Origin of the sequence: Azorhizobium oxalatiphilum (assembly GCF_014635325.1) — a bacterium.
Taxonomy (GTDB): Bacteria; Pseudomonadota; Alphaproteobacteria; order Rhizobiales; family Xanthobacteraceae; genus Azorhizobium; species Azorhizobium oxalatiphilum.
Genome location: NZ_BMCT01000005.1, coordinates 56,490 through 170,697 on the forward strand (window position 1 = coordinate 56,490; position 114,208 = coordinate 170,697).

Sequence of the window (114,208 nt, forward strand, 5' to 3'; positions counted from 1 at the left end):
CGCGCGGCATCGATGTGGGCGCGAAGTCGGAGATCTTCGCATTGATCGATCAACTGGTCGCGGAGGGGGCGGCGGTCCTGATGATCTCCTCCGAGCAGGCGGAGATCGTCCATGTCTGCGATCGCGCCTACGTCATGCGCGGCAAGCGCATCGTCGGGGAATTGTCCCGCGCGGAACTGTCCGAAGAGAACATCGTCCGAATGGGGATGCACGATGACTGATCACGCCCTCTCCCCCTCACGCCCGCTGCGCCTGCCTTCGGTTCCGGGCGTGGCCATCTCGCTGGTCGGGCTGGTGCTCCTGTTCGCCTTCTCAAGTCCCGGCTTCCTCTCGACCGGAAATCTGTCGAACATCCTCGTCCAGTCGGTGATCCTGCTCCTCATCGCCCTGCCGATGACCCTGATCATCATGACCGAGGGATTGGACCTGTCCATGGGGGCGGTGCTGACCCTGGCTTCGCTGGTTCTGGCGCTGATCATCGTCTCCACGCAGTCGCTGATACTGGGGCTGCTCGGCGCGCTCGCCGTGGGACTGGCGTTCGGCTTCGTCAACGGCAGCCTCGTCGCGGTGCTGGGTATTCCGCCTTTCGTGGCGACGCTCGGCACCCTCGGCGCGGCGCAGGGGCTGGCGCTCATCGTGTCGGACGGGCAGAGCGTGGTGGGCATTCCGCGTTTCGTGCGGCAGGCCTATTCCGGCACGGTCGCCGGCATCCCCACGCCGATCCTGATCGGAATCGGCTTCTACGCGCTGTTCCATGTGCTGCTCTATTATACGCGGTTCGGCACCTATATCCGCGCCCTGGGCGGCAACCGGGATGCCCTGACCCTGGCCGGCGTGCGGTGGCGCCCCATCCTGATCGCCGTCTACATGCTTGGCGGGTCGATGGCCGGCGTCGCTGCCTTGCTGATGACCGCCCGCATGAATGCCGGGCATCCCACAGCCGCCATCGGCATGGAGTTCGATGCCATCGCCGCCGTGGCGCTGGGCGGCACCTCGTTCGAGAAGGGCAATGGCTGGATCTTCGGCACGCTTCTGGGCGTGCTCACCGTGGGCGTGCTCCGGAACGGCCTGAACCTCATGGCCATTCCCTCCTCGGTGCAGGTGGCCTGCATCGGCGCTCTCGTCATCTTCGCCCTCTTCATCGACGGCATGCGGAGCCACAAGTCATGAGCATCGCCAGCAACGCCTCGGCGGGGGCTCCCCGCATTCACCTGTCGCAGGATATGCAGCAGATCATCTACCGTCTGCTGGCGGCCGGCCTGCTGTGCCTCGCCCTGAGCCTGGCGACGGACGCCTTCCTCACCTCCAACAACATCCTGAACGTGCTGCGGCAGGCCAGCCTGCTGTTCTTCCTGGCTTCGGGTCTCACGCTGGTCATCCTCACCGGCGGGCTCGACCTCTCGGTCGGGGCGAATATCGGGCTGTCTGCGTGCCTCGCCGCAACCGTCATCAAGGCGACCGGCTCGCCGATCCTGGGCACGCTGACGGGCCTTGCGACCGGCTGTGTGATCGGCATCTGCAACGGCCTCATGGTGGCCAAGCTGCGGATCCCTTCGTTCATCGCCACCTACGGCATGCTCTGGGTGCTGCATGGCATCACCTACTATTACATGGCGGGTGAGACGATTCACGGCTTCCCGCCGGGCTTCCGTCAGATCGGCTCCGGCCATTTTCTGGGCATCCCCATCCCGGTCTATCTGATGGTCGGCTTCCTCGTGGCGGGCACGGTCTTCGCCCAGCGCACGGTGTGGGGGCAGCAGATCTATGCCATCGGCGCCAATCCGGTGGCGGCGCGGCTGACGGGCATTCCGATCGATCGCCGCCTGATCCTCGTCTATGCCTTCTCCGGGGCGATGGCTGGCGTGGCCTCCATCGTCTTCCTCGCCCGCCTCAACTCGGCGGAGGGGGACATCGGCGAGGCGTTGACGCTGCCGGCTATTGCCGCCGTGCTCATTGGCGGCGCGTCGCTGTTCGGCGGGGTCGGAAGCGTGTTCGGCACCTTCATTGGAGCCTTGATCCTGACGCTCGTGCTGAATGGCATGAATCTTCTGTCGGTCAACGCCAACTGGCAGCCGCTCGTCACGGGGGTGATCGTCATCTTCGCCGTGTGGCTGGACATGTACGGCCGGCGGAAAGCGTAACGAAGCGTACCCAAGCCAAATAATAAACGCGGGAGGAAACAGGATGTCGAACTTCAAGATCCTTGCGGCGGCTCTGCCCTTCGCCGTGATGGCCACCGGCGCGATGGCGGCGGACGAGACCATCGCCGTCTTCACCAAGAACCAGACCAACCCCTATTTCCAGACGGTGCGCGTGGGGGCGGACGCGGCGGCCAAGTCCATGGGCGCCAAGGTGGTGCACTACATTCCCACCAAGCCGGACTCGATCCCCGAGCAGTTGAGCCAGATCGAGGACGTGATCGTGAAGAAGCCGAGCGCGATCGTGTTCGTGCCGGTGGACTACAAGGCGATGGTACCGGGTGTGGAGCAGATCAACGATGCCAAGATCCCGGTGGTGAATGTCACCGACCGCAGTGCCGGCGGCAAGTTCCTCGCCTTCGTCGGCGCCGACGACTACAGCCTCGGGCTCGAGACCGCGCGTTATCTGCTCAAGGAGATGGGCGGGAAGGGCAATGTGGTGATCCTGGAGGGCGTGAAGGGATCGCTCACCAATGTCGATCGCGTGCGCGGATTCAACGACGCGCTCAAGGAGTTCAAGGACGTGAAGCTGTTGGCCAGCCAGCCGGCGAATTACCAGCGGCTTCAGGGGCTTCAGGTGATGGAGAACCTGATGCAGTCCCATCCGCAGATCGACGGCATTCTGGCCGCGAATGACGCCATGGCCGTTGGCGCGATCGAGGCGCTGGACGGCGCCAACCGCAAGGCCAAGGTGGTCGGGATCAACGGCACGAAGGAAGCCGTGGATGCCATCAAGGCCAACAAGCTTCTGGCCACCGGCGACTACAACGGCTTCCTGCAGGGGTGCATCGGAACCATGGCGGCAATCCGGGCCCTGCGGAACGAGACAATCGTGACCGAAGTGGTGCTGAAGCCCACGGTCGTCAATGCCAGCAACTATCAGCCTTATGACCGGCCGTTGGAATCGCGTGCTTGCCCTTCCTGGAGCGAGGTCGAGGCGATCTCGACGAAGACGAACTGATCAGATGATTGATTGGGAGGCGGCGCGTGGTCGTCTCCCAGATTGCTCCGGGAGCGCCACATGCTGTTTGTCATTCATGCCGTCGATCACAAGGACGGCCTTGCAACCCGTCTTGCCCATTACGACGCGCACAAGGCGTTTCTGTCCGATACCTCGTCTTTCGGCGTCGCGATCGTCATGTCCGGGCCGCTGGTTGCCGACGATGGGCAGACCATGATCGGCAGCCTGTTTCTCATCGAGGCGCCGGACCGCGCCGCGATCGAGCGGTTTCATGACGCGGATCCGTTCCGCCGAGCGGGCATTTGGGAGCGGGTGACGATCACCGCATTCATCCGCCGGCAGGGGTAGGGGAGCCTGCGCGCCGGGACGCGCGATCCGGTTCCCGGCGAGCACGTTCGAAGGCCATGATCGCCACGTGGACGCAGCGATCATGGCTGGCGTGGAGTGACTGGCAGGTCTCGCTCAGCCCGCAAGAAACAGCTCTACACCTCTGGCCAGAACCTGAAGACCCAGGCGCAGATCGTCAGGCGAGGTGTCTTCCCGATAGTGGTGACTGATCCCGTCGATGGAAGGCACGAACAGCATGCTGACCGGAAGCAGTTGAGACAGGATCTGGCTGTCGTGAATGGCCCCGCTCGGCATGGACTGCCACTTGCCCGGGCAGAGTTCGCTTGCCGCTTGTCTCAGCGCCGCCTGCATCGACGGGTCGCAGGGCGACGGCGTGGTGTGGCCGATCGGCTCGATCGAGACGGTGCAACGCTCGCGTCTGTTGGCCTCCTGGCAGATCGAGCGAAGGCATCTCTCCATGGCGTCGAGAATGTTCGGATCCAGATCCCGGAACGAAAAATACAGTTCGGCGCGTCCCGGGATGATCTGCGCGGAGTTGGGTTCGAGCACGATCTTGCCGGTCGTCCATACGCTTCGAGGGCCGCAGACGCGCGGAAACTCGTTGTCTATGGCGGCAAGAATGCGCACCGCGGAGAGCCCGGCATCCCTGCGTTCCGCCATCGTGGTCCCGCCGGTGTGATCCTGCTGGCCCTCCACGATGATCTTCCATTGGCGGATGCCGACGATGCCGGTGACGACGCCGATGCGCTCACCGGCTCGCTCAAGCTGCGTGCCTTGCTCTATGTGCATTTCAAAGGCGCCCTTGTAGCGCGCCTCATCCAGTCGAAGGCGGGGAACCCCGTCGAGCCCGACCCGCTTCAGAGCATCGCGGAGGGGAGAACCGTTATGCCGGTTCCGCGCCGCGTCCATGTCCTGCTCGCTGAATTGTCCGATGAGACTGCGCGCCCCGATGAAATCGCCGAAATGGGCTTCCTCGTCGCAATAGGCGCAGACGTCGACGGACATGCCCGCACGCGCCAGCGCCAATGCCGCCACGACGCCGAGCACGCCGTCGAGCCAGCCGGCGTAATTCTGCGTTTCGAGATGGCTGCCGACCAGAACGAACGGCCCTGGCCCCTTATTCCGGCCGAATACGTTACCAATACCGTCGATCGTCGCCTCGAGGCCCACCGCCTCCATCTCGCGCGCAAGCCACCGACGGGATTCCATGTCGTCGTCGCTAAAGGTCGGTCGATGGACGCCGGTATCGTTGAATCGTCCGATCTGCCGCAGAGTGTCTAAGTCTTGCAAGAACCTTTCGACATCAATATTCATCTTGGCCGTTCCCGTTACGAGAGACTGGGATTCAATAAATCAGGCGTCTACTTTTTCGCTTTCGCGGCATCGAGCAATAGTCCGATTGCCCAGGCAGAAGCCTTGCCTGCGTCGCGGCCTTCCAACTGCCAGTGGTCCTTCATGATCTGCCAGGCGGAGGTCGTGAAAAGCAGGTGGACCACCGCCTCCAGATAGGACTTCTCCTGCCGGCTGAGGCCCTTGCTGGCGTCCTTCAAGCTTTTCCGGAAGGCTGCCTGACGGGCCTTGTTGTCTCTCAGGCGAACCTCCCGGCCTGCGACCGAAACGTTCAGGGCATGCACCGTGCCGCTGTTCCGCTCCAGTGCCTCGAACAGGTCGGGAGGCAGATCGACAAGGTCGGCTTCACAGTCAGGCCAGACCGGAACGCCCAGACGTTCATTGGTCCGCGACAGGAAGGCGTCCAGAAGCGCGTCCTTGTCCTTGAAATAGCGGAAGATGGTTCGGCGGCTTACACCGGCTTCCTTCGAGAGATCGTCGAACGAGAACGCCTCGTCCGGTTGCCGCTCGAAGATCGTCCCGACGGCCTCAAGGATGCGCTCGCGCGTCACTTTCGCCTGTTCATCGCGAAGCGACATGCGAACCGTATGTGACACTGGAGAGGCACTCATGACACTATGAGTGCCATTCCCGTCCCCGAGTGGCAAGGCGCTTAATTGAGCAGTGTTTCTCCTCGATGGCTCACAATCGCCCACAGGCACACGCACGTTTATCGTGTGCTGAACATCGATTGGGCTGCCTGCGATGGGCACCCGCTGCATCTGCGCCGGGTGGTCGAAGGGATGCCGGGGGCACGGTGTCCCCTGGCATCCCTTCCGCCTTCAGTGTGGTGCATGCGCCCGGTCGGACCTGCGCTTGCCGAAGCTGCCGAGCCGGCTTTCGCGGAGCCTCTGGAAGACCACATACAGCATCGGGATCAGGAAGATGCCGATGGCGCTCGCGCCCAGCATGCCGGCGAAGACCGATGTGCCCACGCCCCGCCGGCTGATCATGGCCGCGCCCGAGGCGAACACCAGCGGAACCAGTCCGAGGATGAAGGCAATCGACGTCATCATCACCGCCCGGAAGCGCATCTGGGCGCCGAGGATCGCGGCCTCCTCGATGGATTTTCCGGCCTCCCGCTGCTCCTTGGCGAACTCGATGATGAGGATGCCGTTCTTCGCCGCCAGCGCGATGAGCACGACCAGTCCGATCTGCGCATACAGATCCATGGACAGGCCCGCGACCACCACGCCGCCAAAGGCCGTCAGTACGCCGACGGATACCGACAGCAGCACCGGCACCGGGATGATCCAGCTCTCATAAAGGCCGACGAGGAACAGGAAGGCGAACAGGAGAGCGATGGCCAGGATCACGCCCGTCTGGCCCGAGGCCTGCCGTTCCTGATAGGCCGAGCCCGTCCATTCGAACCCGTAGTTGGAGGGTAGGGTGCTTGCGGACACCTGCTCCATCGCCTGCAAGGCCGCGCCCGAGGAGGATGTTGCCGCGGGTGCGCCGTTGATGGTGACGGAGCGGTAGTTGTTGTAGCGGGTGATCACCTGCGGGCCGAGCACCGTGCTGACATCGGCGATTGCGCGCAGCGGCACCATCTCTCCGCTGGAACTGCGGATCTGGATCTGCCACAGCGCCTCGATGTTGCTTCGGTTGCTCGCCTCGCCCTGGATATTGACCTGCCAGGTGCGGCCGAACAGGTTGAAGTCGTTCGTATACCGGCCGCCAAGCGTGGCTTGCAGGGTTGAGAAAATGTCCGACATGGACAGGCCGAGCGCCTGCGCCTTCTCACGGTCGATGTTGAGGAAGAGCGAAGGCGTGCTCGTCGTGTAGGAGGAGAAGACACGGGCAAGGTTCGGATTGCCGTTGGCGGCCGCGACCAGTCCCTGCACCGTCGCGCCGATGGCCGTCGGCGACTGACCCTCCAGCGCTTCGAGCTGATACTCGAAGCCGCCGCTGGTCGAGAGGCCGATGATGGGCGGCAGATTGAACGGCTGCACAAGAGCCGTCCGGATCTGGCTGCCCTCCTGCGCCACCTTGCGGATGAGCGCCTGCACAGAATCCTCCGCCGCACGCCGGTCGGCAAAGTCTTTCAGCTTGACGAAGGCAAAGGCAGCGTTTGATTCCGAAGCGGAGTCCAGCAACGAATAGCCGATCACCGAGAAGACGTCGCGCACCTGCGGCAGGGCTTGCAGACGTTCCTCCACCTGCCGCAGGGCCTCAGAGGTGCGTTGCAGGGAAGCCCCGTCCGGCAACTGCACAGCGACGAAGAAGGCGCCCTGATCCTCCTCCGGCAGGAAGCTCGAGGGGGTGATGCGGGCCAGTCCATAGGTGCCGGCGAAACAGGCTCCGACAGCGATCAGCGACAGGATGGACACGCGCACCAGACGGCGTACCACGGAGGTGTAGCCATGCTGTGCGGCATCGATCCCCTTGAGCACGACCGCCATGATCCCCTTTCGGGGCCCCTGATGGCGCAGGAAGATCGCGCACAGGGCCGGCGAAAGCGTCAGCGCGTTGATGGCCGAGAAGAACATGGCCGCGCTGATGGTCACGGCGAACTGCCGGAACAGCTGCCCCGACAGACCGGGCACGAAGGCGATGGGCACAAACACCGACAGCAGCACCAGTGTGATGGCGATGATCGGCGCGGTGATCTGCGACATCGCCTTCTTCGTCGCCTCGGCGGGCGTAAGGTCAGGCTCCTCCTCCATGACGCGCTCGACATTCTCCACCACCACGATGGCGTCATCGACGACGATGCCGATGGCGAGCACCATGGCGAGGAGCGACACGGTGTTGGCGGAATATCCGAGTGCCAGCAGTACCACGAAGGTGAAGATCAGGCTGACCGGCACGGCAATGGTGGGGATGAGCGTCGCCCGGAAATTCCCGAGGAAGAGGAAGACCACGAGCACCACCAGGACGAACGCCTCGGCCAGGGTGCGGAGCACCTCGTGGATCGTGTCGTTCACGAAGGTCGTGGAGTCGTGCACGACCTTGTAGGTCATGCCTTCCGGCAGGCGCTTGCCGAGCCGCTCCAGCGTGCGGTCCACCGCGGCGGCGGTCTGCACGGCGTTGGCGTCGGGCGCCAGATAGATGGCGGCGGCAACGGTCGGCTTGCCGTTCAGGCGGCTGTCCACGTCCTGGTTCTGGGCGCCGATCTCGACACGCGCGACGTCGCGCACGCGCAACACCGATCCGTCCGGATTGGCGCGGAGCACGATGTTCTCGAACTGCTCGGGCGTCTGCAGCCGCCCTTGCGTCTGCACGTTCATCTGCACCTGCTGCCCATCATCGATGGGCGGCGCGCCGATGCGGCCGGTGGCCGCCTGCACGTTCTGCGCCTCGATGGCGTCGGCGACGTCGGACGGGGTGATGTTCAGGCTGATCAGCCGCTGCACATCGAACCACACCCGCATGGAGTAGCGCAGGCGCGCGAACAGCCGGGCCTCGCCCACGCCGGGAATGCGGGACAGCTCATCGAGGACGTTGATGGTGATGTAGTTGGCGATGAACAGCGAGTCGTGCTTCTCGCTGGAGAAGCCGACGAATTGCAGGATCGCGTTGGAGCGCTTGCGGACCGTGACGCCCTGCCGCTGGATCTCCGCCGGCAGCTGTGGCAGGGCCGTCTGCACCCGGTTGTTCACATTGACAGTGTTGACGTCCGGATTGGTACCGAGCGCGAAGCTGACGGTCAGGCTGTAGCTGCCGTCATTGCTGCTGGTGGACTTCATGTACAGCGCCTTGTCGACGCCGACGATCTGGGCTTCCAGCGGCTGCGCGACGCTGGCCTCGACCACGGCGGCGGAGGCGCCGGGGAAGTTCGCCGTCACTTGTACCTGCGGCGGCACGATGTCCGGAAACTGTGCGACGGGCATGCGCGTCATGGCGATCGCGCCCGCGATGGTCATGACGATGGCGATCACGACCGCGAGGCGCGGCCGATCCACGAAGACGGACGAAATCATTTCTGGTCAGCCTTCGAAGAAACGGAAGCCACATGGTCGGCATCGGCCGGGGATACGACCTGTCCGTTGCGGATGCGCTGAAGCCCCTCGACCACCAACCGATCCCCGACGGCAAGGCCGTTCTCCACCACGACCTGTCCATTGGGACCGGAACGGCCCAGCTTGATGCTCCTGCGGCGGGCGGTTTTCTCCGCATCCACCAGGAAGACGTAGCTGCCTTCCTGGTCGGTCAGCAGCGCGCTCTGGGGAATGGTGATCCGGGAGACGGGCGTCGCCCCCTCCAGCAGCACCGTGACGAATTCCGCGTCGATCAGCTCGCGCTCGGTGCCCACCGCGTTCGCGGTGCCGCGTGCGGGATTGGCCACGACCGCGCGCAGCATGAGCGTATCGGTGTTGGAGGTCACGCTGTTGTTGAGGAAGTCGAGCTTGCCCACGTGCTCGTAGATGCGACCGTCCGGCAGCCTGACGCGAACCTGCAGGGCGCCAAATCCGCTGCCGCCGGACAGACGCCGACGGATATCCAGAGCGGCCCGGACCGGCACGGAAAAGGTCACGTACATCGGGTCCTGGCTGACCACCGTCGTCAGCGCGCCGGAGGAGGGGCTGACGACGTTGCCCTCGGTGACGGATGTGCGGCCGATCTTGCCGTCGATGGGGGAGCGGATCTCGCTATAGTCCAGATCGATCTGCGCCTGCCGGAGCTGAGCCTTGGCGGAAAGCACAACCGCCTCCTGCGCCAGCTTCGTGGCCTGCGCATTGTCGAACGAGGCCTGCGTGCCGGAGGATGTCTTCAGCAACTGCTCGGCACGCTCCAGGGTCAGAGCCGCATTGCGCAACTGCGCTTCCGCCTCCTTGACCGCCGCCTCACGCGCCTCGCGCACGGCCTGGAACGGCCCCTGTTCGAGGACATAGAGCAGATCGCCCTTCTTCACCTCGGCGCCTTCCGTAAACATGCGCTTGGTCAGAAAGGCGGTCAGGCGCGGCTGGATCTGAACCTGCTCGGTGGCCTGAACGCGGCCGAGATATTCGGTGCTCTCGGTGAAGGGGCGGCTTTCAACCCGCTGGACGCCGACGGCGGGCGGTGGGGCGTCCTGCGCCATGGCGGGCGGCAGCGATGTCCCGAAGGCAGCCGCGACAAGAAGCGAAGTCGTCATCCGGCGGATAGGCATTCAGACCCTGCGTGCAAATTCGGGGGAGAGGAAGCGCAAAACAGCCAGCCGCGCTGGATCGGGTCGGCATCGTATTTGTGCTGCGATGCAGCATACACGTTGGCCAGCGGGCGATAACGCTCGTTTCATGGCTAACAATTATGCGGCGTATTCATGAAAGTCGTGCGCTGGGGAATGCCAAGTGACTCGCTCATTCCGGATTAAATGAGTGTTTGAACATGAAGGAGCGGTGCCGTTCCGTTGCTGCCTGGCGCGACATTTGCCCCAAATGCGAACCGGCCACCGAGGTGAGGACCTCGATGGCCGGGCCTGCAAGTCCGGAGAAAGGGCGGCTTCCCGGAGCTTCGTGTGAGGAGGCCTCCCTTTGGGGGGCTTCCGGATATTGGGATTTCGCGTCCGGGCTGATGTATATGCAGCCGGTTAGCTGATTTTCAGGTCAGTATTTCTCAGTGGCAGATTGCGCACCCTCTTGCCCGTCGCCGCGAAGATCGCGTTGAGCACCGCGGGGGCGGCGACAGCGATGGTCGGTTCGCGAAGACGATAGGAGGCACTGGCCGAATTCGCGATTTAACCTAACGTGAATGGGGCGCACCGATTAGAGGGAGTCTCGAGCATGAACCTATCTCGACCATTCATGAGTATGACGGGCGCCCCGCCTGAATGAGCCCGCAAGGAACGTGACGGTTCTCGCCGCCGCGTGGAGTGTTTTTTAGGGGCTAGCCCGGACGGGCACATGCTCTAGCGCCGATAGCGGAGCGCATCGACGAGCAACACGAAGGCGGCGGAGGCTTGGCGGCGGCTCGGATAATAGAGGTGATAGCCGGGGAAGGTCGGCGACCACTCGGGCATGATCTGCACGAGTTGGCCGTCCGCAATCCTCTGCGACACGCGGCCTTCCACCACGAAGGCAATTCCGAGGCCGGCCACCGCGGCCTTGATGATCATGTTGACATTGTTGCAGGTGAACTGGCCTTCGACCCGGACCTTCACTTCGTGTCCGTCCCGCTCCAGTTCCCAGGCATAGAGCCCGCCGCCGGTCAGCATGCGCAGGTTGATGCAATTGTGGTCCGCCAGCTCCCGCGGCGTGGTGGGAGCGGGGTGACGGGCCAGATAGTCGGGGGAAGCCACCGCAATCATGCGCAGATCGGGGCCGATCGGTACGGCGATCATGTCCTTCGCTATGGCCTCGCCGAGGCGCACGCCGGCATCGAACTTCTCGGTCACGATGTCCGCAAGCGATGAATCAACGCTCAGTTCCACCTCGATCTCGGGATAGGTCTTCAGGATCGGTTCCAGGGCCGGCAGCAGGACGGTATCCGCAGCATGTTCCGAGGCTGTGATCCGGATGATGCCGGCTGGTTTGTCGCGTAGTTCGCTGAGCGAGGCCAGTTCGCTGGCGATGCGGTCTACCGCCGGTTCCAGCGTGGCCATCAGGCGCTCGCCGGCGGCCGTGGCCGAGACACTGCGCGTGGTGCGGGTGAGCAGGCGCACGCCGAGGTTCGCCTCCAGCCGGCGGATGGTGTGGCTGAGGGCCGATTGGGAGGTGCCGAGCTTGGCCGAGGCGCGGGTAAAGCTCCTCTCCTGCGCAACGGTCATGAAGGCGGTAAGATCCGCCAGATCCTGGCGCTGCATGCCTGAGCTCCCGGAGGTTGCCATCGTTGGAAGGTTGCGGATTGGTCAGTGTACGGCGCTTGCGGGCTTGAGCTGGTGCAGCCATGCCGCGCACAGCAGGCTGCCGATCCCGGTCAGCGCGATGACGAGGCCCATGGCCAGCGGAGTGCCGGTTGTGAATGCGCTGACCATCCCCGATCCCAGGATGCCGCTGCCATATTGCATGGCGCCAACGAGCGCCGAGACGGCGCCGGAGCGGGCCGGAAAGTCGTTCCGAGCGCCGGCGATGGAATTGGCGACGATGAGCCCGGTCGCGGCCACGAAGACGAACAACGGGACGACGAGGCCGGGCAGTCCACCGAGACCGGTCCACGTGGCGAGCGCCACCGCAAGCCCCGCCAGCGCGGCGATGCCGGTGCCCAGCATCAGCAACTCAGGCCGGCGTGCCGGCGGCGCGGGATGTCACGGCATATTGCAGGTGCAGGGCGCCGTGGCCGATCTGCTTGCAGGATTTCAGTGACAGCTCGACCTGTTCCGACAGGCCGGCGGCGCCGGTACGGATGATGCCGCCGGCATCCGCGCGCCCGTCTATGGCGGGGGCGACGATGAGACTCAGCTCATCCACCAGACCGGCGGCGAAGAAGCCGCCGTTGACCAGGGCGCCGCCCTCCAGCAGCAGGCGGCGGATGCCCAGTTCCCGGCCGAGCACATCGAGCATGGGCGCAAGATCGAAGCCGGCTTCCGCGACCACATAGGAGACGCCGTCGGCTGCAAGTTCCGCCAGATGGCTGTCGGGCACATCTGCGCCGAGGAAGACGATCACATGGTCGCCGCCTACGGTGGGGCCGTCGAAATGCAGCTTGCCCGCCGGGTCTACGGCGACGGCGATGCTGCCGGCATCGGGGGAGGCGAAATGCCAGGGGCGGGCGACGGAGGCCCACGTCGCGGGCGGATGGGCCTTGGCCTTGCTCATCTCGGCCATGGTGACGCGGCCGACGATCCAGCCGCTCCCCCCGAACGCCTCATGCTGTTCCTCATAGAGGGTATGCCAGTCCGAGCGGTTTCCGTCCGGGCTTCGCGTCCAGCGGCTCGGATGCAGGCCGCCGTCCAGCGAGGTGATCATATGGCAGATGATGTGGGGCTTCATGTTGGCTCCTCTCGGGCAAGCGGCGGGACAGGGCGGTGCGGCCGTTCCGCCTGCGGATCAGATGATCATTTGGGGGTGAGTTCGCCGTAGAAATAGGAGGCGGTGACGCCGCCATCCATCAGGAAATCGCTGCCGGTGATGAAAGCGCCATCAGAACCGAGCAGCAGTGCTCCGACGTTGCCCACTTCATCCGGTGTTCCCGCGCGGCCGACCGGCGACAGGTCTATCATGCGCTGGTAGCCCCCCGCACGCGGGCCGCTGAGTTCGTCGCGGGCGAGCGGGGTGATGATGATGCCGGGGCTGATGGTGTTGATGCGCGCGCCGCGCTTGCCCCATCGCACAGCCTCAGCCTTCACGCGCAGTGCATTGCCCCGCTTGGAGAGCTGATAGGCATGCAGGGAATCCGTGATCCGTTCAGGGGCAAGCAAGGGGAGGGACAGCAGTTCTTCCGTTGGCGTCAGGGCGAGGGCTGCATCCTCTTCGGCGGTAAGCGCGCCGAGACGATGACCGGACTGGGAGGCGATGACGACGCCGGCGCCACCGGCCGCGATGACGTTGCCGAATTCCTCGAGCACCACGGCGGTGCCGTAGAGATCGACGGCAAGAATGGTCTTCGGAGAAGCCTGAGACGGCGAGACGCCGGCGGCGTGGATGAGAGACATGACCTCGCCTGAAGCGGTCGCCTGCGCGACGAGCGCCTGCACGGACGCACGCGAGGAAACGTCCACCGTCGTGCTCGTCACGTCGAAGCCCGCATTGGCGAGGGTCTCTGCTGCGGCGTCAGCGTTTTCCTGCTTCAGGTCGGCAAGGATGACGCGCTTTCCCGCGCTCACGCGTCGGGCGATAGCCTGTCCGATCAGGCCGGGGCCAACGACGACTACAACGTTCTTCATGGCATTCTCCTGCGCTTGTCCGCGTCCCGGAGGGACCGGGAGTATACCGTGAACTTCAGCGCGCCAGACGCTTCATGGCAGCAGGGATGCTAGCTGCGAACGTCGAGCGGTATTAGGCGCGGCGCGTCGCATGAGAATATGTCGCCCATTCATCAATGGGCACCGATTTTCCCATCGTACGCATCGGCGCGGTCCTTGGGGCGCAGGTCGAGGCATGGCGGCGGAAACATGCGGTGGATTGTGGATGTACGCTCCGGCGAGGGCAGGTCGGCCGAACCCACGCCGGTTCTTAGCCAAGGGGCACGTTGTCGAGGGCCATGCATGGCATCGAGCGCGCCGGCCGGGTCCGCATCCAGGTGTTCAAGGAGTGGCTGCAGGTCGGCCTGCCCAAGCCCCGCCGCTGATCCGCATCGGGGGCGTAAGGCTCTCGACGACACGGGGGATCTGCCGCTGCCCGATCGCCCCGGAGCATCATGATCCGCTGCTGATCGTCATCATGATCGTCGAACCAGATACCCAAGCTGGAATCGGTACAAATCATTGGCGTTGCAGTATTTGTGCATCGCGCTATCAGTGTCTGCGATGGCTGGTGGTGGGATCCATGCGTGCGGGCAAGTTCGAGAGCAGACAAGGCGACCGCGCCGTGCCTGAACGGCATGCCGGCGGGGTGGGGCCGTGAAGGACGGTGATGTCCGGCATGGGGTGTATCTGTCGCACCGCGCCGCGCTGATCGACTATGCCACGCCCATACTCGGCTCGCGCGATGCCGCCGAGGACATCGTTCAGGATGCCTATCTGCGCTTCATGCCCGCGCGCCTGCAGGCTTCCACTCCCGAGCAGACGCTGGGCTTTCTCTACCGCATCGTGCGCAACCTCGCCTTCGATGTGCTGAAGCGCCGCAAGGTGGAGACGCGGGAGACCTCCCGGGACGTGCCGTTCTGGACCGAGCCGCAGGCGACCCCGACGCCGGAGCAGCAGCTTCTGCTCTGCGATCAGGTGCGCATCGTGACCGAAGTGCTCGCCGGCCTGACGCTGGAGGCGCGGGTGGCCGTGGAGATGCATCGGTTCGGCGGCTTCACGCTGGAGCAGGTGGCCAGCCATCTGGGCATTTCCATCACCACCGCCCACCGCCATGTCCGCTCCGCCATGCTCCAGATCGCCGTCCGCCTCGACAGGGATGACGGCTGACGCCGGACGCCGTGAAAAAAATGTCGGGGCAAATCGTCTTTGTGGCCGAACCGTATTAAAGGCGGCGTGCCGGCCATGGACAAAGCCGGCGACATGCGGCCGGCAAGATGGGGCCGGCAAGACAGGATCGAGCTTGAGCGACACCGAGAAAGCCGACCCGCTTCTGGAGCAGGCCATCGACTGGATGTTGTATCTCACGGATGCACCCGGCGACGCCGATGTCCTGCGCCGTTTCGAGGCCTGGCTCGCGCAATCGGAGGCTCACGCCCGTGCGTGGGAAAAGGCGCGTCGGACGTGGCGGGCCATGGGCGAGGTGGAGCCGGCCCATGCCGGCATGTGGGAACAGCCCTCCGCAGCCGCACAGGCGCTCGCCACGTCGTCCTCGCGCCGCGTGGGCGACACGCGTGCCGCAGCCGGACGTCCGGCCCGGCGCGGCCGCATGGCCGGCGCGGTTGCCGTGGCTGCCATCGGCCTCATCCTGTTCATGGCCTGGCCTTCGCTGATGCTCCGGCTGGAGGCCGATCATCGCACCGCGACCGGCGAGAGCAGGTCCGTGACCCTCGCCGATGGCAGCGTCATCACGCTCGGTGCCGACAGTGCGATTGCCACCGATCTTGCCGAGGGGCGGCGGGGCGTCACGCTGCTGGCGGGCGAGGCCTTCTTCGAGGTGGCGCGGGATGCGTCCCGTCCCTTCGTCGTCAGGGCCGGCGGGGTGGACGTCACCGTGCTGGGCACGGCCTTCGACGTCAGCCTCTCGTCTGCGGCGACGGAGGTGGAACTGGCGCACGGCGTGGTCAGCGTCTCCCATACGCCGTCCGCTGCCGCAGACGGGCAGACCCTCGCGCCCGGCGACACAATGGTGGTCGACCGCAACACGGGCGAGATGCAGCGTGGCAAGGTCGCCCCCGACGACATCGGGGCATGGCGGAACGGCCGGATCTTTGTTGAAGAGGCGACCATCGGCTCGGTGGTGGAGCGCCTCAGGCGCTACCATTCCGCCTGGATCAGCCTGCCGGACGCAACTCTGGCCAACCAGAAGGTCACGGGCCTCTACGACCTGCGCGATCCCGATCGCGCGCTGCGCGCGCTGGTTGAACCCTATGGCGGGCATGTGCGCGAGATCTCGCCTTACCTGCGTCTGATCTCGCGGTTTTGAGCAATCGATTACCGTTCGTGAAAAATATATCGCTGACCCGGAAAAAATTCCGGCGCTGATCGTCATTGGATCCGAAAGCGCATGCGCAGGCGCTCAACGGCTATCCGAGACGAGACCACATGAGCCTACAGACACCTGGATACGCGCGCCGCGCCCGCTCCATGCGACCGGCCCCGAAGCTTCTTGCGACCACAGCTCTCGCCGCGCTTTGCCTGCTGCCGCTTGTGCCCGCCGCCACCGCCCAGACGGCAAATGCGGGCGTGGCCGCCACCCGCAGCTTCGCCATTTCCGCCCAGCCGCTGTCCGCCGCCCTGAATGCCTTCGGCCGGCAGGCCGGGATGCAGGTCACGCTGGCCGCCTCCACCTCGCGCGGCCTGACATCGCGTCCGGTCAACGGCAGCTACACGCCGCAACAGGCCCTTTCGCTGATGCTGGAGGGCTCGGGCCTGCCCTTCCGCATCACCCCGGACGGAACCGTGGTGGTGGGCCGGCAGGTCGCCGCCGAGGCTGTGCCGGTGGCGCCCGATGGCGTGCTGCTGCTGGATGTGATCGAGGTGTCCAGCGGGCATCCCTCGTCCTCGCACTCCCCCTACCGGACGCCCGGTCCCGTCGCCTTCATCTCCGAGGGCGATATCGATCATTTCCGGGGCTACAGCCCCGCCGACATGTTCCGCGGCACGCCGGGCGTCATGTCCGGAGAGGCGCGCAACGGCGCCGGTTCCATCGATGTGAACATCCGTGGCATGCAGGGCTTCGGCCGCGTGGCCACCACCATCGACGGCGCGGAGAACGCCACGTCGGTCTATCAGGGGTATCAGGGCGTCTCGAACCGCACCTTCGTGGACCCGGACCTGCTGGCGGGCATCGACATCCAGAAGGGCTCGGATGTGTCCTCGCGCGGCATCGCCGGCACCGTTGCCATGCGCACGCTCAATGCCGACGACATCATCAAGCCCGGCGACAGCTGGGGCATGCGGGTGAAGGGCGGGTTCGGCACCAATACCGCCGCACCCAATGCGGGCGATGCCGCAGGCTTCAATTTCCAGAACATCGCTGGCGGCTATCCCACGGTGACGCCGTCGTCCACCGGCCTTGATCGGCCCGCCTTCCTCGCGCCCACCAGCGGCTCCGGCAGCGCCGTGGTGGCGGTGAAGGAGGAGGGGTGGGATCTGCTGGCGGCCTATGCCTATCGCAAGCAGGGCAACTACTTCGCCGGGTCGAACGGCCCCTCGGCCGCGCCGGTCCTCACCGGCCCGCAGCCTTATTGCATGGGCACCACCTGCTATCCCGCCCAGGCCTACAGGGACTATGCGGAGAATGGCGGGCTGGCCAATTACCGCTCGGGTGAGGAGGTGCTCAACACGCAGCTGGAGACCCACTCGCTGCTGACCAAGGCCACCTTGCGCTTTGCCGATGACCAGACCCTGCAACTGGGCTATTCCGGCTTCCGCAGCGAGGCCGGCGACATGCGCGCCTCGCTGCTCACCGGCAGCAGCACCCAGTCGGTGCAGCAGGACGACACGGCGGGTGCCTCGGTGGACACCTTCACGACCCGCTATCGCTGGAACCCGAGCGGTAACAGCCTCATCAACCTCAGCGCCAATCTGTGGCTGACCAATCTGGAGATGCGCAACCCCAGCCGCAGCATCCTGACGCCCCAGTCCATCGGACTGCCGGGGGGTAGCCGCACCGGCTCGGATGCCACCATGTGGGGGGCGGATGCCACCAACATCTCCAGCTTCGCGCTCAGCCAGTATGGCGACCTCGATCTGACGCTCGGCCTGTCCTTCCTCAGCGAGGATGCCAGCCCCACGTCCTATGCCTTCTATCTCGACAACGGCTTCACCCCGCGCGACGGCCAGCGGCAGGAGGCGGCGGCCTTCACCAAGGCGGCGTACAAGCCGGTGGACTGGCTGACTTTGAACGGTGGCCTGCGCTATGCGCATTTCTGGTCGCACGACCGGGCCATTCCCGCCAACCTCGGCACGCTCAACCCCGAGCCCGACCGGGACGGCGGCGGCTTCAGCCCCTCGGCGGGCGTGACCATCGAGCCGGTGAAGGGCGCGCAGTTCTATGTGAACTACTCGAACGTCCTGCGCTTCCCGAGCCTCGTGGAGACGGTCTCGGCCTTCTCGCTGACCGGCAACCCGGACGTTGATCCCGAGCGCTCCAGCAACTGGGAGATCGGCGCCAACTTCATGCGCGATGGCCTGTTCACCGACAAGGATCGGGCCATGCTGAAGCTCCAGTATTTCAACTGGACGGTGCAGGATTATATCGCCCGCGCCTTCGTGGCCTTGCCCGGCGGTGCGCAGGGCATGCAGATTTTCAACATCGATCAGGCCAAATTCTCCGGTCTCGAACTGTCGGCCCGCTATGAAAACAGCGGGTTCACCGCGGAGCTGGGCGCCAATTATTATCTGGACGTGGCCTATTGCCAGTCGTCCTCCGCTTGCGAGAGCAAGTCGCTCTATGGCGACTTCGCCACCAATTTCGTGCCGCCGGAATATTCCGCCAGCCTCACCGTGTCGCAGAAGATGTTCGACGATGCCTTCACGCTCGGCGGGCGGGTTTCCTACAACGGCCCCCGCGCCATCGCGCACGGGCAGGTCACGGCGCAGGGCGCCAGCCAGTTCATCGCGCTGGTGGACTGGGATCCCTACTGGCTGGTGGATGTCTATGCTGATTACAAGATCAACGAGACCTGGACCGCGGGCGTGCGGGTGGAGAACCTGCTCGACGAATACTATGTGGACCCGCTCGGCCTCGTGCAGCAGCCCGGCCCCGGCCGTACGTTCTATGCGACCCTGACCGGCACCTTCGGCGGTGCCGATCCTGTGCCGAGGCTCTCCGGACCGTTCGGCCGTGGGGGCGCGGGGCAACGCGGCGGTTGGACCGGCCTTTATGCGGGCGGCCATGTGGGCGCGGGATTTGCCGCTCTGAACGGCACGACCACGGCACTCGACGGCACGCCGGGCGGCATTCCCGGCACGGAATCCATGGATCAGGATTTCGCCGGTGTCCTGTATGGCGGGCAGATCGGCTATGCCTATCAGTTCGCGAACCGTTTCGTGGTGGGCATCGAGGCCGACTGGAGCCGCACTCATCTCGGCGCCGAGCAGGCGGCCATGGCCACCGAGGGTACGCTGGCCGACAGCGGCTATCTCCAGTCCAAGATCCATCACGACATCGAATGGATGTCCACCCTGCGCGCCCGTCTCGGCTATGCGGTGCGCGACGACCTGCTGGTCTATGGCACCGGCGGCTTCGCTTTCGCCCGCGAGATGGCCTCGCGCGACCAGTATCGCTCCAACGGCGCCATGTCGACCGATCCCTACGGCACCAGCACCAGCCTGTTCGAGGTCGAGCAGGTGGCGGGAACGCGCAGCGGCTTCAGTGTCGGTGGCGGTGCCGAATATGCGCTCAACGACCGCTGGTCCATCAAGGCGGAATACAATTATGCCTACTTCCCGAAGAAGAGCACGCGCCTGCGCACCGCGCGGGCGGGCGTGACGCGCAGCTACAGCAGCGTCGAACAGGTTGGTGCCGAGCAGATGCCCAGCCTCGTGGAGCAGTTCCCCGATGATCCGGAGGTCATCGACTACTGCGCCGCGCCGCCGGACGACGAGGTGCGCTGCAGCCCCTATGAGGAGCCCATCCATGGCCTCGTGAACCATGTGGGCACGTCAGAGGTGATGAACGGCCGGGATGCCTCCAATTCGCTTGGCGCACATCTGTTCAAGATCGGCCTGAACTACCGCTTCTAGAGCATGTCCGGCTTTGATTGCTCCGCAATCCAAGCCGCAAGACATTCTCTATCAGAGACTTGGAGCGTGGGGGCGCGCGCCGGGCTCATGGCCCGGCGCGCTTGGCGCCGCTGTCGGTCCATTCGGGAGGCAGGCCAAGCTGCCCGCCGACCACGCCCACGAGGCCGGGATACAGGCCATAGCGCTCGCAGGCCGCGTATTTCGGCGGCAGGCCCATGGCCGAATTGACCTTCTGCCAGGAGGGCAGATCGAACCCGGCGTCGCCAAAGGGGCTCTGCCCCTTGACCAGCAGGGTGCCGAAATCCTCACCGAAGGCGTCGGCCAGCTCATAGGCGTCGCTGGCCTTGGAGGCGCGGGGCGAGCTGAAGAAGGCATTGGCCCCACGCGCCCACAGCATGGAAGCCTGCTGCCGCCCGGACGGGTCGACGGCTTCCGCTTCCATGGACAGGTTGCCGAGGCCGAGCGGAATGCGGGGTGTCGGCACGGGCACGCCGGTGTCGATGAAGCTGGTGCCGATGGCGGCCACGGCGGAAATCCCGGCCGCCACTTCATCGGTTTCGGTGGCCTGCGTGACAGCGGCTTTGACCGTCAGGTCCGCCGCCTCGTCCGGCGGAACCACCTTCAGGCGGTCGCTCAGGCTGACGCAAAGCGCGCGATTGACACTGTTGGCGATCAGCTCACGCTGCTGCGGCGTCAGTTTCGGCGCGATGGCGGGGGAAAAGGTGGTCGGGGCGATCCTGACCGTCCTGGCGGCGAGCACCTCGGGCTTGTTGACGCTGATCCGCGATTTGGTGACGAGGCCGTCCGACGGCGTCATGGACTCATAGGAGGAGAGGGCCGTGCCCTGCACCAGCGGGTTGGGCGCGCAGGCCGGCAAAGCGGAGACGGCGGCTAGCAGGACGAGACGCGAGGGCTTCGCGGCGATCCCGCCCCGCAGGGCGAGGCGGGCAGATGGCCCGTTCGCCACATTTGCTTCCGTGCGGCGAAGGCGGAACATATCGTTGTTCAATGGGCCGGATGCCGTATCTGTCCCCGAAATCGCAGGAAGGTTCCCGGACGGGATGCAGATGCAGTGTTGTTCACGCTGAGATGCAGCGCCATCGTCTTCGTATTGAATCGGATGTTTAGTTCTCAGAACGTCGGATATGGTGCTTTTATTGTATGGGACAGCGCCTTTCGGCTGCTCACCGGCTTTGAAATGCATCTGGAATGCCTCGATCTCCAGGGGCGGTGATCAAGCGATAGGAGGCGTGCCGGGCATAAAGTGAGGCCAGATGTGTCAAACTATTTCCGGGATACGGTTTCTTATGACGAAGCGTGTTTCGTGCCCTGATGGAGAGGCTTTGACATAAAAAAGCTTCCGGACCCCCGCAGCATGGCAATATACCGAGCGGGAATTGGGGATCGTCACGGCTCGTCATGGATATCACCGCGCCGCAAGTGCTCGTCGTCGATGACGACGCCGAAATTCGCAAGCTTCTCGCCCGCTATGTGCAAGAGCAGGGGTTCCGCGTTCTGCTCGCCTCGAAATGCGCCGAGGTGCATGAGCGGATCGTCACCAACCAGATCGATCTCATCGTGCTCGATGTGATGCTGCCCGACGGGTCTGGCCTCGATCTGTGCCGCGACCTCCGGGCGGCGCGATCGAACATCCCGATCATCCTGCTCACCGCCTTGCAGGAGGATGTGGACCGCATCATCGGCCTTGAGATCGGCGCCGACGACTATCTGGGCAAGCCGTTCAATCCGCGCGAGCTGGTGGCCCGCATCCGCGCGGTCCTGCGCCGGGGCATCATCGCGCGGGCGGCGCCCCCGGCGGGCGTGCTCTACCAGTTCGACGATTTCGTCGCGGATCCGTCCACCCGGTCGGTGCGGGGCAGGGATGGCGCTGACATCTCGCTCACCGGCGCCGAATTCGACCTTCTGGTGATCTTTCTGGATCGACCGGGCCGGGTGCTGTCCCGCGACCAGTTGCTTGATCTGACGGGGCGCAGCCATGGCGGCGTGCTCGACCGCTCCATCGATGTTCTGGTCAGCCGTCTCCGGCGCAAGCTGTCGCGGGATGGCGCGCAGCCCATGTTCAAGTCGGTGCGCAACGGTGGCTATCAGTTCTCGGCCAAGGTCTCCATGCCGGATGGCCCGGCATGAGGACGCTGCGTGCCAAGATCGCGCTCCTGCTGGTGGGCTCGATCATTGCTGTTGTGGTGCTGATCACCACAACCATGATGTATGCCTTCCGGACCCCCACGGATGCGGTGGTGGAGCTGTTCGCCCGGCAGCTCATCACCATGGAGCGGCTCGCGGCGCAGGCGCCCGCACCGGAGGGGCTGTCACCCCATCCCTATGATGGCAGGCCCGATGCCGATCAGACCCGCGTGCTGCGCGATGCCTCGGTCCGGCTCGGGGCGCCGCTCGATCTCACCGTGGCCTACAACCGGTCGGACAGCCGCATCCGTGTCGCGTCCGTGAAGCTCGGCCCCGAGCGGTGGCTGCTGGTGGATTTCGATCCGCCCTCCGATCCGCAGCTGTGGGGCTGGTTCGCTCTCATCACCATCGGCGTCGGCCTCATCGCGGTGTTGGCGGCGAACCGTATGAGCCGGCCGCTGGCTCTGCTGGAAAGCGCGGTTGAAGCGGTCACGCCCGATGGCGTCCTGCCCGAGCTTGCCGAGCGCGGACCGGCGGAGGTCCGTGCCACGGCTGCGGCCATCAACTCCCTGTCGGCACGCCTGAAGCGCGCCATGGAAAGCCGCATGCGTCTGGTGGCGGCGGCCGGTCACGATATGCGCACGCCTTTGACGCGCATGCGGCTCCGCGCCGAATTCGTCTCCGACGACGAGGACCGCGGCCTGTGGCTCAAGGATATCGACGAACTCCAGCGCATCGCCCACAGCGCCATCCAGCTGGTGCGCGAGGAGACCACCCGGACCTCCAGGGAACTCATCCGGGTTGATGAACTCGTGCACAGCATCGCCACGGACCTGAAGGAGCAGGGCTTCGCCATCGAGGTCGACGGCACATGCGAGGCTCATGTCCACGCCAACCGGCTGGGGCTGAGCCGCGCCTTGCGGAACCTGCTGATCAATTCCGCCACCCATGGCGTGCGCGGCGTGGTCAGCGTGACCGGCGGCGCGGCCACGCGGATCACCATCCGCGACGACGGGGAGGGCATCGCGCCGGACTTGCTGGAGCAGGTCTTCGAACCTTTCTTCCGCGCCGACAAAGCTCGCAGCCAGGCCATTCCCGGCGCCGGGCTGGGGCTGACCATCTCCCGCGAGATCATCCGGCAGGCCGGCGGCGACATCACCATCGCCAATGGAGAACAGCGCGGGCTGGTTCAGATCATCGAGCTGCCGTCTGTGTCTCGCGCGCCCGCAGATGCGGACATGAGCTGAGGTTCCGCTCCGCTGATCGCGGGCGGCGGTCCCGGATGGACATGGTTCAACATGAAATTGCGTCCATCCGAAACATAAGGACACGCTTCTCCTTACAAAGGCGAACATTGCCTTGCATCTTCCGGCTCAACAACGGGAGAGGCCAACGAGCCCTCGTGCCCTGATGCCGGGGCCATGCCGGGTCCGCTGCCCCGCCAGCGTGCGCGCCATTCTCTAAGGAGCGGGACGCCGCTCCCCCCGATCTGTACCGGAGTGGGTATCCCGCCCCCATCCGCTCCGGTGCCCGGCCTTTCGAGGTCGGGTCGGCCCTCTGCCCCCGCCGGGCAGGGGGCCGACAGAAACGTGTGCGGCAGCCGCAGTGCGCGGGCGCAGACCGCTTTCGCGCGGAAAAGCAGGCCGGCTGCACGGCCTTTAGCCGGTGAAGATGCCGGCGGTATCTGAATATATTGTTGCACTGGAATGATGTATTCTTCGCCGCGGGCTGCGTAACAGCTTGACTGTTCGAGGAGCGGGGGAGAATAGTGGACGTGCGAGTTGTCCTGCGTACGCCCTTGTTCTACATTGCGATTGTGGTTTGTGATCCCCAATCGTCCGGTGTCCGACTTGCTCGATGCTCATTTGCTCGATGCTGAATAGGGGCGTCCGCGCATGGATCTGCTTGTTCCCCTGGTCGATCCTTCGCGATCTCACATCTCCACCGGCCACCTGCCGGCGGCCGAGCATGTGCAGCAGCTGGTGCGCGATGCGCACGACCGCTTCTCGTCCCTGAGCCAGGGCACCGTCTCGCAGGTCTATCCAGCGCTGGCACGGGTGCCGGCGGATCTGTTCGGCATCTGCGTGGCGGGCGTGAATGGCGAGATCTTCGCCGTCGGCGATGCCGACTATGAATTTTCCATCATGAGCGTGTCGAAGCCCTTCGTCTTCGCGCTGGTCTGCGACGTCATCGGCGCCACCGGCGCGCGCGAGCGGCTGGGCGCCAATGCCACGGGCTATGCCTTCAACTCGTTGACCGGCATCGAGCGCGGCGGCGACGGGCGCACCAATCCCATGGTCAATGCCGGCGCCATCGCCACCACCAGCCTCGTGCCCGGCAGCAGCACCGAAGAGAAATGGCGCTTCATCCATGAGGGCATGTCGCGCTTCGCCGGACGGGAACTGCCGCTGAACGAGGAGGTCTATGCCTCCGCCACCGCCACCAATTTCCGCAACCGCTCCATTGCCTGGATGCTGGAAAGCCTCGGGCGCATCTATTGCGACCCGCTGGAAGCGGTGGACCTCTACACCCGCCAGTGCGCGCTGAATGTCAGCGCCCGCGATCTCGCGATCATGGGCGCGACGCTGGCGGATGGTGGCTTCAATCCCGTCACCCGCGAGCAGGTGGTCAATCCGGATGTGTGCCACTACGCCCTCGCCGTCATGCTCACCGCGGGCATGTACGAGACCTCGGGCGACTGGCTCTACGAGATCGGCCTGCCCGGCAAGAGCGGCATCGGTGGCGGCATCGTGACCGTCTCGCCCGGCAAGGGCGGGCTCGGCACCTTCGCGCCGCCGCTCGATGAGGCGGGCAACAGCGTCAAGGGACAACTGGTGGCGCAGTTCCTCTCCCAGCGATTGGGACTGGACCTGCTGGTCTCCAGTGCGACGCGCTGATCCAAACGGCGCGCAATCGGGAGGGTGTCATGGCGAATACAGCGGCCTACGGCCACACGCATGCCGACGAACACGCCTCCTGGGTGCCGATGATCGCCATCGCGCTCGGGCAGGTGATCATGTCCTTCAACGTGGCATCCCTGCCCGTGGCGCTCGGCGGCATGGTGGCGAGCTTCCGTGTGCCGCCGACCACGGTCGCCACCGGCATCGTGGCCTATTCCATGCTGGTGGCCGGCTTCGTGATGCTGGGCGCCAAGCTCAACCAGCGCTTTGGCGCGGTCAATGCCTTCCGCGTCGCCGTGGTGGTGTTCGGTTGCGCGCAGGCGCTGATGACCTTCAGCCCCAATGCCACGGTGATGATCAGCGCGCAGGCCCTCTGCGGCGCGGCGGGTGCCATCATCGTGCCCGCGCTGGTGGCGCTGATCGCGGAGAATTATCACGGCAGCCAGCAGGCCACGGCCCTCGGCGCGCTGGGCTCCGCGCGGGCGGGGGCAGGGGTGGCCGCCTTCCTCATCGGCGGCATGCTGGGCACCTATATCGGCTGGCGGCCGGTGTTCGGCCTGCTCATCGCCGTCTCGGCTCTTGTCTTCCTGCTCAGCTTCCGCCTGAAGCCGGATCGCGGACGCCCCAATGTGCAGATCGACATGGTGGGCGTGCTGTTCGCGGCCAGCGCCATCATCCTCATCAGCTTCGGCTTCAACAATCTCAACCGCTGGGGGCTTGGCTTCGCGCAGGCCGCCGCCCCCTTCAGCCTGTTCGGCCTTTCGCCAGCACCGGTGATGATCGTGCTCGGCGCGCTGCTGGGGCAGTGCTTCTTCGTCTGGACGCGGGCGCGCGAGGCGCGCGGGCAGACGCCGCTGCTGCCGCTCTCCGTGCTCGGTTCGGCGGAGGAGCGGGCGGCGGTCTATGCCATGTTCGCGGTGGTGGCGCTGGAGGCGGCGCTGAACTTCTCCGTACCGCTCTACATCCAGATCGTGCAGGGACGCACACCCATCGCGACCGCTGTGGCCATGCTGCCGTTCAACCTCACCGTCTTCTTCGCGGCCATGGTGATCGTGCGCTTCTACAGCCGCTTCACCCCGCGCCAGATCGGGCGGTTCGGCTTCTGCCTGTGCGCGGTTGCCCTGCTGTGGCTGGCCTTCGTGGTGCGCAATGACTGGAGTTCCATTCCGGTGCTGTTCGGGCTGGTGCTGTTCGGCATCGGCCAGGGCTCGCTGGTGACGCTGCTGTTCAACGTGCTGGTGACATCCTCGCCGAAGGAACTGGCCGGTGACGTGGGCTCGCTGCGCGGCACCGCCAACAATCTGGCCGCCGCCGTGGGGACGGCGGTGGCGGGGGCGCTGCTGGTCGGCCTGCTCTCCAGTGCGGTAATGAGTCGCCTCGCAACCAATCCGGTACTGCCGCAGGATCTGCAATCACAGGTCAATCTCGACAGCATCACCTTCGTCAGCAACGCCCATCTGGAAGAGGTGATCGGTCGCACCACCGCCTCGCCGGAGCAGAAGGCCGAGGCGATCCGGGTGAATACGGAAGCCCGGCTACAGGCGCTGAAGATCGGGCTGCTGATCATGGCCGGCCTCGCGCTGCTCACCATCCTGCCGGCGAGCCGCCTGCCCAACTATCGGCCCGGGGAAATCCCCGAGCCCTGAGGTCATCTGCCAAGCCGCGTTCGGGGCGTACGGATCGGGGGGAGCATCATGGGGCGTCCGGTTGAGTGGCGTATGTCCGCGGTTTGCCTGCTGTTGCTTGCCTTGATGCCGCTGGCCATCGCCCCGGCGGGGGCTCAGGCCCCGCTGCCGGCGGTGGGAGTGGCCGAAGTGGCGCTGGAGGACGTGGCCCCGGCCTCCGAATTCATCGGCCGCGTGGAGGCGCTGAACGCGGTGGATATCCGCGCCCGCGTGGAAGGCTTCATCGAGGCCCGCCCCTTCGCCGAGGGGCAGGCGGTGGCGGCGGGAGCGGATCTGTTCCTCATCGAGAAGGCGCCCTATGAAGCGGCCCTGGTCGCCGCGCAGGCCCGCCTGGCGGCGGCCGCCGCCGCCCTGACCGACGCCGAGGGGCGCCTCGCCCGCAATCTTGAGCTCAGGCGCAGCAGCACCGTCTCGCAGGCGACCCTCGACGAGGCGCAGGCCGGGCGCGACACCGCCGCCGCCAATGTTCTGGCGGCGGAGGCCGGCGTGCGGCAGGCGGAGCTCAATCTCAGCTACACCCGCATCCAGTCGCCCATCGCCGGGCGCATCGGCACGGCGGCCTTCGCGGTGGGCAGTCTGGTGGGGCCGTCCTCCGGCCCGCTGGCGCGGGTGGTGCAGGTGGACCCGATCCGGGTGGTGTTTTCGGTCAGCGATCGCGCCATTCTCGATCTGCGCGGGGCCACGGGCGGGGCCTCCAAGGAGGATCTGGCGGCGCGCTTCACGCCCACGCTGCGGCTCTCCAACGGCACGCCCTTCGCCGCCAGCGGAAAGATCGCATTCGCCGGCAACGAGCTGGATCCGCGCACCGGCACGCTGCCGGTTCGGGCCATCTTCCCCAATCCCGACGGCGTGCTGGTGCCGGGCCAGTTCGTCACCGTGCTGATCCGCACCACCGAGCCCCGCCGCCTGCCGGTGGTGCCGCTGGGCGCGGTGCAGCTCGACCGCGACGGACGCTTCGTGCTGCTGGCGGATGCAAGCGACACGGCGGTGGTCAAGCGCATCCGCACCGGCCGCCAGATCGGCCAGACCTATGCGGTGGAGGAGGGGCTGTCCGGCGGCGAGCGGCTCATCGTGGAGGGCCTCCAGCATGTGCGGCCCGGCGCCAAGGTGCGCGTGATGCCGGCCTCCGGGACGGGGGCTGCCGCGCGATGATCTCTGCCATCTTCATCGCCCGCCCGCGCTTCGCGGCGGTCATCGCCGTGGTGACGCTGCTGGCCGGGCTGCTCGCGCTCTCGCGCATTCCGGTGGCGCAGTTCCCGCCCATCACCCCGCCCGAGGTGCAGGTGACGGCGAGCTATCCCGGCGCCAATGCCGAAGTGGTGATGGACAGCATCGGCGCGCCCATCGAGGATCAGGTGAACGGCGTGGAAGACATGCTCTACATGTCCTCCACCAGCACCAACAGCGGCGGCTATGTGCTCACCGTTACCTTCGCGGTGGGCACGGATCCGGCCATCGCGCAGGTGAATGTCCAGAACCGCGTGGCGCTTGCCACCCCGCGCCTGCCCACGGCCGTCACCCAGACCGGCGTCTCGGTGCGCAGCCGCTCAACCAGCATGCTCATGGGCGTCTCGGTCTATTCACCCAAGGGCACGCGGGACGAGATCTTCATCTCGAACTTCACCGCCATCAACATCCGCGATGCGCTCTCCCGCATTCCGGGCGTGGGCGAGGCGGACATCTTCGGCCCCATCTACAGCATGCGCATCTGGATGAATCCGGACCGCATGCAGGCGCTGGCTCTGACTGCCGCCGATATCGCCGCCGCCGTGCGGGCACAGAACGCGCAGGCCTCCGCCGGCCTCATCGGCTCGCCGCCCGCCGCGCCGGGGCAGGAAATCCAGATGAACGTGATGGCGCGCGGCCGGCTGCCGGATGCCAAGGCATTCGAGGCCATCGTGGTGCGCACCAATGCGGATGGTGCCATCGTGCGCCTCAGCGACGTCGCGCGGGTGGAGCTGGGCGCGCAATCCTATGACACGGCGGCGAAATTCAACGGCCAGCCCAGTGCCGCTCTCGTCATCTATCAGTCGCCGGATGCCAATGCGCTGGCCGTCACCAATGCGGTGAATGCGGAGCTGGAGCGTCTCGCCCGCACCTTCCCGGACGATCTGGCCTATACGGTGGTGTTCGAGACCACCTCCTTCGTGCGCGAGACCATCCGCGAGATCGGGATCACGCTCGCCATCACCTTCGCGCTGGTGGTGTTCGTCACCTACATCTTCCTCCAGAACTGGCGCGCGACGCTGATCCCCACCCTGACCATCCCGGTGTCGCTGGTGGGCGCCTTCGCCATTTTGATGATGATGGGCTATTCGGCCAACACCATCACTTTGTTCGCCATCGTGCTCGCCATCAGCCTGGTGGTGGATGACGCCATCATCGTGGTGGAGAATGTGCAGCGGGTGATGGCGGAGCGCGGCGCCAGCCCCGTTGAAGCAACCCTCATCACCATGCGCGAGGTGACGGGGCCGATCGTCGCCACCACCCTGGTGCTGGCGGCTTTGTTCGTGCCCATCGCGCTGGTCGGCGGCATCACGGGCCAGCTCTACCGGCAGTTCGCCGTCACCATCCTTGTCACCATCACGCTCTCCACCATCAATGCGCTGACCCTCAGCCCCGCCTTGTGCGCCATGCTGCTGAAGCCCGAGCCGAAGGATGCCAAGCCCATCTTTCGCGGCTTCCGCATGTTCAACAGTGCGCTCGACCGCTCGCGCGACTGGTATGTGGGTCTGCTCGGCGGGCTCGGCCGCCGGCTGCTCATCTGCGTGCTGGTGATGGTCGCGGTCTTCGCGGGCATTTCGGCGCTGTTCCGTGTGCTGCCCACGGGCTTCATCCCGTCCGAGGATCTCGGCTATCTGTTCGTCAATGTGCAATTGCCCAACGCCGCCTCGCTGGAGCGCACCGGCGTGGTGCTGGACGATGTGGTGCGCACCGTGCGCGCAACCCCGGGCGTTGACAATGTGATCAGCATCGCCGGCGCCAGCATGATCGGCGGCGGCGGCTCGGAAACCGGCATGGTGATCGCCGCGCTCAAGCCATGGCGAGAGCGGCGCACGGCGGCCGAGCAGATCGGCGGCATCCTCGCCCATCTGCGCGGCCAGTTCGCCGGCCTGCCGGCGGCAACCGTGGTGCCCTTCAACCCGCCGGCCATTCCGGGGCTGGGCAACACTGGCGGCTTCGACCTGCGCCTGCAGGCCCGCGCCGGCCAGAGCCCGGAGGATCTGGCGGAAGCCACCCGCGCCATGATCCTCAAGGCCAACGCTTCCCCTGGCCTTGCCGGCGTCTTCACCACCTTCAGCGCCAACGTGCCGCAGATCTATCTCGACATCGACCGCCAGCGGGCGGAACTGGCCGGCGTGACGCCCGCCACGATCTTTTCCACCATGCAGGCGCACCTCGGCTCGGTGTATGTGGACGACTTCAACCTGAATGCCCGCGTCTATCAGGTGCGCTTGCAGGATGAGGCCGGCTTCCGGGGCAAGGTGGACGACATCTTGCGGCTGCACGTGCGCAGCGACACCGGCGATTTCGTGCCGCTGCAATCGCTCGTCGTCACCTCCACCGCCTTCGGGCCGAACGCCATCAGCCGCTACAATCTGTTCCCCGCCGCGGCCATCAACGGCCAGCCCGCACCCGGCACAAGCTCCGGGCAGGCGCTGGCGGCCATGGAGACGCTTGCCCACGAGACGCTGCCGGAAGGCTTCGGCTTCGAATGGACCGGCCTGTCCTTGCAGGAGACGCAGGCGGCCAGCCAGACCGGCGTCATCCTCATCATGGGCATCGTCTTCACCTATCTGTTCCTCGTTGCTCAATACGAGAGCTGGTGGGTTCCGGTGGCGGTGATGCTGTCGGTGTCGGTGGCGGTGCTGGGCGCGCTGGGCAGCCTCACGCTGGCTGGCATTCCGCTGGATGTCTATGCGCAGGTGGGTCTCGTGCTGCTGATCGGGCTGGCGGCCAAGAACGCCATCCTGATCGTGGAATTCGCCAAGATCCAGCGCGAGGCGGGGCAGGGCATTCTGGAGGCCGCCACCTCCGGCACCAGCCAGCGCTATCGGCCCGTTCTAATGACCGCCTTCGGCTCGGTGCTGGGCGTGCTGCCGCTGGTGCTCGCCACCGGCGCAGGCGCGGGCAGCCGCCGCTCCATCGGCATGACGCTGTTCGGCGGCCTGCTGGTGGGCACGCTCATCGGCCTGCTGCTCATTCCTGCCCTCTATGTGCTGGTGCAGACGCTGCGCGAGCGGCTGAAGGGCATGGTCGGCATGCAGCCGCAGCCCGCCCCCGCGCAGCCGGTGGCGGACAGGACGGATTGAGTTCGACCCCATTCCCGACGCGGACGCCAGAATTCCGCGCGCTCTCCTAGGCAGGACAGGCCCCTAACGACCGGAGTAGGTCTGAAATGGATCGCGCGCCCGTAACAGTGGACCTTGCCCTGCAAGGGGGAGGCGCGCATGGCGCCTTCACCTGGGGCGTTCTTGATCGCCTGCTTGAGGAGGAGTGGCTCACCATCGAGGGTCTGTCCGGCACCTCGGCGGGGGCGATGAATGCGGCGGTGATGGCCGCGGGATTTGCCTCGGGGGGTGCTGCCGGCGCGCGCAAGGCGCTGGACGGCTACTGGAATGCGGTGGCGGAGGCCGGGCGCTACAGCCCGTTCCAGCGCAGCCCGCTCGACCGCATGGCGGGGCGCTGGACCATGGACAGCTCGCCGCTCTTCATCGGCATGGACCTCTTCTCCCGCCTGTTCTCGCCCTATGACGTGAACCCCGGCAGCTTCAATCCGCTGCAGAAGCTGCTGGCCGAGCATATCGAGTTCGACCGGCTGAAGACCTCGCCCATCCAGCTCTTCATCACCGCCACCAATGTGCGCACCGGGCGCGGCCGGGTGTTCCGCAATGCGGAGATCACGCCCGAAGTGCTCATGGCCTCCGCCTGCCTGCCCACCCTGTTCCAGGCGGTGGAGATCGACGGAGAGCCTTATTGGGATGGCGGCTATTCCGGCAACCCCACCATCACCCCTCTGGTGCGCGATCTCGTGTCCGACGACACCATCCTCGTGCCGCTCAATCCGGTGGAGCGACCGGGCGTGCCGCGCTCGGCCTCCGAGATCATGAACCGCCTTAATGAAGTGTCGTTCAATGCGGTGCTGCTGAAGGAGCTGCGCATGATGGCGCTGCTGCGCAAGGTGGCCGATCCCGGCACCACGGAGGGCGCGCAATGGGCGCGGATGCGCTTCCACATGGTGCCCAACCGGCTGATGGCGACGCTGGGCTATTCCTCCAAGCTCAATACGGAGTGGGAATTCCTCTCCATGCTGAAGACGGAGGGCCGTGCCTCTGCCGCCGATTTCCTGCAGCGCAACGGCGACAAGCTCGGCGTCTCCTCCACCATCGATCTCGACATCCTGCTGGAAGGGGTGTGAGCGATGGGGCTTCTCGGCATTCTCCTCGGCCTGTCCCTGCTCATCTATCTCGCCTTCCGGGGCGCGAGCATTCTCATTCTCGCGCCCATCGCCGGGCTGGTGGCGGCCGTCTTCTCCCGCGAGCCGCTGCTGGCGAGCTGGACCCAGACCTTCATGCGCAACGGGGCGGATTTCGTGGCGCAGTTCTTTCCGCTGTTCCTGCTGGGCGCGGTGTTCGGCAAGCTCATGGAGGACAGCCGCTCGGTGGCCGCCATCGCCGATTTCCTCACCCACAAGCTCGGCACCGGGCGGGCGGTGCTGGCGGTGGTGCTGGCGGGCGGCATCGTCACCTATGGCGGCGTCAGCCTGTTCGTCGCCATCTTCGTGCTGGTGCCCATGGGCACGGCGCTATTCCGCGCGGCCGGCGTTCCTCGCCGCCTGATGCCGGCGGCGGTGGCGCTGGGCACCTCCACCTTCACCATGTCCGCCATGCCGGGCACGCCGGCCATCCAGAACGCCATCCCCATGCCCTTCTTCGGCACCACGCCGTTCGCCGCACCGGGGCTCGGCGTCATCGCCTCGCTGGTGATGCTGGGCTTCGGCCTGTGGTGGCTGACACTGCGCGAGCGCGCGGCACGCCGGGCCGGGGAGGGGTTCGAGGGCGCGGGCGCCATCGCCATCCGCGACGATAACGCCGATGCGGCGGCGGATGATCCCCTCGTGCGCGAGCGCGCCTCGACGGCGCGGGAGTTCGATCCGGCCGAAATCCATCACAGCGCGGAAGCGCGCGCCATGCCGCCCATCGCCATCGCGGCGCTGCCCATCGTGGTGGTGATCGTGGTCAATCTCCTCATGTCCTTCCTGGTGCTGCCGCGCATGGACACCGCCTTCCTCAGCGCGCCGGAATGGGGCGGCACCAGCCTTGCCGCCGTGGGCGGGCTGTGGTCGGTGATCGTGGCCCTGAGTGCGGCCATCCTCACCGTCATCGTCCTCAATCTCGGCCGCATCCCCGGCCTTCAGGCCACCCTCACCGCAGGCGCCAACGCCTCCGTGCTGCCCATCCTCTCGGTGGCGAGCCTCGTGGGATTCGGCGCCATCGTGGCGGCGCTGCCGGCCTTCGCGGTGGTGCGGGACTGGGTGGTGAACATCGGCGGCGGTCCGCTGGTGTCGCTGGCGGTGGCCACCAACATCCTCGCCGCGCTCACCGGCTCGGCTTCCGGCGGCCTCACCATCGCCCTCGATGCGCTGGGGCCGACCTATATGCGGCTCGCCGCCGAGATCGGCATGAATCCCGCCCTCATGCACCGGGTGGCGGTGATCGGCGCCGGCACGCTCGACAGCCTGCCGCACAATGGCGCGGTGGTGACGCTGCTCTCGGTGTGCGGCGTCACCCACAAGCAGGGCTATCTGGACATCGTGATGGCGGCGGTGGTGGGGGCGCTGCTGGCGCTGGTGGCGGTGATCGTGCTCGGCACGCTGGTGGGGAGCTTTTGAACCATGCGCCGGGCCATCGCACAGATCGTGATCCTGAGCCGCTGGGCCATGCTGCCGCTGTTCGGCGGGCTCGCCCTCACCCTCGTGGTGGTGGTGGCGGCCTTCATCAAGGAGCTGTGGCAGCTTGCGCTGGGGCTGTTCTCCTTCACCGCCACACAGACCATCATGGGCATTCTCACCCTCATCGACCTCATGCTGGTGGGCGGCCTGCTGGTGGTCATCATCGCCTCCGGCTACGAAAACTTCATCGAGCGCATCGACCGGCGCGATGCCCCCGATACCCCGCAATGGATGACGCGCATCAGCTTCTCCGGCCTCAAGCTGAAGCTGTTCGCCTCCCTCATGGCCATCGCCGGCATCACCTTGCTGAAGGCGCTGATGCGGCTGGAGAACGATGTCAGCGAGGCGCAGGTGCGCTGGCTCATGGCCGCCAACGTCATCTTCGTGGCCGCCTATGTGGCGCTGGCGCTGGTGGATCGGCAGGCAGGCCGGCAGGATGAGTGAGCCGCTCTCAAGGCGCGACGGCGCGCGCGGCCCCGACCGTGGCGCCGGTGAAGACGCGGATGGGCAGCGAGGTGGCGAGGGCATCGCCCACGTCGCTTGCGCGATCCGTCTCGTCCATCTTCTGCCCGGTGGCGAGGCGCGTGCCGATGAGCTTCACGGTGTCGGGCTGGGTGGCGAAGGCGGAATGGCCCAGCTTGTCGCCCCCGGACAGGTCGCTGACATCGAACACGGTGATGTCGCGCGCCCCCTTCAGCCGCGACGCATAGACGGGATCGGCCAGATCCACGGCGCCCACGCGCGTGACCTGCCCCGCCAGCAGCCGGGAGAGGCCGAGCGCATGATCATCGCGCGAGACGAAGATGGTGACGCGCGGGCGCGCCTTGCCCATCTCCCGCATCTGGCGCTCGAACAGATCGACGTCGAGATCGGGGGAGGCGAGCACCAGATCGGTGATCTTGCGGTTGATCCCCCCGTTGCGGATCGCCATCTGTCGCAGCGTCTCCACCGCGAGCCACGCGCCCATGGAATGGGCCAGCACCACCACCTCGTCCACGGAGCGGCTGGCGGTGGCGGCGGTGAGCACGGTCTCAAGATCGGAGCGCGCGCCGGTGGCGCTGTCGCGGTCGTAGAGATAGTCGGTCAGCCGGCCGCGCGAGGGCCAGGAGAACAGCACCGGCACCAGCGCCGCGTCCGTGTCGGCCACGAACTGGGCGAAGCCGAACACGGAGGCATCGAAGCGCGTATTGTAGCCGTGCACATAGACCAGCACCCGCCGCCGCCCCGGATGATGGGTGGCGAGCCAGCGCGGCACCTCGTCCCGCGTGAGGCCGGCCAGGCGGGTGACGGCGAATTCGCGCGTCGGATCGGGCGGGGCGGCGTGCGGCCACTGGATGGTGCCCACCGCGCGGTTCGGCGGCAGGGAGACGGCGATATCGGTCAATGCCAGCGCGCTTCCCCGTTCGCCGGAGAACAGCACGCCGGGGCTGGCGCTGGGCGCGCGGGTGGTGGCCGCCAGTATGTCGATGCTGCGGCCGGACGGGGCATCGGCCACGGGCACCAGCACGCCCTCCGGCCGCGCGCAGGCCGCGAGCAGCGCCAGCGCGGCCAGCACCAGGCCGGCGACACGGCAATTCCGCCCCTTCCGCGCGGCGGCCGGAATGGCGGCGGCGCCTCGTCCGGCAATGCGACGTCGGGCAATGGTCACATAATCCGGCATGGCGTCCCCACCCCTTGCGGCGGGGATCGTGCCATGAAGCGGTTCTCAAGGAAACGCATAAGCTCTGGTGAGGACAGCGATTTCGCGGCACCATGCGCGGCGGCATCTGGGGGAGCGTGATGAAGGCGCTTGTCGGTCTAGCGGCTCTGGTCATCCTGTGTGCCGCGCTTCATCTGGCCGCGCGCCTCGTGCTGCCGCTGGTGTTCGCCATGTTGATCATGGCGCTGGTCTGGCCCGTCCATCGCCGGCTGGCGGCGAGGCTGCCACGGCTGGTGGCGGCGCTGGTGGCGCTGGTCATCGCGCTGGCGGTGGTGGGCGCGCTCACCTCCATGGTGGTGTGGGGCTTCGGCCGGGTGGGCCAATGGGCCTTCGCCAATGCCGCCCGGCTGCAGGCCGTCTACACGCAGGTGGGCGACTGGCTGGAAGGACATGGCTTCGTGCTCGCTGGCGTCGTCACCGAGCATTTCAACGTGCGCTGGATGCTGCGGCTGTTTCAGGATCTCTCGGGCCGGCTGCACGGGCTCGCCAGCTTTCTGGTGATTACCTTCCTCTATGTGCTCCTCGGCCTGCTGGAGCTGGATGTGCTCGGCCGCAAGCTCGGGGCGCTCGGCAATGATACCGGCCGTTTCCTGCTCGACGGCACGCGGATGGCGGCGCGCAAACTGCGCACCTACATGCTGGTGCGCCTGATGGTCAGTCTTGCCACCGGGGCTGCGGTGTGGGCCTTCACGCTGGCCTCCGGGCTGGAGCTGGCGCTGGCCTGGGGCGCCATCGCCTTTGCCTTCAACTTCGTGCCGGTGATCGGCCCGTTCGCCGCCACCCTGCTGCCCACCCTGTTCGCCATCGTGCAGTTCGAGACATGGCAGACGGCGCTGTTCATCTTCGCCTGCCTGAACGTGATCCAGTTCGTGTCCGGCAGCTATCTGGAACCGCGCTTCGCGGGGGCGGCGCTGGCGGTGTCGCCGCTTCTCGTGCTGCTGTCGGTATTCTTCTTCGCCTTCCTCTGGGGGCTGGCGGGGGCCTTCATCGGTGTGCCCGTCACCATCGCCATTCTGAGCTTCTGCTCATGCCATCCGGCAACGCAGCGTATCGCCGATCTCCTGTCCGGGCGCACGTCTCCGGCCCCGGCGGAGATGCGCTAGACGGAACGCGGCGCGCTTGGCCCCCGCGTTCCGTCGATGCCGGGCGTGCGGGCGCCCGGATGCCGCTCATTCCAGCGTAATGCCGGCGGTCTTCACCACCTCGCGCCATTTGGCGATCTCGCTGGCGATGAAGGCCGAATAGTCCTGCGGCGAGCCGCCGCCCGGAATGTAGCCGCCCTGCGCGAAGCGCTGGCGGATCTTGTCTTCCTTCAGGAACTGGTTGGCCAACGTGTTGATCTTGGTAACGATCTCGGGCGGCGTGCCGGCCGGCGCCGAGAGGCCGAACCATCCCACCGCCTCGAAGCCCGGAAAGCCGCTTTCGGCAACCGTGGGGGCATCGGGATAGAGCGGGCTGCGCTTGGCGCTGGTCACGGCCAGCACGCGCAGCTTGCCGGTCTGCACATGAGGCAGGGGAATGTCCACGTTCACGATGCCCACCGGCACATGGCCGCCGAGCACGTCGATGACGAGGGGGGCCGCGCCGCGATAGGGGATATGCCGCACCTTGAACTGCGCCGCATTCTCCAGCATGGCCAGCGAGAGGTGCCCGGAGGAACCGGAGCCGGGGCTGCCGAAGGAGAGGCGATCCCCCTCGCTCTTGGCGCGCTTGATGAGGTCGTCGAATGTCCTGATGGGCGAATCCGCCGGCACGATGATGACGTTGGGCGTCGAGGCCAGCAGGCAGATGTGCACGAAGTCCTTGGTGGAGTCATAGGGCATCCGCGCATAGAGCGAATGGTTCATGGCGTTCTGGCCATTGCCCGAGACCAGGATGGTGTTGCCGTCCGGCGTGGCCTTGACCACGCTGCCGGCGGCGATGTTGCCGTTGGCGCCGGGCTTGTTCTCCACCACGAAGGGCTGCTTCAGCGTTTCCGAGAAACGCTCCGCAAACAGGCGGGCCACCACGTCGGTGCTGCCGCCCGCCGGGAACGGCACCACGAAGCCCACCGCATGGGTCGGCCATTCGGCCGCGCGGGCGGCCCCGGCCGGCCAGAGCGCCACGGCGGCCAGCCCGAATGTCAGGCTGCGTCGCGTCAGGTCCATGTTTTCCTCCCACATCATTGTTTTGTTGTTTGTTTGCTCAGCGGCAGATCCAGCTTTCGCGCCGCCACGGCTCCAGGCGGTCGGCATCGAGGTCGAGGCCCGTACCCGGCAGGTCGGGAATGGTGAGCGTGCCGTCGGCGTTCGGCTTCACCGCGCCCTGAAGCGCGAGCAGGGGATTGGTGGAAATGTCTGCTTCCACATAAGGATAGGGCGCCGGCCCGCCGCCGCGCCGGGGCGGCAGCAGGGCTGCCACCTGCAAGGCCGCCTGATGGTTGACGATGGTGCCGAAGACGTGGGGCATGATGGGCAGGTCATAGGCTGCGGCCAGCGCCGCGATGCGCATGAAACCCGTATAACCGCCGCACACGGTGAGGTCCGGTTGCAGGATCGACATGGTTCCGGCCGCCAGGAAATCGCGGAAGGCGGCGATGCTCGCCAGCGCCTCGCCGCCGGCCACCGCCGTGGTCACGGCCGAGGCCACCGCCGCATAGCCAGGGATGTCCTCCGGCTCCACCGGCTCCTCGATCCACAGCAGGTCCGATGCTTCCATGCGTTTGGCCGCATCGATGGCGGCGCGGGCGCTGTAGGCCTGGTTGATGTCCACCATCAGGCCGATCTCGGGGCCCACCTGCCGGCGCATGGCGGCCAGCATCTCGCCGTCCGCGCGCGGGCTCACGCCGGCACGGGGCTTGATGGCGCGATAGCCCAGCTTCAGCGCGGCCTCCACCTCGGCGGCATAATGGCCGTAGGGGTCGGACGCCTCGGTGATGAAGGGGCCGCTGCCATAGCTGAACACACGCTCACGCAAGCCGCCGCCCAGCAGGGCGGACACGCTGATGCCGCGCTCCTGCGCGGCGAGATCGCACAGGGCCATGTCGATGGCCGAGATCGCCATCATGGAGGGGCCGCGCCGGTCATAGCCCTGATTGGCGGCCAGCCGCTCCCAGATGGCGCGGTAGCGGGCGGGCGACTGGCCGAGCACGGCGGGGGCATAGCGATGGCGGATGAGGGCGGCGGCGGCATCGGGCGATGAGAACACCTCGCCCCAGCCGCGCATGCCGGTGTCGGTGACGATCTCCAGCAGCAGGAAGTCGCGCCGGCGGATCATAGTGCGCGCATTGCCGATGGCGGGGTCGGGCACGAAGCCCACATGATGCCCGCGAATTTCCGTCACCTTCATGCGCGTCCTCACCCTGCTTGTTATTGGCTGCGATCTTGACCCTCCCAGCTCATGCGTTCCAATATAATTTTGGCCTGAGTTCATGTGAGTTGGTTATGAGCTTCGATGTCCGTGAACTGGCCGTGCTGAAGGCGGTCATCGAGAAGGGCAGCGTCACCGGTGCGGCGAGCGTGCTGAACGTGTCGCAGCCTGCCGTGAGCCGCACGCTCCAGCAGATCGAACAGCGGCTGGGCATGCCGCTGTTCCGCCGCGAGCGTCAGCGCCTCTATCCCACCCATGAGGCCGAGATCCTCTATCGCGATGTGGTGCAGGCGGTGGCCTCCATGGAGGAGGTGGCCCGCCGTGCGCGCGATCTGAAGGAGGGGCGCTCCGGGGCGTTGCGCATCGCCACCATCGCCGCCTTCGCCCATTCCATCCTGCCGCGCGCGGTGGCGCGCCTGCGGGCCCGCAAACCGGGGCTGGAATTCGCCATCGACGTGCTGACCGCCCGCGACGTGGCGCAGCGCGTGGCCACTTTCCGAAGCGATATCGGATTGCTCATCGACACGGCGAACATCGCCGGCATCAGCGTCGAGGAGCTGTGCACCTTTCCGTTCGGCTGCATCCTGCCCGTTGCGCATCCGCTTGCGGGTCGGGCCTCCCTCACCATTCCGCAGATCGCCTCCGAGCCGCTGATCTGTCTCAGCCGCACGCTGCCGCTGGGCGTGCTGGCCCACCGCCTGTTCGAGAAGCACGATCTGGCGCTGCGGCCGACGGCGGAAGTGTCGCAATCCAGCGTGGCGACGGCGCTCATCGCGTCGGGCGCCGGCATCGGGCTGCTGGACAAGTCCAGCATGCTTGCGGCCATGTCGGAGCCGCTGGTCTTCGTGCCGCTGGCCCCGGCCGAGACCATCGTGGGCCGCCTCGTGCTGCCGGTCACGGGGCTGCGCACCGCCGCAGCCCAGGCGTTCCGGGATGAATTGCGGGTGCTGGTGGGCGAGATCGCGGCGGCGGATGCCAGCTTCCGTTCGTCGGCGTGCTGATCGCAAGCTCAGGAGGAACCCCCGCAACCGCTCAGGGCGTGGCGCAGGTGCTCGCGGGCGGTTCGCCGTTGAAGCGGTCGGTCATCCAGTCCACGGCGGCATCGGCGCTGTCGCGGCCGGAGAACAGATGTCCCACGCCCGGCAGCACGTCGTACACCACCGCGCGTCCGTGACGGCAGAGGTTGCCCACATAGCCGGTGGTGACGTCCGGGCGCACCAGCGGATCGGCGCTGCCCTGAGCGATGAACACGGGCAGGCCGGGCGGCAGCAGGCCGGGCGAGTTGCGCCGGAGCAGCGAGCGCCAGGGCTCGGTGTCGGCGAAGCTGAGATCGACGAGGAAGCGCTTGCCGAGCGCCTGCGTGGGGGCGCGCCGCTCCAGCACGTCCCAGAAGCGCTCGATGCAGTCTTCGGCCAGTTCGTTCATGTCCGGAAGGGCGGCGGGCGTCACAACATTGGTGAGCGGGGCATTGAACAGGCGCGACCATGACCACAGCGTCATGGCGGTGAGGTTGCGCCCGCCCGCGCTCGAAATGTCATCGGACAGCAGCACCGCGAGGTCGGTCGGCGGCGCGGCGGCGGCGACCCCGACGAGCCGCAGCTCGGGGGCGTAGTCCTTCGCGATCAGCCCCGTGAACAGGGCCGCCTGACCACCCTGCGAATGGCCCCATACGGCAAAGCTCGCACTGGGGCTGGCACTAGGGACCATGCCCACAGCCCGCACGGAATCGAGCACGGCCCGTGCCTCGCTGGCGCCCACCAGATAAGGGTGGATGCTGCCCGCGCCGAGGCCGGGGTAGTCGGTGGCGGTCACGACCATGCCGCGCGCCAGCATGCCGCGCAGGCCCTGCACGGTGCGGAAGAAGGTGATCTGGCGCGAGGGGGCGCATTTGGGCACCACCCCCGTGGTGGGGTGGGCCCAGGCCACCACGGGCCGGCCCCCCGGCGGCGGCGGGCCGGGCGGGATGATCACCACACCGGAGACGGGGATGGGCTCGCCCTTCAGGCCCGTGGAGCGGTAGAGCACGCGATAGGCCATGGCCCCGTCGGGCGCGCCCCATTTGGGTTGCATGCGGATGAGGGTGCCGGGCGGCCCGGCTTCCACGTCGGCGCGGGTGGTGGCGTAGAAATCCGACTGGGCATGGGCGGGAGGCGCGAGGGCCAGAAGCACGAGGAGCACGAACCTGACGGCCGCCTCGCGAACGGCCCTTCCCCTACCCATACGCATACCCGTATCCCCCCGCGCGATTGCCGGTGATGCAGCCTGCATCCCGGCGTTTCTTGATTTGTCGCGGGGGTATCATCGCACGAGGCGGAGCCCCGGGCCACTCAGTCCAGCAGATCCTGCCATTGCGGATGGCGGCGGAACTGCGCCGCCACATAGGTGCAGACCGGGGTGATGCGAAACCCCTCTGCGCGGGCGTCGGCGACGGCGGCCTCCACCAGCCGGGCGGCGATGCCGCGCCCCTCGAAGGGCTGGGGCACGAAGGTGTGGTTGATGACCATGGTGCCATCGGTGGTGCGCCGGAAGGTCATCTCGGCCTCGACACCGGGGGTGAGCGCGATGACGTAGCGGCCATAGGGCTTGGCCTCCACGCGGCGGACCTCATAGCTGCTCTCGGACATGATCTCTCCTCGACCCGGCGCGGCGGCGGCTCGGGATGGAAACGCCCGCCGCGTCTCATGGTTCGGCTTTTAGCCGTCGGCTGGCACCACCGCCCGCGCGCAGGCGAGAAAATCGGCCTGCTGATCCGGCGTGAAGAAGCGGCGCGGCACCAGGCGGGCCAGGGCCTCGCTCTCGTAGACGAGGATCAGGCGCCTGTCCTCCACCACCCGCAGCACATAGAGCCACTCCAGCCGGACGGTGCCCTGTTCCGACCGGGTGGTGAGGCTCTCCTCGTCCCATGTCAGGTCAAAGGGCAGGTGCAGGGATTGCTGCTGGGCGAAGATGCGGCGCGCGTGGCGGACCGTCAGCCAGTAGCCCCATCCCACGCGCACGAGCGGCGTCAGGATGAAGAGCGCCAGCGCCACCGGCATCGGCAGATCATCGCCGGTGAACACCTTGACCCCGATGGTCGCGCCGGCGCTGACCACCAGCGCCGACAGGCCGAGATGAAACCAGGTCCGCGGCTGGCGCAGCGCACGGGCGAGAAACAGCCGGTGGAAGGCCACATGATCCTCGACATCGAGCGTGATGCGGACCTCGCGCGCGCCGCCGCCCGTCTCCTGCGCCGGTTCGCTCATCAGGCGGCGGTCCGGCCGGCGCAGGCCAGCAGATCCGCCTGTTGCGCGGAGGTGAGGTGGCGGCGGGGAATGATGCGCATCATGTAGTCGCTCTCGAAGAACAGGATCACCTTGTCGTTGGCCTTCACCTCGCGGAAATCGGACCAGCGCAGGCGCCAGTTGCCGTCCTCGGAGGTGGTGCGCAGCTCATCGTCGGTCCAGGAGACATCAAAGGGGCGCTGCAGGGTCTTCTGCTGGGCATAGAGCTTGCGGGCGGCACGCTCGTGCATGCCATAGGCGGCAAACAGGCCGGTGGCGGGGCTGGCGATGGCGATGACCACGAGGAGCGGCAGCGGCGGATGGGCGCCGAGCCCGGTGATCGCGGCCCATGCGGCGGCGGTGACGAGGATGCCCAGCAGGCAGATGTTGAAGATCTGGCGCGGCGCGCGCATGCGGGTGATGAAATGCAGCTGCGCCGCATGGACCACGTCCTCGGGCGTCAGGCTGAAGCGCACGGCGCGGGATGGAGCGGTCTCTGCGGCGGGCGATGTGGGGGGCGGGCTCATCTGGGCCTCGGTGTCGGGCATCCTTGTCCTCAAGTTGCTGCACCCAAGGGCAGAAAGCCCGAGAAGGCCGTCTTACGCAAGGCGGCTCATTCGTTCGGCCGCGTCACCATGTAGATGCTGAGCACCACGAACAGGATGGCGAGCCCCCACAGCACATAGACAGGCGCGCCCAGATACCGTGTGCCGAACCAACTGCCCACGAAGCTCGCCAGCGCGAACACCTTGGCGAATAGCGGAATGGCGCCCGTCTCCTGCCAGCGCCGCACGCTCGGGCCGAGGTAACGGTGGTTGAGCAGCCACGCCTCGAAGCGCGGCGAGGACCGCGCGAAGCACCAGGCGGCGAGGATCAGGAAGATGGTGCCCGGCATCATGGGCACCACCATGCCGATGGCGCCCAGAGTCACGAACACGCAGCCGAACCCGAACAGCATATGCCGGATCACCACCTGCCGGAGATCGGGAGGGGCGTCGGGCGGGGACTGCGGGTCATGCGGCACGGGAAAAGCCTTCATCCGAAACGGACGCCAGAAAGTGAGCCTTCAGCCGGCGGAGAGCAAGCGCACCGCAGCATCGCGTTCCTGCACATACAGCAGTGTGCGCACTTTTTCGCCCTCAGGCCCTTCCAGATCCGGATTGCCGGGCACGAGGGCTGCCGCCGCATCGCGGGCGGTGGAGACGAGGCCGCCATGCACCTCCATCTGCGCCACGCGGAAGCCGGGCAGGCCGCTCTGCTTGGTGCCGAGCACATCGCCCTCGCCGCGCAGCCGCAGGTCTTCCTCGGCGATGCGGAAGCCGTCCTCGGTCTCGCGCAATATGGCGAGGCGGGCCTTGGAGGTCTCGCTCAGCGGCCCCCGGAACAGCAGCAGGCAGGTGGAGGCCTTCTCGCCACGCCCCACGCGCCCGCGCAGCTGATGCAACTGGGCGAGGCCGAAGCGCTCCGCATGCTCGATCACCATGAGCGTGGCATTGGGCACGTTCACGCCCACTTCCACCACGGTGGTCGCCACCAGAATGCGCGCCTCGCCGGAGGCGAAGCGGGCCATGGCGGCATCCTTGTCGGAGCCGGAAAGTTTTCCGTGGACCAGCTCCACCGCCTTTTCGCCGAACACCTTTTGCAGATAGGCGGCGCGCTCGGTGGCGGCGGCGAGGTCCGAATTGTCGCTCTCCTCCACCAGCGGGCAGATCCAGTAGGCCTGCGCCCCCGCGCGCAACTGCCGGCCGACGCCCGCCACCACCTCGTCCAGCCGCTCCAGCGAGACAGAGCGGGTGTCCACGGGCTTGCGGCCGGGCGGCTTTTCCCGCAGCTCGGAACTGTCCATGTCGCCGAACAGGGTGAGCACGAGGGTGCGCGGGATGGGGGTGGCGGTCATCAGCAGCATGTCCACCGCCGCGCCCTTGCGCGAGAAGGCGAGGCGCTGCTCCACGCCGAAGCGGTGCTGCTCGTCCACCACCGCCAGCGCCAGATCGTGGAAGGCGACGTCATCCTGAATGAGCGCGTGGGTGCCGACCACGATGCCGATGCGCCCCGTCGCCAGCCCGTCGAGAATGGCGGCCCGCGCGCGCCCCTTCTCGCGGCCGGTGAGCAGCGCCACCTCGATGCCGGCGGCGGCCGCCAGCGGCGTGATGGTCTCCAGATGCTGGCGGGCGAGAATTTCGGTGGGCGCCATCAACGCCGCCTGCCGCCCCGCCTCGATGACGGCTGCGGACGCCAGCAGCGCCACCACCGTCTTGCCCGAGCCCACGTCGCCCTGAAGGAGGCGCAGCATGCGGGTGTCGGCGGCGAGGTCGCCGCGAATGGCGGCCAGCGCCGTCTCCTGCGCGCCGGTGAGCCGGAAGGGCAGGGCCTTGAGGATCGCGCCGGCCAGCCGGCCGTCGCCCTTGCTCGGGCGCCCGCCGGCCTTCACCTGCGTCTGCCGCACGATGGCGAGCGTGACCTGATGCGCATAGAGCTCGTCGAAGGCGAGCCGCTCCCACGCCCGGCCGGTGGGGATGCCGTCCACCGGCGTCTCGGGCTGGTGGATGCGTTTCAGCGCCTCGCGGAAAGCGGGCCAGTCGCCGCGCTCCACCAGATAGTCGGGCAGGGCTTCGGGCAGCTCCGGCACGCGGGCGAGCGCGGCCTCGATGGCCCGGCGCACATGGCCCATGGCGAGGCCTTCGGTGAGCGGATACTTGTTTTCCACCGGCGGCAGCTTGGCGAGGCCGGCCGCATCGAGGATGCGGTCGGGATGGGTCATCTGCCGCATGCCGTCATAGAGGCTGATCTTGCCGCACAGCCAGCGCGTCTCACCCACGGGTAACTGACGCTGGATGAAGCCGGGGTCGAGGTGAAAATGCACCACCGTGAGCTCGCCACTCTCGTCCGAGACGAAGGTGCGGTGGGGTGCGCGCCGGCCCGGCGGGGGGGCGTTGTGGCCGTCCACCTTCACTTCCAGCGTCACGTCCGTATCGGGCTGGGCCTCGAAGATGGTGGGCCTGTCGCGCCGGTCGATGAGGCCGGTGGGCATGTGGAACAGCAGGTCGATGACGCGCGGATTCTCGCGCCCCAGCAGCCGCCCGAACGGGCGCACCATCTTGGGCCCGATGCCGGGAAGCGTGGTGAGGGGGGCGAAGAGCGGATCGAGAATGGCCGGGCGCATGGCGCGCCGAAAGTGGCCGATGGGGGGGATTCGGGCAAGGGGAGGGGCAAAGGCGCGTGCAGTTGTCCCGCTACCGCTCAAGTTTCCGCTTTCGGTGCTAGGGTCTTGGCGCCCGGCGAGGGGATGGCCGGCAGCGTGTATGTCCGGGGAGGCAGCGATGGCGTTGGTCGGCGGCAAGGACCAGAAGAAATACTGGTTCGACGAATATCTGGCGGGTTCGTTCGAGCAACTGGACCATCTGGGCGAGGCCGAGCCGGAGGTGCAGCGCGGGGTCTGCATGGCCACCTGCGTCTACTGGATCTCCCACCACATGCACTATCGCTCGTTCTTCGGCGGCAAGAAGTCGACGGACGTTCGGATCGCCTTCCTCAAGGACAAGAACCGGCTGCTGACCATCCAGCGCGTGCAGGGCGGCTACAAGGATGCGATCAAGGATCACTTCACGGGATCGAGCGATGATGATGGCTATCGCACCGCGCTGAGCACCTTCCTGAAGCCATATGGCCTGAAGGTGAAGGCGACCACCGGCAGCGTCTATCTGTCCCCCACCGTGAAGTACGCCCTCACCACCCGCGAGAACTATGTGCAGTCGACGGAAGGCCGGTTCGAGGATCTGGTGGAGCGGCTGAACACCATGACCCACGCCTACCACATCCTGAACTTCGACGGCGTGCCGGGGCATACCACCTGCTGCTACAAGTCCGGCGGGACGCGGGGCAAGAACACGCACCTCTACATCTTCGATCCCAACATCGGGGAAATGAAGGTGCCCGCCGACAAGATCGGCGAGGTTCTGGCCAGCACCGTCTATCAGTATTTCAGCAAGGAAGCCTATTTCAGCTCGCTGGTCGCCATCGAGGTGGAGAAGAACAGCACCGGCGGCGTCACCTGACCCGCACCCTCCCGTGAAGGGCGGGTCCGGCTTCCGCCCCCTCTTTTCCCTACCGGTCTCCCGCGGCATCATGGGATGCAGTCATTCTCAGGCGACGTCGAGCTTGGTGGGACTTGGGGGAGCCGATGAAAAGATTGAACTGCGGGCGATACCTCAGTTTGTCGGCGGGCTTTTTAGTCCTGGTCGCCTTGCTAAGTGCCACCTGCGCAAATGGAATGGATTTCTCCATTCACGCCAACAACCAATATCCCAATCTGACAGCGATACTTGCCAAAGGGAACATTGTCCAAGGCGATGTCGAGCGTTTAAGCGCTATTTTGCGGCAAATGCCTGCCAAAAAGAACACGGCCGTCTATCTCAATAGCGGAGGAGGAAATCTCTATGAGGGTATGAAGTTTGGGAGATTTTTCCGAGTGAACCGGATCAAGACTGTTGTGGAGGGTGGGGAGGCCTGCGCCAGCGCTTGCGCAATCGCATTTTTGGGCGGCACCGACAGCGACGGTAAGCCTTGGCGTTCAAGTTCAACGGATAGCAGGCTCGGGTTTCACGCATTCAGAGGCATTAGTGATACGATGGATAGCGACCAGGTTCAGGTTGTTGTCGTTGACATGCTTCGTTATGGGAAGCAAATGGACGCACCCATTGATCTTCTTATTGCGGGATTTTCCACCTCGTCGAAGGACATATTTTGGGTTTCAAATGAGGATGTGTGCCTTCTGAAGATCAAGCTTTGGAGTAACGAAACCAAAAAGTTCGTCTGCAACTGAAACATTTTTCATTCTCGAGAGATGCTGCCTGCTCGCAGTGGCAGCCCATTCTGTCGGTCTGCTACTTCAGCCCCATGCAATTGGCATAGAACGTCGTGGTGGCCGGCCAGTCGGAGAAGACGCCGATGACGCCCACGTCGCGGGCCAGCACGTCGAGCAGGCGGTAGGTGTCGCTCGGCTTGCGGATGACGGGCTTGATGGTGCTGTAATAATAGCCGCCGCCGTCGGTGAGCGTGCCGGAGCGCTCCAGCGACCAGCCGATCAGCTTCAGTCCCGCCGCCTTCGCCTCCAGCGCGAAACGGGAGGGCACGATCTGCTGCTTCTCGTCCAGCGTGACCATCATGGGCAGTGCCGGCGCGAGGATCTTTACGCCCGCATCCGCCAGTTCCTTCATGCCGGGCTTCCAGGTCTCCGGCTTCTGGACATCGAAATCCTTGTCCTTTTCCGCCGATGAGCCGAGCCGCTCGTCCAGCAGCACCGCCTGCACGCCGAAGGCCGGCTCTTCCTTGATCCAGTAGAGCACGTCGCGCAGCAGGAAGGATTGCGGGAAGACCTGCGAGGGCGCGATGCCGGCGTCCTTGTAGTCGTCGATCATCTGCTGGGCATAGGCGTTCTGCGTGTAGGTGCCGTCATAGGGCATCAGCACGCGCGGCTGCTTCAGCTCGGGCGTGAACTTCACGCCGAACGATTTGAACAGCGCGATGCTCTCCTTGTGGGTCATCAGCGTGCCGGTGGTGGCGTAGAGGTCGGTGCGCCAGCCGGGCGTGCCCTTCATATAGTCCACCACGGAGATGGCATTCTCGTTGGCGCCGTCCATTTTGCCGCGCAGCTGGCGGAATTCGGCCAGCGTCAGGTCGCTGGTGCAGCATTTCACCTGCGCCTTGCGGCCCGTGGCAGGATCGGCGGGCGAGAAGGGCACCGAACATTTCTTCGCCAGCTCCGGGCGCGAAAGGATGTCGGTGGAGGTGTGCAGGTCGCACTGGTCGTGCCGGCAGACCAGCTCGCGATCCCGCGTGAAGGTCACGTCGCATTCCATGATGCCCGCGCCCATGCGCGCACCGGCCATATAGGCTTCGCGCGTATGCTCGGGGAATTGCAACGGCGCGCCGCGATGGGCGATGGAGAAGCTGGAACGCTGGAAGGGACCGGCCTCGCAGGCCTTCAGCCTGTCCTTCAGCGGGCCGGGGTCGAGATCATCCACCAGATAGAAGGGGCGGGGGCCGAGCTGGGCTTGCGGCGGTTCGCTTTGCGCCTGCGCGGGCAGGGCGGTGAGGGCCAGCAGGACGGCGGGGAGCAGCGCAAGCGTGCGCAGCCACAGGTGAAAGCGGTCGCCAGTCATGAAGAGCCCTCCGGGACATGCCGGTCCTGCCGACCGAAGACGGCAGGCTCCGACATAAGAATGACCGCCGGATGACCTTGAGGCGAGCCGTTTCCTCGAGCGTTTCATCGCTTCATGGAAACGCTGAAACGCTCCACGTCTTTGATAGAGAATGTCTTTCGGCTTGGACTGCGGAGCAGTCAAAGCCGGACATGCTCTAGCGCCCCTCCATCGCTGTCACCATCTCCCGGAAACCCCGTCGCCGGGCGTGTTCGAGGGCGGTGACGCCCTCCTTGTCGGGGATGCGCACGTCGGCCCCGGCCTCCACCAGCGCTCGGACGATGGCCTGATGGCGCGCGCCGCCGTCGCCGAGGATCACCGCCTCCAGCAGTGCGGTCCAGCCGAGCTTGTTGACGTGGTTCACGTTGACGCCCGCAGCGATCAGGGTGCGCACGGTCTCCACATGGCCGCGCTCGGCGGCGGGGATCAGCGCCGTGCCGCCGAAGCGATTGGTGCTCTTCAGGTCCGCACCATGGGCCAGCGTGAGCTTCAGTATGTCGAGGCGGCCACGGGCGCCGGCATAGAGATAGGCACTGTCGTGGATGGCGTCCTGCGCATTCACGTCGGCGCCGGCTTCGATCAGCACGCGGGCGGCGTCCGTTTCGCCGGCGATGGTGGCCACGAGAAGGGCGGTCTGGCCCTGATCGTTGCGCGCATCCACGCTTGTGCCGGCGGCCAGAAGCGCCTGGATGGCCGGCACATCGCCCTGTTCAGCGGCGGAGAGCAGCGCACGGGCGTTGGGCTGGGCCATGGCGGTCTCCATGTGTGTGGCGGCAAGGGATGATGCGAGGATCAGCGCGCCGAGGACAAGGACCGCACGCCGGTCATGGAGCAAACGGGGCATGTCGGGCTACTCCTCTGGCGCCTGTGATGTTGCGGGTCTGGCGTGCATAACCGGGCTGTCAGGCGGCAGGCGAATGTCCCGCCGTGCCCCCTCCCAACCCTCCCCCGCACCGAAGTCGGATGTTTCCGACTTCGGCACCTTGATGCCGAAACCGGCAATGGCCGGCTTCGGGCGGGAGAGGGCTTTTCCCATCGGGATGCCGGGCTTCCCGCTCGATCTTCCTTGATCTTACGCTCATGACGAGCGCGACAGGCTCCCTCTCCCGCCTGCGGGGGAGGGGTGGGGAGGGGGAAGAGGCGCACCATATGGTGTGAACCATCCCCCTCCCGGTCTCAACTGACCGTCAGATCACTTCAGCTGGTCCTGCACCTTGGCGAGGGCTGCCGTGGCGCAGGCTTCGTCCAGATTGCCGCCGGGGGCGCCGCCGACGCCAACGGCCCCGATGGTCTCGTTGCCCACCTTCACCGGCACGCCGCCGGCCAGCACCAGGAAGCCGTCGATGGCGACCAGCTGCGCCGCAGCCGGGTTCTTCTGCACATTTTCGGCCACCGTCGAGGTGGGCAGGCGGGTGGAGGCGGAGGTGAAGGCCTTGCGGCGGGCGGCATCCACGGTGTGCGGGCCGGCATTGTCGGCGCGCATCACGGCGCGCACCACGCCGGCGCGGTCCACCACGGTGGCGGTGACGTTGTAACCCTGGGCGCTGCACGCCGCGACGGTCTCGCGGGCCAGATCAGCGGCGAGGCCGAGCGGCATGTTCTTCTCCTGCAGCACCTGCGCGGAGGCGGCCGAGGTGAGGGCGAGAGCGGCGGCGGCGGCGAGGATGAGGCGGGTCATGGTCGGTCTCCCGGAAGGGCTCGAAAGGATCGGTGCCGAAAGCGTTCTGCTTTCCGGGGACAGATCTACCGGCCGGGGCCTTGCCGCTGAATCCGTGGTGCCACAGGGCGGTGTAGGTAGGGCTACCTAGACGCCGCTGCCGGGTCCGCCAGCGTGAGGCGCACGAACTCGGCCACCGAGCTGGTGCCGAGCTTCTCCGCGATATGGGCGCGGTGGGCGTCGATGGTGCGGGCCGAGACGTTCAGCGCCGCCGCGATCTCCTTGCTGGCCCAGCCCCGGCACACCATGTCCAGCACCTCGCGCTCGCGCTCGGTGAGGCGGCCCAGCAGATCCTGCGCTTCCGCCCGCTCCAGCACCTGCTCCAGCGCCTTCCCCGCCATGGCGATGGCGTCCAGCAGCACCTGCTCGTCCACGGGCTTGGAGAGGAAATCCAGCACGCCGGCCTTGAAGGCGCGGCGGCAGGCGTTCACGTCGCCATGGCCGGTGATCATGATGACCGGCCAGTCAATACCGCGCTCCACCAGCTTCTGCTGCAATTGCAGGCCGCTGATCATGGGCATGCGCAGGTCGAGGATGAGGCAGCCGGGCCGCGCCCGGTCAACGTGGGCGAGGAAGGTCGCGGGATCGGCGAAGGTCTCCACGCTCATGCCATAGGTGCCGAGCAGCAGCGCGATGGCCTCGCGCACGGGCTGGTCGTCATCGACCAGATAGATGCGGACAGGGGTCATTGCGCGGCCTGCCGGGCGGCGCCGGCCTCGGGAAGGGTGAGGATGAAGGCGGCGCCGCCCGAAGGCGCGGCGTCCGCCGCGATGCTGCCGCCGCAGCGCTCCAGCAGCGTGGCGCAGAGCGAGAGGCCGAGGCCCAGCCCGTCCGGCTTGGTGGTGAAGAAGGGCTCGAACAGGCGCAGGCGCACGTCGGCGGGAATGCCCGGTCCGGTATCGCTCACGCGGATCTCCACCCGGCCATCGGCGCCGGCAGCGGCGGGCATGGCGGTGGTGCGCACGGTGATGGTCTTCTCGCCCGCCGTGCCGTCGAGGCTGTCGGCGGCGTTGCGGATGAGATTGTGCAGCACCTGCTCCATCTCGATGGGATCGGCGAGGATGTGCGCGCCGGGCGCATCGCTGTCCAGCTCAAGCGCGATGCCGCGCCGCTCAAGATCGGCACGCACCAGTCCGGCCACGTCGTCCACGATCTCAGCCACCTCCGTCAGCACGGGGCGGGGCGGGCGGTTCGAGATGTAGTCGCGCATGCGCTTCAGCATCTCGCCGGCCCGCCGCGCCTCGCGCACGTTCGCCTCCAGCGCCTGGTCGAGCAGGGAGGGGTCGCTGCCGGGCCGGGCCAGCCGGCGGGCGGCCTGGCTCTGGCTCAGCAAGGCGGTGAGCGGCTGGGTCAGCTCATGGGCGATGCCGGAGGCCAGCTCCCCCAGCGCATTCACCCGCGCCGCATGGGCAAGGCGGGTTTCGTGCTCAAGAAGCTGGGTGCGCTGCTCGGCCAGCCGGGCGGCTTCCTCGGAGCGACGGGCGGCGAGGCGCTGGCGCCACGCATAATGCAGCACCAGCAGGGCCAGCAGCGAGAGCGCTGCGAAACCGAGCGTCAGCTTCGGGTCGAGGATTTCGGCCAGCGAGAGCGGCCGCACGAGGGTCAGCGTGAGCGGCTGGCTCGGGCTGTCGATGGCCCGGCTGAAGCGCGGCGCGGGCAGCCACGGGAGGGCATCGCCTTCCTGCTCGGCCTGCCATTGCGCCAGTGGCTGCCCGTCGAGGGTGAGCGTCACATGTGCCCAGGCGGGGCGCTCGGAGGGCTCCACCAGCAGCGTGGCGTCGATCTCGATGATGACGGCCAGCGCCGGATTGGCCGCGCTCGCCTTCTTGCCCACCAGATAATGGGTGGGCGCGGGCGGATCGCGGAAGCTGCGCGGCTCGCCCGGCGTCAGGGCATAGAGGGCGGCGGCGAGGCCGGCGTGATCGACCGGGACCGGCGCCATGGACATCAGCGGCCTGAGCGACACCGTCCCGCCGCTCTCGGCCAGCGACACCACGTCGATGCCGGCCACGCGCGGATAGAAGCGCATGAACCTGTGGCTCACCTGCAGGATGGCGTCCTGCGGCGGCGGATCGGCCACCAGCACCAGCGCCACGAGGCTGGTGAGCAGGGCATCATGTTGGGCCACCCGCTGCGAGATCACGCGATGCAGGGCGAAGCCGTTGGAATTGACCTCCTCCCGCGCCCGCTCCACCGCCGTGCGGGCGCTGAAGCCCACGAACAGCGCGTTGAGCCCCAGCCAGACGGCGAGGAACACCAGAAGTCCGAGAGCGGCACCGCGCCGTTTCAATGCATGGCCTCCCTCGCTTTGGCCCGGATATGACGGTGCGAGGATACACGCTGCGGCGTCCGCGTGCATGGCTGTCCACACCCTCTCGCAACATCGCCCAAGGTCACGCTAAACTCGCCTTACGTCTCTGGGGCAGAAACGCATGACGGACAGCGAAGCAGAACGCGCCGAACGGGCGGCCTTCATCCTCACCCTGCGCGGGCGGGGCATCCGCGACGTGGCGGTGCTGCGGGCGCTGGAGCTGGTGCCGCGCGCACTGTTCGTCGATCCCACCCTGCGCCGCCACGCCTATGAGGATGTGGCCCTGCCCATCGCCTGCGGCCAGACCATGTCGCAGCCGAGCCTGGTGGCGGCCATGACCGAGGCGCTGTCGCTGAATGCCGAGCACAAGGTGCTGGAGATCGGCACCGGCTCCGGCTACCAGGCCGCCGTGCTCTGCCATCTCGCCTCGCAGGTGGTGACGGTGGATCGCTATCGCTCGCTGGTCAGCGAGGCGCAGGTGCGCTTCCGGGTGCTGGGCCTGCGCAACGTGGCCGCCTTCGTGGGCGACGGGCTGCTCGGCCTGTCCACGCGCGGGCCCTATGACCGCATCATGATCACGGCGGCAGGGCCGGAACTGGCCCCTGCGCTGGTGGAGCAGCTGAAGCCCGGCGGCATCCTCGTGGCCCCCATGGGCGACCCCCGCGAGGTGCAGATGCTGCGCCGGTTCGAGAAGGGGCCTGAGGGGGTGACGGCTACCGACCTCATGCCGGTGCGCTTCGTGCCGCTGGTGCCGGGGGTGGCGGCGACGCTTTAAACCTTTGGTTGCGCAACTAAATCCGTTGCCGGGCGTTCATGTGGCGGCGCTTAAGTTCCCCAGCGTCGTCAGCCGGAGGGAGTGTGCGTTTTGAGTCTCGATCACTTGCGGATCTCGACCCTCATCGCTGCCTGTCTGGCCATCCTCCCCGCCACAGCCCAAGCGAAGGATAAGATGAAGCCTGCCGATGCCCTCGTCCTCGACACCGAACGTCCGCTCCTGATCGAAGCCCTCAAGCTCTGCGGCAGCCCGGACATCAAGACGCTCATGGCCGGGCTGCCCGCCTTTGCCGAGAAGATGAAGGCGGTGCATGTGGCGCCTGACCATATCAACGAGAAATTCGCCGCCGCCGGCATGGTCAGCTTTTCCGGCTGGGGCTTCAGCGCGGGCGCGCCGGCCGCGCTCGACATGCGCTCCTTCTTCGTCGAGATCCGCATGCAGGAGACGGGCGGGCGCACCGTCACCTTCTGCGAGATCACCGACATGACCACCGATCCCGATGCCACCAAGCTCGCCCTGGTGGAGGCCGACTGGCTGAAGGCCATCGAGCCGTGGACGCAGAACGCCCTGAAGACGCTGCGCAGCGAGCGCCCCGCCACCGCCACCGACGATGCCACCTTCGAGCATTATTTCGACCTCTCCACGCCGGGCACCGTGGGCTCGCTCTCCACCTTCCGCATCGAGCACAAGCTGCAGCTGAATTTCATGCGCGCCACGGGGCAATAGGTGGCCGGCATCGCGGCCAACTTCCGCACCCATGGCGTGAGGGGGCTTCTGGCCCTCGTGCTGCTGTTCGCGCTGCTCGGCCCTCTGGCCGGCGGGCTGCCGGCGCTGTTCTTCCAGCAGGTGGCGTGGTGGGGCGAGCCGGACAGCCTGCCCATGCTGCTCACCGTGCTGACCCTCGTCTATGCCTATGGCCTCCTGCCGGCGGTGGTGACGGCTGTCGTCGTGACGCTGATCTCCCCGCGCGGCCATGGCGGTTCGTTCGCGCGGGTGTGGGTGGCGGCCATGGCTGCCACGGCCATCACCCTGCCGATCCATTTCCTGCTGTTTCGTGCCATGTGGGGCACGGGGGATCCCGGCGCGCTGGGCCTCATCGCCATGATGGTGGTGGCCTGCGTGCTGTTCACCGTGCCCGCCGCCTCCTGGTGCTGGTGGGCGGCCTCGAGGCTGCGCCTGCTGTGATTGCGGATGATCCCATGACATTGCCTGACACCGATCTTGCACCGCCTCCCTCCACCGGCTGGTTCGGGCCGCTCCGCTCCCACGGCTGGAAGGGCGTGCTCGCCCTGGTGGTGCTGTTCGCCGTGCTTGGGCCCCCGGCCGGCGCGCTGCCGCTGATGGCCACGCAGCTCATCGGCGCCATCAAGCAGCCCGTCATGCTGCACGCGCTGGGAATGATGGCCGGCTCCGCCTATCTCATGGGCGTGATACCGGCGGTGAACACTGCGCTTCTGGTCTGCCTGCTGTGCCCGCGCCACCATCCGGCGGCCTATGTGCGGGTGTGGGTGTGCACGCTCGTGTCCACCTTCGTCTGGCTGGGGTTCCTCGGCGGCTTTCCGGGCATGGGCATGCCCCGTCTCGACGGCGTGGCCCTCATGACGCTGGGCGTCGGCATGATCGTGACCCTGCCGGCGGCCACGTGGTGCTGCTGGGTGGCGCGCAAGCTGAAGCTGCTCTGAGGGCGTGCATTGCCCGGCCTTTGCCGGATCGGATAATGTGCTGCGTCTTCCCTCACCTTGCGCAGCATGGGACTAGCGGCCGTGGATTTGCTTTCCATGACCCCGGCGATGATGCCACCCGAATTGACGCCTCCCGCGGCCATCTCGCTCGGGGATGCGCCGGCGGCGCTCGCCACCATTCTCGATCGTGCGCCGCCGGTGGCGGACGGGGCGCTGCGCGCCGCCACCCGCCTCACCGGCCAGTGGGGCCATGGTGCCCTGCACGATTATCTGCCCGGCATGAATGGGCATGTGCTCATCACCTATTACGGCGCGCCGCAGGAGATCGTCTGGCGCACGCCGGAGGCGCGTCTCGCCGGCACCACAAGGTCCGGAACGCTGACCATCATCCCCGAGGGTGTCGCGGGTCGCTGGGACATTGCCGGACCCATAGGCGTCTCGCACGTCTTCCTGTCCGATGCGCGCCTGAGGGCCTGCGCCGAGGCCATCGGCGGCGGCGCGGGGGAGCTGGAGCTGCTGGCGCGGGTGGGCTTTGACGATCCCATCGCCGCCCGCCTCATGGAGATGCTGGGGCGGGAGGCCGTGACCGCCGATCCCGCCGCCCGCCTGTTCGTGGAACAGGCGACCGACCTGCTCTGCACCCAGCTGGTGCGCGGCCATTCCTCCTTCGGTGCGCTGCAGGCGGAGCTGCCGAAGAAGGGGCTGGCGGAACGCCATGTGCGCCGCGTCGGGGCCTATATGCGCGAACATCTCGCCCGCGAGATCGGGCTCGACGAGCTGGCGGGGCTCACGGGCCTCAGCCGCTATCATTTCTGCCGCGCCTTCCGCCTCGCCACCGGCCGCACGCCCCATGACGCGCTGGTGGAGGTGCGCATGGAGCGGGCGCGGGACCTGCTGGCTGATCCCGCGCTCAGGATCACCGACATCGCGCTGGCGGTGGGCTATGAGACGCCCTCCGCCTTCGCGGCCGGTTTCCGGAAGACGGTGGGCGTGACGCCGACCGCCTTCCGCAGGGCGCTGTGAGCGCCGCCGGTAGCTGTCAGATCCGGTTGTCCCAGGCGGCGATCTGGTGGGCCTTCAGCATGTCCTCGATCTGCTGCGGCACCACGTTGCGGAAGTGGCCGGTATCGGCGGGGACGATCTCGATCATGCGGTCGATCATCTCCTGTGCGTCCATCTTGCCGTCCGGCCCGGCGAAGAAGGCATCGAAGCCCGCCCGCAGGTCGGCGCGCTTGGTGAAGTGCACGTCATCGTCCAGCCAGCGGAAGGGATTGTCCGCCATGGTCTCGTTATAGCCGGTGTAATAGGCGCCCGGATTGATGGTCTGGATCTTGATGTCATAGGCCGCCAGCTCCTGCTGGAGGGCTTCGGCGATGGATTCCAGCGCGTGCTTGGTGGAGACGTAGGTGCCCCAGTTGGCCGGCGTGAACAGGCCGCCCATGGAGGAGGTGAACACCACCTTGCCCGGCTTGCCCGCCTTTACCCACTTGCCCACCACGCCCTGCGTGAGCTGGAGCGGCAGGAAGACGTTGATCTCGTAGTTCTTCCGCACGAGATCGAGGGGGATTTCCCACACCGGGCCGGCCTCGCCCATGCCGGCATTGTTCCAGAGCACGTCGAAGTCCCACTTCAGCGCCTGCGCGATGTCATAGGGGTCGGTGAGGTCGAGGCGCTCCACCGTCAGATTGTCGAGGCCGAGGGCCTTGGCCTCCTCGCGCAGCGGAGTGACCTGCGAGGACACCTGCACGGTGGCGATGACGGTATGGCCATTTTTCGCCATGCCGATGGCGGCCCCCTTGCCGAAGCCCGAGCCTGCGCCGGTGATGAGGATGGTCTTGGTCGTGGTCATGATGTGCTCCTGTCTTTGGAATTGTGAGGTGAGGGATCAGGCGCCGAGCGCCGCCACGGCGGCGGTGGCGATGTCGAAATCCTGCGCGACCGAGCCGCCGGAGACGCCCACGGCGCCGATCAGCGCGCCGGTGCCGTCGAACAGCGGCAGGCCGCCGGCGAAGACGGTGAGGCCGCCATTGCTGGTCTCGAAGCCGGGGGAGGTGCCGCCGGGCCTGGCGTAGTCCCACAGGACTTCCGTGGGGGCGGCGAACAGCACCGAGGTGCGGGCCTTGTTGATGGCGATCTCGATGGCGCCGAGCACGGCGCCGTCCATGCGGCCGAAGGCGGCGAGGTGGGCTCCGGCATCGAGCACCGCGATGTTGACCGGAATGTTCAGGTCGCTGGCCCGCTTCTCACCTGCGGCGAGCAGGGTGCGGGCGGTTTTGAGGGTGAGCATGTCCTTGCCCCTGTGGTGCGGACCGGAGCGCCGTGCCCCGATCCGATGGGCAAAGGAATAAGGGCCGGCGGGAGCCGCCGCCGTTCGCCGATTGCGCGCACTGTTCGCCGATTGCGGTGACGTGCGGGGAGGGAGCGAAGAGGGGCAGGGGAGGGGCAGGGGAGGCCGGGCGTTAACCGGAGATTGCATTGGCGGTACCGGGCGCATTGCGCCGCTGCCGCGGGTGCTTTAACCAAGCGTTAAAGCTCACCCCCCTTGGGAAAGTGCGTTCCGTGTCTGCGCTGCGACCGTTCATCCTTGCCGGAACGATGGCCCTTACCCTCGCACTGGCCGCCTGCGGCGGACGTCCGGCGGGTGTGCTCGTGCCTGTGGCCACTCAGGTGCCCGGTACCACGCAGGTGTCGATGCTCGTCGCCACCACCCGCGCCAAGGCCACCAATACGGACATGTTCTCCGGCGAGCGCGGCAAGGTGCCGAGCTTCGCGGAGATCACCGTCTCCATTCCGCCCGATGCCGGCCGTCAGGTGGGCGAGGTGCAGTGGCCCAAGAGCGTGCCCGGCAATCCGCAGACCGATTTCGTCGTCTCCGGCGCGCAGGACATGACGCTGCCGGAAGCCAAGACCTGGTTCAACCGCGACGTGAAGAAGCGTCCGCAACGGCAGGTGCTGGTCTTCATCCACGGCTACAACAACCGTTTCGACGATGCGGTCTTCCGCTTCGCGCAGATCATCCACGACTCGGGCGCGGACGTGACGCCGATCCTGTTCACCTGGCCCTCGCGCGGCAGCCTGCTCGCTTATGGCTATGACCGGGAGAGCGCGGTCTATTCCCGCGACGCGCTGGAGAATTTGCTCACCGCGCTGGCGAAGGACCCCAACGTGGGCGAGGTGTCGGTGTTGGCCCATTCCATGGGCAATTGGGTGACGTTCGAGGCCCTGCGCCAGATGGCCATCCGCAACGGCCGGGTGCTGCCCAAGATCAAGAACGTCATGCTCGCCGCCCCCGACGTGGACGTGGACATCTTCCAGTCGCAATGGGCCGATCTCGGTACGCCGACGCCCAACGTCACCGTCTTCGTGTCGCAGGACGACAGGGCGCTGAAGATCTCGCAGCGCGTGTGGGGCTCGCAGGCCCGCCTCGGGCAGGTCAATCCGGAGCTGGAGCCCTACAAGAGCGAGTTCGAGGCCCGCAAGATCAACGTCTTCGACCTCACCTCCCTGAAGACGTCGGACGGCCTCAACCACGGCAAGTTCGCCGAGAGCCCGGACGTGGTGAAGCTCATCGGCACCCGCATCGCCACCCAGCCGACCATCACCGACAGCCGCGAGGGCGTGGGCGACCGTATTGTGCAGGTCACGACCGGCGCCGCCACCACCGTGGGGCATGCGGCGGGGATGGTGCTCTCCGCGCCGGTGGCGGTGGTGGACGCCAACACGCGCGACAATCTGAGTGCGCAGGCGGAGCAATTGGGCGGCACCGTCAACGGCACCATGCATTCCACCACCGGCCTGCTCACCACGGCACCTAGCCAGTAGGGCCAGTAACCCGGCGCGCCCGGCCCGCGCCGGGCCCCAAAATCTGTGGCGCGGAAGCCACAGTGCACCAATTGTTGCGGACAGCTTCAGGACTTAAGCGCTCATTTACCCGACCCGCCTTTACTCCACGACATGTTCGGTGCGTGCGAGTTGGGTCACATGACAGCTTCCAGCAAATCTTCGGGACGTATTGCGGTCGCACGCGTTGCGGCGATCGGTCTGCTGGCTGCCGGTCTGGCCGGATGCAGCGGCGACGTGACGCGTTTTGCGGACAATGGTCCGCAGGCGGGTCTGCCGCCTCAGCAGCCCTCCAGCGAGGTGACGGGTTCGCTCGGCTCCGCGCCCTCCGCGCGGGTGGATTCGGGGCCCATCGGCTCGCCCCTCGCGGCTCCCCAGATGAGTTCGGCCCCCATGGGTGCGCCGCAGATGGGTTCGCAGCAGGTGGCTTATGCCCCCGCCAACCAGACCTATAATTCCGGCTCGTCCAACTATGGCTCGGGCGGCTATGTGGCGGCCCCGCCGCCGCCTGCGGTTCCCCACACCCCGCCCGCGCCCGCCATGGCGGCTGCCGGCGGCAACCATGTGGTGACGTCGGGCGAGACGCTGTCCTCCATCGGCCGCCGCTACAATGTGAGCCGCGCCGCCATCGCCAGCGCCAACGGTCTGCCGCAGGATGCGCCGCTGCGCATCGGCCAGTCCCTGGTCATCCCCGGCGCCGGCAATGCCAATGTGGCGCAGGCCCGTCCGGCGCCCGCGCCGGCGATGGCTACCGCCCCGGTCGGCAAGCCGCAGCAGATGGCCGCCGCCACCCCGGCGATCGCTCCCGCGCCCGGCCCGGCGCCGCTCGGCACCACCCGTTCCGCCGCCCCGACGCCGGCCGCGCCCCCCATGGCGCAGGCCCAGCCGCTGGTGACGCCCGCCGTTCCCGCGCAGCCGAAGATGGCCGCCGCCACCCCGGCCGCCCCCGCCAAGGTGGAAACCGCCGCCAAGGTGACTCCGGCCGAGGATGCGGAAGAAGCCCGCTCGCCTGGCGCCGGCCCGCAGTTCCGCGCTCCCGTCCGTGGCCGCGTCATCTCCGGCTTCGGTCCCAAGCCCGGCGGCTCGCGCAATGACGGTGTGAACTTCGCCGTGCCGGAAGGCACCGCCGTGCGCGCCGCCGAGGACGGCACGGTGGCCTATTCCGGCAACGAGCTGAAGGGCTACGGCAACCTCGTCCTGATCAAGCATGCGGACGGCTATGTCACCGCCTATGCCCATAACAGCGAGCTGAGCGTGAAGAAGGGCGACACCGTCCGGCGCGGCCAGATCATCGCCAAGGCCGGCCAGAGCGGCGGCGTGGGCACCCCGCAGTTGCACTTCGAGATCCGCAAGGGCTCGCAGCCGGTGGACCCCAGCCAGTATGTGGCCGGGCTCTGAGTTCGACAGTTCCTTCCGAGAAGACTGCAACGGCCGGGCTTGCCCGGCCGTTTTCTTGTCGTCACCCTCAGCGCCGGTGCCGCTTGACGCACCGTGCGCCCGCCGATAGGCCCGTTCCATGACCATCGCTCCCAGCGGCACCCGTGCGCTCATCGTTGGCCTCGCCGGCCATAGCCTCACCGAGGGCGAGCGCGCCTTCCTGCGCGACGTGCGCCCGTGGGGCCTGATCCTGTTCGCCCGCAACGTGGATACGCCGGAGCAGGTGGCGGCCCTGGTGGCGGATGCCCGCGCGGTGCTGGGCTGGCGCGTGCCGGTGCTGATCGATCAGGAAGGCGGCAGGGTGCAGCGCCTGCGCCCGCCGCACTGGCTGGAATATCCGCCGGCGGAAAATTTCGGCCTGCTCTATGACAACGACCGCACCCGCGCGCTGAATGCCGTGAGGCTGAACTCGCGCCTGCTGGCCCATGACCTGCTGACGCTCGGCATCGACGTGGACTGCCTCCCCGTCGCCGATCTGCGCCTGCCGGAAGGCCATGGCATCATCGGCAACCGCGCCTATGGCTCGGATGCGGCCATCGTCGCGCCGCTGGCCGGGGCGGCGGCGCAGGGCCTGCTGGATGGCGGCGTGCTGCCGGTCCTCAAGCACCTGCCGGGCCATGGCCGCGCCCCCGTGGACAGCCATGAGCATCTGCCCAGCGTGTCCGCCCCGCGCGCGGTGCTGGAGGAGACCGATTTCCAGCCCTTCAAGGCGCTGAATGCCCTGCCGCTCGGCATGACCGCCCATGTGGTCTATGAAGACATCGATGCGCAGAACCCCGCCACCACCTCCCGCGTGGTGTTGGATGAGGTGGTGCGCGGCCTGATCGGCTTCGACGGGGCGCTGATGAGCGACGATCTGTCCATGAAGGCCCTGTCCGGCTCGTTCGCCGAGCGCGCCCGCGCCTCCATCGCCGCCGGCTGCGACCTGCTGCTCCATTGCAACGGCGATCCCGCCGAGATGGCGGAAGTGGCAGGCGAAGCGCCGGTGCTGGTCGCCGACGCGCTCACCCGCACCGAACGGGCGCTGGCCCTGCGCATCACGCCGCCCGCCTTCGACATCGAGGCCGCCCGCCGGGACATGGCGCGGCTGCTCGATCCCGCGCTCTGAGCGGCCATGTCCGGCGCGCCAACTCCCGAAGGCGATCCGCCGGTTGATCCGGCGGCCGAGCCCGCGCCGGATTTCGTCGAGGATCAGCTTCCCGAGGCGCGCGAAGGCGCCTTCGTGGTGGATCTGGACGGCTTCGAAGGCCCCCTCGACCTGCTGCTGGCGCTGGCCCGCACCCAGAAGGTGGACCTGCACCGCATCTCCATTCTGGCGCTGGCCGACCAGTATCTGACCTTCATCGAGGAAGCCCGGAAGGTGCGCCTTGAGCTGGCCGCCGACTATCTCGTCATGGCGGCGTGGCTGGCTTACCTGAAATCCCGCCTGCTGCTGCCGGTGCCGCCCAAGGAGGATGGCCCGAGCGCCGAGGAACTGGCCGCCGCCTTCACCCGGCGCTTGAGGCACCTTGAGCGCATCCGCAAGGCGGCCGAACAGTTGATGGCCCGCGACCGGCTGGGCCTCACCGTCTTCCCGCGTGCCGAGCTGGACGAAAGCGTGCCGGAGGCGCGCCCCGTGGTCTATACGGCCACCCTCTACGACCTCCTGTCCTCCTATGCCCAGCAGCGGCAGAAGCAGGCGCTGTCGCTGGTCACGTTGAAGACCCGCATGACGTGGTCGCTGGCCGATGCGCGCGAGCGGCTGGAGCGGCTATTGGGCACGTCGCTGGGGGACTGGATGCGCCTCGACCAGTTCCTGATAGAATATCTGACCACGCCGGAGGAGCGGACGACCGCCATCGCCTCCAGCTTCTCGGCCACGCTCGAAATGGTGAAAGAGGGCAAATTGGACATCCGACAGGACGCGCCGTTCGCGCCTCTGTGGCTGCGGCCCCGGCCCGGGGAGGGCAGGGAATGAATCGCGCCGCGCCCCGCGTCGATCTGTTCGACGTCCGTCCCGATGACGAACGCGCCGTCGCCCTTGCCCGCGACCTGCGCATCATCGAGGCGCTGCTGTTCACCTCCGGCGCGCCGCTGGAGCCGCATAAGCTCGCCGCCCATCTGCCTGAGAAGACCGACATCGAGGCGCTGATGGACATCCTCGCCGCCGATTATTCCCGGCGCGGGGTCAACCTCGTGAAGGCCGGCGGCGGCTGGATGCTGCGGACCGCGCCCGATCTCGCGCCCGTGGTCTCGCGGGGACAGGTGGAAACCCGCAAGCTGTCCCGCGCTGCCGTGGAGGTGCTGGCCATCGTCGCCTATCACCAGCCGGTCACGCGCGCCGAGATCGAGGACATTCGCGGCGTCTCCACTTCCAAGGGCACGCTGGACCTGCTGCTGGAGAGCGGCTGGGTGCGCCTGCGCGGTCGCCGCAAGGCGCCGGGGCGGCCGGTGACATATGGCACCACGCCCGCCTTCCTCACCCATTTCGGCCTCGATGCCTTGCAGGACCTGCCCGGCCTCGACGAACTGCGCGGCGCGGGCCTGCTGGATGGCCGCATCCCGCCCGGCTTCACCATTCCGCTGCCCTCCGACGATGCCGCCTTGCGCGACGACGAGGAGGCGCTGGAGAAGGAGCCTCTCGACCTCGCCCTCGCGCCGCTGCTCGATTATGCCGAGCGGGACGAGGGGGATGGGGCAGGGGACGGGGAAAAGGACAGGGACGAGGGCGAGACGGAATGAACGCGCCAACCACCGGCCTGCCGTCCGGCTCGCCCGCCAGCATTGCCAAGGGACTCACCTTCGAAGCCGTTCGCCTGTCCTATGGCGGGGTGGAGGCGGTGCGGGGCATCGATCTCGCCGTGGCGCCGGGGGAGGTGCTGTGCCTGCTCGGGGCGTCCGGCTGCGGCAAGACCTCGCTGCTGCGCCTTGCCGCGGGCATCGAGCGGCCGGACAGCGGCCGCATCGCCGTGGACGGCATGGAGATGGCCGGGCCGCAGACCTTCGTGCCGCCGGAGCGGCGCGGCATCGGCCTCGTGTTCCAGGACTATGCGCTGTTCCCGCACCTGACCAATCTGGAAAACGTGAAATTCGGCCTCGCCCGCCTGAAGCGCGCCGATGCGGATCAGCAGGCCCGCGCGGCGCTGGATCTGGTGGGGCTGGCGGACCACGCTTCGGCTTATCCCCATGAATTGTCGGGCGGCCAGCAGCAGCGTGTGGCGCTTGCGCGGGCACTCAGCCCGCGTCCGGGCATCCTGCTGCTGGACGAACCCTTCTCGGGCCTCGACCGCCGCCTGCGCGACCAGGTGCGCGCCGACACGCTGAAAGTCCTGCGGCAGGCCCGCGCCACCGCCATCATCGTCACCCACGATCCGGAAGAGGCCATGCGCCTGTCGGACCGCATCGCCTTGCTCAGGTCCGGCGAACTGGTGCAACTCGGCACCCCGGAAGCGCTCTATGGCACGCCTGCGGACCTTGGCGTGGCGCGCTTCTTCTGCGAGCTGAACGAGGTGCCTGCCCGTATTTCAGGCGGCGTTGCCGAAACGCCGCTCGGCTGCTTCCCGGCGCCCGGCGTGGCGGATGGGACGGGCATCGCCGCCATCCGGCCGCAGGCGCTGTCGGTGGCGCAAGGGCAGGGAATTGCGGGCCGGGTGATCGAAAAATGCTTCCTCGGAGAGGCCGATCTCCTGGAAGTGATGGTGGATGGTCTGCCGCGTCCGCTCATGGCCCGCACGCGGCCCGGCCTCGATTTTGGGCAGGGGGCGGATGTGATGCTTGCGGTAGATCCGGCGGGGGTTCTTGTTTTCGCCGCGTCCCGCGCCTAGTTTCTACGGTCAAAGGGACGGGGCGGGGGAATTCCGCTGTTACAGCACGTCCTCGCGCAGAACGGCCTATTGGAGGGTGAGTTATGGGTTCGATGAGCATCTGGCACTGGATCGTGGTGCTGGCCGTGGTGCTCCTCCTGTTCGGTCGCGGCAAGATCTCCGACCTGATGGGCGACGTGGCCAAGGGCATCAAGTCCTTCAAGAAGGGCATGGCCGAAGACGAGGATGTGCCGGCGAAGAAGGACGCCGAGGCGCCGCGCCCGCTGCCGCATCAGGCCACTCCGGCCCCCGAGGCGGAAAAGAAGGCCGTCTGAGCGTCCGCGTCCCGCATTGAGAAGGGCCGCGGTTCCGCCGCAGGCAGTGAGCCGTCATGTTCGACATTGGCTGGTCGGAGTTAATGCTGATCGGCGTCGTGGCGCTGATCGTCATCGGCCCGAAAGAACTGCCCGGCGTGCTCCGCACGGTGGGCAAGACTGTCACCAAACTGCGCCGCATGGCCGGCGAGTTCCAGGGGCAGTTCAACGAGGCGTTGCGCGAGGCCGACCTCGCCGACATCCGTAATGACATCGGCAATATCGTCGGCGGGGTGAAGGACAGCGTTGGCAAGTCCTTCCCCGGCACGGAGGCGTTCGACCCGCTGCGCTCCATCCGCGAGGACATCAAGTCCGCCGTGGAAGGGGGCGTGAAGGGCGAGACGCCGGCCGAGCCGGCGGTGCCCGTCTACGATCCCTACAAGTTCATGCGCGACGAGATCGCCGGGGCCGTGACCAAGGCCACCGGGGGCACCGCTGTGGCTGCCTCGGCTTCCGCGGCTGTGGATACCGCAACGGCAGCGCCCACCGGCGCCGTCGAGCGTGCTCCGCTGCCGGCCGAGCCGCTGGTGCCGCTGCCGCCCGCTGCGGCGGAACCTGCACTCGACACCGCCCCCGATCTGTCGCAGAACCAGCCGGCGGCAACGCCGGTCGAGCCCAAGCCTGCCTCCGGCAGCGCGGCCTGAGCGCGGCGTTGATGCGCGCGCGAGCCGCTGACCTTACATGAGCATGGACCGGACATGAGCGAGGAGGATATCGACGCCTCGAAGGCACCGCTGATCGAGCATCTGATCGAGCTGCGCTCGCGGCTGATCAAGTCGGTCATCGCCTTCCTGATCGCGTTCTTCCTGTGCTTCACGCTGGCCAAGCACATCTACAACATCCTGCTGTGGCCCTATGAGTTCGCCGCCGGCTTCTCCGGGGGCGTGAAGCTCATCTACACGGCGCCGCAGGAATTCCTGTTCACCCAGATCAAGCTCGGCATGTTCGGCGCGGCCTTCATCTCCTTCCCGGTGGTGGCGACGCAGGTCTACATGTTCGTGGCGCCGGGCCTCTACAAGCATGAGAAGCAGGCGTTCCTGCCCTATCTCATCGCGACCCCCATCTGCTTCTTCATCGGCGCGGCCTTCGTCTATTTCGTCGCCATGCCGCTGGCCATGACCTACTTCCTGAACATGCAGCAGACGGGCGGCAACGGGCAGGCGGAAATCTCGCTGCTGCCGCGCGTCTCCGAATATCTCTCGCTGATTACCACGCTGATCCTGGCCTTCGGCATCTGCTTCCAGCTGCCCGTCGTGCTCACCCTGCTTGGCCGCATCGGCGTCATCACCTCGGCGCAGCTGCGGCAGTTCCGCCGTTACGCCATCGTGGGCGTGTTCGTGCTGGCCGCCGTGCTCACCCCGCCGGACGTGGTGAGCCAGCTCTCCCTTGCGATCCCGACGCTGCTTCTCTACGAGATTTCCGTCTATCTGGTGCAAATCGTCGAGAAGCGCCGGGCAGCGGAAGAAGCGGCACGCGACGCCTCCTCATCCGCCTCCTGACCTCTCGCGGGGGGCACCTCCCCGAAAGGTAAGGGTCCGCCATCGGGCGGAGCCTTGAAGCGTCTGCGGCGGAGCCGGTTTCATGCATGACATCAAGTGGATTCGGGACGAGCCCGAGGGTCTGGTGCGCGCGCTGACGCGCCGCCAGATGCCCCATGGCGAGGCGGTGGTGCTGCGCGACCGGCTGCTCTCCCTCGACACCGCCCGCCGCGAGACGCTGACGAAGCTGGAAGGGCTGCTCGCCCGCCGCAACGCCGCCTCCAAGGAGATCGGCCAGGCCAAGGCGGCCAAGGACGAGACCCGCGCCGCCGCCCTCATGGAGGAAGTGGCGAAGCTCAAGGTGGACGTGCCGGAGCTGGAGCTGACCGCCAAGGCCACCGAGACCGAGCTGAACGCGGAACTGGCGGCCCTGCCCAACGCCCCGCTCGACACCGTGCCCGAGGGCAAGGACGAGCATGACAATATCGAACTGCGCGTGGTGGGCGCGAAGCGCACCTATGCCTTCACGCCGCAGCAGCATTTCGACGTGGGCGAGAAGCTCGGCCTGATGGACTTCGAGACGGCGGGCAAGCTTTCGGGCGCCCGCTTCGTGGTCAACAAGGGGCCGATGGCGCGCCTTGAGCGGGCGCTCGGCCAGTTCTTCCTCGACGTGCACACGGGCGAGCACGGCTATACGGAAGTGAACCCGCCGCTGCTGGTGCGCGACCCCACCATGTTCGGCACCGCTCAACTGCCGAAATTCTTCGACGACCAGTTCGCCGTCTATGCCGGCTCCGTGCAGGGGCCGATCGGCGCGCAGGAGGATCAGGACCGCCTGTGGCTGATCCCCACCGCCGAGGTGCCGCTCACCAATCTGGTGCGCGAGGCCATCCTCTCGGAGGAAGAACTGCCGCTGCGCCTCACCGCCTGCACCCCGTGCTTCCGCTCGGAAGCGGGCTCGGCCGGGCGCGACACGCGCGGCATGATCCGCCAGCACCAGTTCACCAAGGTGGAGCTGGTCTCCATTACCGCGCCGGAGAAGTCCGTCGAGGAGCACGAGCGCATGCTCGCCTGCGCCGAAGAGGTGCTGAAGCGGCTGGACCTGCAGTATCGCGTGGTCACGCTGTGCACCGGCGACATGGGCTTCGCCTCGCAGAAGACCTATGACATCGAGGTCTGGCTGCCGGGGCAGAATGCCTTCCGCGAGATTTCGTCCTGCTCGGTCTGCGGTGATTTCCAGGCGCGGCGCATGAACGCCCGCTATCGCCCGGTGGACAAGGACGGCGCGAAGTCGTCGCCGCGTTTCGTCCACACGCTGAACGGCTCGGGCGTTGCGGTCGGCCGCGCGCTGGTGGCGGTGCTGGAGACCTACCAGCAGGAGAATGGCGCGGTGGCCGTGCCGGACGTGCTGCTGCCCTACATGGGCGGCCTGAAGGTGATCGAAAAGGCGAAATGAGCCCGCGCCTTCGGGCGCCTCTCATCGCGGATACGGATACGGCGGGCTTTGGCCCGCCGTTTTCGTTTCAATCAGCAGGTGTCCTCACGCCCTCAGCACATGGACGCTGAACAGGCGGTCGCGGTCGGTCCACAGGGCCTCCGGCGTCCAGCCGGCGGAGCGCGCGAGCGCGGCGAAGCTGGCGGGCGTGTATTTGTAGCTCGACTCGGTGTGGAGGCTCTCGCCTGCCGCGAACGGAAAGGTCCGTCCGCCAAGGTGGATGGCCTGTGGCGACCGGCTCACCAGATGCATCTCGATGCGGCTCGACGGGGCGTTGAAGAAGGCCCGGTGCGCGAAGGCATCAGGGTCGAAATCCGTGCCCAGCTCGCGATTGGCGCGGGTCAGCAGATTGAGGTTGAAGCGCGCCGTCACGCCCGCCGCGTCATTATAGGCGGCGTTGAGCAGGCGGGGATCCTTCACCAGATCCACGCCCACGATCAGCCGCGATCCCGGCCCCAGCGTGTGCAGGGCATTGCCGAGAAAATCCCGCGCGGCGTCGGGGTCGAAATTGCCGATGGTGGAGCCGGGGAAGAAGCCGATGCGCGGCAGATCGCGCACATCCTGCGGCAGGTCGAAGGCCTGCGTGAAATCCGCCGCCACCGGCAGCACAGGAAGCCCCGGCACTTCGGCGCGCAGGGCCTGCGCCGCCTCTTCCAGGAAGTCCCCCGAAATGTCCACTGGCACATAGGCGGCCAGTTGCGGCATCTCTTCGAGCAGCAGGCGCACCTTGGCGCTGGAGCCTGAGCCGAATTCCACCAGCACGGCATCCTGCGGCACCAGCGCGCCGATCTCTCCCGCCCGTTCACGCAGGATCTGCATCTCGGTGCGGGTCGGATAATATTCGGGCAGCGCCGTGATGTCCTCGAACAGCGCCGAGCCGGCGGCGTCGTAAAAGTACTTCGGTGCGAGACGCTTGGGGCGGGAGGAAAGGCCGGCGGCGAGGTCGGATGCGAACGCGCTCCCGGTCGCGGGGGCCGGGATGGGACGGGCCGTATTGGGCATGTGTCTCTCCGTTCAGGCGGTCTCGTCCGCGAGGCGCACGCCTGAGAATTGCCAGCGCTGATGGGGATGGAAGAAGTTGCGGTAGGTGGGGCGCGTGTGGCCGTCCGGCGTCGCCAGCGAGGAGCCGCGCAGCACCATCTGGTTGACCATGAACTTGCCGTTGTATTCGCCCAGCGCGCCCGGCTCGGCCCGATAGCCCGGATAGGCGCCATAGGCGCTGCGGGTCCATTGCCAGACGATCCCGAAGGCATCGTCCATCAGCTGCTGCCCGGCGGCCACCTCGAACGCCTGCTCGGTGGGCAGGGAGCGCCCGGCGAAGCGGGCGAAGGCGTCGGCCTCGTAATAGCTGACGTGGCAGACGGGGGCTTCCGGCTCCACGATGCTCAGGCCGCCGAGGCCGAAGCTGTGCCAGACACCGTCCTTCAGCCGCCAGTAGAGCGGGGCATCCCAGCCGCCGGCCTCCACCGCCGCCCAGCCCTCGGAGAGCCAGAGCATCGGGTCCTGATAGCCGCCGGCCTCCATGAAGGCCATCCAGTCCGCATTGGTGACGAGCCCGCTGCCGATGCGCGTCTGCGGTAGCAGCACGCGATGGGCGGGGCCTTCATTGTCATAGGCGAAGCCCGTTCCGCCATGGCCGATGCGCTGGATGCCCTCGGGCATCTCGGTCACCTCCGACATGCCGCTCACCCGCCGCTTGCCGGGCATGCGCCATGTGGCGTCATAGGCCGGCAGCAGCGGATTGTGGGAGAGGGCATGCAGGATATCGGTGAGCATCAGCTCCTGATGCTGCTGCTCATGGTTGAGGCCGATCTCGATGAGCGGCTGGAGGGTCTCCAGCAGCGTGTCGTCGGCGTCGGCGATCAGCCCGGTCATGGCCGCATCGACAAAGGCGCGATAGTCGCCCACCTCGGCGACACTCGGGCGGGTGATCAGTCCGCGCTTCGGCCGCTCGTGGCGGGGGCCGGCGGCGACGTAATAGGAATTGAACAGGAAGCTGAAGCGGTCATCGAACGGCCGGTAGCCGGGCGCGTGCCCGGCGAGGATGAACTGCTCGAAGAACCACGTGGTGTGCGCCCGGTGCCACTTGATGGGGCTGGCATCCGCCATGGACTGGATGACCTGCTCCTCGTCCGACAGCGGCGCCGCGCGGCGCTCGGTCTCGGTGCGGACGGTGGCGAAGGCGGCGAGCAGGCGGGCGCGGGGATCGCGCCTGTCGGTGTCGCGGGGCAAGGGGGCTGGCGGGGCGGGCGGTGTGCTGCGGAGCGGGCTTGGCGCCATCTGGCGGTCCCTTCTCTTCTACCTGCGGGTGTCCTCCAATTAACGCCCTCTCCGCGTGGTTGTTCCTCCCCGCGCCGGGGCGCGGGCGGTCCTTCCCCCTCCCGAAAGGGAAGGGGGCACGGTGTCCGGCAAGGTCAGGAAAAGGGAGGCCGCGCCCCGCTCAGCGCGGGAAGGGCCAGTGGGGGTTCTCGCCCACCTGTCCGCGATGGCGCAGCAGATGGTCGGCCAGCACGCACCACATCATGGCCTCGCCCACCGGCACGGCGCGGATGCCCACGCAGGGATCGTGGCGGCCCTTGGTGATGAGGTCGGTCTCGGTGCCGAACTTGTCCACGGTCTGGCGCGGGGTGAGGATGGAGGAGGTGGGCTTCACCGCGAAGCGCGCCACCACCGGCGCGCCGGTGGAAATGCCGCCCAGAATGCCGCCCGCATGGTTGGCGAGGAAGGCCGGGCGGCCCTCATTGCCCATGCGCATCTCGTCCGCATTCTCTTCACCCGTGAGGCGGGCGGCGTTGAAGCCCTCGCCGATCTCCACGCCCTTCACCGCGTTGATGCCCATGAGGGCGGACGCCAGATCCCCGTCCAGCTTGCCGTAGAGCGGCGCGCCGAGGCCGGGCGGCACGCCCTCGGCCACAAGCTCGATCACCGCGCCCACGGAGGAGCCGCGCTTGCGGATGCCGTCCAGATAGTCGGTCCACACCGGCACCGTCTCCGGGTCCGGGCAGAAGAAGGGGTTGTTGGGAACCTCGTTCCAGTCCCAGCGCGACCGGTCGATCTCGATCTCGCCAATGCGCACCAGCGCGCCGCGCACGCTCACGCCCGGCAGCACCTTCGCCGCGATGGCGCCGGCGGCGACGCGGGTCGCGGTCTCGCGGGCGGAGGAGCGGCCGCCGCCGCGATGGTCGCGGATGCCGTACTTGATGTCATAGGTGAAGTCGGCATGGCCGGGCCGGTAGCTGCCGGCGATGTCGTTATAATCCTTGGAGCGCTGGTCCACATTCTCGATCAGCAGCGCGATGGGCGTGCCGGTGGAGACGAGGCCGCCCTCCGGATGTTCCAGCGTGCCGGAGAGGATGCGCACGGCGTCGGGCTCGCGGCGCTGGGTGGTGAAGCGCGAGGTGCCGGGGCGGCGGCGATCCAGCGCCTCCTGGATCTCTTCGAGCGTGAAGCGCAGGCCGGGCGGGCAGCCATCCACCACGCAGCCGATGGCCGGGCCATGGCTTTCCCCGAAGGTGGTGACGCGGAACAGGTGCCCGAACGAATTGAACGACATGGGGGTCAGTGTCTCCCTTCCCGCCGGGCGCGGGCGGCGGGGTTCGTGCTGTCTAATGCAGCTTGCCCGGCGCGGCAAACGTGCCGTGCCAACTCCTGCGTTGCGCAGCGGCACGACCCGCTGACGGGCTGTTCATCCAAAATACGGCCGGGCTGTGATATGGATGGGGGAATAGAAGGCACCACATCCCTCCCATGCCCATTCTCGAAATCGCGATTGTTCTTTTTCTCGTCCTGTTGAACGCCGTCCTCGCCGCCGCCGAGCTGTCCATCGTCTCGGCCCGCCCCGCACGGCTCCAGCCGCGGGCGGATGCGGGCAACAAGGGCGCGCAGGCGGCCCTCCTGCTCGGGCAGGAGCCGGGGCGCTTCCTCTCCGTCGTCCAGATCGGCATCACCCTCATCGGCATTCTGGCCGGCGCCTTTTCCGGCGCCAGCCTCGGCGCCTATCTGGCGGAGGTGCTCACCGGCGCCGGCCTGCCGAATTCGGTGGCCGATCCCTTGGGCTATACCGTTGCCGTGGGCGCCATCACCTATGTGTCGCTGATCATCGGCGAACTGATCCCCAAGCGCCTCGCGCTGCAAAATCCCGAGCGCCTTGCCTGCGTGCTGGCGCCGCTCATGATGACGCTGGCCCGCATCGCCAAGCCGGCGGTGTGGATGCTGGATGCCTCCACCCGCGCGGTGCTGAAGCTGCTGGGCGAGAAGGACAACCAGAAGGACAAGGTCACGGACGAGGAAATCCGCGCCATCATCACCGAGGCCGAGACGGCGGGCGTGATCGATGCGGCGGAGCGGCGGATGATCTCCGGCGTCATGCGCCTCGCCGACCGGCCGGTGACGGCCATCATGACCCCGCGCCTCGACGTGGAATGGGTGGATATCACCGCCGAGCCGGACGTGATCCGCAGGAAGCTGCTGGAGACGCCGCACAGCCGCCTGCCGGCCTGCGAGGGCTCGCCGGAGGAGACGGTGGGCGTGCTGCAGGCGAAAGTGCTGCTGGACGCCTATCTGCGCGGCGAGACGCCGGACCCGCGCACGCTCGTGCAGACCGTGCCCTTCGTGGTGGAGACGGTGGGCGCGCTGGAGGCCATGCGCATGCTGCGCGGCGCCGTGGTGCCGATGGGCATCGTGGTGGACGAGTATGGCGACATGGTCGGCGTGGTCACGGGCTACGATCTGCTGGCGGCCATCACCGGCTCCGGCGTCGATCATCAGGAAGGCGAAGCCACCGTCAGCCCTGACGGCGCGGCGGACGCGCCCCATGTGATCCAGCGGCAGGACGGCTCGTTCCTGATCTCCGGCGAAATGCCGGTGGACGAACTGCACGACGTGCTGGGCGTGGAGATCCCGGTGGACGGGCGCTTCCATACGGCGGCGGGCTTTGCTCTGGCGCAGCTCAAGGAGCTGCCGCAGGAGGGCGCGGTGTTCACCGCGCTCGGCTGGCGGTTCGAGATCGTCGACATGGACGGCCGCCGCATCGACAAGCTGCTGGTCTCCCGCCCCCCGGTGCTGCATCGCCTGAAGGCGGTGGGGGCGTAGAGGGGGCTTCCCGAAGTAATGCTCTCTCTCCCTTCAGCGCAACGCGCTCCCTCTCCCGCTTGCGGGGGAGGGCTGGGGAGGGGGCAGACCGGGCGGAACGGAAACAAGTTCGAGGGAGATCATGCCCAGCGGCGCACGTCCCCGCGCTGGCGCGCGGCCCCCTCCCAACCCTCCCCCGCACCGAAGTCGGATGTTTCCGAGTTCGGCACGTTGTTGCTGAAACCGGCATGAGCCGGTTTCAGGCGGGAGAGGGCTTTCCCGGCGCACCAGGCGGCGGCCGCTCTCAGCTCTTCAGCTGATACGCCCCGGCTTCCAGCACATAGATCGCCCCCTGACGGATCGGGATGGCGGCGGCTTCCTCGGCGGGCATGCCGGCGCGGGCGTGCAGCATGGAGCGGATGACGCCGCCATGCGTCACCACCACCGCATTGCCCGGAATCCGGTCCAGCGCCGCACCCGCGCGCACGGCGAGCTGCGCGTAGCTCTCGCCCTCCGGCGGCACGAAGCTCCAGGGATCCAGCTCGCGCTGCTTCACCAGTTCGGCGTCGCGGCGGCGCAGGTCGGGCCAGGTCATGCCTTCCCACTGGCCGAAGGACAGTTCCGCCAGCTGCGGGTCGTGGGAAAAATCCGACATGGGCAGATCGAGCGTGGTGCGCAGGATGCGCATGGTTTCCAGCGCCCGGCTCATGGGGCTCGACACATAAGTGAGGCCCGTCACGTCACCCGCCAACTGATGCAGTACATGGCCCACGCGGGCGGCCTGCGCGCGGCCGAGGCTGTTGAGCGGGATGTCGCGGCGGCCCTGCAGGCGGCCGGCGACGTTCCAGTCGGTCTCGCCATGGCGGACGAGGTAGAAGCGGCGGAGTGCGGTCATCGGGCGGGCAACGTCAGGTAATGGTCGTACCACTGGCCGAGCGGTGGGTAGGAGACGCGGATGTGCGCCTTGCCCGAACCCGTGCCGCGCACCACCACGCCCGGCAGGCGCTGGCCCTTGCAGACCAGATAGCCATAGTCCGTGCCCGTCACCACATAGGTGCCCGGCTGGATGGAGAGCTTCACCCCCGGCGAGGTGGAAACGACCGTGATGGTGGGCAGGCCGAGATCGGTGCACTGCTGGTTGGCGGTGCCGGCGGCGAACAGCACGCCGTCCGAACCGCCACCCGTGTAGTAGTTCACCACATAGGCGTCTGGGTCGTGGTCCATCTCGGAGGCGAGCGGATGGGCCAGCGGAATGGCGCAGGCGAGCGCCGCGAGCGCTGCCCCCCGGCTGGCGGCAAGGATGTGTCGGATCATGTTCCCCTCCCGGCCGTCTTGTGCAGGCGCGCCGCGAAAAACCTCACAGGCCGGCGGGCACCGGCACCACATGGTCATACCATGCGCCGAGGTGCGGATAGGTCACGCGCAGGGCGATGGTGCCGCCCTGCGGCGCACGGCCCACATAGCGCACCACGGCGCCGCTCACCGGCTGGCCGAGGCATTTGGTGGAGCCGGCGTCGGTACCGGCGGCCACGAACATGCCGGGCGTCACCACCACCTTGCCCCCGGCGGGCGCCGACAGGACGGTGATCTTCGGGCGCTCTTCGGCCTGACAGTTGAAATCCACGGTGCCGGTGGCGAAGACCGGCAGGCCGGCGCGGGCGCTGCCCTTCACCACGCCGCCGTTCAGCGACGGGCCGGAGGCGATCACGAAGCCGAGGCCGTATTCGGACGGCATGGAGTAATTGGGGAAGAAGGCGCCGCCGGAGCCGAACAGGCGATCACGCAGCGGATACTGCTCGGGCGTGGGCAGGCCCTCGGGCCAGGCGAGGGCCGGCAGGGCGGAACCGGCGAGGGCGGTGCCCGCGAGCACGAAAGCCGAAAGGGCGCAGCGCAGCGTCCGCTTCATCTCAACGTCTCCTCGATAACCGGGCGGCCGACGACAACACGCGGCCGGCGCACCCGCTTCTGAGACTCGCAAACGAGTCGGTCCCGTAAACGAGACCCCGGCAACCTTAAGCGAGAACGTTCGCGGGCGCACGACGGTTCATGCGCGCGGAGGAGGGGCTGGGAAGGGGGCCGAATGCCCCGGTCCTCAGTCGCGGACGAGGGCGAGATCCGGCGCGTCGGGATGCTTCATGCCGACGATGTGATAGCCGGCATCCACATGATGGATCTCGCCGGTGACGCCGCGCGACAGATCGGAGAGCAGATAGACGCCCGTATCGCCCACTTCGTCGGTGGTGACGGTGCGGCGCAGCGGCGAGTTAAGCTCGTTCCACTTCAGGATGTAGCGGAAATCGCCGATGCCGGAGGCGGCCAGCGTCTTGATGGGGCCGGCCGAGATGGCGTTGACGCGGATGTTCTTGGGGCCGAGGTCGGCGGCAAGATAGCGCACGCTGGCTTCCAGCGCGGCCTTGGCGACGCCCATCACGTTGTAATGGGGCATCCACTTCTCGGCGCCGTAATAGGTCAGCGTCACCATGGAGCCGCCGTCCGTCATCAGCTTCTCCGCGCGCTGGGCCAGCGCCGTGAAGGAGTAGCAGGAGATGAACATGCTCTTGGTGAAGTTGTCGGCCGTGGTGTCGACGTAGCGGCCGTCCAGCTCGTCCTTGTCGGAGAAGGCGATGCAATGGACGAGGAAGTCGATCTTGCCGAACAGCTTCTCGGTCTCGGCGAACACGGCGTCGATGGTGGCCGGATCAGTGACGTCGCAATGGCCGACGAGATGGCCGCCCAGTTCGGCGGCCAGCGGCTCGACGCGCTTCTTCAGGGCTTCGCCCTGGAAGGTGAGGGCGATCTCGGCGCCCTGCGCGACGGCGGCCTTGGCGATGCCGTAGGCGATGGAGCGATTGTTGGCGACGCCGAAGATCAGCCCGCGCTTGCCCTTGAGGAGACCGCTCGCGCTGTCCGTGATCGCCATTTGTCCTTACTCCATTGTCTCGTATGCGGCCCATATGAAGGGGCGGGGCATCCTATGGCACGCGCGTCGTGGGGGTTCAAGCGAAGCCGGCATCAGATCACCCTTGCGCCCCCAGCAACCGGCATGCTAGAGGCAGCGCCCTGGACGCAAGGCCAACCTTCGCTGGTTGGCCAACCGGGCTTTCGGGCCTGACCAGATGCGTTCATCGGTTCGGAGTGTAGCGCAGTCTGGTAGCGCACCACGTTCGGGACGTGGGGGTCGCAGGTTCAAATCCTGCCACTCCGACCAGCCTTCCTCCCTGCCAACCTTCTCCTGATTTTGTTTCCTGCAGCCCTCCTGCGGGCGGGTGGACTTTTCCTTCTGGAATCAATGCCGCAGAGAGCCCGTCATGGCCGGGCTTGTCCCGGCCATCCACGCCGAGCCGACAGTACAGACCTCTGAAGACCGATCCCAGCGGAACCGCGTGGATACCCGGGACAAGCCCGGGCATGACGGGTGCGCGAGCGGGTGTGCCGTGACAGGGGCGCGCGATTCGCGTGGGCAACAGGATCGAAGGGCCGCCAGAGGGCCAGGAGCATTTCTGGGGAGAGAAGGCATTTTTCCCCGCCGCCCCCATTCACCTTCAGCGCGAGCGGTGCTAATCGGGCCGCTCTGGCTTCGGAGTGTAGCGCAGTCTGGTAGCGCACCACGTTCGGGACGTGGGGGTCGCAGGTTCAAATCCTGCCACTCCGACCACTCCAGCCTTCTCCCCTATCCCTGTTTCAGAATCACACGGCGACATCGCTCGTCCGTCGCGCACGCGTGGCGTGGGCTGTCCGTGTGAGTCTCTGGCTTGCTTTGGAAACCGGCCCCCAAAACCGACTGCGCCCGCGCTTGAAGCGCGGGCGCGTCCCGTGTGCGGGCACAGGAACCCTCCGCGCGCGTCCGCACGCTTCGGGTCAGTCGGCCGCGGAGCTTACCTCCGCGGCGGTGCCGGGCTGGTCGATGCAAGGACGATCAGCCGGGCACCTAGCTCGTCAACTCACGCGGCGCGAACCGTCGCGAGGAATTGCTGCATCTGGCCTTCCAGCCGGCGGGCCTGCTCGGTGAGAGCGCCGGACGCGCTCAGCACCTCGGAGGCGGCCATGCCGGTTTCGTCGGCGGTGCGGGCCACGTCGGAGATGTGGCCGGTGACGGAGTTGGTGCCGGTGGCGGCCTGATCCACGTTGCGCACGATCTCGCGGGTGGCGACACCCTGCTGCTCCACGGCGGCGGAGATGGAGGATGCCACGTCGTTCATCTGCCGGATCTGCGCGCCGACCCCCTGGATCACCATCACGGCTTCCTTGGTGGTGGCCTGGATGGCGCCGATCTGGCTCTCGATCTCTTCGGTGGCCTTGGCGGTCTGGGTGGCCAGAGCCTTCACTTCGGAGGCGACCACCGCGAAGCCCTTGCCGGCATCGCCAGCACGCGCCGCCTCGATGGTGGCGTTGAGGGCCAGAAGATTGGTCTGCTCGGCGATGGTGGAGATGAGGCCCACCACATGGCCGATCTTACCGGCGGCATCGGCCAGATCCTGGATCACCGAGCCGGTCTTCTCGGCTTCCTGCACGGCGCTCACCGACATCTTGGCCGACTGCTGCACCTGACGGGCGATCTCATCCACGGAGGAGCCCAGCTCTTCCGCCGAGGAGGCGACCATCACCACGTTGGTGGAGGCTTCCTCCGCCGCCGCAGCGACGGCGGTGGACTGGCTGGAGGTCTTCTCGGCGGCGCTGGCCATGCGGCTCGCGGTGCTCTGGAGCTGCTGCGAGGAGGAGGCGACGGTGCCGATGATGCTGCCCACTTCGCGCTCGAAGTCGGAGGCCAGCTGCTGCATGGCGCGCCGACGCTCGGCTTCCGCTTCCGTGCGCTGACGGGCGGCGGCGGCCTCCATCTCGCGGTTGCGGGTCAGGCTCTCCTTGAACACCAGCAGGGCCTTCGCCATGGCGCCGATCTCGTCGCGGCGCTCGGCGCCGGGGATGTGGGCGTCGAGGTCGCCGGCGGCCACATCGGTCATGGCGGTGGTCAGCTGGGAGATGGGGCGGGTGACGCGGCGGATGACCACCAGCAGGCCGACGATGGTGAGGACGACGGCGAACACCAGCACGGCGCCATAGAGGAAGAGGTTGCGCAGGGCGGTCTTCTCATGCGCCGTGGCGGCGGTGACGCTGGCCTTGATGGCGCCCATGGCCACGTCGGAGAAGACGTTCTGCACCTGGCTGGCGGCACGCCAGTCGTTGAGCGGGATGCCGGCGGCCTTGCCGTTGCGCAGGTTGGCGAGCATGCCGTCGCGCTGGGTCTTGAAGGCGCCGCCGTAATAGGCGGTGTCGGCGGACTTGATCAGCGAGACCAGCGCCGCGGGGGTGTTGTCCGCCTCGGCCACCGCGAGCACGGGCTTCCATCCGGCGAGCGTGCGGCCGTCGAGATCCGTGACCTGGCGGTCTTCCTCCGGCTTGAAGGGGCGCTCGGCGCCCACCACGGAATTCAGCAGGCCGTTGACGCTGCCCACATAGGAGCGCACGTCCCAGGCCATGGTGCGGGCGAGGATGAACTGCGACAGCGTGGGATCGTTCTCCCGCATGCCGTCCTCGGCGGTGTCGAGGAAGCGCTCCATGGTGGCCATGAGGCGGCCGCCGTCGTCATTGATGCGCTTGGACAGGCCCGCCTCGCGCTGGGCGAGGGGCAGGGGGAGGTTGCGGTCGGCGGCCTCGCGCTGCTTGTCCATATTGGCGAACTGGCTGCGCAGATCCTTGCCCAGCGCCGAGAGCTTGGGGTCGGTCTCGTCTTCCAGCTTGGCGAAGGCGGCGGTCATGGCGGTGGTGGCGATCTTGCGCCGCTCCGCCATCTGGTCGCGCTGGGCCGCGGCATAGCCGCCGTCCACGTTCAGCAGGGCCACCATGGAGCCGCGCTCCAGCCGGAACACGGAGAGCGCTTCCAGCACGTCCATCTCCACCGCCGCGAAGGCATTCGCCCGGCGCGCGCCGTCATAGGCCTGCTTGGCCGCATGGAGCGACAGCGCGCACATCACGATGATGACGCCGCTCATGAGGCAGAAAAGGGAGATAAGCGCGGACCGGATGGTGATGACCATGACACACCCACTGAGTGCAATGTGGGTGGACGCTTACATCCGTAGCTTGCGTTGGACTTGCATAGTCGGCGGTATAATTCTCCCGCACCGCAACGCGGGTTGTGGCTGAAAACGCGGAAAAACAAGGATTGCGAAGGGTTTCCCGTGTCTTTGCGGAAGATCGGCGCTGACGCATCCGTGAAGATGCGGCCAACTTTCGACAGGGAGGAACTGTGCCGTGGCGGCGGCCGTTTATCCCGAAACGGCCAACACAGGAGAAGCCGCATGTCCGACGCCGACCTCCAGCGCCTGAAGGCTGACGCCTCGGGCAACACCGGCCTTGCCGAAGTGCTGATGGAAGCCCTTCCGGGTTTCGCCGCGCCCGAAGACGCGGTGAATTTCCTCGAAACGCGCGGGTTCCACATTTCCACCCGCGAGCTGACCGCCGCCGCCGCCGAGGAGGCGCGTCAGGATACGCGCATCGGCAAGGATGAGGGCGCCTATGGCGCGCTGCTGCGCTTCATGTCGGAGCGGTGAGGGCACCCTCTCAGAGGATGGTGCCCTTCAGGAACAGGTAGGCGACGCTGAAATAGATGACGAGACCCGTCACATCCACCAGCGTCGCCACGAAGGGCGCGGAGGCGCTCGCCGGGTCGAAGCCCACCCGCTTCAGGATGAAGGGCAGCATGGAGCCGGCCAGCGAGCCGAAGGTCACGATGCCCACCAGCGCCGCCGCGATGGTCACGGCCAGCAACTGCCAGTGCGGGCCATAGTCGAACAGGCCCAGCCCCTGCCAGAGCATGATGCGCACCATGCCGAGCACGCCGAGGATGGCGCCCAGCATCATGCCGGTGGGAATCTCGCGCACCGCCACCCGGAACCAGTCCTTCAGCCGCACCTGATGCAGCGCCAGCGCGCGGATGATCAGGGAGGTGGCCTGCGAGCCGGAATTGCCGCCCGAGCTCATGACGAGGGGCACGAACAGGGCCAGCACGATCGCCTTTTCCAGCTCGTCGGAGAAGGCCTGCATGGCGCTCGCCGTGAACATCTCCGAGATGAACAGGATGCACAGCCAGCCGGCGCGCTTCTTGATCATCTCCGCGAAGGTGATCTGCATGTAGGGCTCGTCGATGGCCTCCATGCCGCCCATGCGCTGCACGTCCTCGGTCTGGTCCTCGATCATGGCGTCGATGACGTCGTCGAAGGTGCAGATGCCGATGAGGTGGCCGGTTGAATCCACCACCGGAATGGCCAGCAGATCGTATTTGGCGATCAGGCGCGCCACGTCCTCGCTGGAGGCCAGCGGCGTTGTGGTGATGGGCGCATAGGGCTGCGCCACGGAGGTGATCGGCGCGTCCGGCGCACCCGAGATCAGCCGCCGCAGGGTGACGGTGGACTGCAGGCGCTTCGTCACCGGGTCCAGCACATAGATGGCGTAGATGGTCTCGCGGGTGCGCTCCACGGCGCGCACATGCTCCAGCGTCCGCTCCACCGTCCAGTTGGCCGGCACGGTGACGAACTCCGTGGTCATCAGGCTGCCGGCGGTGTCTTCCGGATAGGTCAGCAGATGGGTGATGGCGGCGCGCGTTTCGGGGCTGAGTCGGGCTTCGAGGGCCGTGCGGGTATCCGCATTCACCCAGCGCAGCATGTCGGCGGCGCGGTCGGCGGACATGCCTTCCAGCAGCGCCACCGCCTTGTCGGCGGGCACCTGCTCCAGCACTTCGGACGCCCATTCGAAGGTGGGCAGGTCGAGCACGTCCACCGCCCATTCCAGCGGCAGGCGCTCGACGAATTCGGCCGATTCCTTCGGCCCCTTACCGTTCAGATATTCGACCGTATCGGCCACGTGGGCGCGGCTGATGCGCGGCTGAGCCGCCGGAAAGCTGATGATCTCGGACATCTGGGGCTCTCCCCCGCGCGGTGCTGCTGGATGACGCCGCGATCAGGTACCGGAGGATGCCGCTCCGGCGAGCCCGTGGAGCGCCGAGGCGGCATTAAGCTCAAAGTGGCGCGCCTGACAATAGCACCATTTTCGGAAGCCTGGCCGTGACCATGGGGCACGCTGCTTTCGCCCGCAGCGATGAGCCGCGAATTTTACACAGCCTGATGGGGCCGACCTGAGCTTTGCGGGGAACGCGAGCGGGCGCGCAGCGTTGTCATTTACGAAAAACCAAAAGGAGGACCAGCCATGCGTGGCTTTGTGCTTTGGCTTCTCGGTGTGCCGTTCTCGGTAATCGTCCTGCTTTACTTGTTCAACGTGCTCTGACGCCCGTTCGCAGGGCATCTTGGCTCACGCCGGCCCCTGCCGTCCGAACAGGCGGCGGAAGCCGGCGCGCAGCCGCATCTCCATCAGAAGCGCCATCGCGCGCGCCGTTTCCATCTTGAGCTGGCCCGGTTCAAGAGGGCGCGGCATGAGAAGGGGGCTCAAGCCCTCCAGCGTCGCCCAGATCTGCGGAAAGCCCGGCATGGCCGCCAGCTTGAACGCATCCACGGGTGACAGCTTCAGCGGCCCGGTCCAGTTGGTGACGTTCCATAGCTGGCCGCCCGCATGGGCCTTGCGCAGCGTACGGCGCAGGCGGGCCCGGCGCACCACCTGTCCCACCGGCTCCAGATCCATCACCCCATAGAGGGACTTGCCCTCGTTCCAGGCGCGGAAGCCGGCGCCGATGCCGTCCGTTCCCTGCCAGGACGCCTTCACCAGCACGTCGGGATCCTGCCGCACGATGCTGCCCGCGCGGCGCAGGGATGTGACCAGCCCCCGGCCGGAGCCGGCCGGCAACGTGGGCACACCGCCGGCGGCCACATAGGCATCCACCACCACGGCCAGACTGGCGCAGGACGCCTCGCGATGGGTCGGCCAGGGATTGTCCGCGACCGTATCGATGCGATGGTCGATCTCGGCGATGAGGCGGGCATAACGCTGGGCGAGCTGGTAGCGCGTCCAGAGCGCGGGCGGGATGGACTGCGTATCGTCCATCTCCACGCGCCCGGCGACGGCATCCGCGCCCATGCCGATGGTGGCGAGATTGGCGGCCACCCAGTTGGGGGCGGGCCGTGCGTCGGCCTCGGTGGTCAGGATGATGCCCTTGGGCATGCCGGAGGTCACGTAGAGGGAGGCGGCGGCATCCATCACATGGCGGCGTGCCCATGCGGCGCCGTCGCGCTCGGGCGGCAGCTCGATGGACAGGATGCGCAGGGGCAGGGGGAGCGTCTCGCCGGCCTTGATGGCCACCTGCTCGGTGCGATCGGTGCAGCCGTGCAGCAGCAGGATGGTGGCGAAGTCCGGCGCGTCGCGCTGGGCGCACAGGGCGTTGAGGCAGTCCATCAGGCGGGCTTCCTCGTTGCGCACGGGGATGGCCACGATCGCCCGCGGTGCGGTCAGCACCCGGCGCGATGGCGCAACCACGCGAAACGACAACGGGCCGTCTGTCATCTGCTGCCTGTCCCGGGGACCATGCCCCGGCCCTCCGCCTCGCTGCATCCTAGCCGTATCTCGTCATGCCGACTTGATCCTTTTAAGCGAAATCGGATCGGCGCGGGCCTCTGTCAAGCCTTCGGGCCGCCTGCGCAACCAGAAGGCGCAGGGATTGGGCACCCGATTCCCTCCGCAATGCCACCCACGCGGGCGGCTGCTCGCGCGGAAGGCATGCTTTTCTGCCTAACCACCCTTGGTCGCGCGGGGCTTGCGCCAAAACATGCCTATGATTCAGGCAATTGTTCAGAATGATGGCGATTTTGGCAGAGGTGCATGCCGCCGGATGGGGCGAGGGTGCGTATTTTCGGGCGGCCGGGGGCTGGCACGCTGCTTGCTCTACTCGCTCTGGTTGGCACCGCGCCAGCCATACAGAAGGGGAGAGAGCGCATGTTTGGTTTGCTGGGAAAAGCGACCAAAAGCCTGGGGGTACTGGCGGCGGCGGCCGCGCTGGCGGGGACGGTGAGCACCGCTTCCGCGCAGGAGACGATCAAGGTGGGCGTGCTGCATTCGCTCTCCGGCACCATGGCGATCAGCGAGACCACGCTGAAGGACGCCGTGCTGATGATGATCGAGGAGCAGAACAAGAAGGGCGGCGTGCTCGGCAAGAAGCTGGAAGCCGTCGTCGTCGATCCGGCCTCCAACTGGCCGCTGTTCGCCGAGAAGGCGCGCGAGCTGATCACCAAGGACAAGGTCTCCGTGGTGTTCGGCTGCTGGACCTCGGTGAGCCGCAAGTCCGTGCTCCCGGTGTTCAAGGAGCTGAACTCGATCCTGTTCTACCCCGTCCAGTATGAGGGCGAGGAGAGCGAGCGGAACGTCTTCTACACCGGCGCCGCGCCGAACCAGCAGGCGATCCCGGCGGTGGACTACCTCGCCAAGGAAGAGAAGGTGCAGCGCTGGGTGCTGGAAGGCACCGACTACGTTTATCCGCGCACCACCAACAAGATCCTGCGTGCCTACCTGATCGCCAAGGGCGTGAAGGAAGAGGACATCATGGAGAACTACACGCCGTTCGGCTTCGCCGACTGGCAGACGGAAGTGGCCAAGATCAAGCAGTTCGGCTCCGCCGGCAAGAAGACCGCCGTGGTCTCCACCATCAACGGTGACGCCAACGTGCCCTTCTACAAGGAACTGGGCAACCAGGGCATCAAGGCCACCGACATTCCGGTCGTCGCCTTCTCCGTGGGCGAGGAAGAGCTGGCCGGCATCGATACGAAGCCCCTCGTCGGCCATCTGGCCGCGTGGAACTACTTCGAGTCGATCAAGACCCCCGAGAACGAGGCCTTCATCAAGGCGTGGCAGGCGTTCACCAAGAACCCGAAGCGCGTGACCAACGATCCCATGGAGGCCACCTATATCGGCTTCAACATGTGGGTGAAGGCGGTGGAGAAGGCCGGCACGGTGGATCCGGACAAGGTGATCGCCACCCTGCCGGGCACCAAGCAGGCCAACCTCACGGGCGGCGTCTCTGAGATGCTGCCGAACCACCACATCACCAAGCCCGTCTTCATCGGCGAGATCGAGGACAACGGCCAGTTCAACGTGGTGTGGAAGACCGAAGGTCTGGTGCCGGGCGAAGCCTGGTCGAAGTTCCTGGAAGGCTCCAAGAACCTCGTTGCCGATTGGGTGAAGTACAATTGCGGCAACTACGACACCACCAAGAACGCCTGCCTCGGCGCGACGAAGTGAGTGTCTGCGTACGCCTGAGCGTCTGATCAGGGCGGGGCGTCTCGGCCGGATTTGGCCGGGCAGCGCCGCCGGGTGCGAAATGCCCTCTCCCGCCCGAAACCGGCTCATGCCGGTTTCGGGGACAAGGTGCCGAAACCGGAAACATCCGGCTTGGGGGCTGAGGAGGGGGGAGGGGGTAATGCCCTCTCCGCTGGGCGCGCGGCGAAGCCCTCTCCCGCTTGCGGGGGAGGGTTGGGAGGGGGACCGCGCGCAGCGCGGTGGGGCGGCTTCGGTTGACTTGACCGCTGTGGCTCTTTTCCTTCCCGCATCCCGCCCGGTCCTGCCCCCTGCCTATCCCTCCCCCGCAAGCGGGAGAGGGGACCTGTCAGGCGAGCGGGGAGGGGGTTCTTGGTCGGGATGCCGCGAAACAGGGGGACATTCGCCTCCCTCGAACCCGTCATGGCCGGGCTTGTCCCGGCCATCCACGCCCCGCGGCCAGGTGCGTCCCTGTGGCCGCGAACGGCGCGGGCCGGTCTCCATCATTCCGTCGGCTGTCGGCACGGCGTGGATGCCCGGGACAAGCCCGGGCATGACGGTCGCGAAACACCAGGCCGCCCATGACGAACGGAGAGGGCGGAAGCTGGCAGCCGTACAGTGCCTGCGCCCTCCCATCCTCCCCCTACGGGTGAGGGAAAACGCGTAACGCATGCGCCTGAGCAACACGCCCGCGCGCTGAGGGGAAACATCCCGCATGAGCCTCGTTCACCGTCTGCAAACCGCCATGCTGCTGCTGGCAGCGGTGGTGCTCCTTGCCTGCGCCGCGCCCGCTTCCGCGCAGACGCCAGCCGCGCAGCCCCCCTCCGCTGACCTTGCGCCCGCGCTCGAAAAGATCGCCGCCGACAGCTATTCCGACACCGAGGCCGCGCTGGCGCTGCTCTCCACCAGCACCAGCCCACAGGCCGCCGTCATCGTCGCCGCGCTGGCGGACGGGCGGCTGCTGATCGATGCCGCGACCAAATCCGTCTATGTGCGCGCTGCTGACGGCACACTCAGCGCCGCCGCCACCGGCGCCACTGTCTCTCCCGCGCCCGCCGGCCTCAAGGCGGTGCGCCTCAACAACCGCGTCCGCCGCGCCATCGATGCCGCCTCCGGGGCGCTCTCGCTGCTGGCGCCCGAACCGGCCAGGCGGGCCGAGGCCGCCGCCGCCGTCTTCAAGTCCCGCGATGCGGCGGCGCTCCCCACCCTTCAGGCGGCCATCGCCAAGGAGACAATCCCTTCCGTGCGCGAGGCGCTGGAACAGGCGCGCGCCGCCATCCTCATCACCGCGCCCGGCATCAGTGAGGCCGATCGGCTCGGGGCCGTGAAGCTCGTCACCGCGCGCGGCGATCAGGAAGCCCTCGCGCTTCTCTCCAACCTGCCGGCCGACGCCACCCCGGCGGTGAAGACCACGGCGGAGCAGGGTGTGGCCGCCATCAACCGCTCGCTCGCCATGTGGAACGTGGCGCAGAATGTCTGGTACGGCCTCTCGCTGGGCTCGGTGCTGCTGCTGGCGGCCATCGGCCTTGCCATCACCTTCGGCGTCATGGGCGTGATCAACATGGCCCATGGCGAAATGGTGATGCTGGGGGCCTACACCACCTACATGGTGCAGGACGTGATCCGCACCTCCTACCCTGGACTGTTCGGCTGGTCACTGGCCATCGCGCTGCCGCTGGCCTTCCTGTTCACGGCGCTGGTGGGCATCCTCATCGAACGGCTCGTCATCCGCTTCCTCTATGGCCGGGCGCTGGAGACCCTGCTCGCCACATGGGGCCTTTCGCTCATGCTCCAGCAGGCGGTGCGCACCATCTTCGGCCCCACCAACAAAGAAGTCGGCGCGCCCTCGTGGATGTCGGGTGCCTTTCAGGTCGGCCAGCTCTCCATCACCTACAACCGGCTCTGGATCATCGTCTTCGCGCTGATCGTGTTCGTGGCCCTGCTGGTGGTGCTGAAGCGCACGTCGCTGGGCCTTTATGTCCGCGCTGTCACCCAGAACCGCCGCATGGCGGCGGCCATGGGCATCCGCACCGGGCGCATTGACGCGCTCACCTTCGGCCTCGGTTCGGGCATCGCGGGCATTGCCGGCGTGGCGCTGTCGCAGATCGATAACGTCAGCCCCAACCTCGGGCAGGGCTACATCATCGACAGCTTCATGGTGGTGGTGTTCGGCGGGGTGGGGAACCTCTGGGGCACGCTGGTGGGGGCATTCACGCTCGGCATCGCCAACAAGCTGCTGGAGCCGTTTGCCGGCGCGGTGCTGGGCAAGATCGTGCTCCTCGTGTGCATCATCCTCTTCATCCAGAAGCGTCCGCGCGGCCTGTTCGCGCTCAAGGGCCGGGCGGTGGAAGCATGAACGGCTCCGGTATTCTGGATCGTCGCGGCACGATCTTCATCGTCCTCGTGCTGGCGGCCGGCGTGCTGGTGCCGGCCTCCAACCTGCTGCTATCGCCGAGCAGCCCCTTCTATGTCTCGGACTATCTTGTTCCGCTGCTCGGCAAGTATCTGTGCTACGCGCTGCTGGCGGTGGCGGTGGATCTGGTGTGGGGCTATTGCGGCGTGCTCTCGCTCGGCCACGGCGCCTTCTTCGCCCTCGGCGGCTATGCCATGGGCATGTATCTGATGCGCCAGATCGGCGCGCGCGGCGTCTATGGCAATCCCGTGCTGCCGGACTTCATGGTGTTCCTGAACTACAAGGAACTGCCCTGGTTCTGGCTCGGCTTCAATCACTTCCCCTTCGCCGCGCTGATGGTGCTCCTCGTGCCCGGCGCGCTGGCCTTCCTGTTCGGCTGGTTCGCCTTCCGCTCGCGGGTGACGGGTGTTTATCTGTCGATCATCACGCAGGCCATGACGTTCGCGCTGATGCTCGCCTTCTTCCGCAACGACATGGGATTTGGCGGCAACAACGGCCTCACCGACTTCAAGGATATCCTAGGCTTCCCGATCACGGCGGGCACCACGCGCGGGGCTCTGTTCTTCGCCTCCGCCATCGCGCTGGTGGGTGGCTATCTCATCTGCCGGGGGCTGGTGGTCTCCAAATACGGCAAGGTGCTGGTGGCGGTGCGGGATGCGGAAAGCCGCACCCGCTTCCTCGGCTACAAGGTGGCGAACTACAAGCTCCTCGCATGGACGCTCTCGGCCATGCTGGCCGGTGTGGCGGGCGCGCTTTATGTGCCGCAGGTGGGCATCATCAATCCGGGCGAGTTCGCGCCCGCCAATTCCATCGAGACGGTGATCTGGGTGGCGGTGGGCGGACGCGGCACGCTCGTGGGTGCGGCGCTCGGCGCGCTGGTGGTGAATGCGGGCAAGACCTGGTTCACCGGCGTGCTGCCGGAGGCGTGGCTGTTCGCGCTCGGCGCGCTGTTCGTGGTGGTGACGCTGTTCCTGCCGCGCGGCATCATCGGTCTGTGGGGCGATGTGTCGGAGCGCCTGCGCAAGCCGAAGCCGGACCAAGTGCCGGAGGCTGAAGCCCCGGCGAAAGCGGCGGAGTGAGGACCATGGAACCCATCGCCCAGTCGCTGCTCTATCTCGACAACATCTCCGTGGTTTTCGATGGTTTCCGGGCGCTCAACAAGCTCTCGCTGACCATCGAGGAGGCCGAGATGCGCGCCATCATCGGCCCCAACGGCGCCGGCAAGACCACCATGATGGACGTCATCACCGGCAAGACCCGGCCCACCGCCGGCGAAGCGCTGTTCGCCGGCGTGCATGACCTGACCACCATGGACGAGGCCGACATCGCCCAGCTCGGCATCGGCCGCAAGTTCCAGACCCCCACCGTGTTCGACATGCACACGGTGGAGGACAATCTGCTCCTCGCGGTGAAATCCGACCGGCGGGCGTTTGCCAACATCTCCTGGCGGCGGACATCGCACGAGAAGGCGCGCATCGGCGAACTGCTGGAACGCATCCGCCTGAAGGACCAGCGCCACCGCAAGGCGGCCGAACTCTCGCACGGCCAGAAGCAGTGGCTGGAGATCGGCATGCTGCTGGCGCAGGAGCCGCGCCTGCTCCTCGTGGACGAGCCCGCCGCCGGCATGACCGATCAGGAGACGGCCGACACGGCGGATCTTCTGCGCGACATCGCGCGAACGCGCTCGGTGGTGGTGGTGGAGCACGACATGCAGTTCGTGCGCGATCTGGATGTGAAGGTGACGGTGCTGCACGAGGGCTCGGTTCTGGCGGAAGGCTCGCTCGATCAGGTGAGCGCCAACGAGCGCGTCATCGAAGTCTATCTGGGGCGGTGAGGATGGCGGCCGTCTTTTCCCCAATGAGCGGAGCCTCATCATGCTGAAGGTCGAGAACCTCGATCTCTATTACGGCGCCGCCCACACGCTGCGCAAAGTCTCGCTGGAAGCCACGAAAGGGCAGGTCACGTGCGTGCTCGGCCGCAACGGCGTGGGCAAGACCTCGCTGCTGCGCGCCATCGTCGGGCAAAGGCCCATCGCCGGGGGCAGCATCTCCTACAACGGGCAGGACATCACCCGCATGCGCACCTATGACCGGGCGGCGCTCGGCATCGGCTTCGTGCCGCAGGGGCGCGAGGTGTTTCCGCTGCTCACCGTGAAGGAGAATCTGGAGACCGGCTACGCGCGCCTCGCGGGCAAGGACAAGTACGTGCCGGACGAGGTGTTCGAGCTGTTCCCGGTGCTGAAAAGCATGCTGGGGCGGCGTGGCGGCGATCTTTCCGGTGGACAGCAGCAGCAACTCGCCATCGGCCGCGCGCTGGTGACGCGCCCCGGCCTCCTCGTGCTGGATGAGCCCACGGAAGGCATCCAGCCCTCCATCATCAAGGACATCGGCCGGGCCATTTCCTATTTGCGCGACAAGGGCGACATGGCCATCGTGCTCGTGGAGCAGTATTTCGAATTCGCGCGGGAACTCGCCGATTCCTTCATCCTGATGGAGCGCGGCGAGGTGGTGGCGCGCGGCGACAGGAGCGGCCTCGATGGCGACGACGTCCGCCGCCTCATGGCGATCTGAGCAAGGTCGCGAGGCGGTCCCCCAGCAGCAGACGATGACGACAACAGGCAGCGATCCGCGCCGGCAGCGGGCCATAGGTACCGTGCGTCTTGGCGTCACCGCCATCGCCGGCCAGACCCGCGTGGCGGATGTGGCGGAAGCCGGCTCCATGCGCGTGCGCATGCCGCGCACCGGCGGCACCATGCTGGAAGGCGTGTTCGTCAATACCGCCGGCGGCGTGGCCTGCGGCGATCATTTCACCATCGGCGTCGATGCGTCGGCGGATGCGCGGGTGGTGCTCGCCACGCCGGCTGCGGAAAAGATCTACCGCTCCGATGGCGATACCGCCCGCATCGACGTGCATCTGACGGCGCAAGAGGGCGCCCATCTGCACTGGTTGCCGCAGGAAACCATCCTGTTCGACAGCGCCCGCCTCAAGCGCCGTTTCACCGTGGAGCTGGACCCCACTGCCCATTTCCTCGCGTTCGAGGCGCTGGCACTGGGTCGGGTGGCGCGGGGCGAGGTGATGAACTCCGGCCATCTGGAGGATCACTGGCAGGTGAAGCGCGGCGGCGGCCTCGTCTATGCCGATGCGCTGCGGCTCACCGGCCCCATTGGGGAGCTGCTGCGCCGCCCTTCGGTTGCGAATGGCAACCGGGCGTTGGCCACCTTGCTTTATGTGGCCCCGGATGCCGAAGCGAGGCTGGACGAAGCGCGCGCGCTCATGGAAGGTGCGCGCAGCGAATGCGGCGCCAGCGCATGGAACGGCCTTCTGGCCGCCCGCTGGCTGGCGCCAGATATCGACACGCTGCGGCGCGATGCCGTGGCATTCCTGACCGCCTTTCGCGGGGTCGAAATGCCCCGCGTCTGGGCCTTATGAGGAGACTGCCGTGCTGCTGACGCCGCGGGAGAAGGACAAGCTCTTGATCGCCATGGCCGCCGAGGTGGCCCGCAAGCGCCTCGCGCGCGGCGTGAAGCTGAACCATCCGGAAGCCATCGCCCTCATCACCGATGCGGTGGTGGAAGGCGCGCGCGACGGCCGCACCGTCGCCGAACTGATGGAGGCGGGCGCCAAGGTGCTCACCGCCGATCAGGTGATGGACGGCATCGCCGAGATGATCCACGACATCCAGGTGGAAGCCACCTTCCCGGATGGCACCAAGCTCGTCACCGTGCACCACCCCATCCGGGGCAAGGCCTCGGACGACGTGCCGGGCGAGTTCATCACGCCCGAGGGCGACATCGTCTTCAACGAAGGCGCCGAGCGGGTGACGGTGACGGTGGCCAACACCGGCGACCGACCCATTCAGGTGGGCAGCCACTATCATTTCTACGAGACCAACGCCGGCCTCGCCTTCGACCGGGAGAAGGCGCGCGGCATGCGCCTCGACATCACGCCCGGCACGGCCGTGCGCTTCGAGCCCGGCGCGACGCGCGAAGTCACCCTCGTGCCGCTCGGCGGCAAGCGCGAGGTCTATGGCTTCCGCGGTGATGTGATGGGGAAGCTGTAAGGCGATTTTCGTTTTGTGGTATGATCTCTCAAAAGTAAGGAGAGGCGAGTAAGGAGAGGCGATCATGGCGCATATGGGTGCATCCACGGTCACAAGCAAAGGGCAGGTCACGCTGCCGGTGGCCCTGCGGGACAAGTTCGCCATTCAGGCGGGGGATCTCGTGGAGTTCTTCGAAGGCTATGACGGCACGCTGAAGATGCGCATCCGGGCCCGCAGCGCGGCATCCATCGTGGGCACCCTGTCTCACCTGCGCGCTGATCCGCGTTACGCCACCGATGCCGAAGCCATTGTGGAGGAGGTGTCCGCTCGCGACGCGCGGACGCGGCGGGGCAAGGGGCGTACCGCATGAGCGTCGGCATGATGGGGCTCGATACCAACATCCTGCTGCGCGCCCTGCTGAAGGACGATGCCCGTCAGTCCCCGGCTGCTGCGCGCGTGCTGGAAGGCTTGACGCCGGAAGCCCCCGGATATGTCAATATGGCCGTCCTGCTGGAGGTGATGTGGACGCTGAGCCGCCGCTACAAGGCGAGCCGCGCCGAACTGATGGCGACGCTGGAGGGGCTGCTGGAGAGCCCCGGCTATGTGCTGGCGGATCGAGAGGCCGTCATTGACGGTCTGGAGATCATGCAGGCTGAAAAGCTCGATTTTGCCGACGCGATGATCGGCGCGCTGAACCAGAGGGCCGGATGCGAGGCCACCTGGACGTTCGATGCCAAGGCCAGCACGCGCGCTCTTTTCCAGCGTGTCGAAAGCTGAGCGGCGGCCCATGCAAAACACCGGCACAAGCCGAACGGGAGGGGAATGACCATGGCCACCCAGCATTACACCGGAAGCTGCCAATGCGGCGCGGTGGCGTTCGAGGCGGATCTCGATCTGGACCGCACCGTCACCTGCAATTGCTCGCGCTGCCGCAAGCTCGGCAGCATCCTCGCCTTCACCCCCGAGAGCAGCTTCTCGCTGAACGAGGGCGGCGAGACGGCGCTGAATGAGTATCGCTTCAACACCCACAAGATCACCCATCTGTTTTGCGCCACCTGCGGCATCGAGCCCATGGCGCGGGCCACCGCCCCGGATGGCACGCCCACGGTCGCGGTCAATGTCCGCTGCCTCGACGGCGTGGACCTCAAATCCCTGACACCGCACGAACATGACGGCGCGAGCGCGTAAGGAATAACGATGACACAGGCCCGGCTTTCCCGTTCCGCTTATGCCCACATGTTCGGCCCCACCACGGGCGACAAGGTGCGGCTCGCCGACACCTCGCTCGTCATCGAGGTGGAGCAGGATTTCACCACCTATGGCGAGGAGGTGAAGTTCGGCGGCGGCAAGGTGATCCGTGACGGCATGGGCCAGAGCCAGGTGGCCAATGCCGATGGCGCCGTTGATACGGTGATCACCAATGCGGTGATCCTCGATCACTGGGGCATCGTGAAAGCGGACGTGGGCCTCAAGCATGGCCGCATCGCCAAGATCGGCAAGGCCGGCAATCCCGATGTGCAGCCGAATGTGGACATCATCATCGGCCCCGGCACCGAGGTGATCGCGGGCGAGGGCAAGATCCTCACCGCCGGCGGCTTCGACAGCCACATCCATTTCATCTGCCCGCAGCAGATCGAGGAGGCGCTCGCCTCCGGCGTCACCACCATGCTGGGCGGCGGCACCGGGCCGGCCACCGGCACGTTCGCCACCACCTGCACCCCCGGCCCGTGGCACCTCGCCCGCATGATCGAGGCGGCGGACGCCTTCCCCATGAATCTGGCCTTCGCCGGCAAGGGCAATGCCTCCCAGCCCAAGGCGCTGGAGGAGATGGTGCGGGCCGGCGCCTGTGCGCTGAAGCTGCACGAGGACTGGGGCACCACCCCCGCCGCCATCGACTGCTGCCTCTCGGTGGCGGATGAGTTCGACATCCAGGTGATGATCCACACCGACACGCTGAACGAGAGCGGGTTCGTGGAAGACACCATCGCCGCCTTCAAGGGCCGCACCATCCATGCCTTCCACACGGAGGGCGCCGGTGGCGGCCATGCGCCGGATATCATCAAGGTGGCGGGCCTGCCCAACGTGCTGCCGTCCTCCACCAATCCGACGCGGCCCTATACGCGCAACACCATCGACGAGCATCTGGACATGCTCATGGTGTGCCACCACCTCTCGCCCTCCATTCCGGAAGACCTCGCTTTCGCCGAGAGCCGCATCCGCAAGGAGACCATCGCCGCCGAGGATATCCTGCACGACATCGGCGCCCTCTCCATGATGTCGTCGGACAGCCAGGCCATGGGCCGGGTGGGCGAGGTGGTGATCCGCACCTGGCAGACGGCGGACAAGATGAAGCGCCAGCGCGGCTCGCTTGCCGGTGAGAACGGCAACGACAACATGCGCGCCCGCCGCTACATCGCGAAGTACACCATCAATCCGGCCATCGCCCACGGCATGTCGAAGCACATCGGCTCGGTGGAAGAGGGCAAGCTGGCGGACCTCGTGCTGTGGTCGCCGGCCTTCTTCGGCGTGAAGCCGGATCTGGTGCTGAAGGGCGGCGCCATCGCGGTGGCGCAGATGGGCGATCCCAACGCCTCCATCCCCACCCCGCAGCCGGTGCATTACCGGCCCATGTTCGGCGCCTATGGCCGCGCCCGCACCCACACCAGCCTCACCTTCGTCTCGAAGGCGGCGGTTGAGGACGGGCTGGCGGCGAAGCTCCAGACCGGCAAGACGCTGGTGGCGGTGGACAACGTCCGTTCCGGCATCGGCAAAAAGGACATGATCCATAATGGTGCGACCCCGCATATCGAAGTCGACCCGGAGACTTATGACGTAAGGGCTGACGGCGAATTGCTGGTGTGCGAGCCGGCCGATGTGCTGCCCATGGCGCAGCGGTACTTTTTGTTCTAATCCAAGGCGATACCCCAGAGCCCGCGCGGGAAGGTGCGGGCACCCGGAGCTTTCGTTATGACCCGTTCGACCAAGGTAATCCGTCACCTCGGAGTCCGCGCCGATCTCGTGGCCGATACCATCACCCTGGACCATCATGCGCGCCATCGCCGCCGCGTGACCCTGAAGACGGACAGTGGCCTCGAATTCCTGCTGGACCTCGACCGCGCCGTGGTGCTGGACGATGGCGATGCGCTGGAGCTGGACGACGGCCGCCTCGTGCAGGTGAAGGCCGCCCCCGAGAAGCTGGTGGAAGTGACCACCTTCAACCCGCTGCGCCTGATGCGCGCGGCGTGGCATCTGGGCAACCGGCACGTGCCTGCCGAAATCACGCAGGAAGCCATCTATATCGCCGAGGATGCGGTGATCGAGGCCATGCTGCGCGGCATCGGCGCCGCCACCAAGCAGGTGGTGCGCCCCTTCAAGCCCGAGCGTGGCGCCTATGAGGCCTCGCAGGCCCATGGTCACGGCGGGCATGACCACGGGCATGACCACGACCACGGTCACGATCATCACGACCATGGCCACAAGCATGAGCATGGCCATGATTGCGGCTGCGGTGGGGACCACAAGCATCACCATGGCTGATGAAGACGGGGCGGGCACGCCCGCCCCGCAACGGGGATATCCGGCGGGCACGACCGCCCCGATGCCTGCATCGATTCCGGAAACCGCGCCTGCGCCGGCCCCCACCGGCGCGTCTCCCACCAGCGCGCTCGCGCTGTTCGCATGGCTGTCCCCCGGCTTTCCGGTGGGCGCCTATGCCTATTCCCACGCGCTGGAATGGGCGGCGGAAACCGGCGACATCATCGACGAGGCGAGCCTGCAATCATGGCTCGCCGACCTCCTCGTGCTCGGCTTCGGCCGTGCCGATGGCATCCTGCTGTGCCATGCCCATGCGGCGGGCCTTGCCGGCGACCTTCAGGCGCTCGCCGAGGTGAACACCCGCGCCGTGGCGCTGGCCCCTACCGCCGAGCTGCGGCTGGAGAGCTGCCAGCAGGGCCGCTCCTTCCTCGATGCGGTGCGCGCCGCATGGCCGCATCCCACACTGGACGATGCTTCCAGGGCGCTGCCGCCGGACGTGGCCTATCCCGTGGCTATCGGCTTCGCGGCGGCCCTGCATGGCATCAAGCGCGAGGATGTGCTGGAGGCCTTCCTGTTCTGCGTGGCGCAGACCTTGGTCTCCGCAGCGCTGCGCCTCGCGCCCATCGGCCAGACGGCGGGCACCCGCGTGGTGGCGGCCCTGCTCGCACCTGTGAAGGCGCTGGCGTTGGACATTCCTTCCCTCACGCTGGATGATCTCGGCACGGCGACCTTCCGTGCCGACCTCGGCAGCATGCGGCACGAAACCCAGTATACGAGGCTGTTTCGATCATGAGCGGATTGGGCAACGGACCCCTTCGGGTGGGCATCGGCGGGCCGGTGGGCTCTGGCAAGACGGCGCTGATGGAGCAGCTCTGCAAGGTCTTCCGCCAGCGCTACAACATCTGCGCCATCACCAACGACATCTACACCAAGGAGGACGCGCGCCTTCTCACGGTTGCCGGCGCGCTGGAGCCGGAGCGCATCCTCGGCGTGGAGACGGGCGGTTGCCCGCACACCGCCATCCGCGAGGACGCCTCCATCAACCTGCGCGCGGTGGCGGACATGCAGGCGAAGTTCCCCGGCCTTGAGATCGCGCTCATCGAGAGCGGCGGCGACAATCTGGCCGCCACCTTCTCGCCGGAGCTGGCCGACATCACCATCTATGTGATCGACGTGGCCGGCGGCGAGAAGATCCCGCGCAAGGGCGGGCCGGGCATCACGCGCTCCGATTTCCTGGTGGTCAACAAGACCGATCTCGCCCCCATGGTGGGCGCCGACCTCTCCATCATGGAGGCGGACACGAAGCGCATGCGCGGCACGCGGCCGTACGTGTTCGCTGCCATCCGCCATGGCAAGGGCGTGGAAGAGGTGGCCGACTTCATCGAGAAGGCGGGCGGCCTGACGGCCGCCGCCTGAACGCGATACGCGAAAGGCTCGATAACCAGTGTTCGTCATGCCCGGGCTTGACCCGGGCATCCACGTCGGGCCGACAGTGGACGGATGGAAGGAAAAGGGCGATCGCGCATCAGTTCCCGCCGCACGCCCGGAACAACCACGTGGATGGCCGGATCAAGTCCGGCCATGACGAATGGTGAGGGGAGGCTTTCACAAACCCTTCCGCCCCTCCCGTCTTGACCTTATTTCCATCTCCTCCGGAGGGGCATTGATGGCCGATCGTTCCGCACTGCCCACCGGCCCCGCCGATGACGACGGCCGCCTCGTGCTGCCGGCGGCCGCGCGCAATCGCGATCCCATTCTCGACGTGCTGCGCGCCGTGCTGCCCGCCTCCGGCCTCGTGCTGGAGATTGCCTCGGGCTCGGGCGAGCACGCGGTGCATTTCGCCCGCGCCCTGCCGGGCCTGATCTGGCAGCCCTCCGATCCGGTGAAGGAGGCACGAACCTCGATTGCCGCCTGGACCGCCGCTGAGCATCTGCCCAACATCCGTCCGCCGCTGGCGCTGGATGTGATGGACTGGCCATGGCCGCAGACGCAGGCGGACGCGATGGTGTGCATCAACATGATCCACATCAGCCCGTGGGCGGCGACCGAGGCGCTGATGCGCGGGGCAGGGGCTCTGCTGCCCATGGGCGGCGTTCTGGTGCTCTATGGCCCCTATCTGCGCGATGGGGTGGAAACCTCGCAGGGCAATCTCGATTTCGATGCCGATCTTAAGCGCCGCAACCCGGACTGGGGCGTGCGCCGGCTGGAGGACGTTTCCGCCTGCGCGGCGACCCATGGGCTCGCGCTGGACCGGGTGCTGGAGATGCCGGCCAATAATCTGTCGGTGGTGTTCCGGCGCGGCTGAGCCTGAGAGGGACGCGGCGCGGGGCTGCCGCGCTTTCCGCATGCGCCTGCGCGTGCCCGGCCGTCCGGGATCATCCATGAGTGCATGATCAGCACCCGCGGATGCCCTGCCATGCGCGGGCCTGTCCGGCCAAAGAAAATGGCTGCCCAGCATATACACGCAACCTGTACGGCCGATGGCGCGCGCGCGTGGGCGCGCTTTGTTTGTGTTCGCCTTGAATCGCATGTGTTTGCGCCGGAAAATCGCTGGCAATATTGCATCCGTTGCGCATTTTAAGGTTGAGTGATGTAAGTTATGCTGTCCTATTTTATAGTCTCGAAATGTGAATAAAAGTATTCGATTGACTCTATATGTGAGTCTCTAAATTATTGTTTGGGCGTGCGGCTATTTTAGCATGCTAATCATAGTTTGATATGGAGAGAAACATGCCACAGGTCATCATTACCTATGCTGCGAACCCGGCCTACGCGCTGGCGGCCACCAACCCGCAGACCAATGCGCCGGTCACGCTGCAGCCGGTGGTCAAGACCCCGCTGTCCCAGCTGCTGTGGAATGTGAACCGCCTCAACGGCCTGATCACGCTGGCCGCCTCGGTGTCGCCGAACATTCTCGCGCTGTCGACGTCCGGTCAGAACCAGTCGCCCATCACGTTGCAGCTCCTGGCTCCCGGCAGCGCCAACCAGCAGTGGAATTTCCTCATCGGCACCACGGTCATCAACAGCATCGGCTTCCCCGGCTACGTCATCGACAATGAGGGGCGTGGAACCACGGCCGGCAATACGATCTGGCTGTATCCCGTCAATGGATCGCCGGCTCAGCAGTGGAATCTCGAAGTGCAGGACGCCGCCTCCGTGGCGGCGGTGGCCAAGGAACTCGCGCCGGCCTGACGGACACCGTCCGGCCCGGCCGCATGCCCCGGCCCATCTGCACGCGCAGGCAGGTGGGGCGGGTGCGTGCGGCAGGCTCGCGCACCGGCTCTGGAGCGTTCCCGTGTGCCATGGCAACACAGGAGCGCTCTAAGCCGTTGGCTTGTTCTGTTTTCCCGGAGAGCCGCGCACACGCCTTCGGGTGTGCTCTATCAATGCGTTGGAGCGTTGGCTGCAAGCCGTGCCGCGAGCCTTTCCGCCCGCCGCGCCTGCTGTTTCGGCGCGGGGTCTATCGCTTGAGGCACAGCACCAGGACGCCGCCGCACAGGTTGGACGCGATGCCGTGCCGCTCGGAGCGGATCAGCTTCCAGAAGGCGTCCTTGAACCCGACGGCGCGGGCCCGGTCGAGAATGTCCCAGCCGGGAATCTCGAAGACGAGGGAGCCGTCCTGCGGGCGCATGGGGTTGCCATGGAACTCGGGCTCCATGAGATGCACCAGCCGGCCGAAGCGGAGCTTGGCCTTCAGGATCGATTGATGCTGCATGAAGGCGAGCGGGCAGGTGCCGATGTGCCAGCCGCCCGGACGCAGGACGCGGTGGATTTCCTTCAGGGCCGCATCGAGGCGCGGCACATGCTCCAGCACCTCGTTCGTGATCACCAGATCAAAGAGGCCCGATGCGAAGGTCAGCTTCGTCAGATCCTGATGCGGGATCGGATAAAGCGCCTCCTTCTCCTGCCGGTTGATCGCATATTCCGCACCGATGAACTTGGCGAAACGCCCCCGCATCAGCAGCGCGAATTCCGTCAGTCCTTCGGTGGCAAAGATCTTGCTGTTGTATTTGTCCAGCTCGGGCACGCAGGTTTCGAGCGCGAACAGGGTACCGCGGAGCCGCGACGACAATCCGCCGGCCAGCCCCGTCTCGCGATAGTTCTCGCGATTCCACGTGATTTCCTCTGGTGCGAAATGACGGTTGGTCAGGGGTTCAATAATACCCGACTCCATCGAGGCGCGGAGGACCTTTTCGGTCTCGGAATCCTGAGCCGCCTGACTGTTCTGCTCCCACCAGGCCATCCATTCCTGGTAGCTGCGGATGTCTACGTGGATTATTGAGTCGTCAGATTCACGAGAAAGCACCTTGGTCTCCCCACCACAGGTTGCATCTTGCTAACATGACTGGCGGGAGGGGGGAGATTGTCCAAAAGGCGCGTGTTATATGTCATTAAATGTAATTCGCCTTACTCTACCTCGCCCCAGCCGCGCGCGGCCACCTCGTCCACATTGCCCCGGTGCACGGTCTCGTAGGGCTCGAAATAGCCCAGCGTGCCAGCGGCGAATTCCTCGGCCATGAAAGATCGCAGGTCCATGCGGGCGAGGGCCGGATCATCCCGGCTCGCCAGCAGCTTCTCCACATAACGCCGGGTGGCCTCGATCAGTTCCACGCCATAGCCGCCCGAGGCGATCATGCCTTCGGCGCCGTGATTGGGCAGGATGCGGGTGATCGGCCAGCGGGCCATCTCCGCCAGCCCGGCGAGATGGATGGCGAGGCGCTCGGGCTCGTCCACATAGGTGATGGGATCCTCCAGCGTGTCGCCGGCCAGCAGCAGGCCGTCCGGCAGCAGCGCCACGACGCCGTCGCGGGAATGGATGTCGGCCTGCCGCAGCAGAACGGGCAGGCCGCCCACCTCCAGTGCCAGCTCGCCCTCGAAGGTGCGGCTGGGGAGCACCAGCGGGTCGATGGGCGGGTTCGCCGCCGCCATGGCCGCGCGCTTGCCCGCCAGAATGTCGGCGGTGAGCCGGCAGGAGATGATCTCGCAATCGGCGAACACCGCATTGCCCGCCACGTGGTCGTCGTGCCAGTGGCTGAGCACGACGGTGAGGTGCCGCGCCCCCTGCGCTTCCACCGTGCGGCGGATGAGGCGGGCATGGTCGAGGGAGATGTGGGTGTCGTAGATGAGCGCGTGAGCATCCTTCACGATGGCGTAGGTGGCGATGCCGAGCGCATAGGCGCCGTCATCCAGCCAGTTGGACGCCTCGCTCCAGAGTCGCTTGCCCGGCACCCGCCCGTCATAGAAGGCGAGCACGTGCGGCGCCGGGCGCAGCACGCGCAGGGTGGCGGTCATCGCGGCGGTTTCGGCGCCGGGGGCAGGGGGCATGCGGGGCCTCAATGAGCGAAGTCGTTCGGGCATCATAGCCGCTTCCCGGCCCGCGTGCCCGGCTCCCCGCTCACGCCGGTTGCGGCAATTGCCCGTTATGGCCTTCGCAGAAGGCGGCGAACGCCTCCGGCGGCATCGCCTTGGCATAGAGGAAGCCTTGCGCATACTGCACGCCAGCTCCCTTGAGATAGGCTTCCTGCTCGGGCGTTTCTACCCCTTCCGCCACCAGCCGCAGATCGAGCCCGGCGGCCATCTCGATGATGTGCGGCATCACCACGCTGCGCGCCGCTTCCGTGCCGATGGCGGCCACGAACGACTTGTCGATCTTCAGCGCGTCCAGCGGCAGCGTCTCCAGCAGCGCGAGGCTGGAATAGCCGGTGCCGAAATCGTCGATCGCCATCAGATGGCCGGCGGCGCGGGCTTTGTCGATGGTGGGCCGGGCGGCATCCGCGTCGATGAAGCTGTATTCCGTCGCCTCCAGCCAGACCTGGGCGGCCGGAACGCCGGCCCGCTGCAGGGCCTCCGCGAGCACGGGCAGGAAGCGCCCGCTGTGCAGGTCGCTGGCGGAGACATTGACGGCGACGTGGATGTCGGGGCTCCGCCGGAGCATGATGGCCAGATCCCCCACCACGCGCCGGATCATCACATCGGTGATCGCCTCTATCATGCCGCTCTGCTCGGCCAGCGGCACGAAGGCATCGGGCGCCACCCACACCCCGTCCGGCCGGCGCCAGCGGATCAGCGCCTCGGCGCCCACGCAGCGGCCGGTGGAAAGGTGGATGATCGGCTGATAATGGGCGAAGAACTCGCCGCGCCGGATGGCCATCTGCAATTCGCTGCGGGTGGGCAGGCGCTGGCGCGACATCCAGATGATGATGCCGATCAGCGCGCAGGATACGGCCAGCGCGGTGGGCACGAGGAAGGCCAGATCCATCTGGAAAAAGTGCAGTGCGGTGGCCCGGTCCATGATGGCGAAGGCGATGAAGCCGTCCCGCTTCATGGAGATGAACAGGCGCTTGTCATCCTCGCCGGTGCCGATGGTTCCGATCAGGTGCTGGACCAGTCGCGGGTCGGCATCGCCGGAGATGGCGATCACCTGTCCCTGTTCGGTGGCGATGCCCAGCGCCATGTCCGCATTGCGCAGCACATCCACCATGCGTTCCGGCCGGATGAGCGCGCCATAGTCGCCATGGCGGAGCGACATCATATCCCGGCTGGGGCTCACCGAGGGGCGCAGGCCGATATGCAGGCGGAAGCCGCCGTCCAGCAGCAGCGGCGGTGAACTGGGCGGCATGGGCGCGCTGGCCGTGCCCCAGCTGTTGCAGAGCATGCGGCCGTCCTTCAGATAGCCGAAGGACTCCACGGAGGCGTTGTCGATACTCATTTCCCGCATGCGGGTGATATGGGCGGGGCCGCAGTCGGCGGGCTGGTGCTTGCCGATGTCCTTGAGCGCGGTTTCAGCCGTACTGATGGTGAAGCGGGCGCGCTGGAGGGTCCAGTCGGCATATTCCGCGAGATAGGCGCGTGCCGCCTTCAGGGCGAGATCCCGCGACAGATAGGTGCCGATGGCCAACGGGGCCGCTGCCGCGAGGATCGCGAGCAGGATCGCCACCAGTATAATGACCCGCCGTCCCACCACGTTACCCGCCACTCCACGCGATCAGGGCAGCTGTTTCCGCTCCGAGCCTGACAGTATGGAGATCATCTTGGCCGAGGTGAAAGGAAAAGCGAAGCTCCGGTTGCGTTCCAGCGGGGCGCGACTCCAGCCTGACGCAACCCTCGGGGACGGTTTCTGCCTGTCTCTGGCGTCATCCGGGTCTGAAATGCTTGGCTTGTCCTGCTGCTTTTCCTGCCGCTTTTCCCGCCGCCCCCGGATGGCCGGCGGATGTTATTCCGCCGCTTCCCGTGCGTGGCCGAGGCGTTCGGCAAGGGTGCCGAGCAGGTCGCGGGCGGCGTCCGCGATCACCGTGCCGGGCGGGAAGATGGCTTCCGCGCCGGCGGCTTTCAGCGCTTCGTAATCCTGCGGCGGCACCACGCCGCCCACCACCACCATGATGTCGCCGCGCCCTTCCGCCTCCAGCGCGCCCTTGAGCGCCGGAACAAGCGTCAGGTGGCCGGCGGCGAGCGAGGAGATGCCCACCACGTGCACATCGTTCTCCACCGCCTGCCGGGCGGCTTCCTCGGGGGTGGCGAAAAGCGGCCCGATGTCCACGTCGAAGCCGAGATCGGCGAAGGCGGAGGCGATCACCTTCTGGCCGCGGTCGTGGCCGTCCTGGCCCACCTTGGCCACCAGCAGGCGCGGGCGGCGGCCTTCATTGTGCTCGAAGGTTTCGGAAAGGCGCTGCACCTCGCGCACCTTGTCGGTCATGCCGCCGGCCTCCCTCTTGTAGACGCCTGAGATGGCGCGGATTTCCGCCCGGTGGCGGCCGAACACGCTTTCCAGCGCGTCCGAAATCTCGCCCACGGTGGCTTTCGCGCGGGCGGCATCGATGGCGAGCGCGAGCAGATTGCCGGTGCCGCGCGCGCCATTGGTGAGCGCCTCCAGCGCGGCGGCGACGGCCTGCGGGTCACGCTCGGCGCGCAGGCGCCTGAGCTTGTCGATCTGCGCCGCGCGCACGGCGGAATTGTCCACCTTCAGCACGTCGATGGGTGCCTCGCGCTCCGGCTTGAACTTGTTGACGCCCACCACCGTCTGCGCGCCGCCGTCGATGCGGGCCTGCGTGGTGGCGGCGGCTTCCTCGATGCGCAGCTTGGGAATGCCGGCCTCGATGGCCTTCGCCATGCCGCCCAGCGCCTCCACCTCCTGAATATGGGCCCACGCCTTGGCGGCCAGATCGGCGGTGAGCCGCTCCACGAAGAAGGAGCCGCCCCACGGGTCGATCTGGCGGGTGGTGCCGCTCTCCTGCTGGAGCAGGATCTGGGTGTTGCGGGCGATGCGGGCCGAGAAGTCGGTGGGCAGCGCCAGCGCCTCGTCGAGCGCGTTGGTGTGCAGGGACTGGGTGTGGCCCTGCGTGGCCGCCATGGCTTCCACCATGGTGCGCACCACATTGTTGAACACGTCCTGCGCGGTCAGGCTCCAGCCGGAGGTCTGCGAGTGGGTGCGCAGGGGCAGCGACTTCGGGTTCCTGGCCCCGAGGTCGGTCATCAGCCGGGTCCACAGGAGGCGGGCGGCGCGCAGCTTCGCCACCTCCATGTAGAAGTTCATGCCGATGGCCCAGAAGAAGCTGAGGCGCGGGGCGAAGGCATCGATGGGCAGGCCGGCCTGCGCGCCCGCGCGCACATATTCGACGCCATCCGCCAGCGTGTAGGCCAGTTCGAGATCCTGCGTCGCCCCGGCTTCCTGCATGTGGTAGCCGGAAATGGAGATGGAGTTGAAGCGCGGCATCTCCTTGGAGGTGAAGGCGAAGATGTCCGAGATGATGCGCATGGAGGGGGCGGGCGGATAGATATAGGTGTTCCGCACCATGAATTCTTTGAGAATGTCGTTCTGGATGGTGCCGGAAAGCTTGGCCGCCGGCACGCCCTGTTCTTCCGCCGCCACCACATAGAGCGCCAGAATGGGCAGAACCGCGCCATTCATGGTCATGGACACGCTCATCTGATCCAGCGGAATGCCGGAGAACAGGGTGCGCATGTCATAGATGCTGTCGATGGCGACCCCCGCCATGCCCACGTCGCCGGCCACGCGCGGATGATCCGAGTCATAGCCGCGATGGGTGGCGAGATCGAAGGCCACCGACAGGCCCTTCTGTCCGGCCGCGAGGTTGCGGCGGTAGAAGGCGTTGGAATCCTCGGCCGTGGAGAAGCCGGCATATTGCCGGATGGTCCAGGGCTGGTTGGCATACATGGTGGGGTAGGGGCCGCGCAGAAAGGGCGCGATGCCGGGCTTGGTGTCGATGAAGCTCAGGTCCGCGACGTCCTGCGGACCATAGAGGCCCTTCACCGGAAGCCCTTCCGGCGTGATCCAGGGCGCGGGCGCATCCGCCGGCGGGGCGAGATCCGGCGCGCGCCAATCGATATCGGCAAAGGCGGGCAAGCGGCTCATGACGTGTATCCTACCTCAATTGCGGCCCTCTTGCGCGGCCTTTGTCCTGTTCGGCTCAAGCCCGGCGTGACGCGGGGCGTTGTCGTACCTTGGTTTCGGCGTGGCGTGCGGGCGCCGCGTCGCCGGTGCAGTCCTCTCAAGTTCGTCATGGCCGGACTTGATCCGGCCATCCACGTCGTTGTTCCGGGCGGTGCGCCGGGAAGGCAGCGGCACGGTCGCGCGCTTTCCTGTCCTTCCACCGTCGGCCCGACGTGGATGCCCGGGTCAAGCCCGGGCATGACGACCTGTTTTGTTCTAGCGGCCGTGTGTGTCCCGCATGGCGATCCGCTTTATATGGCGGACTGCTCAATGCGCGGCCGACCAACCCTCATTTCTCTTCCCCGATCCCCACCGCCGCATGGGCGTCGGTGAGGGCGGCGAGCACGTCGCAGCCGGCGAAGACGAAGCCGTCCACGCCCGCCGCGCGCCATGCCGCCTCCTGCTCCCCGCCCTTGCCGGCGAGCCAGACATAGGTCGCGCCCGCGCCCTTCAGCGCGGCGGCGGTGTCGGCAGCGTCCGCCCCGTAGATCTCGTCCGAGGAGGCGATGCAGGCCACCGTGGTGCCGGACGCCGCAAAGGCCGCCAGCAGAGCATCGCGACCGGCATAGCCGTCCGTCACCGTTACCTTCAGCCCGCCGGCCTCGAACAGGTTCTTCACGAAGCCCGCCCGCGCCGTGAAGGCGGCGACGGGGCCGAGCGTGGCGAGGAAGATTTCCGGCGCGCCCGCCGCCTCCGCCGCATCGCGCAGGGCCTCATAGGGCTCGGCGAGGCGGTGGGGGGCGAGCGCGGTGTCGGTGGGCGGCGTCTCGCGCGGCGGCACGGGGCTGAGAACCTCCGGCACGCTCTGGCCGAGGATGGGGAATTCCGAGGTGCCCGTCAGCGGCTCCTTGCGGGTGGCGATGTCCTTCGCACGCCGCTCGCGGGCGCCGGCGATCTCGGCCGCCCACCAGCCGCTCTCCAGCGCCTCGGCCAGCCCGCCATTCTTCTCGATGGTGCGGAACAGATCCCAGGCGGCCCTCGCCAGCCCGTCGGTGTGCGCCTCCACCGCGCCCGCGCCCGCGCCGGGATCGGCCACGCGGTGCAGCTGGCTCTCCTCCAGCAGGATCAACTGGGTGTTGCGCGCGAGCCGCCGGGCGAAGGAGTCCGGCAGGCCCAGCGCCTGCGTGAACGGCAGCACGGTGAGGCTGTCCGCCCCGCCGACCCCTGCACCGAACGCCTCGATGGTGCCGCGCAGGAGGTTCACGAACGGATCGCGCCGTGTGAGCGAGCGCCATGCGGTGGTGGCGTGGATCTTCAGCGCGGTCGCCGGCAAACCGGCCTCCCGCAGCACCGCGCCCCACAGCAGGCGCATGGCGCGGATCTTCGAGAGCGTCGCGGTCTGGTTCACATCGGCGGTGAGCGCCACGTCGATGCGCTTCGCGGCCTCCTCCAGCGCAAAGCCGCCGGCTTCCAGCGCGCGCAGATAGGCAACGCTCGCGGCCAGAACGGCCGCCAGTTCCTGCGCGTCGGTCGCGCCCGCCGCATGGTGCACGCCGCCGTCCGCCCGCAGCAGCGGGCCGGCAAAGCCGCGCGCCTTCAGGATGGAAGCGGTCTCGGCCACGCGATGCGAGAGCATCTCCCACGGCATGGGCGCGGCGCCGGTGGCGGCGAGATCCGCCAGGGGATCGAGGCCGAAGGAGATGTCGAGCGTAGCCGCATCGAGCCCGCGCGCCGCCACCAGATCGGCCAGCGCCAGCGCGCTCTCGCGGCCCTTGAAGCGCCCGCTCTCCAGCCGCATGCCGATGAGGTCGATCATCACCCCGTCGAGCAGCTGATCAAGAGCCGTACCTTCCGGCAGGCCGAAGCCGTGCGCGGACGGCGCGGAGGCGAACACGAGGGTGAGGCCGGACGCCCCGTTCTCCAGATCCTCCAGCACCTGCACGTTGGCGGCCTTCACGTCGGGCTGGTCGACGCGGGCGCTGATGGTCCACGGCACGCCCGCCGGGCGGCCGGCGAGCGGGCGGGCGTCGGGCTTGCGCTCCGGCAGCGCATCGAGGGCAAGGCCCTCCAGGGTGCGGGTGACGAGCTTCCTGTCATAGGGCGCGCCCTTGAGCACGCCGTCCACCAGCTTCAGCCAGTCCTCGCGGCTGGCGGGTGTGATGCCGGTGGCGAAGGGCAGGTCGGCCGTGTTCGTGTCGGTCATGACTGCGGCTCCTGGGCCGGAAGGGAGGGGATGCGATCGCGGGCGCTGAGCGCGCGCTCGGCATCGACCATGTAGTCGCGGATGACGGGTACATCGTCCCGCCGTTCGGAGAGCAGCAGCTGGAACACCATGTTGGAGCCGTGCAGGAAGCCCAGCTCCACGGCGGAGAGATAGAAGTCCCACATGCGGGCGAAGCGCGCGCCCATCATGGCTTCCACCTCGTCGTAGCGCTCCATGAAGCGCATCCGCCAGGCGTGGATGGTCCAGTAATAATGCAACCTGAGCACCTCCATGTCGGCCACCCACAGATGGGTGCGCTCGGTGGAGGCGAACACTTCGGAGAGCGCCGGCACATAGCCGCCGGGGAAGATGTATTTGCGGATGAAGGGCGCCGTGGTGCCGGGCGGCGACATGCGGCCGATGGCGTGCACCAGCGCGAAGCCGCCGGGCTTCAGCAGCTTGCGGATGGCGGTGAAATATTCGTCGAAATGGGTGACGCCCACATGCTCCATCATGCCGATGGAGACGAGGCGGTCATACTGCCCGTCGAGCTTGCGGTAATCCACCTCGCGGAAATCGATCAGATGCTCAACGCCTGCTTCCTTGGCGAGGCGGCGCGATTCCGCCAGCTGCTCGGGCGAGACATTGATGGCGGTGACATGGGCGCCGCAATGCTTGGCCAGATAGATGGAGAGCCCGCCCCAGCCGGAGCCGATCTCGGCCACCCGCATGCCGGGCTCGATCTTCAGCTTGGCCGCCACATGGCGGAATTTCGCCTTCTGGGCTTCGACCAGCGGCTGGTCCGGCTGCTCGAAATAGGCGCAGCTATAGGCCATGGTTTCGTCCAGCCACAGCCGGTAGAAGGCGGCGGGATGGTCGTAATGGCTGGAGACATTCTCCTTGGCCTTGGCCACGGGATTGGCCTGCTGGAAGCGCTTGAGGCTGCGCCACGCCTTGCGCAGCGCCTGCTGCACCGGGTGGCTGCCGAGGCCCTTGCGGTTCACCGAGAACAGCATGAGCAGATCGAACACGCCGGCGCCGTCCTCGAAGGTGAGGCGGCCGTCCATATAGGCTTCGGCGGCGACGAGTTCGGGATTGAAGAACATGTCCCGTTCCAGCTTCTCATCCTTGAAGCGCACGGTGACGTGCGGCCCGTCGAGGCCGGAGCCATAGACGAAGCGCTGGCCCCTGGCGGTCAGGATGGTGAGCTGGCCCTTGTCCACGAAGCGGGACAGGAGATGGGACAGGAGGCGCATCAGATGGACGCTCCTTGGGTCTTGAGAGCCACCCCACCGTTCGTCATCCCCGGACTTGATCCGGGGATCCACGTGGTTGTTCCGGGCAGGGCGCCGGGCGTGAAGTGCCTGCCTCCTTCGCCCACCACGTCCACATGCGGAGGGACGTGGATGCCCGGGTCAAGCCCGGGCATGACGAGGGGAGGGCGGGTGCCCGTCTTGAGAAGCCGGGAGCAGTCGGTATGTGTCGTCTCGGCAAGGGCGCCGCCCTCACCGTTCGTCATCCCCGGACTTGATCCGGGGATCCACGTGGTTGTTCCGGGCAGGGCGCCGGGCGTGTGGCACGCGGATGCCTCGCCCACCACGTCCACATGCGGAGGGACGTGGATGCCCGGGTCAAGCCCGGGCATGACGAGGGGAGGGCGGGTGCCCGCCTTGAGAAGCCGGGAGCAGTTCAGATGATCTCCTCGTACAGATCGCGCCAATGCGGATTGGCTTCCAGAACGAGAGCGACTTTCCACGCGCGCGACCAATGCTTGAGGGTGTGCTCGCGTTGAATGGCGAGCGGCATGGTCGCGTGCGTCTCGAAATAGACGAGGCGTTTCAGCCCGTGCTGCCGTGTGAAGCCGTCCAGTGCGCCCGTGCGGTGCTCCCATATGCGCCGAACCAGATTGTTCGTTACCCCGAGATACAGCGTGCCGTCGGGACGGTTGGTGAGGATATAGACATAAGCGCCACGCATGGCCGCTCATCTTCCCTCCGTCAGAGGTCGAGAGATGGCAGGCGGGCGCCGCCATCAGGCGAACTCCAGGATGACGGCGTCCACCGCGAGGCTGTCGCCGGCCTTGGCGTGGACGGCCTTGATGGTGCCGTCGCGCTCGGCGCGCAGAACGTTCTCCATCTTCATCGCTTCCACAACAGCAAGAGCCTCGCCCGCCTTCACCTCCTGGCCGGCGGTCACGGCGATGGACACCACGAGGCCCGGCATGGGGCAGAGCACTTCCTTGCCACCCGCGCCCGTCACCTTCTCCGGCATCAGCAGCACGAGGGCGGCTTCGCGCTCCGTATAGACCCGCGCATCCACCGCAACGCCCTGATAGGCCAGCGACACGCCGTTCAGGATGGGGCGCACCTGCACGCTCACCGGCGTGCCGTCGATGACGCCGCGCCACGCCAGATCACCCGGCTTCCAGTCGGTGGCAAGGTCGAGCTTGGCGGTCACGGCGCCGTCCCAGCCCTTCAGTGCCACGAGGAAGCCGCCGTCCACGGCGTCGATCTCGGCCAGCTGGAGGGCGGTGCCGCCTTCGCCCTTCAGCTGCACCACGCGCAGCCGGTCGAAGGTCACGGGCGTGCCCGAGAGCTGGCCGGAAATCTGGCGCTTGCGGGCATTGAGCACATGGTCAATGCAGGCTGCGACCGCGCTCAGCAGCTGCGCCGTCTGCCCTTCCGCCGGGCGGGGGCGGAAGCCGTCGGGATATTCCTCGGCGATGAAGCCGGTGGACAGGCGCCCGTCCTTCCAGCGCGGATGCGCCATCAGCGCGGACAGGAAGGGGATATTGTGGCCGATGCCCTCGATGGCGAAGGCATCCAGCGCGTCCGCCTGCGCGGCGATGGCCGCCTCGCGGGTGGGGGCGTGCGTCACCAGCTTGGCGATCATCGGATCGTAGAAGAGCGAGATTTCGCCGCCTTCATAGACGCCGGTGTCATTGCGCACCGTCACGCCGTCCTTCACCCCTTCCGCCGGCGGGCGATAGGTGACGAGGCGGCCGGTGGAAGGCAGGAAGTTGCGGAACGGATCTTCCGCATAGACGCGGCTTTCCACCGCCCAGCCGTTGAGCTTCACATCCTCCTGCGCGTGGCTCAGCTTCTCGCCGGCCGCAACACGGATCATCTGCTCAACAAGGTCGATGCCGGTGATCAGTTCCGTCACCGGATGCTCCACCTGCAGGCGGGTGTTCATCTCCAGGAAGTAGAAGCTCCTGTCCTGCCCGGCCACGAACTCCACCGTGCCGGCGCTGTCGTAGCCCACGGCCTTGGCCAGCGCGACGGCCTGCTCGCCCATCTTGCGGCGGGTGTCCTCGTCCAGCAGCGGGGAGGGGGCTTCCTCCACCACCTTCTGGTTGCGGCGCTGGATGGAGCATTCGCGCTCGCCGAGATAGATGACGTTGCCGTGCTTGTCGCCCAGCACCTGGATCTCGATGTGGCGGGGATCGACGATGAACTTTTCCACGAACACGCGGTCATCGCCGAAGGAGGATTTCGCCTCCGACTTGGCGCGATCGAAGCCGTCCTGCACCTCGGCGCGGGAATGGGCGATGCGCATGCCCTTGCCGCCGCCGCCGGCCGAGGCCTTGATCATCACCGGATAGCCGATCTCGTCGGCGATCTTCGCGGCCTCTTCGCCATTCTCGATCACGCCCAGATGGCCGGGCACGGTGGAGACCTTGGCCGCCGCCGCCGCCTTCTTGGACTCGATCTTGTCGCCCATGGCGTCGATGGCGTGCGGGTTCGGGCCGATGAAGACGATGCCCGCCTCCGCCAGCGCGCGCGGGAAGGCGGCGCGCTCGGAGAGGAAGCCGTAGCCGGGATGCACCGCTTCCGCGCCGGTCTGCTTGCAGGCGTCGATGATCTTCTCGATCACCAGATAGGAATTGGCGGCCTGCGGCGGGCCGATATGCACCGCCTCGTCCGCCATCTCCACATGGAGGGCGTCCTTGTCGGCGTCGGAATAGACGGCCACGGTCTTGATGCCCATCTTCCGCGCCGTCTTGATGACGCGGCAGGCAATCTCGCCCCGGTTCGCAATCAGGATCTTCGAGAACATGCGTCTGGTTCCCCGGCGCCGTTCGGCGCGCATTGAATTCGTCTGGACGGTCAGGCCGGGCCGATCCCGGCCATGACGGCCGCGGGATTGCTCACAGCGGCAGGTTGTCGTGCTTCTTCGCCGGCTGCTCCACCTTCTTGGAGCGCAGCATGGCGAGTGCGCGGGCGATGCGCCGGCGCGTGGAATGCGGCTTGATCACCTCGTCAATATAGCCGCGCTCCGCCGCCACGAAGGGCGAGAGGAAGCGCTCCTCATATTTGCGGGTCTGCTCGGCGATCTTGTCCGGGTCGCCCATGTCGGCGCGGAAGATGATCTCCACCGCCCCCTTGGCGCCCATCACCGCGATCTGCGCCGTAGGCCAGGCATAATTGACGTCGCCGCCCACATGCTTGGAGGCCATCACGTCGTAGGCGCCGCCGAAGGCTTTTCGCGTGATCAGCGTCACCAGCGGCACGGTCGCCTGCGAATAAGCGAACAGCAGCTTGGCGCCGTGCTTGATGAGGCCGCCATATTCCTGCGCGGTGCCGGGCAGGAAGCCGGGCACGTCCACGAAGGTGACGATGGGGATCTCGAACGCATCGCAGAAGCGCACGAAACGCGCGGCCTTGCGCGAGGCATCCGCGTCGAGGACGCCGGCCAGCACCATGGGCTGGTTGGCGACGAAGCCCACGGTCCGCCCCTCCACGCGGCCGAAGCCGGTGACGATGTTCTTCGCGTAAGTGGCCTGGATCTCGAAGAAGTCGCCCTCGTCGACGGTCTTCAGGATCAGTTCCTTGATGTCGTAGGGCTTGTTCGGATTGTCCGGGATCAGCGTGTCGAGGCTCTCGTCGATGCGCAGCGGATCATCGAAGGAGGGCCATTCCGGCACGCCGGAGGCATTGCTCAGCGGCAGGAAGTCGATGAGGCGCCGCGTCTGGAGCAGCATCTCCACGTCGTTCTCATAGGAGCCGTCGGCCACCGAGGTCTTGGTGGTGTGGACCTTGGCCCCGCCCAGTTCCTCGGCCGTCACGGTCTCGTTGGTGACGGTCTTCACCACGTCCGGACCGGTGACGAACATGTAGCTGGTGTCGCGCACCATGAAGATGAAGTCGGTCATGGCCGGCGAATAGACGTCGCCGCCCGCGCAGGGGCCCATGATCAGCGAGATCTGCGGGATCACGCCGGAGGCGATGACGTTGCGCTTGAACACCTCGCCATAGCCGCCCAGCGCCGCCACGCCTTCCTGGATGCGGGCGCCGCCGGCATCGAACAGGCCGATGATGGGGGCGCGGGTCTTCAGCGCCATGTCCTGGATCTTGGTGATCTTGCGGGCATGGGCCTCGGAGAGCGAGCCGCCGAACACGGTGAAGTCCTTGGCGAAGACGAACACCTGCCGGCCGTTCACCGTGCCCCAGCCGGTGACGACGCCGTCGCCGGGGATCTTCTGGTTTTCCATGCCGAAATCGGTGCAGCCGTGCTGCACGAAGGTGTCGAATTCCTCGAACGAGCCGCGATCCAGCAACAGCTCGATGCGCTCGCGGGCGGTCAGCTTTCCGCGTGCGTGCTGGGCGTCGATGCGCCGCTCGCCGCCGCCGAGGCGGGCGATGCCGCGCCGGTTCTCGAGCTCTTCCAGGATTTCCTTCATCGACAATCCCCCGCCGGCCTCGCGCCGGCCTCACTGTAGCGACGGCGCGCCCTCAAGGAAAAGTCCCGTGCGGGCACCGGCGCAAAGAATCACGAACAGCCGCCGTCGCTGAGCGCCCGGCAGCCCTTGTGTGCTGGCTAGCAGGTGCAAAGCCAGTGATGAAGATGTAAAAGGACCAAGATGCGAATTGTAAAAAATTCGCAATTCGGGAGGTGGTCCCTCACCGGCAGGCGCGCGGGCGCTGTCGGGGCGGTGGCTGCCGCTGGGGAGAGGAAGGGGCAGGAACAGAAACATGCGCCAGAAAGTGTTCGCCGGCCACGCGGTACGGCGCCTGCGGGAAAAGTTCGAGCTGAAGCAGACGGAACTCGCCACCCGGCTTCAGGTCTCGCCCTCCTATATCAACCAGATCGAGAGCAACCAGCGCCCGCTCACCGCGCCGGTGCTCATCGCCATCAGCCGCGCCTTCGGCGTGGACATCACCACCTTCGGTGCCGACGATCTGGAGCGCATCGTCGCCGATCTGCGCGAGACCGCCGCCGATCCCCTGTTCCGCGATCTCGATCTCGGCGTGCAGGACATGAAGGCGGTGGCCAATCTCTCGCCCGCCTTCGCCCACGCCTTCCTGCGCATGCACGTGGCCTTGCGCCGCACCGCCGAATGGCGGGCGTCCGACATGCCCGCCGCACCCGGCGAGCGCACCGACGAGGCCAAGCTCATCCCCTATGAGGAGGTGCGCGACTACTTTCACTACATCGACAATTACGTGGACGAGCTGGATCTGGCCGCCGAGGGGCTGGCGGACAGGCTCGGCGTTCTGGCCGGCACCGATCCCGGCACGGCCTTCTCCGGCCATCTGTCGCGCACCTACAAGGTGAGCGTGGAGGTCTCGAGCGATCCTGCGGCGCCCTTGTCCGCCTTCGACATGAAGGCCCGCCGGCTTGTCCTCTCTGCTGCCTTGCCGCCGCAGGGGCGGGCGTTCCGCCTTGCGGCCACCATCGCCCAGCTGGAGCATCGCGGGCTGGTGGACCGGCTGCTCAAGAGCGCCGGCTTCCGCAGCCAGACGGCGGGCGAGATCGGCCGCCTCGCGCTGTTCAACTATGTGGCCGGCGCGCTCATCCTGCCCTATCGGCGCTTTCTGGCGCTGGCCCGCGCCCGGCGGCACGATCTGGACCGGCTGGTGCTGGAGACGGGGGCGAGCCTCGAACAGGTGTGCCACCGCCTCTCCACGCTCCAGCGGCCCGGCGCGCGGGGCGTGCCCTTCTACTTCGCCAAGGTGGATCGGGCGGGCAACATCGTGAAGCGGCACAGCGCCACGCGCTTCCAGTTCGCCCGCCACGGCAATGCCTGCCCGGTGTGGAACGTGCATCAGGCGTTCGAGGCCGGCGGCCAGACGCTGGTGCAGATGGCCGAGATGCCCGATGGCGGGCGCTATCTGGCGCTGGCGCGGGGCATCGTGGCGCCCTCGCTGGCCCATGGGCAGCCGCCGCGCGCCTATGCGCTGGGGCTCGGCTGCGAGGTCTCGTTCGCCGACGAGATGGTCTATGCGGATGGGCTGGACCTGAAGGCGGCCCCCGTGGCGCGACTGGGCGTCTCCTGCCGCATCTGTCCGCGCCGGGATTGCGACCTGCGCGCCTTCCCGCCACTCGACCGCGACATCCGCACCGATCCGGCGGTGCGCGGGGTGATCCCGTTCGAGATCGTGTGAGGGGCGGGCGGTTGGGTGGCTCGCCCGGCCTGCGCCTTCTCGCCGATGTCCGCTCCCGGCCGGCCCCCTCCCTATCCCTCCCCCGCAAGCGGGAGAGGGGACCTGTTGCGTGGGGCGGACGATGTCGCGCTTGCAGAAAAAAAGGGGCGTGCCCTTTCCCTCCCGCCGGCCAGAAAGCCCTCTCCCGCCCGAAACGGGCGATTGCCGGTTTTGGCAATGATGTGCCGAAGTCGGAAACATCCGACTTCGGTGCGGGGGAGGGGTGGGAGGGGGCCGCGCAGAGCGCGGAGGCGGGGCCTCCTCGGCCGCACGCCGCCATCGGTCAATATCGTTCAAAGCCTTGGCGTTGCAGATTTCTTTCAGGTAACTGGGCGGCGGTCACGGCTGCGCGAGGCGGGCCGCGCGCGGCTTGCGGCGGGCCGGGGGCGACGATAGGGGAGGACGGAGGTCACAACCGGAGAGTGCCCATGCCCCATCCATTCTCGCGCCCGTTTCGCCGCATCCCGTCCAGGGCTTCCGCCGTGCTCGCCCCGCTGATGCTGTGCGGCCTGCTGAGCACCGGCGCACTGGCACAAGCGCCGCAGGCGTCCCAGTCGCCTGCCGCCTCCCAGCCGCCCGCGACCTCCCAGCGCCATCTCACCGCGCAGGAACAGCGCAACAAGGAGATCGTGCTGGATTTCTACGAGAAGGGCCTGAACAGTAAGGACTTCAAGGCCGCCTCCGTCTATCTCGGCACCTATATCCAGCACAATCCGAATGCCGAGGACGGCCCGGAGGGGTTCCGGAAATTCCTTGAGTTCCTGAAGGAGAAGTTCCCGCAGTCCCATAGCCGGGTGACGCAGGTGTTCGTGGACGGCGATTTCGTCATCCTGCGGCTGCATGCGCTGCGCGAGCCGGGCACCAAGGGCAATGCCATCGTGGACATCTTCCGCCTGAAGGACGGCAAGATCGAGGAGCATTGGGACTCGGTGCAGCCCATCCCCGAGACGTCCAAGAACACCAACACCATGTTCTGACGCCAGCAACCCGCCGTTCGCCCTCGCGCCTCAGGGGCGCGGGCGAACCTTTTCGCGCCACGCTTCCCAGCGGCGGCGCAGCTCGCCCTTGCGCAGGCCGTGGCCGCCGAGAGGGGCGGCCTCCATGATGCGGTCGGTGCGGAAATGGCGGAAGTCCGCGCGCAGCTCGCACCACGCCACCAGCATTCGCAGCGTGTCCGAATAGCCGACGATGACCGGCCAGACGATGCGCTCCGTCTCTTCGCCGCTCTCGGCCCGGTAGCGCATGCGCACCTTCAGGCCGTCGCGCACCGCCGCGCGCAGCACCGCGGGCGCGATGGCATCGTCCTGCCCCGGCAGCATGGGCCGCGCCCCGACGCTGGGTTCGAGCACGTAGGGCCGCAGGCGCTCGGGCACCACCTCGACGATCTTGGCGATCACGTCGCGGGCGGCGGCGGCCAGCACCGTGTCGTTGCGGCCCATCACCCATTGCGCGCCCAGCACCAGCGCCTCCACCTCGTCCGGTGTCAGCATGAGCGGCGGCATGTCGTAGCCCGAGGCGAGCACATAGCCGAGGCCCGCCTCGCCCTCGATGGGCACGCGCTGGCCCATCAGGTCGGCCACATCGCGATAGACCGTGCGCTTGGAGACTTCCAGCTCCTCCGCCAGCGCAGCAGCCGTCACCGGCCCGCGCGCGCGGCGCAGGATCTGGATGATCTGGAACAGGCGCTCGGCGCGACGCATGGGGATGACTTGCTGCTGACTCCTGCTGACAGAATGCTGGCAGCAGCCCTGTGACACAAGGCCCCCGGAACGCCGGCGACGGGCCGGCGCGATGCAGAGGAACAGGCCATGAAATTCGTCTCCACACGGCTGGTCGCCGCCGACATCAAGGCCATGGTGGGCTTTTACGAGCAGGTCACGGGCCAGACCGCCAACTGGCTCGCGCCGGTCTTCGTCGAGATCACCACGCCCGGCGCGACGCTCGCCATCGGCAGCATCGAGACCGTCACGGTGTTCCAGCCCGGCAGCGCCGAGCCCGGCGCCAACCGCTCCGCCATCATCGAGTTTCAGGTGGACGACGTGGATGCGGAGTTCGCCCGGCTGAAGGACAAGGTGGAGGTGGTGCAGGCGCCCAAGCTCATGCCCTGGGGCAACAAG

Annotated in this window: 102 protein-coding genes and 2 tRNA genes (2 of these 104 only partly in view); 59 read left to right on the forward strand and 45 right to left on the reverse strand. The window is 67.2% G+C overall.

The window, feature by feature from the left end; translation table 11 throughout:
* The 5 genes in view from IEW24_RS16940 to IEW24_RS16960 are tightly spaced (at most 60 nt apart) and all read left to right on the forward strand, a layout consistent with a single transcriptional unit that may run on beyond the window.
* Positions 1–221 carry the 3' portion of a sugar ABC transporter ATP-binding protein gene (locus IEW24_RS16940; RefSeq protein WP_188581457.1) on the forward strand. 1,318 nt of this gene lie to the left of the window's left edge, so only the last 221 of its 1,539 coding nucleotides appear in the window; its start codon lies off the left edge, out of view; its stop codon occupies positions 219–221.
* Entirely contained in the window at positions 214–1,170 is a 957-nt protein-coding gene (locus tag IEW24_RS16945) for an ABC transporter permease (protein WP_188580779.1), read from the forward strand. Before IEW24_RS16940 ends, IEW24_RS16945 begins: the two co-directional genes overlap by 8 nt.
* The gene (locus IEW24_RS16950; protein WP_188580780.1) at positions 1,167–2,141 is read left to right on the forward strand and encodes an ABC transporter permease; all 975 of its coding nucleotides are present in this window, start codon (positions 1,167–1,169) and stop codon (positions 2,139–2,141) included. Before IEW24_RS16945 ends, IEW24_RS16950 begins: the two co-directional genes overlap by 4 nt.
* A 43-nt stretch (positions 2,142–2,184) precedes the next feature.
* The gene (locus tag IEW24_RS16955; protein WP_188580782.1) at positions 2,185–3,159 is read left to right on the forward strand and encodes a sugar ABC transporter substrate-binding protein; all 975 of its coding nucleotides are present in this window, start codon (positions 2,185–2,187) and stop codon (positions 3,157–3,159) included.
* A gap of 60 nt (positions 3,160–3,219) precedes the next feature.
* A complete protein-coding gene (locus IEW24_RS16960; RefSeq protein ID WP_188580784.1) occupies positions 3,220–3,507 on the forward strand; it encodes a YciI family protein in 288 nt (95 codons plus the stop codon).
* Between the two features lie 114 nt (positions 3,508–3,621).
* Here the strand turns inward: IEW24_RS16960 and IEW24_RS16965 are convergent, their stop codons facing one another.
* The 8 genes from IEW24_RS16965 to IEW24_RS17000 all read right to left on the reverse strand — a co-directional run bounded on the left by IEW24_RS16965 (position 3,622) and on the right by IEW24_RS17000 (position 13,639).
* Positions 3,622–4,821 carry a Zn-dependent hydrolase gene (locus IEW24_RS16965; RefSeq protein ID WP_188580786.1) on the reverse strand — a complete coding sequence of 400 codons (1,200 nt, stop codon included), beginning with the start codon at positions 4,819–4,821 and terminating at the stop codon, positions 3,622–3,624.
* A 47-nt stretch (positions 4,822–4,868) separates the two neighbouring features.
* Positions 4,869–5,435, reverse strand: a complete 567-nt coding sequence (locus IEW24_RS16970; RefSeq protein ID WP_188580788.1) for a TetR/AcrR family transcriptional regulator — start codon at positions 5,433–5,435, stop codon at positions 4,869–4,871.
* Positions 5,436–5,678: 243 nt separating this feature from the next.
* Positions 5,679–8,819, reverse strand: coding sequence for an efflux RND transporter permease subunit (locus IEW24_RS16975; protein ID WP_188580790.1), 3,141 nt, complete (start codon positions 8,817–8,819; stop codon positions 5,679–5,681).
* Positions 8,816–9,988: an efflux RND transporter periplasmic adaptor subunit gene (locus IEW24_RS16980; protein WP_188580792.1), complete on the reverse strand. Its 1,173-nt coding sequence runs from the start codon at positions 9,986–9,988 to the stop codon at positions 8,816–8,818. Before IEW24_RS16980 ends, IEW24_RS16975 begins: the two co-directional genes overlap by 4 nt.
* Before the next feature lie 738 nt (positions 9,989–10,726).
* On the reverse strand, positions 10,727–11,620 hold the full coding sequence (locus IEW24_RS16985) for a LysR family transcriptional regulator (protein WP_188580794.1): 894 nt from the start codon (positions 11,618–11,620) through the stop codon (positions 10,727–10,729).
* A 45-nt stretch (positions 11,621–11,665) separates the two neighbouring features.
* Complete coding sequence (locus IEW24_RS16990; RefSeq protein WP_188580796.1) at positions 11,666–12,025, reverse strand: MFS transporter; 360 nt, start codon at positions 12,023–12,025, stop codon at positions 11,666–11,668.
* Between the two features lie 7 nt (positions 12,026–12,032).
* Positions 12,033–12,746: a RibD family protein gene (locus IEW24_RS16995; RefSeq protein WP_188580798.1), complete on the reverse strand. Its 714-nt coding sequence runs from the start codon at positions 12,744–12,746 to the stop codon at positions 12,033–12,035.
* 65 nt (positions 12,747–12,811) lie between these two features.
* Complete coding sequence (locus tag IEW24_RS17000; RefSeq protein WP_188580801.1) at positions 12,812–13,639, reverse strand: SDR family oxidoreductase; 828 nt, start codon at positions 13,637–13,639, stop codon at positions 12,812–12,814.
* Positions 13,640–14,314: 675 nt separating this feature from the next.
* On the opposite strand from IEW24_RS17000, the gene IEW24_RS17005 reads away from it, so the two are divergent.
* The 3 genes from IEW24_RS17005 to IEW24_RS17015 all read left to right on the forward strand — a co-directional run bounded on the left by IEW24_RS17005 (position 14,315) and on the right by IEW24_RS17015 (position 19,750).
* Complete coding sequence (locus IEW24_RS17005) at positions 14,315–14,827, forward strand: RNA polymerase sigma factor (protein WP_188580803.1); 513 nt, start codon at positions 14,315–14,317, stop codon at positions 14,825–14,827.
* A 133-nt stretch (positions 14,828–14,960) separates the two neighbouring features.
* Positions 14,961–15,983 (forward strand): FecR family protein, encoded by a 1,023-nt coding sequence (locus tag IEW24_RS17010; RefSeq protein WP_244644494.1) that lies wholly within the window; start codon positions 14,961–14,963, stop codon positions 15,981–15,983.
* Positions 15,984–16,102: 119 nt separating this feature from the next.
* Complete coding sequence (locus tag IEW24_RS17015) at positions 16,103–19,750, forward strand: TonB-dependent receptor domain-containing protein (RefSeq protein WP_188580807.1); 3,648 nt, start codon at positions 16,103–16,105, stop codon at positions 19,748–19,750.
* An 85-nt stretch (positions 19,751–19,835) separates the two neighbouring features.
* Here the strand turns inward: IEW24_RS17015 and IEW24_RS17020 are convergent, their stop codons facing one another.
* Positions 19,836–20,747, reverse strand: coding sequence for a DUF3313 domain-containing protein (locus IEW24_RS17020; protein ID WP_188580809.1), 912 nt, complete (start codon positions 20,745–20,747; stop codon positions 19,836–19,838).
* A gap of 422 nt (positions 20,748–21,169) precedes the next feature.
* On the opposite strand from IEW24_RS17020, the gene IEW24_RS17025 reads away from it, so the two are divergent.
* The 9 genes from IEW24_RS17025 to IEW24_RS17065 all read left to right on the forward strand — a co-directional run bounded on the left by IEW24_RS17025 (position 21,170) and on the right by IEW24_RS17065 (position 33,876).
* Entirely contained in the window at positions 21,170–21,898 is a 729-nt protein-coding gene (locus tag IEW24_RS17025; protein ID WP_188580811.1) for a response regulator, read from the forward strand.
* Positions 21,895–23,142, forward strand: a complete 1,248-nt coding sequence (locus IEW24_RS17030) for an ATP-binding protein (protein WP_188580812.1) — start codon at positions 21,895–21,897, stop codon at positions 23,140–23,142. Before IEW24_RS17025 ends, IEW24_RS17030 begins: the two co-directional genes overlap by 4 nt.
* 648 nt (positions 23,143–23,790) lie before the next feature.
* The gene (gene glsA / locus IEW24_RS17035) at positions 23,791–24,792 is read left to right on the forward strand and encodes a glutaminase A (protein WP_188580814.1); all 1,002 of its coding nucleotides are present in this window, start codon (positions 23,791–23,793) and stop codon (positions 24,790–24,792) included.
* Between the two features lie 29 nt (positions 24,793–24,821).
* Positions 24,822–26,441: an MFS transporter gene (locus IEW24_RS17040; RefSeq protein WP_244644496.1), complete on the forward strand. Its 1,620-nt coding sequence runs from the start codon at positions 24,822–24,824 to the stop codon at positions 26,439–26,441.
* A 72-nt stretch (positions 26,442–26,513) separates the two neighbouring features.
* Positions 26,514–27,632: an efflux RND transporter periplasmic adaptor subunit gene (locus IEW24_RS17045; RefSeq protein ID WP_244644497.1), complete on the forward strand. Its 1,119-nt coding sequence runs from the start codon at positions 26,514–26,516 to the stop codon at positions 27,630–27,632.
* Positions 27,629–30,793 carry an efflux RND transporter permease subunit gene (locus IEW24_RS17050; RefSeq protein ID WP_188580818.1) on the forward strand — a complete coding sequence of 1,055 codons (3,165 nt, stop codon included), beginning with the start codon at positions 27,629–27,631 and terminating at the stop codon, positions 30,791–30,793. The genes IEW24_RS17045 and IEW24_RS17050 overlap by 4 nt, the downstream gene beginning before the upstream one ends.
* 86 nt (positions 30,794–30,879) lie before the next feature.
* Positions 30,880–31,899: a patatin-like phospholipase family protein gene (locus tag IEW24_RS17055; protein ID WP_188580820.1), complete on the forward strand. Its 1,020-nt coding sequence runs from the start codon at positions 30,880–30,882 to the stop codon at positions 31,897–31,899.
* A 3-nt stretch (positions 31,900–31,902) separates the two neighbouring features.
* Entirely contained in the window at positions 31,903–33,372 is a 1,470-nt protein-coding gene (locus IEW24_RS17060; protein ID WP_188580822.1) for a GntP family permease, read from the forward strand.
* Between the two features lie 3 nt (positions 33,373–33,375).
* A complete protein-coding gene (locus tag IEW24_RS17065; RefSeq protein ID WP_188580824.1) occupies positions 33,376–33,876 on the forward strand; it encodes a YqhA family protein in 501 nt (166 codons plus the stop codon).
* A 7-nt stretch (positions 33,877–33,883) separates the two neighbouring features.
* On the opposite strand, the gene IEW24_RS17070 is transcribed toward IEW24_RS17065, so the two are convergent.
* Positions 33,884–35,092 (reverse strand): alpha/beta hydrolase, encoded by a 1,209-nt coding sequence (locus IEW24_RS17070; protein ID WP_188580826.1) that lies wholly within the window; start codon positions 35,090–35,092, stop codon positions 33,884–33,886.
* Between the two features lie 119 nt (positions 35,093–35,211).
* Here IEW24_RS17070 and IEW24_RS17075 point away from each other — a divergent pair, with 119 nt between their 5' ends.
* Entirely contained in the window at positions 35,212–36,234 is a 1,023-nt protein-coding gene (locus tag IEW24_RS17075) for an AI-2E family transporter (RefSeq protein ID WP_188580828.1), read from the forward strand.
* A gap of 66 nt (positions 36,235–36,300) precedes the next feature.
* On the opposite strand, the gene IEW24_RS17080 is transcribed toward IEW24_RS17075, so the two are convergent.
* Entirely contained in the window at positions 36,301–37,278 is a 978-nt protein-coding gene (locus tag IEW24_RS17080; protein WP_188580830.1) for a Bug family tripartite tricarboxylate transporter substrate binding protein, read from the reverse strand.
* A gap of 37 nt (positions 37,279–37,315) precedes the next feature.
* Entirely contained in the window at positions 37,316–38,458 is a 1,143-nt protein-coding gene (locus tag IEW24_RS17085; RefSeq protein ID WP_188580832.1) for a mandelate racemase/muconate lactonizing enzyme family protein, read from the reverse strand.
* 95 nt (positions 38,459–38,553) lie between these two features.
* On the opposite strand from IEW24_RS17085, the gene IEW24_RS17090 reads away from it, so the two are divergent.
* Complete coding sequence (locus IEW24_RS17090; protein ID WP_188580834.1) at positions 38,554–39,480, forward strand: LysR family transcriptional regulator; 927 nt, start codon at positions 38,554–38,556, stop codon at positions 39,478–39,480.
* Between the two features lie 31 nt (positions 39,481–39,511).
* Here the strand turns inward: IEW24_RS17090 and IEW24_RS17095 are convergent, their stop codons facing one another.
* From IEW24_RS17095 to recG, 6 genes are all read right to left on the reverse strand, one after another.
* Positions 39,512–40,705, reverse strand: a complete 1,194-nt coding sequence (locus IEW24_RS17095) for a lipase family protein (protein WP_188580836.1) — start codon at positions 40,703–40,705, stop codon at positions 39,512–39,514.
* Positions 40,706–40,806: 101 nt separating this feature from the next.
* On the reverse strand, positions 40,807–41,103 hold the full coding sequence (locus IEW24_RS17100) for a GNAT family N-acetyltransferase (RefSeq protein WP_188580838.1): 297 nt from the start codon (positions 41,101–41,103) through the stop codon (positions 40,807–40,809).
* A gap of 69 nt (positions 41,104–41,172) precedes the next feature.
* The gene (locus IEW24_RS17105) at positions 41,173–41,721 is read right to left on the reverse strand and encodes a YcxB family protein (RefSeq protein WP_188580840.1); all 549 of its coding nucleotides are present in this window, start codon (positions 41,719–41,721) and stop codon (positions 41,173–41,175) included.
* On the reverse strand, positions 41,721–42,287 hold the full coding sequence (locus IEW24_RS17110) for a YcxB family protein (RefSeq protein WP_188580842.1): 567 nt from the start codon (positions 42,285–42,287) through the stop codon (positions 41,721–41,723). Before IEW24_RS17110 ends, IEW24_RS17105 begins: the two co-directional genes overlap by 1 nt.
* 65 nt (positions 42,288–42,352) lie before the next feature.
* Positions 42,353–42,778, reverse strand: coding sequence for a YbaN family protein (locus IEW24_RS17115; RefSeq protein ID WP_244644499.1), 426 nt, complete (start codon positions 42,776–42,778; stop codon positions 42,353–42,355).
* Between the two features lie 27 nt (positions 42,779–42,805).
* Entirely contained in the window at positions 42,806–44,902 is a 2,097-nt protein-coding gene (recG, locus tag IEW24_RS17120; RefSeq protein WP_188580844.1) for an ATP-dependent DNA helicase RecG, read from the reverse strand.
* A 157-nt stretch (positions 44,903–45,059) separates the two neighbouring features.
* On the opposite strand from recG, the gene IEW24_RS17125 reads away from it, so the two are divergent.
* Positions 45,060–45,794 (forward strand): YopT-type cysteine protease domain-containing protein, encoded by a 735-nt coding sequence (locus IEW24_RS17125; protein WP_188580846.1) that lies wholly within the window; start codon positions 45,060–45,062, stop codon positions 45,792–45,794.
* A gap of 125 nt (positions 45,795–45,919) precedes the next feature.
* Positions 45,920–46,561, forward strand: coding sequence for a COG3904 family protein (locus IEW24_RS17130; RefSeq protein ID WP_188580848.1), 642 nt, complete (start codon positions 45,920–45,922; stop codon positions 46,559–46,561).
* Positions 46,562–46,622: 61 nt separating this feature from the next.
* On the opposite strand, the gene IEW24_RS17135 is transcribed toward IEW24_RS17130, so the two are convergent.
* The 5 genes from IEW24_RS17135 to IEW24_RS17155 all read right to left on the reverse strand — a co-directional run bounded on the left by IEW24_RS17135 (position 46,623) and on the right by IEW24_RS17155 (position 51,946).
* Positions 46,623–47,900, reverse strand: a complete 1,278-nt coding sequence (locus tag IEW24_RS17135; protein ID WP_188580850.1) for a glycerophosphodiester phosphodiesterase family protein — start codon at positions 47,898–47,900, stop codon at positions 46,623–46,625.
* 196 nt (positions 47,901–48,096) lie between these two features.
* Complete coding sequence (locus IEW24_RS17140) at positions 48,097–48,783, reverse strand: ankyrin repeat domain-containing protein (protein WP_210324241.1); 687 nt, start codon at positions 48,781–48,783, stop codon at positions 48,097–48,099.
* 348 nt (positions 48,784–49,131) lie between these two features.
* Complete coding sequence (locus IEW24_RS17145; RefSeq protein ID WP_188580852.1) at positions 49,132–49,617, reverse strand: GlcG/HbpS family heme-binding protein; 486 nt, start codon at positions 49,615–49,617, stop codon at positions 49,132–49,134.
* Between the two features lie 122 nt (positions 49,618–49,739).
* A complete protein-coding gene (locus IEW24_RS17150) occupies positions 49,740–50,345 on the reverse strand; it encodes a response regulator transcription factor (protein WP_188580854.1) in 606 nt (201 codons plus the stop codon).
* Complete coding sequence (locus IEW24_RS17155; RefSeq protein ID WP_188580856.1) at positions 50,342–51,946, reverse strand: sensor histidine kinase; 1,605 nt, start codon at positions 51,944–51,946, stop codon at positions 50,342–50,344. The genes IEW24_RS17150 and IEW24_RS17155 overlap by 4 nt, the downstream gene beginning before the upstream one ends.
* A 142-nt stretch (positions 51,947–52,088) precedes the next feature.
* On the opposite strand from IEW24_RS17155, the gene IEW24_RS17160 reads away from it, so the two are divergent.
* The 5 genes from IEW24_RS17160 (at position 52,089) to IEW24_RS17180 (ending at position 55,447) form a co-directional block, all read left to right on the forward strand.
* Positions 52,089–52,742, forward strand: coding sequence for a protein-L-isoaspartate(D-aspartate) O-methyltransferase (locus IEW24_RS17160; RefSeq protein ID WP_188580859.1), 654 nt, complete (start codon positions 52,089–52,091; stop codon positions 52,740–52,742).
* Between the two features lie 174 nt (positions 52,743–52,916).
* Positions 52,917–53,468, forward strand: a complete 552-nt coding sequence (locus IEW24_RS17165; protein ID WP_188580861.1) for a hypothetical protein — start codon at positions 52,917–52,919, stop codon at positions 53,466–53,468.
* Positions 53,469–53,927, forward strand: coding sequence for a hypothetical protein (locus tag IEW24_RS17170; protein ID WP_188580863.1), 459 nt, complete (start codon positions 53,469–53,471; stop codon positions 53,925–53,927).
* A 14-nt stretch (positions 53,928–53,941) separates the two neighbouring features.
* Positions 53,942–54,424 (forward strand): hypothetical protein, encoded by a 483-nt coding sequence (locus IEW24_RS17175; protein WP_188580865.1) that lies wholly within the window; start codon positions 53,942–53,944, stop codon positions 54,422–54,424.
* Positions 54,425–54,505: 81 nt separating this feature from the next.
* Positions 54,506–55,447, forward strand: coding sequence for a helix-turn-helix transcriptional regulator (locus IEW24_RS17180; RefSeq protein ID WP_244644500.1), 942 nt, complete (start codon positions 54,506–54,508; stop codon positions 55,445–55,447).
* A 16-nt stretch (positions 55,448–55,463) separates the two neighbouring features.
* Here IEW24_RS17180 and IEW24_RS17185 read toward each other — a convergent pair whose 3' ends face one another.
* Both IEW24_RS17185 and IEW24_RS17190 read right to left on the reverse strand, forming a co-directional pair.
* A complete protein-coding gene (locus IEW24_RS17185) occupies positions 55,464–56,273 on the reverse strand; it encodes an SDR family oxidoreductase (protein ID WP_188580867.1) in 810 nt (269 codons plus the stop codon).
* Positions 56,274–56,309: 36 nt separating this feature from the next.
* A complete protein-coding gene (locus tag IEW24_RS17190; protein ID WP_188580869.1) occupies positions 56,310–56,711 on the reverse strand; it encodes a GlcG/HbpS family heme-binding protein in 402 nt (133 codons plus the stop codon).
* Between the two features lie 272 nt (positions 56,712–56,983).
* Here IEW24_RS17190 and IEW24_RS17195 point away from each other — a divergent pair, with 272 nt between their 5' ends.
* From IEW24_RS17195 to serS, 10 genes are all read left to right on the forward strand, one after another.
* The gene (locus tag IEW24_RS17195; RefSeq protein ID WP_373870084.1) at positions 56,984–58,246 is read left to right on the forward strand and encodes an alpha/beta hydrolase; all 1,263 of its coding nucleotides are present in this window, start codon (positions 56,984–56,986) and stop codon (positions 58,244–58,246) included.
* A 255-nt stretch (positions 58,247–58,501) separates the two neighbouring features.
* Positions 58,502–59,662 carry a M23 family metallopeptidase gene (locus tag IEW24_RS17200; RefSeq protein ID WP_244644502.1) on the forward strand — a complete coding sequence of 387 codons (1,161 nt, stop codon included), beginning with the start codon at positions 58,502–58,504 and terminating at the stop codon, positions 59,660–59,662.
* Positions 59,663–59,780: 118 nt separating this feature from the next.
* On the forward strand, positions 59,781–60,809 hold the full coding sequence (nagZ, locus tag IEW24_RS17205; RefSeq protein ID WP_188580871.1) for a beta-N-acetylhexosaminidase: 1,029 nt from the start codon (positions 59,781–59,783) through the stop codon (positions 60,807–60,809).
* Positions 60,810–60,815: 6 nt separating this feature from the next.
* The gene (locus IEW24_RS17210; RefSeq protein ID WP_188580872.1) at positions 60,816–61,658 is read left to right on the forward strand and encodes a segregation and condensation protein A; all 843 of its coding nucleotides are present in this window, start codon (positions 60,816–60,818) and stop codon (positions 61,656–61,658) included.
* On the forward strand, positions 61,655–62,422 hold the full coding sequence (gene scpB, locus IEW24_RS17215; RefSeq protein ID WP_188580874.1) for an SMC-Scp complex subunit ScpB: 768 nt from the start codon (positions 61,655–61,657) through the stop codon (positions 62,420–62,422). The genes IEW24_RS17210 and scpB overlap by 4 nt, the downstream gene beginning before the upstream one ends.
* Positions 62,419–63,504: an ABC transporter ATP-binding protein gene (locus tag IEW24_RS17220; RefSeq protein ID WP_188580875.1), complete on the forward strand. Its 1,086-nt coding sequence runs from the start codon at positions 62,419–62,421 to the stop codon at positions 63,502–63,504. Before scpB ends, IEW24_RS17220 begins: the two co-directional genes overlap by 4 nt.
* Before the next feature lie 83 nt (positions 63,505–63,587).
* A complete protein-coding gene (locus tag IEW24_RS17225; RefSeq protein ID WP_188580877.1) occupies positions 63,588–63,818 on the forward strand; it encodes a twin-arginine translocase TatA/TatE family subunit in 231 nt (76 codons plus the stop codon).
* 56 nt (positions 63,819–63,874) lie between these two features.
* A complete protein-coding gene (tatB, locus tag IEW24_RS17230) occupies positions 63,875–64,501 on the forward strand; it encodes a Sec-independent protein translocase protein TatB (RefSeq protein ID WP_188580879.1) in 627 nt (208 codons plus the stop codon).
* A gap of 54 nt (positions 64,502–64,555) precedes the next feature.
* Positions 64,556–65,356, forward strand: a complete 801-nt coding sequence (gene tatC, locus IEW24_RS17235; RefSeq protein ID WP_188580882.1) for a twin-arginine translocase subunit TatC — start codon at positions 64,556–64,558, stop codon at positions 65,354–65,356.
* An 82-nt stretch (positions 65,357–65,438) separates the two neighbouring features.
* A complete protein-coding gene (gene serS, locus IEW24_RS17240) occupies positions 65,439–66,791 on the forward strand; it encodes a serine--tRNA ligase (protein ID WP_188580884.1) in 1,353 nt (450 codons plus the stop codon).
* 84 nt (positions 66,792–66,875) lie between these two features.
* On the opposite strand, the gene egtD is transcribed toward serS, so the two are convergent.
* From egtD to aroC, 3 genes are all read right to left on the reverse strand, one after another.
* Positions 66,876–67,832, reverse strand: coding sequence for an L-histidine N(alpha)-methyltransferase (gene egtD, locus IEW24_RS17245; RefSeq protein ID WP_188580886.1), 957 nt, complete (start codon positions 67,830–67,832; stop codon positions 66,876–66,878).
* A 12-nt stretch (positions 67,833–67,844) separates the two neighbouring features.
* Positions 67,845–69,110: an ergothioneine biosynthesis protein EgtB gene (gene egtB, locus IEW24_RS17250; RefSeq protein WP_188580888.1), complete on the reverse strand. Its 1,266-nt coding sequence runs from the start codon at positions 69,108–69,110 to the stop codon at positions 67,845–67,847.
* A gap of 160 nt (positions 69,111–69,270) precedes the next feature.
* Positions 69,271–70,383 carry a chorismate synthase gene (aroC, locus tag IEW24_RS17255; protein WP_188580890.1) on the reverse strand — a complete coding sequence of 371 codons (1,113 nt, stop codon included), beginning with the start codon at positions 70,381–70,383 and terminating at the stop codon, positions 69,271–69,273.
* A gap of 194 nt (positions 70,384–70,577) precedes the next feature.
* Here aroC and IEW24_RS17260 point away from each other — a divergent pair, with 194 nt between their 5' ends.
* On the forward strand, positions 70,578–71,921 hold the full coding sequence (locus tag IEW24_RS17260) for a hemolysin family protein (protein ID WP_188580892.1): 1,344 nt from the start codon (positions 70,578–70,580) through the stop codon (positions 71,919–71,921).
* A 283-nt stretch (positions 71,922–72,204) separates the two neighbouring features.
* On the opposite strand, the gene IEW24_RS17265 is transcribed toward IEW24_RS17260, so the two are convergent.
* The 4 genes from IEW24_RS17265 to fabI form a co-directional block, all read right to left on the reverse strand.
* On the reverse strand, positions 72,205–72,795 hold the full coding sequence (locus IEW24_RS17265) for a histidine phosphatase family protein (RefSeq protein ID WP_188580894.1): 591 nt from the start codon (positions 72,793–72,795) through the stop codon (positions 72,205–72,207).
* Positions 72,792–73,214 (reverse strand): hypothetical protein, encoded by a 423-nt coding sequence (locus tag IEW24_RS17270; RefSeq protein WP_188580896.1) that lies wholly within the window; start codon positions 73,212–73,214, stop codon positions 72,792–72,794. The genes IEW24_RS17265 and IEW24_RS17270 overlap by 4 nt, the downstream gene beginning before the upstream one ends.
* A gap of 43 nt (positions 73,215–73,257) precedes the next feature.
* Positions 73,258–73,806 carry a hypothetical protein gene (locus IEW24_RS17275; protein ID WP_188580898.1) on the reverse strand — a complete coding sequence of 183 codons (549 nt, stop codon included), beginning with the start codon at positions 73,804–73,806 and terminating at the stop codon, positions 73,258–73,260.
* A 186-nt stretch (positions 73,807–73,992) separates the two neighbouring features.
* The gene (gene fabI / locus IEW24_RS17280) at positions 73,993–74,820 is read right to left on the reverse strand and encodes an enoyl-ACP reductase FabI (RefSeq protein WP_188580900.1); all 828 of its coding nucleotides are present in this window, start codon (positions 74,818–74,820) and stop codon (positions 73,993–73,995) included.
* 211 nt (positions 74,821–75,031) lie between these two features.
* Between fabI and IEW24_RS17285 the strand changes: the two genes are divergently transcribed.
* Together IEW24_RS17285 and IEW24_RS17290 are read left to right on the forward strand one after the other, a co-directional pair.
* Positions 75,032–75,108 (forward strand) — tRNA-Pro (locus IEW24_RS17285).
* A gap of 370 nt (positions 75,109–75,478) precedes the next feature.
* Positions 75,479–75,555, forward strand: a tRNA-Pro gene (locus IEW24_RS17290).
* Positions 75,556–75,841: 286 nt separating this feature from the next.
* On the opposite strand, the gene IEW24_RS17295 is transcribed toward IEW24_RS17290, so the two are convergent.
* Complete coding sequence (locus IEW24_RS17295) at positions 75,842–77,932, reverse strand: methyl-accepting chemotaxis protein (RefSeq protein ID WP_188580902.1); 2,091 nt, start codon at positions 77,930–77,932, stop codon at positions 75,842–75,844.
* 264 nt (positions 77,933–78,196) lie between these two features.
* Here IEW24_RS17295 and IEW24_RS17300 point away from each other — a divergent pair, with 264 nt between their 5' ends.
* Positions 78,197–78,448, forward strand: a complete 252-nt coding sequence (locus IEW24_RS17300) for a hypothetical protein (protein WP_188580904.1) — start codon at positions 78,197–78,199, stop codon at positions 78,446–78,448.
* Positions 78,449–78,458: 10 nt separating this feature from the next.
* Here IEW24_RS17300 and mgtE read toward each other — a convergent pair whose 3' ends face one another.
* Positions 78,459–79,811: a magnesium transporter gene (mgtE, locus tag IEW24_RS17305; RefSeq protein WP_188580906.1), complete on the reverse strand. Its 1,353-nt coding sequence runs from the start codon at positions 79,809–79,811 to the stop codon at positions 78,459–78,461.
* Positions 79,812–80,201: 390 nt separating this feature from the next.
* Positions 80,202–81,344: a glycosyltransferase family 2 protein gene (locus IEW24_RS17310; RefSeq protein WP_188580908.1), complete on the reverse strand. Its 1,143-nt coding sequence runs from the start codon at positions 81,342–81,344 to the stop codon at positions 80,202–80,204.
* 429 nt (positions 81,345–81,773) lie between these two features.
* On the opposite strand from IEW24_RS17310, the gene urtA reads away from it, so the two are divergent.
* The 16 genes from urtA (at position 81,774) to IEW24_RS17390 (ending at position 96,265) form a co-directional block, all read left to right on the forward strand.
* Complete coding sequence (urtA, locus tag IEW24_RS17315) at positions 81,774–83,072, forward strand: urea ABC transporter substrate-binding protein (protein WP_188580910.1); 1,299 nt, start codon at positions 81,774–81,776, stop codon at positions 83,070–83,072.
* A 730-nt stretch (positions 83,073–83,802) separates the two neighbouring features.
* Positions 83,803–85,443: an urea ABC transporter permease subunit UrtB gene (gene urtB / locus IEW24_RS17320; protein WP_244644504.1), complete on the forward strand. Its 1,641-nt coding sequence runs from the start codon at positions 83,803–83,805 to the stop codon at positions 85,441–85,443.
* The gene (gene urtC / locus IEW24_RS17325) at positions 85,440–86,579 is read left to right on the forward strand and encodes an urea ABC transporter permease subunit UrtC (RefSeq protein ID WP_188580912.1); all 1,140 of its coding nucleotides are present in this window, start codon (positions 85,440–85,442) and stop codon (positions 86,577–86,579) included. Before urtB ends, urtC begins: the two co-directional genes overlap by 4 nt.
* A 5-nt stretch (positions 86,580–86,584) precedes the next feature.
* Positions 86,585–87,334, forward strand: coding sequence for an urea ABC transporter ATP-binding protein UrtD (gene urtD, locus IEW24_RS17330; RefSeq protein WP_188580914.1), 750 nt, complete (start codon positions 86,585–86,587; stop codon positions 87,332–87,334).
* Between the two features lie 40 nt (positions 87,335–87,374).
* Positions 87,375–88,070 (forward strand): urea ABC transporter ATP-binding subunit UrtE, encoded by a 696-nt coding sequence (gene urtE / locus IEW24_RS17335; protein WP_188580916.1) that lies wholly within the window; start codon positions 87,375–87,377, stop codon positions 88,068–88,070.
* 34 nt (positions 88,071–88,104) lie between these two features.
* Positions 88,105–88,929 carry an urease accessory protein UreD gene (locus IEW24_RS17340; protein ID WP_188580918.1) on the forward strand — a complete coding sequence of 275 codons (825 nt, stop codon included), beginning with the start codon at positions 88,105–88,107 and terminating at the stop codon, positions 88,927–88,929.
* A 10-nt stretch (positions 88,930–88,939) separates the two neighbouring features.
* On the forward strand, positions 88,940–89,560 hold the full coding sequence (locus IEW24_RS17345) for an urease subunit gamma (RefSeq protein ID WP_188580920.1): 621 nt from the start codon (positions 88,940–88,942) through the stop codon (positions 89,558–89,560).
* 64 nt (positions 89,561–89,624) lie between these two features.
* The gene (locus IEW24_RS17350; RefSeq protein WP_188580922.1) at positions 89,625–89,909 is read left to right on the forward strand and encodes an AbrB/MazE/SpoVT family DNA-binding domain-containing protein; all 285 of its coding nucleotides are present in this window, start codon (positions 89,625–89,627) and stop codon (positions 89,907–89,909) included.
* Positions 89,906–90,316 (forward strand): type II toxin-antitoxin system VapC family toxin, encoded by a 411-nt coding sequence (locus tag IEW24_RS17355; protein WP_188580923.1) that lies wholly within the window; start codon positions 89,906–89,908, stop codon positions 90,314–90,316. The genes IEW24_RS17350 and IEW24_RS17355 overlap by 4 nt, the downstream gene beginning before the upstream one ends.
* 51 nt (positions 90,317–90,367) lie before the next feature.
* Positions 90,368–90,727 carry a GFA family protein gene (locus IEW24_RS17360; RefSeq protein ID WP_188581466.1) on the forward strand — a complete coding sequence of 120 codons (360 nt, stop codon included), beginning with the start codon at positions 90,368–90,370 and terminating at the stop codon, positions 90,725–90,727.
* 9 nt (positions 90,728–90,736) lie between these two features.
* Positions 90,737–92,449: an urease subunit alpha gene (ureC, locus tag IEW24_RS17365; protein WP_188580925.1), complete on the forward strand. Its 1,713-nt coding sequence runs from the start codon at positions 90,737–90,739 to the stop codon at positions 92,447–92,449.
* Positions 92,450–92,506: 57 nt separating this feature from the next.
* Positions 92,507–93,076: an urease accessory protein UreE gene (locus IEW24_RS17370; protein WP_188580927.1), complete on the forward strand. Its 570-nt coding sequence runs from the start codon at positions 92,507–92,509 to the stop codon at positions 93,074–93,076.
* 61 nt (positions 93,077–93,137) lie between these two features.
* Positions 93,138–93,866 (forward strand): urease accessory protein UreF, encoded by a 729-nt coding sequence (locus tag IEW24_RS17375; RefSeq protein WP_188580929.1) that lies wholly within the window; start codon positions 93,138–93,140, stop codon positions 93,864–93,866.
* Positions 93,863–94,489 carry an urease accessory protein UreG gene (ureG, locus tag IEW24_RS17380; RefSeq protein WP_188580931.1) on the forward strand — a complete coding sequence of 209 codons (627 nt, stop codon included), beginning with the start codon at positions 93,863–93,865 and terminating at the stop codon, positions 94,487–94,489. The genes IEW24_RS17375 and ureG overlap by 4 nt, the downstream gene beginning before the upstream one ends.
* Before the next feature lie 250 nt (positions 94,490–94,739).
* On the forward strand, positions 94,740–95,378 hold the full coding sequence (locus tag IEW24_RS17385; RefSeq protein WP_188580932.1) for a DUF938 domain-containing protein: 639 nt from the start codon (positions 94,740–94,742) through the stop codon (positions 95,376–95,378).
* Between the two features lie 425 nt (positions 95,379–95,803).
* On the forward strand, positions 95,804–96,265 hold the full coding sequence (locus tag IEW24_RS17390) for an RICIN domain-containing protein (RefSeq protein WP_188580934.1): 462 nt from the start codon (positions 95,804–95,806) through the stop codon (positions 96,263–96,265).
* 268 nt (positions 96,266–96,533) lie between these two features.
* Here IEW24_RS17390 and IEW24_RS17395 read toward each other — a convergent pair whose 3' ends face one another.
* The 9 genes from IEW24_RS17395 to IEW24_RS17435 form a co-directional block, all read right to left on the reverse strand.
* Entirely contained in the window at positions 96,534–97,379 is an 846-nt protein-coding gene (locus IEW24_RS17395) for a class I SAM-dependent methyltransferase (RefSeq protein ID WP_188580936.1), read from the reverse strand.
* 101 nt (positions 97,380–97,480) lie between these two features.
* A complete protein-coding gene (locus IEW24_RS17400) occupies positions 97,481–98,398 on the reverse strand; it encodes an MBL fold metallo-hydrolase (RefSeq protein ID WP_188580938.1) in 918 nt (305 codons plus the stop codon).
* A 70-nt stretch (positions 98,399–98,468) separates the two neighbouring features.
* On the reverse strand, positions 98,469–100,037 hold the full coding sequence (locus tag IEW24_RS17405; protein WP_210324242.1) for an EAL domain-containing protein: 1,569 nt from the start codon (positions 100,035–100,037) through the stop codon (positions 98,469–98,471).
* Between the two features lie 249 nt (positions 100,038–100,286).
* Positions 100,287–102,443, reverse strand: coding sequence for a methylmalonyl-CoA mutase (gene scpA, locus IEW24_RS17410; protein ID WP_188580940.1), 2,157 nt, complete (start codon positions 102,441–102,443; stop codon positions 100,287–100,289).
* 367 nt (positions 102,444–102,810) lie between these two features.
* Positions 102,811–104,664 carry a methylmalonyl-CoA mutase subunit beta gene (locus IEW24_RS17415; protein WP_188580942.1) on the reverse strand — a complete coding sequence of 618 codons (1,854 nt, stop codon included), beginning with the start codon at positions 104,662–104,664 and terminating at the stop codon, positions 102,811–102,813.
* Positions 104,661–105,920, reverse strand: coding sequence for an SAM-dependent methyltransferase (locus IEW24_RS17420; RefSeq protein WP_188580944.1), 1,260 nt, complete (start codon positions 105,918–105,920; stop codon positions 104,661–104,663). Before IEW24_RS17420 ends, IEW24_RS17415 begins: the two co-directional genes overlap by 4 nt.
* A 433-nt stretch (positions 105,921–106,353) precedes the next feature.
* A complete protein-coding gene (locus IEW24_RS17425) occupies positions 106,354–106,641 on the reverse strand; it encodes a GIY-YIG nuclease family protein (protein ID WP_188580946.1) in 288 nt (95 codons plus the stop codon).
* Positions 106,642–106,695: 54 nt separating this feature from the next.
* Positions 106,696–108,723, reverse strand: a complete 2,028-nt coding sequence (locus IEW24_RS17430) for an acetyl-CoA carboxylase biotin carboxylase subunit (protein WP_188580948.1) — start codon at positions 108,721–108,723, stop codon at positions 106,696–106,698.
* Positions 108,724–108,814: 91 nt separating this feature from the next.
* A complete protein-coding gene (locus IEW24_RS17435) occupies positions 108,815–110,347 on the reverse strand; it encodes an acyl-CoA carboxylase subunit beta (RefSeq protein ID WP_188580950.1) in 1,533 nt (510 codons plus the stop codon).
* A gap of 292 nt (positions 110,348–110,639) precedes the next feature.
* Here IEW24_RS17435 and IEW24_RS17440 point away from each other — a divergent pair, with 292 nt between their 5' ends.
* Both IEW24_RS17440 and IEW24_RS17445 read left to right on the forward strand, forming a co-directional pair.
* The gene (locus IEW24_RS17440; RefSeq protein ID WP_188580951.1) at positions 110,640–112,052 is read left to right on the forward strand and encodes a helix-turn-helix domain-containing protein; all 1,413 of its coding nucleotides are present in this window, start codon (positions 110,640–110,642) and stop codon (positions 112,050–112,052) included.
* Between the two features lie 467 nt (positions 112,053–112,519).
* Entirely contained in the window at positions 112,520–113,068 is a 549-nt protein-coding gene (locus IEW24_RS17445; RefSeq protein WP_244644506.1) for a nuclear transport factor 2 family protein, read from the forward strand.
* A gap of 30 nt (positions 113,069–113,098) precedes the next feature.
* Here IEW24_RS17445 and IEW24_RS17450 read toward each other — a convergent pair whose 3' ends face one another.
* Positions 113,099–113,791, reverse strand: coding sequence for a helix-turn-helix transcriptional regulator (locus tag IEW24_RS17450; protein ID WP_188580953.1), 693 nt, complete (start codon positions 113,789–113,791; stop codon positions 113,099–113,101).
* A 108-nt stretch (positions 113,792–113,899) separates the two neighbouring features.
* Here IEW24_RS17450 and IEW24_RS17455 point away from each other — a divergent pair, with 108 nt between their 5' ends.
* A protein-coding gene (locus tag IEW24_RS17455) for a VOC family protein (protein ID WP_188580955.1) crosses the window boundary here: on the forward strand, positions 113,900–114,208 show its 5' portion. It continues 90 nt past the right edge of the window; the window shows 309 of its 399 coding nt (coding positions 1–309); its start codon is at positions 113,900–113,902; its stop codon lies off the right edge, out of view.

Bases quoted from the DNA above. Each gene is read 5' to 3' on its own strand.
- IEW24_RS16945 (WP_188580779.1), top strand. From the start codon at position 214: ATGACTGATCACGCCCTCTCCCCCTCACGCCCGCTGCGCCTGCCTTCG.
- IEW24_RS16950 (WP_188580780.1), top strand. From the start codon at position 1,167: ATGAGCATCGCCAGCAACGCCTCGGCGGGGGCTCCCCGCATTCACCTG.
- IEW24_RS16955 (WP_188580782.1), top strand. From the start codon at position 2,185: ATGTCGAACTTCAAGATCCTTGCGGCGGCTCTGCCCTTCGCCGTGATG.
- IEW24_RS16960 (WP_188580784.1), top strand. From the start codon at position 3,220: ATGCTGTTTGTCATTCATGCCGTCGATCACAAGGACGGCCTTGCAACC.
- IEW24_RS16965 (WP_188580786.1), bottom strand. From the start codon at position 4,821: ATGAATATTGATGTCGAAAGGTTCTTGCAAGACTTAGACACTCTGCGG.
- IEW24_RS16970 (WP_188580788.1), bottom strand. From the start codon at position 5,435: ATGTCGCTTCGCGATGAACAGGCGAAAGTGACGCGCGAGCGCATCCTT.
- IEW24_RS16975 (WP_188580790.1), bottom strand. From the start codon at position 8,819: ATGATTTCGTCCGTCTTCGTGGATCGGCCGCGCCTCGCGGTCGTGATC.
- IEW24_RS16980 (WP_188580792.1), bottom strand. From the start codon at position 9,988: ATGCCTATCCGCCGGATGACGACTTCGCTTCTTGTCGCGGCTGCCTTC.
- IEW24_RS16985 (WP_188580794.1), bottom strand. From the start codon at position 11,620: ATGCAGCGCCAGGATCTGGCGGATCTTACCGCCTTCATGACCGTTGCG.
- IEW24_RS16990 (WP_188580796.1), bottom strand. From the start codon at position 12,025: ATGCTGGGCACCGGCATCGCCGCGCTGGCGGGGCTTGCGGTGGCGCTC.
- IEW24_RS16995 (WP_188580798.1), bottom strand. From the start codon at position 12,746: ATGAAGCCCCACATCATCTGCCATATGATCACCTCGCTGGACGGCGGC.
- IEW24_RS17000 (WP_188580801.1), bottom strand. From the start codon at position 13,639: ATGAAGAACGTTGTAGTCGTCGTTGGCCCCGGCCTGATCGGACAGGCT.
- IEW24_RS17015 (WP_188580807.1), top strand. From the start codon at position 16,103: ATGAGCCTACAGACACCTGGATACGCGCGCCGCGCCCGCTCCATGCGA.
- IEW24_RS17020 (WP_188580809.1), bottom strand. From the start codon at position 20,747: ATGTTCCGCCTTCGCCGCACGGAAGCAAATGTGGCGAACGGGCCATCT.
- IEW24_RS17025 (WP_188580811.1), top strand. From the start codon at position 21,170: ATGGATATCACCGCGCCGCAAGTGCTCGTCGTCGATGACGACGCCGAA.
- IEW24_RS17030 (WP_188580812.1), top strand. From the start codon at position 21,895: ATGAGGACGCTGCGTGCCAAGATCGCGCTCCTGCTGGTGGGCTCGATC.
- glsA (WP_188580814.1), top strand. From the start codon at position 23,791: ATGGATCTGCTTGTTCCCCTGGTCGATCCTTCGCGATCTCACATCTCC.
- IEW24_RS17040 (WP_244644496.1), top strand. From the start codon at position 24,822: ATGGCGAATACAGCGGCCTACGGCCACACGCATGCCGACGAACACGCC.
- IEW24_RS17045 (WP_244644497.1), top strand. From the start codon at position 26,514: ATGTCCGCGGTTTGCCTGCTGTTGCTTGCCTTGATGCCGCTGGCCATC.
- IEW24_RS17050 (WP_188580818.1), top strand. From the start codon at position 27,629: ATGATCTCTGCCATCTTCATCGCCCGCCCGCGCTTCGCGGCGGTCATC.
- IEW24_RS17055 (WP_188580820.1), top strand. From the start codon at position 30,880: ATGGATCGCGCGCCCGTAACAGTGGACCTTGCCCTGCAAGGGGGAGGC.
- IEW24_RS17060 (WP_188580822.1), top strand. From the start codon at position 31,903: ATGGGGCTTCTCGGCATTCTCCTCGGCCTGTCCCTGCTCATCTATCTC.
- IEW24_RS17065 (WP_188580824.1), top strand. From the start codon at position 33,376: ATGCGCCGGGCCATCGCACAGATCGTGATCCTGAGCCGCTGGGCCATG.
- IEW24_RS17070 (WP_188580826.1), bottom strand. From the start codon at position 35,092: ATGCCGGATTATGTGACCATTGCCCGACGTCGCATTGCCGGACGAGGC.
- IEW24_RS17075 (WP_188580828.1), top strand. From the start codon at position 35,212: ATGAAGGCGCTTGTCGGTCTAGCGGCTCTGGTCATCCTGTGTGCCGCG.
- IEW24_RS17080 (WP_188580830.1), bottom strand. From the start codon at position 37,278: ATGGACCTGACGCGACGCAGCCTGACATTCGGGCTGGCCGCCGTGGCG.
- IEW24_RS17085 (WP_188580832.1), bottom strand. From the start codon at position 38,458: ATGAAGGTGACGGAAATTCGCGGGCATCATGTGGGCTTCGTGCCCGAC.
- IEW24_RS17090 (WP_188580834.1), top strand. From the start codon at position 38,554: ATGAGCTTCGATGTCCGTGAACTGGCCGTGCTGAAGGCGGTCATCGAG.
- IEW24_RS17095 (WP_188580836.1), bottom strand. From the start codon at position 40,705: ATGCGTATGGGTAGGGGAAGGGCCGTTCGCGAGGCGGCCGTCAGGTTC.
- IEW24_RS17100 (WP_188580838.1), bottom strand. From the start codon at position 41,103: ATGTCCGAGAGCAGCTATGAGGTCCGCCGCGTGGAGGCCAAGCCCTAT.
- IEW24_RS17105 (WP_188580840.1), bottom strand. From the start codon at position 41,721: ATGAGCGAACCGGCGCAGGAGACGGGCGGCGGCGCGCGCGAGGTCCGC.
- IEW24_RS17110 (WP_188580842.1), bottom strand. From the start codon at position 42,287: ATGCCCGACACCGAGGCCCAGATGAGCCCGCCCCCCACATCGCCCGCC.
- IEW24_RS17115 (WP_244644499.1), bottom strand. From the start codon at position 42,778: ATGAAGGCTTTTCCCGTGCCGCATGACCCGCAGTCCCCGCCCGACGCC.
- recG (WP_188580844.1), bottom strand. From the start codon at position 44,902: ATGCGCCCGGCCATTCTCGATCCGCTCTTCGCCCCCCTCACCACGCTT.
- IEW24_RS17125 (WP_188580846.1), top strand. From the start codon at position 45,060: ATGGCGTTGGTCGGCGGCAAGGACCAGAAGAAATACTGGTTCGACGAA.
- IEW24_RS17130 (WP_188580848.1), top strand. From the start codon at position 45,920: ATGAAAAGATTGAACTGCGGGCGATACCTCAGTTTGTCGGCGGGCTTT.
- IEW24_RS17135 (WP_188580850.1), bottom strand. From the start codon at position 47,900: ATGACTGGCGACCGCTTTCACCTGTGGCTGCGCACGCTTGCGCTGCTC.
- IEW24_RS17140 (WP_210324241.1), bottom strand. From the start codon at position 48,783: ATGCCCCGTTTGCTCCATGACCGGCGTGCGGTCCTTGTCCTCGGCGCG.
- IEW24_RS17145 (WP_188580852.1), bottom strand. From the start codon at position 49,617: ATGACCCGCCTCATCCTCGCCGCCGCCGCCGCTCTCGCCCTCACCTCG.
- IEW24_RS17150 (WP_188580854.1), bottom strand. From the start codon at position 50,345: ATGACCCCTGTCCGCATCTATCTGGTCGATGACGACCAGCCCGTGCGC.
- IEW24_RS17160 (WP_188580859.1), top strand. From the start codon at position 52,089: ATGACGGACAGCGAAGCAGAACGCGCCGAACGGGCGGCCTTCATCCTC.
- IEW24_RS17165 (WP_188580861.1), top strand. From the start codon at position 52,917: ATGAAGCCTGCCGATGCCCTCGTCCTCGACACCGAACGTCCGCTCCTG.
- IEW24_RS17175 (WP_188580865.1), top strand. From the start codon at position 53,942: ATGACATTGCCTGACACCGATCTTGCACCGCCTCCCTCCACCGGCTGG.
- IEW24_RS17185 (WP_188580867.1), bottom strand. From the start codon at position 56,273: ATGACCACGACCAAGACCATCCTCATCACCGGCGCAGGCTCGGGCTTC.
- IEW24_RS17190 (WP_188580869.1), bottom strand. From the start codon at position 56,711: ATGCTCACCCTCAAAACCGCCCGCACCCTGCTCGCCGCAGGTGAGAAG.
- nagZ (WP_188580871.1), top strand. From the start codon at position 59,781: ATGACCATCGCTCCCAGCGGCACCCGTGCGCTCATCGTTGGCCTCGCC.
- IEW24_RS17210 (WP_188580872.1), top strand. From the start codon at position 60,816: ATGTCCGGCGCGCCAACTCCCGAAGGCGATCCGCCGGTTGATCCGGCG.
- scpB (WP_188580874.1), top strand. From the start codon at position 61,655: ATGAATCGCGCCGCGCCCCGCGTCGATCTGTTCGACGTCCGTCCCGAT.
- IEW24_RS17220 (WP_188580875.1), top strand. From the start codon at position 62,419: ATGAACGCGCCAACCACCGGCCTGCCGTCCGGCTCGCCCGCCAGCATT.
- IEW24_RS17225 (WP_188580877.1), top strand. From the start codon at position 63,588: ATGGGTTCGATGAGCATCTGGCACTGGATCGTGGTGCTGGCCGTGGTG.
- tatB (WP_188580879.1), top strand. From the start codon at position 63,875: ATGTTCGACATTGGCTGGTCGGAGTTAATGCTGATCGGCGTCGTGGCG.
- tatC (WP_188580882.1), top strand. From the start codon at position 64,556: ATGAGCGAGGAGGATATCGACGCCTCGAAGGCACCGCTGATCGAGCAT.
- serS (WP_188580884.1), top strand. From the start codon at position 65,439: ATGCATGACATCAAGTGGATTCGGGACGAGCCCGAGGGTCTGGTGCGC.
- egtD (WP_188580886.1), bottom strand. From the start codon at position 67,832: ATGCCCAATACGGCCCGTCCCATCCCGGCCCCCGCGACCGGGAGCGCG.
- egtB (WP_188580888.1), bottom strand. From the start codon at position 69,110: ATGGCGCCAAGCCCGCTCCGCAGCACACCGCCCGCCCCGCCAGCCCCC.
- aroC (WP_188580890.1), bottom strand. From the start codon at position 70,383: ATGTCGTTCAATTCGTTCGGGCACCTGTTCCGCGTCACCACCTTCGGG.
- IEW24_RS17260 (WP_188580892.1), top strand. From the start codon at position 70,578: ATGCCCATTCTCGAAATCGCGATTGTTCTTTTTCTCGTCCTGTTGAAC.
- IEW24_RS17265 (WP_188580894.1), bottom strand. From the start codon at position 72,795: ATGACCGCACTCCGCCGCTTCTACCTCGTCCGCCATGGCGAGACCGAC.
- IEW24_RS17270 (WP_188580896.1), bottom strand. From the start codon at position 73,214: ATGATCCGACACATCCTTGCCGCCAGCCGGGGGGCAGCGCTCGCGGCG.
- IEW24_RS17275 (WP_188580898.1), bottom strand. From the start codon at position 73,806: ATGAAGCGGACGCTGCGCTGCGCCCTTTCGGCTTTCGTGCTCGCGGGC.
- fabI (WP_188580900.1), bottom strand. From the start codon at position 74,820: ATGGCGATCACGGACAGCGCGAGCGGTCTCCTCAAGGGCAAGCGCGGG.
- IEW24_RS17295 (WP_188580902.1), bottom strand. From the start codon at position 77,932: ATGGTCATCACCATCCGGTCCGCGCTTATCTCCCTTTTCTGCCTCATG.
- IEW24_RS17300 (WP_188580904.1), top strand. From the start codon at position 78,197: ATGTCCGACGCCGACCTCCAGCGCCTGAAGGCTGACGCCTCGGGCAAC.
- mgtE (WP_188580906.1), bottom strand. From the start codon at position 79,811: ATGTCCGAGATCATCAGCTTTCCGGCGGCTCAGCCGCGCATCAGCCGC.
- IEW24_RS17310 (WP_188580908.1), bottom strand. From the start codon at position 81,344: ATGACAGACGGCCCGTTGTCGTTTCGCGTGGTTGCGCCATCGCGCCGG.
- urtA (WP_188580910.1), top strand. From the start codon at position 81,774: ATGTTTGGTTTGCTGGGAAAAGCGACCAAAAGCCTGGGGGTACTGGCG.
- urtB (WP_244644504.1), top strand. From the start codon at position 83,803: ATGAGCCTCGTTCACCGTCTGCAAACCGCCATGCTGCTGCTGGCAGCG.
- urtC (WP_188580912.1), top strand. From the start codon at position 85,440: ATGAACGGCTCCGGTATTCTGGATCGTCGCGGCACGATCTTCATCGTC.
- urtD (WP_188580914.1), top strand. From the start codon at position 86,585: ATGGAACCCATCGCCCAGTCGCTGCTCTATCTCGACAACATCTCCGTG.
- urtE (WP_188580916.1), top strand. From the start codon at position 87,375: ATGCTGAAGGTCGAGAACCTCGATCTCTATTACGGCGCCGCCCACACG.
- IEW24_RS17340 (WP_188580918.1), top strand. From the start codon at position 88,105: ATGACGACAACAGGCAGCGATCCGCGCCGGCAGCGGGCCATAGGTACC.
- IEW24_RS17350 (WP_188580922.1), top strand. From the start codon at position 89,625: ATGGCGCATATGGGTGCATCCACGGTCACAAGCAAAGGGCAGGTCACG.
- IEW24_RS17355 (WP_188580923.1), top strand. From the start codon at position 89,906: ATGAGCGTCGGCATGATGGGGCTCGATACCAACATCCTGCTGCGCGCC.
- IEW24_RS17360 (WP_188581466.1), top strand. From the start codon at position 90,368: ATGGCCACCCAGCATTACACCGGAAGCTGCCAATGCGGCGCGGTGGCG.
- ureC (WP_188580925.1), top strand. From the start codon at position 90,737: ATGACACAGGCCCGGCTTTCCCGTTCCGCTTATGCCCACATGTTCGGC.
- IEW24_RS17370 (WP_188580927.1), top strand. From the start codon at position 92,507: ATGACCCGTTCGACCAAGGTAATCCGTCACCTCGGAGTCCGCGCCGAT.
- IEW24_RS17375 (WP_188580929.1), top strand. From the start codon at position 93,138: ATGCCTGCATCGATTCCGGAAACCGCGCCTGCGCCGGCCCCCACCGGC.
- ureG (WP_188580931.1), top strand. From the start codon at position 93,863: ATGAGCGGATTGGGCAACGGACCCCTTCGGGTGGGCATCGGCGGGCCG.
- IEW24_RS17385 (WP_188580932.1), top strand. From the start codon at position 94,740: ATGGCCGATCGTTCCGCACTGCCCACCGGCCCCGCCGATGACGACGGC.
- IEW24_RS17390 (WP_188580934.1), top strand. From the start codon at position 95,804: ATGCCACAGGTCATCATTACCTATGCTGCGAACCCGGCCTACGCGCTG.
- IEW24_RS17400 (WP_188580938.1), bottom strand. From the start codon at position 98,398: ATGCCCCCTGCCCCCGGCGCCGAAACCGCCGCGATGACCGCCACCCTG.
- scpA (WP_188580940.1), bottom strand. From the start codon at position 102,443: ATGAGCCGCTTGCCCGCCTTTGCCGATATCGATTGGCGCGCGCCGGAT.
- IEW24_RS17415 (WP_188580942.1), bottom strand. From the start codon at position 104,664: ATGACCGACACGAACACGGCCGACCTGCCCTTCGCCACCGGCATCACA.
- IEW24_RS17420 (WP_188580944.1), bottom strand. From the start codon at position 105,920: ATGCGCCTCCTGTCCCATCTCCTGTCCCGCTTCGTGGACAAGGGCCAG.
- IEW24_RS17425 (WP_188580946.1), bottom strand. From the start codon at position 106,641: ATGCGTGGCGCTTATGTCTATATCCTCACCAACCGTCCCGACGGCACG.
- IEW24_RS17430 (WP_188580948.1), bottom strand. From the start codon at position 108,723: ATGTTCTCGAAGATCCTGATTGCGAACCGGGGCGAGATTGCCTGCCGC.
- IEW24_RS17435 (WP_188580950.1), bottom strand. From the start codon at position 110,347: ATGAAGGAAATCCTGGAAGAGCTCGAGAACCGGCGCGGCATCGCCCGC.
- IEW24_RS17440 (WP_188580951.1), top strand. From the start codon at position 110,640: ATGCGCCAGAAAGTGTTCGCCGGCCACGCGGTACGGCGCCTGCGGGAA.
- IEW24_RS17445 (WP_244644506.1), top strand. From the start codon at position 112,520: ATGCCCCATCCATTCTCGCGCCCGTTTCGCCGCATCCCGTCCAGGGCT.
- IEW24_RS17450 (WP_188580953.1), bottom strand. From the start codon at position 113,791: ATGCGTCGCGCCGAGCGCCTGTTCCAGATCATCCAGATCCTGCGCCGC.